An 83,516-nucleotide genomic window follows, 5' to 3' on the forward strand; every position below is an offset into this window, starting at 1 on the left:
CGATACGCCGGCGCTGGCCGGTGAGAGCTATGCGCTGGTGTCCCAGCTGCCCGCCGATGATCCTGCCGGCGAGCAGGTCTGGCGGCTCGGCTACAGCGGGCGCGCCGCGTATGACGATCGCACCACCGCCACCCGTGCCTGCGCTGGCGGTGGCACCTTGTCCACCGGCATCGGCGGCGGACTCGCCTGCCGCAGCACCGGCGAGGTCAAGGTCAAGGAGTCGCTGTTCTCGCTGGACGGCGGCGCACAGGTACAACTGGTGGCGCAGGCCAAGGGGACCGATGCCACGTCGATCAATGGCCGCCCGGCCGCGGTTGATCCCTATGCCCTGCTGCCGCAGATCTATACCTCGGTCACCGGGTTGTCGGTGCTGGACGGCGCCACGATGTGGGCCGGCCGGCGCGAGAGCTCATCGTTCCTGATGTCGTCGGGGCTGCTGCCGCCTACGTCGCCGGCGATGCGTTTCGGCGTGGATAACGCCCGCTTTGGCGATATCGCGCTCAACTACCAGTACACCGCGCGCAATGACCTGAATGGCGCCAACCTGCCGAGTTATCACTCGCTGCGCACCGCGCCCATCGCCACCAATGAGAAAGGCTCGGTGCAACTGGGCTATACGCGGGTGGAAGCGCAGCCGTTGATCCAGCAGACCGGAAGTGCGTGGTGGGTGTCAGCCATGCACGAGCAGCAAGGCGTGCTCGCCGGCACCAACCGCTTCGGCATGCAGTTTGGTGAGGGCAGCCGTAACGCGTTGACCGGCTACACCGGCATGGGGCCCGCCTTGTCGCGGGTACGCGTGGCTGAATCGATGGAGTGGAAGCAGCGCTCGGGGCTGGGCCTGGCGGGCTCGGTCGAGTCCAGCATGCAGTTCGACCGCTCGCCGGTGGGCACGCTGCAGTGGATGGCCACGCGCGTGCGCCCCGCCTATATCGCGAGCGACCAGTTCAAGCTGACCTTCGAGGTGGCGCACGATCAGATCTCTTCGGGCTTTGGCGCCAGCGGACAGCGCACGGCGGTGACCGTGGCGCCTACCTTCACGCTTGGCAAGGCAGCCGGCAATGCCAACCTGCGCGCCTTCTACACCTACAGCAAGGCCAGCGACGTGGACGGCATCGCCTTTGCCTCACCCGCCGATACCTGGGCTTCGCAGACCTCGGGCTCCATCTTCGGCGTACAGCTCAATCGCCGCTGGTAGGCGTGATAGCGGCTGCAGCCGCTGCTCGCCACGGCGTCTTGCGCGTGAGCGGCGCGCGGCCCGGCAGCACCGCGGGTGCTCGCAGCAGCCAGTGGAAGACCAGCGTGGCGCTCAGCCCGCCCGCCAGCTGCGCCAGCACGAAGCCCGGCACATCGATGGCGCGAATGCCGGTGAAGGTTGCCGTCAGCGCGCACGCAAGGGTCAGCGCCGGGTTGGCGAATGACGTCGATGCCGTGAACCAGTACCCCGCAGTGATATAGCCCGCCACCGCGAACGGCACCAGCCCGGGCCGGCTGCGCCCGGTGCCAATCGCTATGCCGATGAGGCCAAAGGTGGCAACAAACTCGCTCCACCACATCGATGGCCCGGTGCGGCTTTGCGCCGACCAGGCCAGCATCGGCTCGCCAAACATCGCATGCGCGCAGGCGACTCCCGCGATGGCGCCGCCCATCTGCACCAGTCCGTAGCGCCAGGCATCGCGCGCCGGCAGCGCGCCACGCACCATCGCCGAGAGGGTGACGACCGGGTTGAAGTGCCCACCCGAGATCGGTCCCAGCGCCAGCAACAATGCAACCAGCCCGCCGCCCGTGGCCAGCGAGTTCGCCAGCAAGGCCAGCGCGACATTGCCGCCGGCCAGTTGCTGCGCGCGAATGCCCGAGCCCACCACCACCGCTACCAGCAGCGCCGTGCCGAGTCCTTCCGCGACCAGGCGCTGGCAGAGCGTGCTCGCAGCCGCAGGTACGCTTGCGCTGTGCGGTTCGGCAGCGTGGGCCGGGTCGGCCATGGCATCGGGGGAAGGCGCGTGCATCGGGTTTGCAGTGATGGGCGGGAGCGCGCAGTGTTTCGTCTTTCGCCTTGCAGCGTCAATGCATGCTTGGGTTGTTTTGAATGAACCGGTGGTATCGAATGCTTGGCGTGCCTGGCTGATTCGCTATCGGGATGGCATGGATGGTGACATGACATCGCGAAAATCGGCGGTCAGGATCCAATGCGAAAAGCGGATTTTTGGGGTAATTAGCGCAATGCCGATAATCGCGGACGCGACGGCACTGGACGGACGAATTCGTGCCTAAACATTAGGCGGTGGCATGCGGTATTGCAAGGGTTTGCGCGCCTGGGGCGAGGCCGCCGCAATGGAGGTGATAGACGCGTCCAGGCCGCGTTCTAAGCGGCGATATGCGTGTGGATGGCGCAAGACTGGTGCGCCAGGCTTGCGCCTCTCAGGCGCGCCGGAAGAAGGTCCGGCAAGGCAGTGATGAAACGATGGCCACAATGGGATTGGGCCAAAATGGAAAAAGCCCAAGACCTTTTCAGATCTTGGGCTTTTTCGTAATGCTGGTGGCCTGGGACGGAATCGAACCGCCGACACAAGGATTTTCAATCCTCTGCTCTACCGACTGAGCTACCGGGCCAAAGAAGCGAAACTATAGCAGCGCTTTTCGACCCGGTCAAGCGCTGCGTGCATCACCGCATCATTGTTCCGCAGGTTCCGGCTTGTTGCGGCCGAGTTCCACGCCAAGCTGCTTGAGCTTGCGGTACAAGTGGGTGCGTTCGAGGCCGGTTTTCTCGGCGACGCGGGTCATGCTGCCGTGCTCGCGCAGCAAGTGGTATTCGAAGTAAGCGCGCTCGAACAGGTCGCGTGCTTCGCGCAGCGGCATGTCGAATGAGAAATGCATCTCGGCTTCGGGCAAGCGTTGCGGGCTGCCATTGGCGGTCTCGGCGGCGCTTTCCGCGGCAATCGCCGCCGTGCCTTCGCTAGTGCCGTTCGCGGGCAGCGCCGCGCCTGCGGCCACGCCCGAGCGCGGACGCTCGATGCCACGCGCCAGGCCCTGCTCGACTGCCGAAAGCAGCTTTTGCAAGGCAATTGGCTTCTCGAGGAAATTGAGCGCGCCAATCTTGGTTGCCTCCACCGCGGTATCGATGGTTGCGTGACCCGACATCATGATGACGGGCATGGAGAGCAAGCCTTGGGCCGACCACTCCTTGAGCAGCGTGACGCCGTCGGTATCGGGCATCCAGATGTCAAGCAGCACCAGGTCAGGCGTATTGCCGGCACGGTACTCGCGCGCTTTCTGCGCGTTTTCTGCCACTTCGACCACATGGCCTTCGTCGCTGAGGATTTCCGAGAGCAACTCCCGGATACCCATTTCGTCGTCGACTACGAGGATGGTTGCCATACTTCCCCTCTTGACCCCACCGCGGCTTGCCGGGTTCGGGGCCGCACATTGACTATGCCAGTTTAACGAACAGGATGGAGATCTGCGCCCCGATGATGTCGGAACCCTCCATGCGATTGCGCAACTCGATGCGTGCGCCGTGTTCGTCAATGATCTTCTTCACCATCGCAAGACCCAGGCCTGTTCCTTTGGCCTTGGTGGTCACATACGGCTCGAACGCGCGACTAAGGATACGCGGAGCGAAACCGGGACCGTTATCCGCAATGGTGAGCTTGACGGCCTGCCGGTCTTCGCCGGCAGAATCTTTGTATTCTACAGTCTCGGTGTGCAGAGCGATATGGGGCGCCGCCCTAGCCGCGCCGAGGTTGTCCGCCACCGCATCCTGCGCGTTTTGCAGCAGGTTGTGAATCACCTGGCGCAGCTGGGTCGGATCGCCCTTGATTTCGGGCAGGCAGGCGGCCAGCGACGGATGGATCACGGCGTGCTCGTACGTGGCGGTGTCGTCGATGCCGTAGAGATGCAGCACTTCGGCGACCAGGCCGTTGAGCTGCAGTGACTGCAACAGCGCTGGTGGCGTGCGGGCGTAATCGCGGAAGTCGTCGACCATGCGCTTCATGGCCTGCACCTGGTTGACGATGGTGGTGGCGCCTCGCTTGAGCACGTCGACGTCGGTGCCCTCCAGTTTGGGCGAGAGCTTCATCTGCAGGCGCTCGGCCGAGAGCTGGATCGGGGTCAACGGGTTCTTGATCTCATGCGCGAGGCGTCGTGCCACTTCGCCCCACGCCACCGAGCGTTGAGCGGAAATCACATCGGAAATGTCGTCGAATACCACCACGTAGCCAGGTTCGTCGCGCTCATCGCCGCGCCCGCCCGGCAGGCGCGCGCCGCGCACCAGCAGCGTGAGTGCCTGTTCCTCGTCGCTCTGCGGCAGCTCGATCTGCTTTTGCCAGTGCTGCGCGCCGCCCAGCATTTCACTGGTGCTCTGCTCGGAGAAGGCCTGCCGCACGATGTCGCCGAAATCGCCGAGGGCCGGGATGCTGTCGATGGGCTGGCCCAGTGCGCCGGCGAACGGCTGGCGGAAGATGCGCTCGGCCCCGGGGTTGGCGGTGATCAGCACGAAGCTGCGATCGAACACGAATACGCCGGCGGTGAGATTCTGCAGCACGCTCTCGAGATACGCCGTCGATTTCTCGAGCGCGCTGCGGTTCTGCTCCACCGCGATGCGCGCTTCCGACAGCTGGCGCGTCATCATGTTGAACTGCTGGGTCAGCATGCCGAGCTCGTCGCGGCTCTTGAGCTCGCGCTTGGGCGAGAGGTCGCCCTCGGCCACTTCCTTGGTCCCTTGCAGCAACATCAGCAGCGGCCGCGCCAGCTGTCCGCCGAGCAGCAGCGCCAGCATCACGGCAATGAACACCGCGAGGAACAGCGTGAGCGTCAGCGTGCCGATATACATCTTGCGCAGGCCGGTGCGGCCGAGCGCCTTTTCCTGGTACTCCTGGTAGGCACGCTGGACTTCGTCGGCATTGCGCGCCAACGCTGCCGGCACCGGATGCACGACCTGCAGGTAGCGCTCCTCGCGCACCGTGTCGCCCACCAGCCCGAACCCGGACGATGCGGCGTCCTCGGGGCGGCGCTCGACAGACAGCCCCGACCCGGCCCAGCGGCTGGGAGCATTGAGGGCCGGCTTGCCCGCGGGCCGGCTGGCGCTATCCGCGGCTGGGGGTGCGTCGGTTTGCGCGGCGGGCGCCGGGCCCAGCGGCACGATGACGCGCAGCCGGTACAGGTGGGCGCCATCGGTACGCTCGGGCTGGTGATGGCTATCGACGGATGGATCTGTGCCTCCTTCCACCGCGGCATAGCCGCCGGCCAGCCGGGCCTGCTCGGCCAGCACGCCAGAGGGCAGGTCCGGCACCAGCGACGCATAGTTGCTCGACGCCGTGGCGATCACGCGGCCGCTGCCGGTGAAGATGGCGGCTTCCTGCACGCCGTATTGCTCGCGCAGCCGGTTGAGCTGCAGAGAGGTAGCGACGTTGGGCGAGCTGGTGAGCTGGTCGGCCATCAGCCGCGCCTTGCCTTGCAGGTCCGACAACGAGCTGTCGATGGTGGAGCGGCCAAGGTTGAGGCCGGCCTCGAGCGCGGTCTCGACGCGAACGTCGAACCAGGACTCGATGCTGCGCGAGACGAACTGCAGCGACACCAGGTAGATCAGGACGCCGGGCAGCACGCCCACCACGCCGAAGAACACGGCGAGCTTGGTCATCAGCCGCGTGCCGAACTTGCCGCGGCGGTAGCGCAGCCACAGGGTCAGCGCCAGCGCGCCGATGATCAGCACCAGCAGGATGCCGATCACCAGGTTGATCTTGAACAGCAGCGTGAAGTACCGATCGAAGAATTCGGTATTGGCCGAGGCGCCGGCGAGCAGTGCCACCAGCACCAGCGCCAGGAACACGATGATGCCCGCCACGACGCGGTAAAGCACGCGCCGGAACCGGCTGTCCCACAGGCTGGGTGGGGCGCTCATGGCTGGCCCGCGGCCGGCTGCACCAGGGTGGTGGGAGAGAGCACGGTCGATACGGTCTGCGCGAACGGCACCGCACGCGTTTCGCCTGCCACCGCGGCGGACGCGGCAGACGCCGGCGCCGGTGGGGGCACGGGCACCAGTTGTGGCGGCGGTGTGGGCGCGGGCGGCGGCGGGAATTCGCTCGGCACGGTGAAGCTGAAGCGCCGCCATTCCGATGCCAGGTTCCACTCGCGGGTGTTGACGGCGTTGATCTGGAACGGCTTGGGCAGTTGCGTCAGGTCCAGGCGCATGCGCGCTTCGGCCTGGTAGGTCTCGCCCTGCTTGACCATGCTGCGCTCGAACACGCGCCAGCCACGCACGCGCTGGATGAACTGCAGCGCGCTCTTCAGGCGCATGAACGGCAATTGCAGGCCGCCGGTGGACACACGGTACTGGCGCGTGAGCGGATGGTAGGACAGCCGCACGCTGCGGCTGGCATTGACGGGTTTTTCATCGAACCAGTACCAGCGAGGGCGGGAGAGCTGGAAATCGACGACGAAATACAGCGAGATGCCTTTGTTGAGCGCGTCTTCAAGCGGCGGCGGCAGATCGAAATCGAAACTCGCGGCCAGATCGAAGCCGCCATCCTGGTACTCGATGCGGGCCTCGTTGACTTCAATGCCGTCGGCGCGCGCCGTGCCCGGCAGTGCGACCAGCGTCATCAGGATACCGAGCATGATCGTCGCCGCGAGCCACCACGACGCCAGCCGCGCGCGCGCGCTGCATATCGGGCCGACGCCGGCTACTGAACCAGCTGCACGAGCTGCAGCAAGGGACACGCACGCACTGTCGTCTGGGACGCGAAGGACGAACAAGCGAAGCGGGTTCGGCATTGGGATCGATTGGGATCGGTCAGGATCGTTTCTGGAAACGGGCGTAGAAGAAGCCATCGTGATCGGTGGGCAGGCCTTCCAGGCTGCCATTTCCGCCACCGGCCAACTGATCCTTGCTACCCGGAAGCATCTGGCCGGGCGCTTGCAATCGTATCGCATCTGGTAGCTGTGCACCAAACCAGCGCGCCTGCTCTTCGTTCTCCGTTGGGAAAATAGAACAGGTGACATAGACCAGGATGCCGCCCGGCTTGAGCAGGTTCCAGAGCTGCGACACGATGCGCCGCTGCTCGGTGACCAGCCGCGGGATATCCACCTCGCGGCGCAGCCAGCGGATGTCCGGGTGACGGCGCACGATGCCCGAGGCGGAGCACGGTACGTCGGCCAGGATGCGGTCGTACTGGCGGTTGTCCCACCAGTCCTGCGGGCGGCTTGCGTCGCCTACCACCACGGTGGCTTGCTGGCCCAGGCGTGCGAGGTTCTCGTCGATGCGGGTGGCGCGCTGCGCGTCGCTCTCCAGCGCGGTGACTTCCACGTTGGCGAGTTCAAGGATGTGGCCGGTCTTGCCACCGGGCGCGGCGCAGGCATCGAGCACGCGCTGGCCGTCGGCCAGGTCCAGCAGCGGAGCTGCCAGTTGCGCGCCGGCGTCCTGCACCGAGACGTCGCCCTCGGCAAACCCGGGAATCTGCGACACGGGAAACGCACGCACCAGCCGCACGGCCTGCGGGCCGATGGCCACGCCCGCCATGCCGGCATTGAGCACACGCTTGAGGTAGTCGGGCACCGAGACCCGCGCCGTATTGACGCGCAGGGTCATGGGCGGGCGCACATTGGCGCTCTCGGCCAGCGCGGTCCACTGGTCCGGGTACGCCTTGCGCAGCGCATCCAGCCACCATGCGGGCAGGTTCCAGCGCGCTTCGTCGTCCTGGCGCACTTCGGCCAGCAGTGCCTTGCGTTCACGCAGGAAACGGCGCAGCACTGCGTTCACCAGCCCGCGTGCGTGCGCGGTCTTGGGCTCGGAGGCTGCTGCGCTGACGGCCTGGTCGACCACGGTGAACTCGGTATAACCCCCTTCCCCCTGCTCGTCCTCGACCAGCAACGCCAGGGCCACGGCCAGCAGTGAGTCCACCAGCGCGCCGGGTGGCCGGGTCACCAGCTTGGTGACCAGCGCGCGCGCCGTGCCGAACTGGCGCATGGTGCGATAGGCCAGGTCCTGCAGGGCGCCACGCGTGGCGGCGTCGCGCACGCGGTCCAGGCGGTACTGGGCGGCGGCATTCTCGATGGCCAGCGGCAGCGCGCTGCCTTCGTTGACGCCGCGTACGGCAGCCGCGGCGGCGAGCATCTGGAAGGCGAGGGATTCGTGTTGCAGGCGCATGACAGTGGGGCAGTGAGACGGTAAAACGGGGTGGCAGGGGGCAAGCCGCAAGCGGCGAGGACTGGCGGCAAGGCCGGGCGAGGCCAAAAGAACACTGCCCGCCGCTTCCGGGGAAGCACGGCGGGCAGTTTACCCTGTATGTGGCGGGGACCGGCGTTTTTGCGCCTGGCTGGCCGCGGCGAGGGGGTAGCGCGGCGGCTTGGACCGCGCTTGTGCCTCGACTGGGCCGCGCTTACACCGGATAGACGCCCGTCTGTGCCATCTGCATCAGCCGCGCCACCCGTTCCTCGGTCGCCGGGTGGGTCGAGAACAGGTTGGCGATGCCGCTGCCCGAAAGCGGGTTCATGATCATCATCTGCGCCGTGGCCGGGTGCTGCTCCGCGGTCTGGAACGGAATCCCCTGCGCATAGCGGTGGATCTTGTCGAGCGCCATCGCCAGTGCCTGCGGGTCGCCGCTGATGGTGGCGCCGCCGCGGTCCGCCTCGAACTCCCGGGCGCGGGAGATCGCCATCTGGATCAGCGAGGCCGCCAGCGGGGCAAGGATTGCCACCGCGATACTGGCAATGGGGTTGGAGCGGTTGCCGTTCTCGTCGCGCCCGCCAAAGAACATGGCGAAGTTGGCCAGCGCGGCGATGGCGCCGGCCATGGTGGCGGCGATGGTCGAGATCAGGATGTCGCGGTGCTGCACGTGAGCCAGCTCGTGCGCCATCACGCCGCGCAGCTCGCGCTCCGACAGCACCCGCAGGATGCCGGTGGTGGCCGCCACGGCGGCATGCTCCGGATCGCGGCCGGTGGCAAAGGCATTGGGCGCATCCTCGTTGATCAGGTACACGCGCGGCATCGGCAGCTGGGCGCGCTGCGCCAGCTCCTGCACCATGCCGTAGAACTGCGGTGCCGTGCTCGCGTCGACTTCCTGCGCGTTGTACATGCGCAGGACCATCTTGTCCGAGAACCAGTAAGAGAAGAAGTTCATGCCCAGCGCCATGATCAGCGCGAACATCATGCCGCTGCGGCCGCCGATCATGCCGCCGATGACGATGAACAGCGCCGTGATGGCGGCCATCAGCATGAAGGTCTTGACCCAGTTGAACATTGTCGTGATCTCCGAAAAAATCATCCTCGCGCGCGCGCCCGGTGGCCGGACTGGCCGTGCTACGGAAAGCGTGACGCGGTGCTGTTTAGATAGTACCCCGCCCCGGAAATTCAACCGTCACCTGCCTAAAAAAAGGGCAGCCGGTGCCGGCGGCCGTTCGTTGCGCCAGCAGGTTCGGCAACTGTTCCTAGCGTTGGGCGAAGGCCAGGCGCGCGCCCAGCCCGATGAACGCCATGCCCACAATGCGATCCAGCCAGCACTTGAGGCGCGGCACCTCGCTGGCGCGGCGGGTCAGGGTACCCGCCATCCATGCCACCAGGCTGTTCCAGAGCGTCGACATCGCCACCATGACGCCACCCAGGGCCAGGAATGCCAGGGCCTGATGCTCGGCGTTGCGATCCACGAACTGCGGGAAGAAGGAAATAAAGAACAGGATCACCTTTGGATTCAGCACATTGGTGAGGAAGCCCTGCATGAACAAAGCGCGCAGGCCGCGCTTGCCCGGCTGGGCAGCGGGGGCCGCGTCCGCGCCGGGGGACGCGGATCGCTGCCAGATCAGGCGCAGCCCAAGCCACACCAGATAGGCTGCGCCGGCAAACTTGATCAGGGTAAAGGCGGTGGCCGATGCCGCCAGCAACGCCGTCAGGCCGAAGGCGATGGCCAGCGAGTGCACGCAGCAGCCAGCACTGACCCCGAGCGCCGAGACCACGCCCGCCGCCCTGCCCTGTGCCACGCTGCGCCCGACGATATAGGCGGTATCCGGGCCAGGCGTCACATTGAGCAGGAACACCGCACCGACGAACAAGGGAAGGTCAGTAATGCCGAGCATGGTTGGCTGCCGGTGGATAAGCGACAGAAATGGGGCGCGCAGCGCGCCGCGGCAAGTCAGCCACCGTGGCTTTGCCGCAAGCGCAGGGCGATTATGCCGTGCCGCCAGCCACGGCGCAGCGGGTACCCGGCGGCAGCGGCATGCTTTGCAGGAACTGCTGGGCCGGCACGCGGCGCCCGCCCGGCTTCTGCAACTCGGTCACGCGCAGCGCGCCCTCGCCGCAGGCGATCACCACGCCATCGGCATCCGCCGCGAGCACGGTGCCCGGCGCCTGCGGGTGGCTGGCCGTGGACGCCAGGGGCTGGGCCTGCCAGCACTTGATGACGGTCTCGCCGACCTGCACGGTGGCGCCGGGAAACGGATTGAAGGCGCGCACCTGGGCGGCCAGCGCTGCAGCCGGGCGGCGCAGGTCCAGCGGGGCTTCTTCCTTGGCGATCTTCTCGGCATAGGTCACGCCCTCGGCCGGCTGCGGCGTGCCGGTGAGCGGCTGGCCCGCGGCGAGGCGGCGCAGCGCTTCCACCACCATGCGCCCGCCCAGCGCGGCCAGCGCATCGTGCAGGGTGCCGGTGGTGTCGCCGGGGCCGATCGGCACGGTTTCGCCCTGGATCATCGCGCCCGTATCCAGCCCTTCGTCCATCTGCATCAGCGTGATGCCGGTCTGCGCATCGCCAGCCTCGATGGCGCGGTGGATGGGCGCGGCGCCCCGCCAGCGCGGCAGCAGCGAGGCATGGATGTTCAGGCAGCCGTAGCGCGGCAACGCCAGCACCTCGGCCGGCAGGATCAGGCCGTAGGCGGCCACCACCATGACATCCGGGGCGATCTGCGCCAGCGTGTCCACGGCGGCGCCGGCCTCTTCGGGATACTTGCCGTTGCGGCGCAGCGAGCGTGGCTGCAGCACCGGGCCCAGGCTGCGCTCCAGCGCGTACTGCTTGACCGGGCTGGCCTGCAGCTGCAGGCCGCGGCCGGCTGGCCGGTCGGGCTGGCTGAGCACCGCCACCACCGGGAAACCGGCGGTGTGGATGGCTTCGAGCGCCACGCGGGCGAATTCAGGCGTGCCGGCAAAGGCAACGCGCAGCGCTTGGGATGGGCTTGCGGCTTGGGACATGGCACGCTCCGGCATAAAGCGGCACCGGCCGCATCAGCGGCCGGTAACTTGATTCATCGGGAAGGCAATACGATAGCAGACCGCTAGCCGGCCAGTGCCGGCGCGCGGCCGGCCGCGGCTGCCTTACATGCGGGTGCGTTCGCGCTTGTGCAGCTTGACCAGCTTGGACTTGATGCGCTGAAGCTTCAGCGGCGACAGGTACTCGACGAAGACCTTGCCCTTGAGGTGGTCCATCTCGTGCTGGATGCACACGGCCAGCAGGTCGTCGGCTTCGATCTCGAAGGGCTCGCCCTTCTCGTTCAGGGCACGCACGCGCACATGGTCCGGGCGCTCGACCCGGTCGTAGACCTCGGGCACCGACAGGCAACCCTCTTCCGCCACCTTGCGGGAGTCGCTGGACCACACGATCTCCGGGTTGATGAAGACCTGCAGCTCGTCACGGGTCTCGGAGATATCGATCACCACCACCTGTTCGTGCACGTCCACCTGGGTCGCGGCCAGGCCGATGCCGGGGGCTTCGTACATGGTCTCGGCCATGTCCTCTACCAGCTTGCGAATGCGGTCGTCCACCACGGCAACCGGTTTTGCCACGGTATGCAGGCGGGGATCGGGGTAGGTCAGGATATCGAGTTTAGCCATGATGCTGGGGCGCAACGCCTGCCGCTCACACATGTGACCCGCGCGTTGCGGCTACGGGTGTTTACATGCAGAATCGGGGCGCAAGTACAAAAATTCAAGGCGCGCCGCAACAGGCACGCTCTCCAGGGTCAATCCGGCTGTTCTGCCAGCCGGTTCGAGAAAATGCGCGATCTTACCAAAGAACACCAGGCGGCGCCGGGCCGCAGGCCGTACGCGTTTGCCCGTTGGATGTTGTGTGCGGCCGGAATCACTGCCGTCACAGGGGCGCCAGTACATGCCGCCGATCTTACCGTCACCCCGGCCCAGCGGGCCCAGGCCACCGTTACCGCGCAGCAAGGCATTGCCGCCGCCGACCTGGCACCTGACGCGCCCCAGCAGTATGTCGTGCGAGGGGGGGACACGCTTTGGGGGATCTCCGGGCGCTTCCTGCGCCAGCCCTGGCGCTGGCCCGAGCTGTGGGGGATGAACCAGCAGCAGATCCGCAATCCACACCTGATATATCCCGGCCAGGTCCTGTACCTGATTCAGCGCGACGGCCGCGCCTGGCTTTCCACCAGCCCCGATGCCGGCGGCACGGTGCGGCTCACGCCAAGCGTGCGCAGCGAAGGTGGGCCCGATGGCGCCATCGCCAGCATTCCCGCCAAGGACATCGAGCCGTTCCTGATCCGCCCGCTGGTGGTGGACCAGGGCACGCTGGAGACCTCGGCGCGCATCATTGCCCTGCCCGAGTCGCGCGTCTACCTGGGCATGGGCGACACCGCCTATGCGCGCGGCATTTCCCCGCCCGAGGCGGTGGTCGGCAGCGACTGGCAGGCCTTCAAGCCGGTCAAGCCGGTCAAGGACCCGGTTACCGGCCGCGTGCTGGGCTATGAAGCCGAGTACCAGGGCAATGTTCGCGTGTCGCGGCCGCCGGAAGGCTTCGACGCGGTAACCTCCGTCAAGGTCACGGCGGCCCAGCAGGAAATGGGCGCTGGCACCTTGCTGATGCCCCAGCCGGCGCGCGAGCCGGTGCGCTATGTGCCCCGCGCGCCGGATGTCATGCTTGATGGCCGCATCGCGGCCGTCTACGGCGGCGTGCAGTTCGGTGGCGCCAAACAGGTGGTCGTGCTCAATATCGGCGCCGCCGCGGGCCTTGAGCCCGGCCACGTGCTTGCGCTGTCGCGCGCCGGCCAGGTGGTGCGCGATCGCACGGATGGCAACCGCGCCATCCAGTTGCCCGACGAGCGCTATGGCCTGGCCTTCGTGTTCCGCGTGTTTCCCGGCGTGGCCTACGCCCTGGTCACCGACGCCTCGAACGCGATCGAGGTGGGCGACCGCGTGACTTCGCCGCGTTGACCGCGCTGGCAGCAACCGGCACCAACCCGGCGCTGGTGCACACCACCACCCGCAGCGCTGCCGACATCGAGGCATGGCTGCGGCTGACCGGTGCCCGTGGCCTGGGCACAGGAGCCTTGCGCCGGTTGCTGGCCACGTTCGGGCTGCCGCACCAGTTGCTGGCGCAGACTGTCAGCGCACTGGCGGCGGTCATCCCCGAGAAGCACGCCCGGGCGCTGCTGGCACCGCCCGATGCTGTCACCAGGGCACTGGTCGAGCGCACCGTGGCCTGGGCCGCCGAGCCCGGCAACCATGTGGTGACGCTGGCCGATGCCGCCTATCCCCGTGCCTTGCTGGATCTGTCCGACCCGCCGCTGGTGCTGTACGTCAAAGGCCAGCTGGGCGCGCTTGGCGGCCCGGCCATTGCCATGGTCGGCGCGCGCAGCGCCACCGTGCAGGGCACGGAGGATGCGCGACGCTTTGCCCGCGTGTTGTCCGGCGCCGGGCTGGCGGTGGTGTCGGGGCTTGCGCTGGGCATCGATGGCGCAGCGCACGAGGGGGCTCTGGAAGGCGCTCTGGAAGGTGCTGGCGGTACCGTGGCGGTGATCGGCACCGGCGCCGACCTGGTCTACCCCGCCCGGCATCGCGACCTGGCCCACCGCATCGCGGCCCATGGCGCCATCGTCAGCGAGTTCGCGCTCGGCATGCCCGGGCGCAGCCACCACTTTCCCCAGCGCAACCGCATCATCGCGGCGCTCGCGCGCGGCGTACTGGTGGTAGAGGCGGCCGCCCGCTCCGGGTCGCTCATTACCGCGCGGCTTGCAGCCGAGATGGGACGCGAGGTCTATGCCATTCCCGGCTCGATCCATGCGCCGCTGTCCAAGGGTTGCCACCTGCTGATCCGCCAGGGCGCCAAGCTGGTGGAAACCGCGCAGGATGTGCTCGAGGAACTCGGCATGGCCGGGGATGCCGCCCGGCCGGTGGCGCCTGCGCCCATGCCGGCGCTGGACGATGTCCTCGGCCTGACGCTCACCCACGACCCCGTTACGCTGGATGCGCTGTGCGCACGCACCGCCCTGCCGCCCGAGCAAGTGGTGGCCAGCCTGCTGACACTGGAACTGGCGGGCGCGGTAGAGCGGCTGCCGGGCAATGTCTATCGCCGGGTAAGCTAGTGAGCGACCCCGGTATCGCCGGCCGAAATACGGATTTCCTGGCGACCGCTACAATCAAACGATTTCCCGTGCCTGAAAAGGCTCATGTTTCCCCCATCATGACCGTTTACTTTCCGGAGCAGGACCAGGGCGCAATCGCCCAGGTGTTGGCAGCGCGTCCGCAAGGCCGCCTGGTAGCTTGCCTGTGTGCAGCCTGGTGCGGCACCTGCGGGACCTACCAGGAGGCGTTTGCGGCGCTTGCTGCACGGTTTCCTGGCGATTGCTTCGTCTGGATCGATATCGAAACCCATGCCGACCAGTTGGGCGACCTCGATATCGATAATTTTCCGACGCTGCTGGTGCAGCCAGCGGCGGGTGGCGCGGCGCAGTTCTATGGCACGCTGCTGCCGCATATTGAAGTGCTCGAACGCATGCTGGCGCGCGGCGCGGCGATGGCGCCAACGGCCGGCGCAGCAGTGCCGAACGTGCTGGAGTGGCTGGCGCCGCGCGCTAACGACGACTAACCCCGGTCATCTGCGCCCGGGGCAAGCCAGGAGCACGAGCGCCGGATTGCAGTCAAAAAACGAAGTGGGCGGCGGCTGTTCAGGGCCGGCCCGCATGCCAGCAGCGCCCGTTTGACGGCGACCGCGACGGCAGCTTGCTTGCACCGCCGTCGGAACCGCGCTTATTATTGGCGCCTCAAAGCCGCAAGCTCGCTGTTTACATATAGTGCAGAGCCCTTAGTGGCAATAATTCGCAGGCCGCCAGAGTGCGGCCAGCAAGGACCCGATCCATGTCAAAAGCCCTCATCATCGCGGAAAAGCCATCGGTTGCTGCCGATATAGCCCGTGCCCTCGGGGGCTTTACCAAGCATGACGAATACTTCGAAAGTGACGATTACGTTCTTTCGTCGGCCGTCGGCCACCTGGTTGAAATCGCCGCCCCGGACGAATACGAAGTCAAGCGAGGCAAGTGGAGCTTCGCCAACCTGCCGGTGATTCCCCCCCACTTCGACCTGCGCCCGATCGCCAAGACCGAGTCGCGTCTGAAGGTGCTCAACCGCCTGATCAAGCGCAAGGACGTTACCGGCCTGGTGAACGCCTGCGACGCGGGGCGCGAAGGGGAATTGATCTTCCGCCTGATCCAGCAGCACGCCAAGGCCAAGCAGCCAGTGCAGCGCCTGTGGCTGCAGTCGATGACGCCGCAGGCGATCCGCGACGGCTTCGCCCGCCTGCGCGACGATGCCGACATGCTGCCGCTGGCGGACGCCGCGCGCTGCCGCTCGGAAGCCGACTGGCTGGTGGGCATCAACGGCACGCGCGCCATGACCGCGTTCAACAGCAAGGGCGGCGGCTTCTTCCTGACCACGGTTGGCCGGGTGCAGACCCCCACGCTGTCGATCGTCGTAGAGCGCGAAGAGAAGATCAAGAAGTTCGTCCCGCGCGACTACTGGGAAGTGCGCGCCGAGTTCATCGCCGCCGCCGGCCTTTACGAAGGCCGCTGGTTCGACCCCAAGTTCAAGAAGAGCGAGTTCGATCCCGAGGCGCGCGAGTCGCGCCTGTGGAGCGAGGCCGAAGCCAAGAGCATCGTGGCGGCCTGCCGTGACAAGACCGGCACCGTCACCGAAGAGTCCAAGCCGTCCACGCAGCAGTCGCCGGCGCTGTTCGACCTGACCACGCTGCAGCGCGAGGCCAACTCGCGCTTCGGCTTCTCGGCCAAGAACACCCTCGGCCTGGCCCAGGCGCTGTACGAAAAGCACAAGGTGCTGACTTACCCGCGTACCGACGCGCGCGCGCTGCCCGAGGACTACATGGACACGGTCAAGCAGACCATGGACATGCTGGCCGAGAGCTCGCCCAACTACCTGCCGCATGCCAAGAAGGTGCTGGCCAGCGGGTGGATCAAGCCCAACAAGAAGATCTTCGACAACAGCAAGATCAGCGATCACTTCGCAATCATCCCGACGCTGCAAGCCCCGAAGAACCTCTCGGAGCCGGAGCAGAAGCTGTATGACCTGGTGGTGCGCCGCTTCCTCGCGGTGTTCTTCCCGGCGGCCGAGTTCCAGGTCACCACCCGCGTCACCGAGGTGGCGGGCCATCATTTCAAGACCGAAGGCAAGGTCCTGGTCAATCCCGGCTGGCTGGTGGTCTACGGGCGTGAAGCCCAGGGCGACGATGCCAACCTGGTGGCGGTGGCCAAGGACGAGCGCGTCAAGGTCGACAAGGTCGACGGCGTGATGCTGACCACCAAGCCGCCCGCACGCTACAACGAAGCCACATTGCTGTCCGCCATGGAAGGCGCCGGCAAGCTGGTGGACGACGACGCGCTGCGCGAGGCCATGGCCGGCAAGGGCCTGGGCACGCCAGCCACGCGCGCGGCCATCATCGAAGGCCTGCTCGCCGAGAAATACCTGGTGCGCGAAGGCCGTGAGCTGATTCCCACCGCCAAGGCCTTCCAACTGATGACGCTGCTGCGCGGCCTGGGCGTGCAGGAATTGACCCAGGCCGAGCTGACCGGCGAATGGGAGCACAAGCTGTCGCAGATCGAGCGCGGCGGCCTGAAGCGCGACGAGTTCATGCGCGAGATCGCGCAGATGACGCAGCAGATCGTCAAGCGCGCCAAGGAATACGACAGCGACACCATCCCGGGTGACTATGCCACGCTGGCCACGCCATGCCCGCAGTGCGGCAGCCAGGTCAAGGAGAACTACCGCCGCTTTGCCTGCACCGCGTGCGAGTTCTCGATCAGCAAGATCCCGGGTGGGCGCCAGTTCGAGATCGACGAAGTCGAAGAACTGCTGCTGAAGAAGGAAATCGGTCCGCTGCAGGGTTTCCGCAGCAAGATGGGCCGGCCGTTTGCCGCCATCCTGAAGCTGGGCAAGGACGACGAAGGCCATTACAAGATGGAATTCGACTTCGGCCAGAATGACGACGACAACGACGGCGAGCCGGTCGATTTCACCGGCCAGGAAGCGGTTGGCGCTTGTCCTAAGTGCGGTGGCTCGGTGTACGAGCACGGCATGAAGTACGTGTGCGAGAACAGCGTGGCCGTGCCCAAGAGCTGCGACTTCACCACGGGCAAGATCATCCTGCAGCAGGAGATCTCGCGCGAGCAGATCGGCAAGCTGCTGGGCGCGGGCCGCACGGATCTGCTGACCGGCTTCAAGTCATCGCGCACCGGGCGCAACTTCAAGGCCTTCCTGGCCAAGCAGCCGGACGGCAAGATCGGCTTCGAGTTCGAGGCACGCGAGCCCAAGGCGGGCGCCAAGACGGCGGCCAAGGGCGCTGCGGCCAAGACCGCGTCCGCCAAGGCTGGCGACGAGGATCAGGCCGCGGAAACGGTGAGCAAGGCCAAGGCGCCGGCCAAGAAGGTGGCGGCCAAGAAGGCTCCCGCTGCCAAGAAGGCCCCCGCGGCGAAGAAAGCCGCGGCCAAGACGCCAGCAGCCAAGCGCGCTACCGGCAAGTCGCGCGCCGACGACGAAGCCACGGCCGACGCCGAGCAAGAGTGAGTCGCTCGCGGAGCCGGCATCCTGCCGGCTCCGCGCTTCCCTTCCCCCTTTATTAGCCCTCGATCAGTCGCCCTCGATTCCGCGTTCCGCTTATTGGTTGTCGTTGCGGATCTTGCCCTCTTCGAGCAGGAAATCGATAAAGGCGCGGACCTTGGTCGGCAGGAACTTGCGGCTGGGATAGACCACGCTGACATCGCGCTTCGGCAGTCGGTATTGCTGGAGGATGTGCGTCAACCGCCCCGCTTCGATATTCGGCCGCGCCAGATAGGCGGACAGCATCGCCACACCCATGTCGGCCAGCGCCGCCTGGTGCGCCAACTCGGCATTGCTGCACAGCAGGCCCGGGCGGATCGGCACCGTCACCTCGCCCTCCGGGCCCGACAGCGTCCATTCATGCTCAGCGGTGGGGATGCGCATCGCGATGCAGCGGTGGCTGCTAAGTTCGTGCGCTTGGCGCAGCGGCGGGTGCTGGCGCAGGTAGCCTGGCGAGGCGCACAGGATGATCTCTGCCGAGATAAGCGGGCGCGCCACCAGGTGCGAGCCCAGCCCCAGGTCGGACAACACCACGCCTACGTCGCGCCCCTCTTCGACGATATCGACGATACGGTCCGATAACAGCACGTCGAACACCACCTCGGGATACAGGGCCTGGAAACGTGCCAGCGTGGCGGGCAGCAGGTGCAGGCCGAACATCACCGGCGCCACCAGCCGCAGTGTGCCCGAGAGCGACTGGCTGCGCGCCGTCACTACCGATTCGGCCTCCTCCACATCTTCCAGGATCTGCTGGCAACGCTGCAGGTAGGTCTCCCCGGCGTCGGTCAGCGAAAGGCTGCGGGTGGTGCGGTTCAGCAACCGCGTGCCAAGGTGGCTCTCCAGGTCGGCTACGTAGCGCGTGACTACCGCATTGGACATTTCCAATTGTTGCGCTGCACGAGCAAAGCTGCCGAGTTCGACCACTTTGGAAAAGACGCGCATCGATTGCAGCCGGTCCATGACATAGTCTCCAGTCCTGCCCGCGAACTTTTACGGAAAGTGGGCTATTTATTGTCAAAACTACAACTAATCATTGTCGGGGGCGATATTTATTCATATCAGGGAAATGCCTAATATGAAGCCATCGGATGCCGCATTGCAGCGAAGGCTGCTGAGAAGACTAGGTGTCCTGCCTGTGGAAAGGATTCAATCATGAAAAGCCAACGTTTCGCCCTGATCGCCGCTGCCACCACGCTCGCAGCCGCCCTGACCGCCGCCCCCGCATTTGCCAAGGCCGGCAAGTTCGACCCGTACACCGATGGCGCCCGTGCCACCCAGACCTCGGTCTACAGCAACGGCGGCAAGGCCGGCAAGTTCGACAGCTTCACCGACGGCGCCCGTGCCGGCAAGTTCGACCCGTTCACGGACGGTGCCCGCGTTGGCAAGTTCGACCCGTACACCGACGGCGCCAAGGCCGGCAAGTTCGACGTATTTACCGACGGCGCCGCTGCCCTGTAATTCAGGCGGCCTGTCGGCGGGAACCGCATCTTATGGCGGTTCTGCCCCTTTCGGCTGATCTCCACAGGCCGACGGGGAGGGTGCGAAAGCGCCTTCTCCGTACTAACTGGAGGACACGCCCGTACCACGCCGGTACGGGCGTGTTTGCTTTCAGGGCGCCGCTTTTGCTGTGCAAGCTTACGGGTGTCGGGTGATGCATGATACCCCCGGCGAGGCTTTCGGGCCGCAGCGGCATCAGTCACGACAAAAAAAACGGGCCAGTCATGGCCCGTTCTTGTTGCCGGCATCGCAGGCCGACTGTCGGCGGGCGGGGGATGATCCCCGCCTGCGCCTGGCAGATCAGTCGTCGTGATGGTTGTGGCCACGGCCGTGCTTGCGCTTGTAGCCGCTGCGGTAGTAGCGGTCGTCGCGATAGCCACGGCCGCGTTCGTCAGCGTAGGAGTTGCTGCGCGAGACGTTGCCGCCCAGCGCCGCGCCTGCACCGCCGCCAACCGCCGCACCCAGCAGGCCGCCGGTGCGCCCGCCCATGGCGTTGCCCGCTGCCGTGCCTGCGCCACCGCCCAGCGCGCCGCCAATGATGGCGCCAGTGCGCTCGCGGCGGTTGGACGTGACCGCGCCGCCTGCGCCGCCGCCAACCGCGCCGCCGATCACCGCACCGGTCGAGCCGCCGAGCGCGCCGCCAACCGCCGCGCCGGCGACACCGCCGAGTGCGCCGCCGAGGGCATTATTCATATCGCCCGCAAACACCGGCAGCGCGGATGCCGCCAGGGCGATGGCCAGGGTGAAACTGCGAACGGGATGCCGAGACATGTTCTTCTTCCTTGGATTGAGCAACTGTGGCGCAAGTGTAGAGATGTAGCCGCGAGCTTGCTGTAACCACGTGTAAGGCCCTGTAACCGCTGCAGAAACGTAAAACGGGCCGCCAGAATTAGCGGCCCGTTCTTTAACGGCGTGAAGCGCGGAGTTGCTACGGGGTTAGGATCGATGTGCTGCTACGCACACTCACATTCCCCCTGAGCGAACCCCGCGTGCCACGTGCAGATCAGCAACATTTTCCCTGCCCCCCGCCGTAGCGGGCCTCCTGCCGTTCGCGAAAGAACGCCTCGTAGGTCATGGGCTCGCGGTCGGGGTGGGTGGCCTCCATGTGTGCCACATAGGTCTGGTAATCCGGCAAACCCACCATCAGGCGCAGGGACTGGCCCAGGTAGCGTCCCATGGTTCCAAGTTGCTCAAGCATGATGGATCTCCTGTTTCCAAATCCAATTCCAAATCCGATCCCGATATCGGGTCAGCGCTGGCCGGTGGCCAGCGCACGCACTCAATGCTGCGCCGAAGCCGAAGCCGGCATCGGTTCGAACGGCGTTTCGCGGTCGGTCGGCCGGTTTTCCGCGCGGGCTTTCATCGCGGTCTTGAAACCGTAGAACACGATCGACAGCACCACGAACATGAACAGCGCGCATAACCCGGCATCCAGGTAGTCGTTGAAGACGATGCGGTGCATCTGCTCCATCGACTTGGCCGGGGCCAGCACCTTGCCCTGGGCGATGGCGTCGCTGAACTTGGCCGCATGGGTCAGGAAGCTGACCTTGGGATCGGCGTCGAACAGCTTTTGCCAGCCGGCGGTCAGCGTGCAGATCAGCAGCCAGATGGTGGGCACCAGGGTGACCCAGGCGTACTGCCCGCGCTTCATCTTGACCAGCACGCAGGTACCGAGCACCAGCGCCACCGCGGCCAGCATCTGGTTGGAGATGCCAAACAACGGCCACAGCGTGTTGATGCCGCCAAGCGGGTCAACCACGCCCTGGTACAGGAAGTAGCCCCAGAACGACACGGTCAGCGCGGTGGCGATCAGGTTGGCCGGCAGCGAGTCGGTGCGGCGGAACGAGGGCACGAAGCTGCCCAGCAGGTCCTGCAGCATGAAGCGCCCGGCGCGGGTGCCCGCGTCCACCGCGGTCAGGATGAACAGCGCCTCGAACAGGATGGCAAAGTGGTACCAGAAGGCCATCATGGCTTGGCCGCCCACCACCTGGTGCAGGATGTGGGCAATCCCCACCGCCAGCGTCGGTGCGCCACCGGCGCGCGAGATGATGGAGTTCTCGCCAACGTCCTTGGCGGTCTGGATCAGCACATCCGGCGTGATCACGAAGCCCCAGCCCGACACTACCTGGGCCACCGATTCCGGCGAGGTGCCGATCACGGCTGCCGGGCTGTTCATGGCGAAGTACACGCCCGGCTCGATCACCGAGGCCGCGACCAGCGCCATGATGGCCACGAACGATTCGGCCAGCATCGCGCCGTAACCGATAAAGCGCATATGCGCCTCGCTCTCAAGCAGCTTGGGCGTGGTGCCCGAGGAGATCAGCGCGTGGAAGCCCGACACCGCGCCGCAGGCGATGGTGATGAAGAGGAACGGGAACAGGTTGCCCGACCACACCGGGCCGCCGCCCTTGGCGAACTGGGTGAACGCCGGCATCTTCAACTCCGGCGCCACGATCAGGATGCCGATGGCCAGCGCGATGATGGTGCCGATCTTCAGGAAAGTGGAGAGATAGTCTCGAGGAGCCAGCAGCAGCCACACCGGCAGCACGGCGGCGATAAAGCCGTAGATGATCAGCATCCACGTCAGCGCCTTGCCGTCGTAGGTAAACAGCGGCGCGAGCACGGCGCTCTCATGCACGTACTGGCCACCGATGATGGCCAGCATCAGCAGCACGAAGCCGATCACCGACACCTCGCCGATGCGGCCCGGGCGGATGTAGCGCGTGTAGATGCCCATGAAGAGGGCGATAGGAATCGTCACCCCCACCGTGAACGTGCCCCAGGGCGAGTCCGCCAGCGCCTTCACCACGATCAGCGCCAGCACCGCCAGGATGATGATCATGATCATGAAGCAGCCGAACAACGCGATCATGCCCGGCACCGTGCCCATCTCGGACTTGATCAGGTCGCCCAGCGAGCGGCCGTCGCGGCGCGTGGAGATGAAGAGCACCATGAAGTCTTGCACCGCCCCGGCAAACACCACGCCCGCCAGGATCCACAGCATGCCGGGCATATAGCCCATCTGCGCGGCCAGCACGGGACCCACCAGCGGGCCGGCGCCGGCAATCGCGGCGAAGTGGTGGCCGAACAGCACGGCCTTGTTGGTCGGCACGTAGTCCAGCCCGTCGTTATGGCGCCAGGCCGGCGTCATGCGCTTGGGGTCGAGCTGCATCACCTTCTCGGCGATGAACTTGCTGTAGTAGCGGTAGGCGATCAGATAGATACAGATCGCGGCGACCACGATCCACAAGGCACTGACAGCTTCGCCGCGAGACAGTGCAACGGTGGCAAAGGCGAAGGCGCCAAGGATGGCGACGGCCAGCCACACCAGGTGTTGCCCGATGCGATTCATGATGAGGGTCTCCTCAGTCCATATTTAAGAATGCCGGCGGCGGCAGGTGCCGGAAGCAAGGGGGGCGCGCGGGCGGCGTCCCCTGGTGGCGGCGGGCGGAGGGCTGGGTGGCGGGATGGTCCCTGCCATGTCTCCGTCGACGCCCGGTATGTCTCGCAAGATCCGGATCTGGTCGTCGCAGGCGGGCGATGCAAACAGCATAGACGCTAGCCGCACCCACTGCGCAGGACGCGGGCACAACGCCGCTTGGGCGGCGCGCGCGCGTCCGGCGTGTAGTATTGACAGCCGTCCCTGGCGGCACAAGCGCGGAACTACGCAGCGATGCTGCGTGTTACTACGTAGATCGACGCTCGCATGCGGCTTGCGCGTCATCCGTGTTTACCCCGGTCCCGATGAAACTCCGTCAGAAAATCCTGTTATTGGCCGTCGCGCCGCTCGCCGTGGCCATGTTCGGCATCGCGCTGGCCGTGCGCTACCAAGCCACCCAGCTGGCAAGCCACGAGCGCGCCCTGGTCGAGGCGGCCTACCTGCAGAGCAAGGAAACCGAGCTGCGTCACTACGTAGAACTGGCGCAAAGCGCGATCGCGCCGATGGTGCGCTCGGGCCACAACGATGCGGCCACCCGGGACGCCGCCATGCAGGCCCTGGCGCGCCTGGACTACGGCCCCGACGGTTATTTCTTCCTCTACGACCTGCAAGGCCGCAATCTGATGCACCCGCGCCAGCCCGAGCTGGTCGGACAGGATTTGTGGAGCCTGCGGGACCCGCAGGGCGCGCTCACCATCCAGAAGCTGATCGCCGCGGCCCGCTCCGGCGGTGGATCGGTGCGCTATATGTGGAGAAAGCCCTCCTCGCAGCAACTGGCCCCCAAGCTGGGTTACGTGGTCGCCGTGCCGGAGTGGAACTGGATGCTGGGCACCGGCATCTATCTCGACGACGTGGAGCGCACCCTGCGCCAGCTCGATGCGCGGGCGGAGACCGATATCCGCGAGACCATGGCGTGGATCGGCGTGATTGCCGCGATCAGCATCCTGCTGGTGGCTGCCAGCGGCCTGGCGCTCAATGTGAGCGAGCACCGCGAGGCCGACGCCAAACTGCGGCAGCTGGCGCAGCGCGTGGTGCAGTCGCAGGAAGAGGAACGCGCGCGGCTGTCGCGCGAGCTGCACGATGGCATCAGCCAGTTGCTGGTGTCGGTCAAGCTGCTGCTGGAGACGGCCGCCAACCGCCTGCGCATGGCCCCGGAACAAGGCCAGTCGGTGGCGCCCGTGCTCGGCACGGCGCTGGTCCGCCTGGATACGGTCTTCAATGAGGTGCGCCGGGTGGCGCGCAACCTGCGGCCTGCCCTGCTTGATGACCTTGGCCTGTTCGCCGCGCTGGAGCACCTGGCACGCGAGATGCAAGAAGGCAGCGGGCTGCAGATTTCCGTGTCGCACACGGGCAAGCCGCGCGAACTCGCTGACGAGCAGGCCACAGCCCTCTATCGCATCGCCCAGGAAGCGCTGACCAATGTGGAGCGGCATGCGCATGCGCGCCACGTCACGCTGGTGCTGGCGTTCGATGCCAACGCTACCCGGCTGACCGTGCAGGATGACGGCGCCGGCTTCGACGTGGCGCGCATGCAGCTCGATCCGAAGCGCGGCATCGGCCTGCGCAACCTGCGCGAGCGCATCGCCGCGCTGGGCGGCGAGTTCGATATCGTCTCCGGGCCGGGCTCGACCCGGCTGAGCGCGGCGGTGCCGGTGGTGCCGCAGCAGCCGGCCACACGCCACAACCCGGATTCGCCGGATTGGCCGGATTCGCCAGATTTACAAGGAAACCCCCACTCATGACCCCAGCCCCCGCCCGCGTCCTGTTGATCGACGACCATGCGCTGGTGCGCGACGGCATGCGCATGCGCCTTAGCCTGCAGCCCGAGCTTGCGGTGGTGGGCGAAGCCGACGACGGCGAGGCCGCGCTGGCCTGGCTGGCGCGGGCCAGCGCCGAGCACATGCCTGAACTGGTCATCACCGACATCGGCATGCGAGGCATGGGCGGCATCGCCCTGGCCGCCGCGCTGCATGAGGACTATCCGGAGCTGGCCGTGCTGATCGTGTCGATGCACGACAACCTCGAATATGTGCGCCAGGCGATCCGCGCCGGCGCGCGCGGCTATGTGCTCAAGGATGCGCCCGCCGACGAGCTGATGGCCGCGATTGCCGCGGTGCTGGCCGGCCGCGTCTTCTACAGCGCCCGCATTGCCCGCAGCATGGCCGAGCAAACCCCGGCCGCCGGGCCGCTCGATGCGCTCACCCCGCGCGAGCGCGATATCTTCAACTGTATCGGCCGCGGCCAGGCCAACAAGGACATTGCCGCCGCGCTGGGGGTGTCGGTGCGCACCATCGAGACCCACCGGCTCAACCTGCGGCGCAAGCTGGGCATCGAAGGCCGCGCGGAGCTGGTGAAGTTCGCCGTGGAGCAAGGGAGCACGGAGGGCGGCCCTGCCGGGTCCCAATGAAAAAAGCCCACTCCCGGTGACGGAGTGGGCTTTGGAGATGCTTGGCTTCGCTTCAAGTGGCTCCTAGCTAAGCCACCCCTCACCCCGGCCCTCTCCCCCTGAGGGGAGAGGGAGAGACAGCCGTCGTCGTGGCGCCTGGCTTTGGCCTGTTCGACGGCTTCGGCTGATGCACCACGTTTGTCTGCGAGACCGGGGCCGCCTGTTATTTAGGCAGCCAGGCGCTTGGCCAGCGCGGCCTTGGCATCCACCAGGGCTTGCGGCAGGTTGTGCTTGAGTTGCGTGAACAGCTCCTCATGCAGCGCCAGTTCCTTCTGCCAGGCGGCGTGGTCGATCGAGGTGACCTGCTCGAATTGCTGCTTGGTGAAATCCAGGCCTTCCCAGTTCAGGTCCTCGAAGCTGGGCGAGGTGCCGAACACGTGGTCGGCGCCCTTGCCACGGCCTTCGACGCGGTCGATCATCCACGACAGCACGCGCATGTTCTCGCCAAAGCCCGGCCACACGAAGTTCCCGGCCTCATCCTTGCGGAACCAGTTGACGCAGTAGATGCCCGGCAGCTTGGCGCCGGAAGCTTCCAGCTTCTTGCCCAGCGCCAGCCAGTGGCCAAAGTAGTCGCTCATGTTGTAGCCGCAGAACGGCAGCATGGCGAACGGGTCGCGGCGCACCACGCCTTGCTGGCCAGCGGCGGCGGCGGTGGTTTCCGAGCCCATGGTGGCGGCCATGTAGACGCCTTCGGTCCAGTTGCGCGCCTCGGTCACCAGCGGCACGGTGGTGGAGCGGCGGCCGCCGAAGATGAACGCATCGATGGCGACGCCGGCCGGGTTGTCCCAGTTGTCGTCGATCGACGGGCACTGCACGGCCGGGGCGGTGAAGCGGGCGTTCGGGTGAGCAGCCTTGGCGCCGGTTTCCTTGGCGATGGCCGGGGTCCAGTCCTTGCCCTGCCAGTCGATCAGGTGCGCCGGGGCTTCCTTGCTCATGCCTTCCCACCACACGTCGCCGTCATCGGTCAGCGCCACGTTGGTGAAGATGACGTTTTCCTTCAGGGTAGCCATCGCGTTGAAGTTGGTCTTCTCGCTGGTGCCCGGGGCCACGCCGAAGTAGCCGGCTTCCGGGTTGATGGCGTACAGGCGGCCGTCCTGGCCCGGCTTGATCCAGGCGATGTCGTCGCCGATGGTGGTGACCTTCCAGCCTTCGAAGCCCTTGGGCGGGATCAGCATGGCGAAGTTGGTCTTGCCGCAGGCCGACGGGAACGCGGCGGCCACGTGGTACTTCTTGCCTTCCGGCGAGGTCACGCCCAGGATCAGCATGTGCTCGGCCAGCCAGCCCTCATCGCGGCCCATGGTGGAAGCAATGCGCAGCGCGAAGCACTTCTTGCCAAGCAGGGCATTGCCGCCGTAGCCCGAGCCGTACGACCAGATTTCGCGCGTTTCCGGGAAATGGACGATGTACTTGGTCGGGTTGCACGGCCAGGCCACGTCTTTCTCGCCGGCAGCCAGCGGCTTACCCACGGTGTGCACGCACGGCACGAACTCGCCATCGGTGCCCAGCACGTCGAACACGGCGCGGCCCATGCGGGTCATGATGCGCATATTGACGGCAACGTACGGCGAATCCGACAGTTCCACGCCGATGTGGGCGATCGGCGAGCCCAGCGGGCCCATGGAGAACGGCACCACGTACAGCGTGCGGCCGCGCATGCAGCCATCGAACAGGCCGGACAGCGTCTGGCGCATTTCAGCCGGGGCGGTCCAGTTGTTGGTGGCGCCGGCGTCTTCCTTCTTCTGCGAGCAGATGAAGGTGCGGTCTTCCACACGCGCCACGTCGGACGGATCGGACAGCGCCAGGAACGAGTTCTTGCGCTTGGCCGGGTTCAGGCGCTTCATGGTGCCGGCGGCGACCATCTGCTCGCACAGGCGGTCGTACTCTTCCTGCGAGCCGTCGCACCAGTAGATATTGTCGGGTTTGGCGAGGGCCGCGAACTCGGCCACCCAGGCGACCAGCTTCTGGTGCTTGACCCAGGCCGGTACGTTGAGTGCGGGCGTGCCCTGCATGGTGGGGTGGTTCATACTGCTACTCCAAAGCGTAAAGGAAATCTTGCAAAGCCAGGCCCGTTGCCGCGGTCGGGAGACGGCTGGCAGCGCCCCACGACCTGGGCAGACCGCGGCCATTCGCCGCGGGTTCCGCACCGGGCCGCGTAGGGCGGCTCTGACCAGGATCGTCACATCCCGTTACAACTGCGCAGCGACCGGAACTGCGCAAAAGGTCGCGACAGGCCCCGCGGCTGCGCTACAGTGGCGCTTCGCCTGTGGCGGGGCCGCGCAGGCTTTGTCCGGCACGGCCCGGGTGTCGGGAGCAAGGCTCGACCGACAATCTGGGGCGGCACCGGAACCGGCAAGGATACCACCGCCGCGCGCCGCTGTTTTTTGCTCCGCAGCAATGTTTGTGCGCGATTCCGGGCCATGCCGTATTGTCTCGTTTGCCTGTGCGTCGGCTCACTTTCGCGTCGCGCGGGATTGTTCCCGCCGCGTGCCGCACTCGGTGCGGTGTCGGGCGGCAGATGCTAAAACTATAACGTTGATGGGTGCGCCGCAATGTGGGTGTGCGCACCTTGCGATAGCCAAAATAGAGTTTCCGATGAAGATTGCCGTACTCGACGATTATCAGGATGCCGTTCGCAAGCTGTCGTGCTTCAGCCTGCTCGATGGCCACGACGTCAAGGTGTTCAACAACACTGTCAAGGGCGTTGGCCAGCTGGCGGCACGCCTGTCCGACGTGGAAGCCGTGGTGCTTATCCGCGAACGGTCGCGCATCACCCGGCAACTGCTGGAAAAACTCCCCAAACTCAAGATCATCAGCCAGACCGGGCGCGTTGGCGGCCATGTGGACGTCGAGGCTTGTACGGAGCGCGGCGTGGCGGTGCTGGAAGGCGCGGGCTCGCCCGTGGCCCCGGCGGAGCTCACCTGGGCCCTGATCATGGCGGCCCAGCGTCGCATTCCCCAGTACGTGGCCAGCCTCAAGCATGGCGCGTGGCAGCAGTCCGGGCTCAAGTCCACCACCATGCCGCCCAACTTCGGCCTGGGCCAGGTGCTGCGCGGGCAGACGCTCGGGATCTGGGGCTACGGCAAGATCGGCAAGCTGCTGGCGGGCTACGGCCGCGCCTTCGGCATGCATGTGCTGGTATGGGGACGCGAGAACTCGCAGAAAGCCGCGCGCGAGGACGGCCTGGCCGTGGCCGAGTCGCAGGAGCAATTGTTTACCGACAGCGATGTGCTGTCGCTGCACCTGCGCCTGAATGACGAGACCCGCGGGCTGGTCAAGCTGGCCGACTTCTCCCGCATGAAGCCCACCGCGCTGTTCGTCAACACCAGCCGCGCCGAGCTGGTCGAGGAAAACGCCCTGCTGGCCGCGCTCAACCGCGGCCGCCCCGGCATGGCGGCGGTCGATGTGTTCGAGTCCGAACCCATCCTGCAGGGCCACGCCCTGCTGCGCATGGAAAACTGCATCTGCACGCCGCACCTGGGCTATGTTGAACGCGAAAGCTATGAACTGTACTTCCGCATCGCCTTCCAGAACATCCTCGATGTGCTGAGCGGCAAGCATGACAGCATCGCCAATCCCAAGGCGCTGACCCCAGCGCTGTCACGCTAGGTGCCAGATGCGGGTGAACAACTCGCCGGGCCTTGCCCGGGTTAGTGGCTGGCGGATGGCTCAAGCTCCACCGGGCACAACTGGTAAGGCCGTGCGTCCGCGCCGACGAAGGCATCATAGGTGCGGCAGCCTTCGGCCTGGAGCACCAGACCATAGCGCAGCAGCCCGGGGATCTGGAGCTCCACTTCCGCCCGATTCTCGGCGGCAAGGTCGCTCAGGTCTTGCGGCAGGGGTGCCAGAGTGCAGTTGGCGCCGCTTGTTCCCGGCCGAGGTGCGGCCAGTTGCGCATGGATGCGTAGCCGGCCAAGTACCGAGCCCAGCATCTTGCAGATGCCGCCATTGGCCGACACCCCGACTCCCGCCAGCGAATCATTCATCCGCACCACACTCTGTGCACGCCAGTTCACATTAGCGGGCAACAATGCGTAGGCCTGGCCCGGCCGTTGTGCCAGCATAGCTTGCACGCGCCCGACATAGGCCGGGCCTTCCGGAAAGTTGGAGTTGAGCGCCGCAAAAGTCACTGCGGCCGGAAATTGCGTTGCCAGCCATCCTTGGGCTACGGCCCCGCCAGTTAGGAAGACGGTGGTATTGGTGTCTAGCGGCACGTCCGGGAGCGTGATTCTGAATGCCTGTCGTGCCCAGGATTCGTGGCCCCAGGTTTTCATGCCAGTCAGTGCAGCAAGCGCCACTACAGCGAGCGCGATGGCACCCGTGCGCCCGGCTGCACGCGCTGGCAGCAGCCGTCGTACCACCAGCCAGACGGCGAGGGGTGCAAGCAACTCCATGGCGACGCAATAGCGGTAGATGCTGAACAACATCAGCCAGGTCAGGAATGCCACCGCCACGAACACCAGCACCAGGCGCGCTTGCGGCGCGAGCGGTGGCCGGTCAGCGCTGGCCGCGCCTGACGGCTTGCCGCGCCATGCCCGCCAGCCTGCGCGCACAGCCCAGCAGCAGACCAGCGCATACAACAGCGGCCACACGAACGGCCGCGTCGGCACCTCGCCCACCCGCTTGGCATCGGCGACGATGACGAAGGGAAACGTCACGGCTTCCATCAGGCTGCGCGGCAGCCACCGCGTGTCCGCCACCGAGATCGGCGCCGCCAGCGCGTTGTGGAAGAACGCATTGAACTGCGGAAAGAGCGGATTGGCGAAGGTCGACCACATCAGGGCGAACCAGTATCCCGAGGTCAGGGCGATTCCCGCCAGTACACCCAGCCCGAACATCCAGGCCAGCCCGAGCCTGCGCTGCCAGCGCAGTGGCAGGCTCAGCATGGCGGTGCAAAGCGCCACCGCGTAGATGGCATTGGTCAGCTTCAACCCCGTGGCCGCGCCCACCAGCACGCCGGCTGCCGCGGCCAGCGCCCAGGCGGCATGGCCACGTCCCAGCCTCTCCCAACCGTGTAGCAGCACGGACAGGCCCGCCAATACGAGCAGTGCCGTGGCATTGTCGCCCATGGTGTTGCCCAGTTCCGACAGATAGCCTGGTCCCAGGCAGCCCACCAGCGCAAGCAACAAGGCCACTGCGCTGCCGTGCAGCGCTTGTTCCGCGTCTGCCCTGGCCGGCACCAGTATCCGCCGGGCAATGCCAAACACCAGCGCGAAGGCCAGCCCGTGCAGCACACCCATCGCAAACCCCGCTAAGGGCGCTGGCCAGTACCGCGTCATCAGCCAGTACGGGATATCCAGCAGGGGGTTGAAGTAGCTCTGCATTTGCGCTGGCGCCAGGTCGGTGCCGATGCGGCCTTCCAGCAATGCGTACGGGTTGTACAGATGATAGTTGAGCAAGTCCCAGTTGCGATCCTGGCCCAGAGCAAGAGAGAACAGGCCGAAGGCGAGCGGTACCAGGATGCACGCCAGCAACGGGGCGCGCGGCTGCTGCAGCTGCACGAAGGTCCGGGACACGAGCGCAGCTAGGCGGGGGAAGACGGGCATGGTTGAAAGGGTGGGCCGCTGCGCCAAGGGCAGCAGGGATTCAGGACTTCTTGCGGAATACCCAGTACTTTGCGGACAAGAAGTTGAAAACCAGGCCGCAACCTGTGCCGAAGACAACCGCCAGCAACGGCGCCCAGGTGGTGGCGGGCAGGCGCGGGATCGCGACGCTGTAGGCAGCCAGGTTGATGGCGCCGCCAGCCGACATTGCCACCAGATAGCGCCACCACTCGTGCCAAGCCGATTCTCCTGGCCGCGTTGGGAACGTAAGGCGGCGATTGATGCGCCAGGTGACGAAGACCGCAACCAGGAAGGAGAGCAGGCGCCCCAGATAGTGGCCGGCGCCCAGCGCCAACGCGCCGTAAAGCACGACGCTGTCGACGACGAACCCGGTTGCCCCCGCCAGGGCGAACGTGAGCAGTTGCTTGCGGATCACGGTGCGGCAACGGGCTCGTTGGATGGCATGGCTGGTGCCTGCGTGGCGGTGGCCGGGGGCGCAAGCGGTGCGGGCAGGCTCAGGTAGGCGAGCCGTTTCATCTCCAGACGGCCATGCGTGACCGTGTCGAGCACGATGCCGCAAGTGAGCAGGATGATACCCAGCAGGACCAGAGCCACGCATACCAGCGCGGTTGGCAGGCGCGGCACCAGGCCAGTGCTCAGGTAGGTTTCAAAGAGCGGCACCGCCAGGATCACCGACAGCAGTGAGCAACCCATGAAGCCGGCGGAGAAGAATGCCAGCGGCTTCTCCGACTTGAACAGGCGCAGGATGGTCATCAGGATGCGCCAGCCATCCCGATAGGTATTGAGTTTGCTCTCCGAGCCGGTCGGGCGCGAATAGTAGATGGTGTCCTGTTCGGCCACGGGCATGCGCTGTTCCAGCGCATGCACGGCCAGTTCCGTCTCGATCTCGAAGCCCGACGAGTGCGCCGGGAACGACTTCGCATAGCGGCGCGAGAATATGCGGTAGCCCGACAGCATGTCCGTGAAGGTGCGGCCAAACAGGGCAGCGGCAAAGCTGGTCAACAGCACATTGCCAAAGCGGTGGCCGAAGCGATAGGCCGCCTGCTCTTCGCTGACGCGCGCGCCCACCACCATGTCCAGGCCCTCGGCGCACAGCCGACGGACCAGTTCCGGGGCGACGCTGGCGTCGTAGGTGCCATCGCCGTCCACCATGACATAGACGTCGGCATCGACATCGGCAAACATCCGCCGTACGACGTTGCCCTTGCCCTGCAGGGGTACAGAGCGCACAACCGCGCCAGCGGCACGTGCCTGGGCGATCGTCTCGTCGCTGGAGTTGTTGTCAAAGACGTACAACACGGCATCCGGCAGGTGTTTGCGGAAGGATTGCACAACGCCGGCAATGGTCGCTGCTTCGTTGTAGCAGGGGATGATGACCGCCACGCGGGACGGATTGAGTTTGGGCATACAGGGTGGGGAATTGCAGCGGAAAGCGCCGGAGCGGCCGACGTGCCGGGCGCTCGGGAAAGCCGATACGCTACCGACTGGCGCGGGATTAATCAAGTCGGATACCCGGCCCCCGGTCGGTCCGCCTTGTCTCGCCTGAGTGCGCTACGCTCAACGCGAACCGGGCAAAACCGCTACACTCGGACTTCCCGCGCGGCCTCTGGCCGCGTTTTTCGTCCTCCGCACTTCCTTCCCCGCCCCGTCGCCATGGATCCCAGGCTCCTGATGCTGTGCCTTGGCAATTTTGTCATCGGCACCGGCGCGATGATCGTCACCGGCATGCTCAATGACATTGCCGGCGATTTCCAGCTTGGAGCCGGCACCGCGGGCCAGTTGATCTCCGTGTTTGCGCTGGCGACCTGCGTCGGCGCGCCCCTGTTCGCCACGCTCGGCTCGCGCATCGACCGCCGGCTGCTGCTGGCGGGCTCATTGCTGGTCTATGCCGCGATGCACCTGGCCGCGGCCTTTGCGCCGAGCTTTGCCAGCCTGATGGCGATCCGTTTCCTGAGCGCCATCGGCGCGGCTATCTTCACCCCGCAGGCTGCCGCCACCCTGCCGTTGCTGGTCAACGCGCAGACGCGCGGGCGCGCCATCAGCTTTGTCTTCCTGGGCTGGAGCGTGGCCAGCGTGGTGGGCGTGCCGATGGGGACGTGGATCGCCAGCACGCTGGGCTGGCGCTTCAGCATGGGGCTGGTGGGTTTGCTGGCGCTGGGCGCGTCGGTGGGGGTGTGGCGGGCCTTGCCGCCGCGCCTGTATGTGGAACCGGTGGGCCGGGCGGCCTGGGGCGCGGTGCTGCGGCACACGCCGATGGTGCTGGTGGTGGCCACCACCATGATCCAGTCGGCCGGGATGTTCACGCTGTTTACTTACATTGCCCCGCTGCTGCGCGACGTGCATGGCATCAGCGGCGGCACGCTCAGCCTGATGTTCCTGGCTTACGGCGCCTGCGGCGTCAGCGGCAATGTGCTGGCGGCGTCGCGCATGGACCGGGCCACGCCCGCGCGCATCGTTCAGGCCTCCATGCTGACCTCGCTGGCGGCCATGCTGCTGTGGCCGCTGGCGACACTGGGGCCGGTGGCGCTGGTGCTGATCTTCATGCTGTGGGGTGTCGGCGGCTTTGCCACCAACAGCGCGCAGCAGGCGCGGCTGGTCGCGCTGGCGCCGGAGCGCGCGGCGGTATCGATCTCGCTCAACTCGTCTTCCATCTACCTCGGCCAGGCCCTGGGCGCGATGGGCGGTGCGGCGATCTACGCGACCGCCGGCGCCGACTCCCTGCACTGGGGGGCGGCAGCGCTGATGCTGCTGGCGCTGGTGGTGTCGCAGCGGGCGCGGGTGCTGGGGCAGCGCTGGTGCCTGCGCGAGACGGCACGGCAGCAGGCCTGAGCCAACCGACTCACCCCACCGGGCAGAGCAGACAAAGCAGACAAAGCCGCCAGCCGTGCGGCGCCGCACACGCGGCAGCCGCTTGATACCGCTGTTTGGAAAATCCCGGCGCTAAGATAAGGGACACAGGATCAAGGAGACGGCATGAGCACATCCAACGGCATGCGCCTCATCGCCATCAGCGTTGGCAAGGCGGTCCCGCTCTTCGTGGCGGCGGTGGGCACCGAGGCGGTGGTGATGTCCGGCATCCGCAAGCATCCGCTCAGCACCTTGCTGCACCCGCTGTCGGTGGCGGTGCGCCCGCTGGGGCTGGCAGGCGACGAACAGGCTGACCTGAGCGTGCACGGTGGCCTGGACAAGGCGGTCTACGCCTACCCGGCCGAACACTACGACTGGTGGAACGCGCGCCGCCGGGAAGCACGGCTGCCCGAGGCCGAGAAGCCGCTCGTGCCGGGTGCCATGGGCGAAAACCTGACCCTGGAAGGCGTGCTCGAGACCGATCTGTGGGTGGGGGATCTGCTGCGCATTGGCAACGTCGTGCTCCGGGTCGAGTCGCCGCGCCAGCCCTGCTACAAGTTCAACGCCGTGATGGGCTACCGCCATGCGATCAAGCATATGGTGCAAAGCGGGTATTCCGGCATTTACCTGAGCGTGGCCACCCCCGGCGATCTCCAGGCCGGCGCCGCGGTGGTCATCGAGCCGGGACCGCGCGACGTGTCGATAGAAAGCATCAACACGCGGCAACGCAATGGCCGCCAGGCCCCGCTTTTCTGATAATGTTTGGCTCGCGATACAAGCAGGCATCCTTCCGCGCTGTAATAGTTTGTAATGGCGTGGATTGCGCGGGCACTGGCCTTCAACGCCCCTGATCCTGTACTACTAGCGGTTTTCCGCAGCGCGGCACCGGTTTCCCAGAAGGCCGGGCCACCGGGGAGCGGGCGCATTTTGCGCGCACTGTCAGAGAGTCCTCACATGAAAACGAACGGGATCGACCAGGCCAAGGGCTTCGTCGACGCTAAGTGGAGTTCTTCCACGGGTACCGGCAAGGGCGTATCGCCCTGGTTGCTCGGCGCGGTCTTGATCGCGCTGGCTGCTGGCGGATGGTTCGGCTGGCGTGCCTGGACGGCGCCCAAGCCGGCGGCCAAGGCGCCGCCCGTGGTGGTGGTGGCCACCGCCGTGGTGCAGCAGGGCGACGTGCCGCTGCGGGTGACGGCCAACGGCACGGTGAGCGCGCTCGCCACGGTGGAGATCCGCCCGCAAGTGTCCAGCACCGTGCGCACCGTGCATATCAAGGAAGGCCAGACCGTCAAGCCGGGCGACCTGCTCTTCACGCTCGACACCCGCATGGACGAGGCCAACCTCGCCAAGGCCCAGGCCCAGCTGATGCGTGACCAGGCCGATCTCTCCGATGCCCGCCGCACGCTGGTGCGCAGCAATGAATTGCTGCAGCGCAACTTCATCTCCAAGAGCGCGGTGGATACGGCCCAGGCCAAGGTCGACGGCTTCGAGGCCACCCTGCGCGCCGACCAGGCCGCCATCGAGGCCAGCCGCGTGGCGGTCAGCTATGGCGCCATCCGCGCCACCATCGGCGGGCGCACCGGCGTGATCAACATGTTCCCCGGCTCGCTGGTGACGCCCAACAGCGCCCTGCCGATGGTCACCATCGCCCAGGTGCAGCCGATTGCCGTCACCTTCACCTTGCCCGAGCGCCAGCTTGCCGCGCTGCGCGAGGCCCTGCACGCCGGCCCTGTTGCCGTGACCGCGCTGCCCAACGACGGCAGCAAGACCCCCGTGACCGGCAAGATCAGCTTCGTGGATAACACGGTGGACCCGCAGTACGGCAGCATCCGCGTCAAGGCGCAGTTCGACAACGACGAGCAGCGCCTGTGGCCGGGGACGTATGCCAACGTGGACGCCGTGGTGCAGACCTTGAAGAACGCGCTGTCGGTGCCGCCGCAGGCGGTGGTGACGGGGCCGGAAGGCCGCTTTGTCTACGCTGTGCAGGCGGACAACCGCGTCAAGCCGATGCCGGTGAAGGTGCAGGTCTCCACCGCCAGCGCCGCCGTGATCGAGGGCGTACCGCCCGGCACGCGCGTGGTGGTGGAAGGCGCGCAGAACCTGCGCGCCGGCAGCATGGTGCGGGAAGCGACGCCCGCGGCCAAGGCCGGCGCGGCAAGCGCTGCCGCCGCCGATGCGAACGCCAATGCCAAGCACTGAGCTCAGGGCACTGACACCATGACCCTGTCCGAGCTTTGTATCCGCCGCCCGGTGATGACGATCCTGCTATGCCTGGCAGTGATCGTCACCGGCATTGCGCTCTACCCCACCATTCCGATCGCGGCGTTGCCGTCGTTCAACTCGCCGGTGATCCAGGTCACGGCCACCTTGCCCGGGGCCAGCCCCGAGACCATGGCGGCCTCGGTGGCGACCCAGCTGGAAAAGCAGTTCGCCACCATTCCCGGCGTGTCGGTGATCAGCTCGTCGAACACGCTCGGCAACTCCAGCATCACCATCGAGTTCAACAACGACCGCGACATCGACGCCGCGGCCGTGGACGTGCAGGCGGCGCTGTTCCGCGCGCAGCGCGCGCTGCCGATCGAAATGACGGTGCCGCCTTCGTACCGCAAGGTCAACCCGGCCGATGCGCCGGTGCTGCTGCTGGCGATCAACTCGCCGGCCATGAGCCTGGCCGAGCTCAACGCCTTCGGCGACAACCTGATCTCGCCCAGCCTGGCCACCTTGCCAGGCGTGGCGCAGGTGCAGGTGTTCGGGCAAAAGCGTTTCGCCGTGCGCGTGCGCGCCCACCCGGACGCGCTTGCCGCGCGCGGCCTCACGCTGGATGAGCTGGCCACGGCGCTGAACCGCGCCAACGCCAATACGCCGGTCGGCACGCTGGACGGCGCGCGCCAGACGCTCACCATCCAGGCCAACCGCCAGCTTGCCAGCGCCGACGCGTTCCGCAACATCATCGTGGCCAGCCAGCCCAGCGGCGCGCTGGTGCGGCTGTCGGACGTGGCCGATGTGGAAGACAGCGTCGAGACCATCAAGACCGGCAGCTGGCTCAACAACGAGCGCTCGATCGTGCTGGCCGTGCTGCGCCAGCCGGATGCCAATACGGTGGCGGTGGTGGACGCCATCAAGAACGCGCTGCCGCGCCTGATCCAGCAGATGCCGGATTCGGTCAACGTGGCGGTGGTCAACGACCGCTCGCAGTCGATCCGCGAATCCATCCACGACGTGCAGTTCACGCTGGCCCTGACCGTCGGGCTGGTGGTGATGGTGATTTTCCTGTTCCTGCGCCGCGCCGCCGCCACGCTGATTCCCACCGTGTCGCTGCCGATCTCGCTGATCGGCACGGTGGCGCTGATGAAGGCCTTCGGCTACAGCCTGGACAATGTGTCGCTGCTGGCCATCACGCTCGCCGTGGGTTTGGTGGTGGACGACGCCATCGTCATGCTGGAAAACATCGTGCGCCATATCGAGGAGGGCGTGCCGCCGCTCAAGGCCGCGCTGGTCGGCTCGCGCGAGATGGGGTTCACCATCCTCTCGATCTCGATCTCGCTGGTGGCGGTGTTCATCCCCATCTTCTTCATGCCGGGCGTGATCGGCTTGCTGTTCCACGAGTTCGCGGCGGTGGTGTCGCTGGCCATCCTGGTATCGGCGCTGGTGTCGCTCACGCTGATCCCGATGCTGTGCGCGCGCTTCCTGTCGGCCGAGAACGTGCCGATCGACGAGTCGCAACATGCCTATGGCGACCACGCGGATGCCAGCCACGCGCCGGCCATCGTGCAGAAGCAGACCATCGGCCTGCGCTCCACCCAGTGGTTCGAGAACCTGTTCGAATTCACGCTCCACCGCTATGCGCGCGGGCTTGACTGGTGCCTGGCGCACCGCAAGTCGGTGCTGGCCGTGGCCGGCCTGACCTTCGTGCTGACCGCGGTGCTGTTCGTGATGATCCCCAAGGGCTTCTTCCCGGAAGAAGACATCGGGCAGATCCAGGTCAATGCCGAAGGCCCGCAGGATATTTCCTTCGACGCCATGGCCGAGCGCCTGCGCGATGCGGCCGAGCGCATGCGCAAGAACCCGGCGGTGCGCAGCATCGTGATCTCGATCGGTGGCGGGCCCTCCCCCGCCATCAACACGGGCCGCATGTTCATCGAGCTCAAGCCGCTGGGCGAGCGCCCCAAGATGGCCAAGGTGGTGGAGTCCCTGCGCAAGGACGTGTCGGGCATCGCTGGCCTGGCGGTCTACTTCTCGCCGGTGCAGAACCTGCGCCTGGGCGGGCGCCAGAGCAAGAGCCGCTACCAGTACACGCTGCAAAGCGTGAAGGCCGGCCAGCTGCAGGAGTACTCCGACAAGCTGATGGGCAAGATGCGCGCCGATCCGCTGTTCCGCGATGTCACCAGCGATTCTCAGCAATCGGGCCTGGAAGCGCAGCTGTCGATTGACCGCGACAAGGCCAACGCGCTGGGCGTGCAGATCCAGGACGTGCGCCAGGCGCTGTACTCCGCCTTTGGCGAGCGCCAGGTGTCGACCATCTATACCCCGATCGACAACTACTACGTGATCCTGCAGGCGGCCGATATCGACCGTGCCGACGAGACCGCGTTCTCCAAGCTCTACGTGCGCAGCAAGACCGGGCAGATGGTGCCGATCTCCGCCTTCGCTACTACCGAGCGCCGGGTCGGGCCGATTGCCGTGAACCACCAGGGCCAGCTGCCCTCGGTGACGGTGTCGTTCAACCTCGCGCCGGGCGCGGCGCTTGGTGCGGCCTCCGCCAAGATCGATGCCTACAAGCAAGAGATCGCCATGCCTGGCTCGATCTTCACAAGCTGGGGCGGCGACGCGGCGGTGTTCCAGTCGTCCCAGGCTACGCAGGTGCTGCTGCTGGTGGCGGCGCTCGCGGTGATCTACACGCTGCTGGGCGTGCTGTACGAGAGCTACATCCATCCGCTGACCATCCTGGCCGGCCTGCCGTCGGCAGCCGTTGGCGCGCTGCTGACGCTCTTCCTCTTCGATGTGGAGCTGTCGCTCATCGCCACCATCGGCGTGCTGATGCTGATCGGGATCGTCAAGAAAAACGCCATCATGATGATCGACTTCGCGCTGGCGGCGCAGCGCGAGCAGGGCATGGCCCCGGCGCGTGCGATCCGGCAGGCCTGCCTGCTGCGCTTCCGCCCGATCATGATGACGACCTTCGCCGCCGTGATGGGCGCGCTGCCGCTGGCGCTCGGCCTGGGCGCGGGCGCCGAGTTGCGCCAGCCGCTGGGCCTGGCGGTGGTGGGCGGCCTGCTGTTCTCGCAGGTGATCACGCTGTTCATCACGCCGGTGATCTATCTGGCGCTTGATCGGTTCTCGGGCACCGGCCCGCTGCAGATCGACGAACAAGGCAATCGCCTGCCGGCCCTGGTGGGTGGGGAGGCTGCGCACTGAGCGTGCTGCCGTTGCAAATCGCGACGCCTCGGGGGCGGTGCCGGATCGGTCGGCACCGCCCTTTTTGTTTCGGCAGCGTTGCGGCTTCGTTGCTGCATTGCCACCAATCGCGGCGCTCCATACGCGGGGGCAGGGATTGTGGTGATCCATGCTTTACAAGTAGTTACTTATTGATAATAATTCGCATTCGCAATAATGCGTGACCGGGTTCGCCGAGCCACGCCTGACCACGCGAGCCAGCCACAGTCTTCGCACTAGCCAGCCAGCGTTTCGCTTTCTTTGGGGAAATTCCATGAAACGCCGCTGTCTGGCGCGCTTGCGCGCCTCTGCCTCTATCCGAGTCACCCGAGTCACCCGAGTCACGCCCATCGCCGCCGTCTGCGCTGCTCTTGGCGGTCCCGTCCTGGCCGCCGAGCCGGCCGCCGATCCGGCCCGCCACCTAAGCGAGGTGGTGGTCACCGCCACTCGCACCGAGGAGCGCGCCGATGCCGTTGCCTCCACCATCACCGCCATCGACGCCAGCCGGATCGAACGCGCCCAGCCCGTTGACGAGGCCGCCCTGTTCGCCGATGAGCCCGATATCGATGTGCCCCGCGACCGCCGCCGCTTTGGCGCCGGCAGCATCAATATCCGCGGCATCGAAGACAACCGCGTGCTGTTGATGGTCGACGGCGTGCGCCTGCCCGACTACTACAATGGCGGCGGCCCCTCCAACCTGTCCAGCGCCACGCGCGACGCGCCCGAGTTCTCTTTCCTCAAGCGGGTCGAGGTGCTGCGCGGGCCGGCTTCCAGCCTGTACGGCTCGGACGCCATCGGCGGCGTGGTGTCGTACGTCACCAAGGATCCCGAAGACATCATGCGCGGGCGCGCGCTGGGTGGCGAAGCCGGCCTGTCGTGGAACGGCATCGACCGCAGCTTCGGCCAGACCGCGGGCGTGGCCGGCGGCAACGAGACCATCAAGGGCTTGTTCATGTACGCGCACCGCAAGGGGCACGAAGTGCAGAGCATGGGTGGCAACGACACCACGTCGACCGGCCGCACCAAGGCCAATCCGCAGAACAGCGAGACCAACGCGTGGCTCGGCAAGATCGTGCTCGACCCGGCCGCGGGCCATCGCTTCAAGCTGACTTACGAGCATCGCGACAACGATACCTTCACCGATATCCGCCGGCTGTCCACCGCGCTGCCGCGCGTGACCTCCGCCAACGGCACCGAGGACCTGTCGCGCAACCGCGTCAGCCTGGACTACGAATGGAAGCCGGCCAGCCGCATCATCGATCGCCTGAGCGCGGCGGTGTTCTACCAGGAGAGCGAGTCCAACACCGTGACGAACCAGGTACGCAGCCGCACCAGCGCCGGCTGCTCGGGCTCCACCGCGGGCACCAGCCTATGTGACGTCAACCTGCTGTTCGGCTTTCGCCAGCAGCAGACCGGCTTCAACGTGCAGGCCGACAAGTCGTTCAACACCGGCGTTGTTGGCCACCGCTTGATCACCGGCGTGGACTTCTTGCGTACCCAGACCAGCGAGATGCGCGACGGCACCACCTACAACCGCACCACCGGCGTGGTGTCCAAATCGCTGGCCGGCGACAACTTCCCGATCCACGATTTCCCCAAGGGGGAAACGCGCCAGACCGGCATCTTCGTGCAGGATGAACTGCAGTTCGCCGGCGGCCGCTTCACGCTCACGCCGGGCCTGCGCTTTGACCACTACTCGCTCGGCCCGGATGACGACAAGCTCTACAACAGCGTGGCCTCCAAGCCCGCCATCAGCAAGAGCGATTCGGCACTGTCGCCCAAGCTCTCCGCGCTGTGGCAAGCCACCGACCGCATCAACCTGTGGACCCAGTACGTGTTCGGATACCGCGCGCCCAACTACCAGGAGATCAACGGCAGCTTTCGCAACACCATCCAGGGCTACGGCGCCGCGCCCAATGGCGAGTTGAACCCGGAGAAGAGCCGCTCGTTCGAAATCGGCGCGCGCTATACGGATGAACGCGTGCAGACCAGCGTCGCGGTGTTCGACAACCGTTACAAGGACTTCATCGAGCAAGTCGCGCTGAACTGCCCGTCGGACCCCGCTTGTCTTGCCGGCCTGCGCGCGACATACCAGTACCGCAACCAGAGCAGCGTGCGCATCTACGGCGCCGAGTGGCGCGGCAGCTACCGCTTCCTGCCGCAATGGCGCGTGGACAGCGCCGTGGCCTACGCGCACGGCAACAACGAGCAGACCGGCCAGCCCCTCAACAGCGTCTCGCCGCTGCGCGCCAGCGCCGCGCTGACGTGGGAGCGTGGCAGCAGCAGCCAGGGCCAGGGCGCAAGCCTGCGCTGGCGCGGCGCGCGCGCCGTGACGCGCACCGACGACACTTCCTTCACCTACTTCAAGCCGGGCGGCTATGGCGTGGCCGATATCCAGGGCTGGTGGCGCTTTAACCGCTACGCCAGCCTGGTGCTGTCGGTGAATAACGTGTTCGACAAAAAGTACTGGCTGTGGGGCGATGTGCGCCAAGGCAGCGTGGCCGCCAGCGAGCCGGGCCTGGACTTCTATACGCAGCCAGGACGTACCTTTGCCGCCAGCGTGAAGCTGTCGTTCTGAGCGGAGGCGAATCGACCGACATGTCCCCACAAGATAAAACCAGGATGCGGCTTGTCCGCGCGTTGTGCCTGCTGTGGATAACCTGGCTGGTGCTCGGCATGCAGCCAGCGTCGGCAGCGCCGCGCATCGCGGTGCTGACCACCTCGCCGGTACCCGCCGGCAAGTTCGAGCCGCTGCAGGCCATGGCGCGCGCGCACGGCATGACGCTGGATGCGCGCTACCTGGAGCGCATGAACGCGCAGGATATCGCGCCGTTTATCGACGGCGCCGGCCTGCTGATCCTGGACGCGCCACGCGACCATATCGTCACCGAGATGCTGGCCAAGCTCGGGCCGCTGTGGACCAATGCGCGCGTGCCGCGCCTGCTGATTGCCACTGACCGCTTCGACGCACACGGCGTGGATAACGCGCTGGGGGCGAAGCTGCAGGCGTACTACGTCAACGGCGGCCGTGCCAACTTCGACGCGATGATGCGCACGCTGGCCGCGCAGCAATTCAAGCTGCACGTGGACAACGCTATTCCCGCGCCAGTCGTATTCCCCAAGGCCGCTTACTACCATCCGCGCCTTGCCAGCGTGGTGACGGCCTCGCCGGAAGACGCACTCAAGGTGTCCGGCCACGCCGGTGAACCGGTGATCGGCGTCGCCATCCACCAGGCCTACGTGTCGGGGCTGGACAGCGCCTTCATCGACGACCTGATTGCGCGCGTCGAAGCGCGCGGCGCGCGCGCGCTGGTGTTCTACAGCGGCGTCATGGATGCGGGCGGCGTGCTGCACATGGCTGCGCCCGGCGGCAAGCGCATCGTCGACGTGCTCATCAACGGCCAGATCATGCTCAACGCGGCTGGCCGCAAGGCGGAGTTCGAAACGCTCGGCATCCCGGTGCTGCAGGTCATGCCTTATCGCAAGGGCGACGCGCAGGACTGGGAGCGCGACCCGCACGGCATCAGCCTCACCGACACGCCCTTCTACCTCGTGCAACCCGAGCTGGCCGGCGTGAGCGATCCCATGCTGGCCGCCGCCACCTCGCACAAGGACGGCAGTATCGTCAGCCTGCCGGCGCAGCTCGATGCCGTGGCGGACAAGGCGCTGGCGCTCACGCGCCTGCAGCGCACGCCGAACGCCGACAAGCGCGTGGCGATCCTGTTCTACAACTATCCGGCGGGCGAGAAGAATCTGTCGGCATCGTTCCTCAACCTGCCACGCAGCCTGTCGTCCACGCTGGCCGCATTGCATGCGGCCGGCTACCGCACCGACGCCGCGGATGCGCTCGCGCTGCAGCGTGATCTGGGCGCATTGCTCGCACCCTTCTATCGCGATGGACAACTTGCCGCGCTGCTCGACCCGGATCGCGCGGTGTGGATGCCGATGACGCAATACCGCCGCTGGTACGACGCGCAACCCGCTGCGTTTCGCGCCGAGGTCAGCGCGCGCTGGGGCGAACCCGAAGCCTCGTCGATGGCGATCAGGCGCAACGGCGTGGCCGGCTTCGCCATCCCGCGCCTGCAGCTCGGCAACGTGGCGCTGATGCCGGTACCGCCACGCGGCGAGCGCGACGAAGCCGCCGAGAAAGCGCTCTATCACTCCACCAAGACGCCGCTTAGCCACTTCTACATGGCGGCCTACCTGTGGGCGCGCGAAGGGCGCGAGGCGCTGGTGCACTACGGCACCCACGGCACGCAGGAATGGACGCCGGGCAAGGAGCGCGGCCTGTCCGTGACCGACCAGCCCTACCTGGTGCTCGGCAGCGTACCGGTGATCTATCCCTACATCGTCGATGACGTGGGCGAGGCACTGCAGGCCAAGCGCCGTGGCCGCGCCACCATCGTCAGCCACCAGACGCCGCCGTTCAAGCCGGCGGGCCTGCACACGGATCTGTCGGCGCTGCACGACCAGTTGCACAACTACCTGCAGCAGGACGACGGCGCAGTGAAGGACACGCTGCGCGAGGACATCCTCAAGCGCAGCGCGCGCATGCACCTGCTCGACGACATGGGCTGGCCGCAAGCCCGCGCGAGCGCGCAGTTTGCCGAATACCTCGATGCGCTGCACACGCATCTGCACGAGCTCGCCGGTGCATTGCAGCCCTACGGCCTGCATACGTTCGGCCAGTCGCAGGATCCCGAGCTGCGGTTGTACACGGTGATGGCCATGCTCGGGCAACCGTGGCTCAAGCGCGTGTTTCCCGACGAGCCGGAAGAGCTGTTCGCGCTCGACTACAAGCAGCTCGCGCAATCGGCGCCGTACGCCATGCTGCGCAAGTACGTGATCGACGACGCTGCGCTGACCAACCTTGCCGACGCCAGGCAGCGCGAAGACATGGAGCGTGCCCGCACGCTGTACGCCAGCCTGGACGCCGCGCCGGAGAGCGCATCCATCCTCACCGCGCTGGCTGGGGGCTACGTGCTGGCCGGCACGGGCGGCGACCCGGTGCGCAATCCCGACGCACTGCCGACCGGGCGCAACCTGTATGGGTTCGATCCCTCGAAGGTACCTAGCCGCGAAGCGTGGCAGGCCGGCCAGGCCGCGGCCCAGAGCATGATTGCGGACTGGCGCAAGCGCCACGGCAAATGGCCCACCAAGCTGGCCTTCTCGCTGTGGAGCGTGGAGACCATGCGCCATCAGGGCATGCTGGAGGCGCAGGCGATGGCCGCCATGGGCATTCGCCCGAAGTGGGACGGCGGCGGCCGCGTGGTTGGCGTGGAAGCGATTCCCGCCACCGAGCTCAAGCGGCCGCGCGTGGACGTGGTGCTGTCCGCTACCGGCCTCTATCGCGATCACTTTCCCAACCTGATCAAGTGGCTGGCCGAGGCGGTCAAGCTCGCCGCCGCACAGCCCGAGCCCGACAACGCCGTTGCCGCCAGCACGCGCGCGGTCAGCGCGCGGCTGGCGCAGCTCAAGGCCGCGGACATGACCCCGGAGCGTATCGAGTCGCTGGCGCTCACGCGCATCTTCGCCAGCGAGACCGGCAACTATGGCACGGGACTGAACGACGCTACGCTGGCCAGCGACAGCTTCGGCAGCGGCAAGGAAGCGGACGCCAAGCTGGCCAAGCTCTATCTCGCGCGCATGCAATACGGCTATGGGCCCGACGAGAAGACGTGGGGCGAGAAACTGCCACAACTGAATCTCTACGCGGAGAACCTCAAGGGCGTGGAGGGCGCGCTGCTGGCGCGCAGCTCCAACCTGTACGGCATGCTGACCACCGACGATCCCTTCCAGTATCTCGGTGGCATCGGCCTGGCCGTGCGCCACCTGACGGGCAAGGCGCCGGAGCTGCTGATCTCCAACCTGCGCGATGCCAACAGCGCGCGCACGCAGACGGCGGCATCGTTCCTCGCCACCGAGCTGCGCACGCGCTACTTCCATCCCGGCTGGATCGAAGGCATGAAGGCCGAGGGCTATAGCGGCGCGCTCAACGTGCTCGATACCGTGAACAATTTCTGGGGCTGGACCGCGGTCGCGCCGGAGATTGTGCGCGACGACCAGTGGACCGAGTTCGCCGAGGTCTACGTCAAGGACAAGCACAAGCTCGGCCTGGACGCATGGTTCGAGAAAAACGCGCCACAGGCCCAGGCACAGGTGATCGAGCGCATGCTGGAAGCCGCGCGCAAGGGTTACTGGCGGGCCGATCCCGAGATGCTCAAGACGCTGGCCGACAGATGGCAGGCGCTGTCGCAGCGCAACGATATCCGCAGCGACAACCGCAGCTTCAATCGCTACGTGCAGCAGCAGGCCATGGCGCCCGGCGCCGCGGGCTATGGCACGCAGGCTCCCGCGGCACCGCCCGCCGCCGCGCCGAAGGCAGCAGCCCCGCAGGCGGCGCCGCGTCCTGCCCGGCAGCAAGCACAAGCGCAGGCGCGGCCCGAGCCGCAACCCGAGCCCAAGGCACAGCCGCAAACAGTGCCGGTGCAAGGCATGCAACTGGTCGAGAAAAGCCCTCCCGCGGCAGCTCTCGTGCCCGTGCTGTCGTGGCTTGCCGGCGGCATCGCACTGGCCGGCGCCATGCTGGGCGGCGCCCTCAGCGCGCGCCGCCGCGCTGGCGCTGCGCCCTTCTTCCAAAAACAATCCGAAACCCACTGACGCATCATGACTCCTACCCTGCTTGAAACCCTGATGTACGACGTCGGCCAGTTGTTCCTGTTTCCGACGCTGGCCCTGATCGGGCTGCTGTTCCTGTACGCCTTTTGGGCGCTCGGCGAGTTCATCACGCAAGGCTGGCAACGCCGCCGTCACGCCATCGAGACGGGGCGCGGCTATGTGCTGGTGGCGTACGCCCTGCGCCACCGCATCAAGGACCCGGACACGCTTGACGTGACCGCGCACCGCCTGCTGGAGTGGCCGCGCATTGCCACGCGCGTTGCGCCGATGCTAGGACTGGTGGCCACCATGATCCCGATGGGGCCCGCGCTCAAGGGCCTGTCCGGCGGCAACCTCGCCAACGTGGGCGAGAACCTCACCATCGCGTTTTCCGCGGTGATTCTCGCGCTGATCGCTGCCAGCATCACCTTCTGGGTGGTCAACGTGCGCCGCCGCTGGCTCGCCGAGGAGCTGGTGTGGCTGGGCAAGCATCAACCGCAGTGGGAGGTGGACGCATGAAGTTCCTGGAGGAGAGCGAGGCCGACGATCCCATCCTGTCGGTGGTCAACCTGATCGACGTGTTCCTGGTGGTGATCGCCGCATTGCTGGTGGCCATCGCGCAGAACCCGATGAACCCGTTCACACACGCGGACGTCACCATCATCACCAATCCCGGCAAGCCCAACATGGAAATCGTCTCCAAGCAGGGCGAGAAGGTCGTGCGCTACCAGGCCAGCGGCCAGGTCGGCAGCGGTGACGGCACCAAGGCCGGCGTGGCGTACCGGTTGCAGGACGGCTCGATGGTGTATGTGCCGGAAGCCGCGGCCGCGCGGTAAAACTGCGCAATAATGAGCACGAGCGAGCCATCGCAACCAGGATTACTTAGCCATGCAGATTCGTCACAGCGTTGCCAGCCTAGCCAGCTATGTCCCTACCCGCGCCGCCGCACTGGCGAGCGCGGCCGCCATGTTCGCCGCGCTCGCCGGTTGCGCGGGCACGCCGCCCGCCGCCGTGGCTGGCGATGTCGCGCATCAGTTCACCGGCAAGACCTACGTGCTGCTGGGCGAGGTCCACGACAACGCCGATGGGCAAAAGCGGCGCCTGCTAGCGTTGTCGGACGCCCTGGCAGCCGGTTGGCGCCCGGCCATCGCGATGGAACAGTTCGACCGCGAGCGCCAGGCCGATATCGATCGCGCCCGCCGAGAGCGGCCCGGCGACGCGGCGTATGTCGTGGCGCAGGCAGGTGGCAAGAGCTGGCAGTGGGAGCTTTACACGCCGGTAGTGGCGCTGGCTTTGCGCTACGACCTGCCGCTGGTGGCGGCCAATCTGTCGCGCGCGGATGCAAGCAAGATCGTGCGCGGCGGGCTGGATGGCGTGTTCGATGCGACGCAGCGCAAGCGCCTCGGCCTCGCCGCGCCGCTGCCCGCGGACGTGGTGACCGAGCAGACCGCGGTGCTCGACCGTGGCCACTGCGGCAATTTCCCCAAGGCCATGCTGCCCGGCATGCTGGACGCGCAGGCCGCGCGCGATGCGGTAATGGCGGCCTCCATGCGCGAATACGCCGACCGCGGCGCCGTGCTGATCGCCGGCAACGGCCACGTGCGGCGCGACGTGGGCGCGCCGCGCTGGCTCGCCGCCGAGCCGGGCGCGATCTACAGCGTGGGTTACCTGGAGCAGGCCAGCGGCCACGAGATCGGTGCCTATGATCGCGTGGTGCTGGTGCCGGTGCACAAGCGGCCCGATCCGTGCGAGGGCGCCAAGCCGGCGGCGATGGCCGATCCGGCATGAATCCGGCGGCGGCGCCTAGCCGAACAGCTCCTCGGCCACGGTGGGATGCAGCTGCACCGTGGTCTGCAGGTGCGACAGCTTCACCCCGAGCCGCACCGCTACGGCAAACGCCTGCATGATCTCGGGCGCGGCGTTGTCCATCATATGCGCGCCCAGCACGCGCCCGCTGCGCGCATTCACCACCAGCTTGACCATCGACGCCTGCTCGCTGCCGGCAAAGCGATTCTCCAGCGAGACGAAGCGGCGCACCACGGTGTGGATGCGCTCCGGCTTGCCAGCCGCCTCGATGGCCGCATGCTCCGTCAGTCCCACGCTGCCGATCGCCGGCTCGCAGAAAACCGCCGTTGGCACCAGGTCGAAATCCGCGCGGTCGCCGCGGCGGCCGAACAGGCGGTCGGCCAGCCAGCGGCCCTGAGCGCCAGCCACCGGCGTGAGGTGCAGGCCGTCGATGACGTCGCCAATGGCATGGATCGAGCGCACCTTGGTGCGCAACGAGCGGTCCACCTGGATGCCGCCCTTCTGCGTTTTCGCGATGCCCAGCGCCTCCAGGCCGAGCCCATCCCAATGCGGGTCGCGGCCGATCGCCGCCAGCGCCGCCTGCGCGCGCACGGTCTGGACGCGGTCGTTGCCATGCTGCCGGTAGCACACGTCGATGGCCCCGTTGGCCTGGTTCAGCAGCGTCACCTCGGCATTGAAATGCAGGCGCACGCCCTTGGCGGTGAGCGCCTCGGCCAGCGCCTCGGCCACTTCGTGGTCAAAGCGCGTCAGCAGGCGCGCCTCGCGCACCAGCATCTCCACCTTGACGCCATAGCGCGACAGGATCGAGGCTTGCTCCACCGCCACGTAGCCGCTGCCGATCACCACCAGCGAGGCCGGCAGGCTTTGCCAGGTGAAGATGTCGTCGGAGGTGCAGGCCAGCTCGCCACCCGGCACCGGCAACGCACGCGGCCGTGCGCCGGTGGCAATCAGGATGCGTTTGGCGCGGATGGTCTCGGCGCCCACCTGTACCTGGTCGGCGGCGCTTACCGTGGCGTCGCCGCGCAGCAGCTCCACGCCGGCTTGCTGCAGCCGGTGCGTGTAGGCCACGTGCAGCCGCGCCATTTCGGCGTTGACACGCACAATGGCATCGCTCCAGTCTTCCTTGCCGCCGGTGTGCGAAAGGCAGCCTGACAGTACGGCCGCGAGGCTGGCGCCATACGAGAGCATTTTCTTGGGCACGCAGCCGCGGTTGATGCAGGTGCCGCCGATCGCGTCGCGCTCCACCAGCACCACGCGCGCGCCCAGCGTGGCCGCGCGCCGCGCAGCCGCCACGCCGCCCGAGCCGGCACCGATCACCACGAAATCCGCTTCGCGCTGCGTGCCGGGCTTGCGCTTGCCACGACGGGGGACTCGCTCGACAGCCTGCTCGGTGCTGGCCCTGCGGGCGCTCTGACGCTCGGTCGTGGATCTTGCCTGGCGTTTCGTCATCAATGCCTCCTGTGGCGGCGCGAAGGCCGCATTGCACATCGTGATGACGGAGCCGCGAGCACGGCCGGCGCGCTGGAGCGCTACCCGGCGGTGCCGAGCTCCGTCTTCATGACAGACGGCCAGTCACGCAAAAAGGTTTCCCCGTCGCGCTGGCCGAGTTCGTAGGCACCGATCATCGCGCCGGGCTGGGTGTAGTCCCAGCTCGAGATCGGAACCCGTTGCGAAGGTTGCAGGTAGAGCCGGCGCTGCGCGCCGTGTTGCAGGACAAAGCGGCGCGGGCGCGGATAGAGCCGCGTCACCAGCACCAGGACGTTGCCGGGCGTTGCGTCGAGCGCGTCGACCGGCACATTGTCGACCATGCCGCCATCCAGCACGGGCCGGCCGTCGCGCCGCAGCACCGGCGTGAAGGGCGGGGTCGAGGACGATTGCAGCAGCAGGTCCGCCAGCTGCTCGGGCGAGCCGCAGTCCTGCGCGCGCACGAACTCGGGATGAAACCCCAGCTTGCGGCCCAGGCGCGGGTGCAAGGTCTTGAGCCAGTGTTTCTCGATGTTGTAGGCGACCAGCCCGGCCATCACCGCTAGCCGCGGGCCGCTCCAGCGCGGGATGTGGGCCACGCCGATGCGGATCTCCGGCGCCGTCTGCAGGTTTGCCAGGCGGCCCTCGCCGAAGATGTTCAGCAATGCCGTGCGGTAGATGCCGTAATGCGGAAACACGCGCTGCTTGCTCAGCAGGTTGCCCCAGTACGCATTGCGCCGGTTGCCGGCGAGCACCTCGCCGTAGTAGGCCATCACCTGGCGGGAGTCGTGCGTATAGATCATGCACGCCGTGGCGGCCCCGGCCGAGATCCCCGTGATCACGCGCGGGCGCAGCCCCAGCTCGGGCGCCACCGTATCCCACCAGCCTGCCTGCCACCAGCAGCGGTTGCCGCCGCCGGCAAACACCACCTGGTCGAACGGCGAGGCGGTGGCGGGCTGGATTGGGGCAGGCGTCAGGCTGCGGGGCTCATGCATGGAGATAGCTTGGGAGATTGCGTGCAATTTGGCGTGCAATGGGGTGATGCGCCGCTCACAGCAGCGCGTAAGTGGTGGTGGCCTGCACGGCCAGCTTGCCATCGGTGCCGGTCAGCTCGATCTCGCCGAACACCACGGTCCTGCCCAGGCGCAGCACATTGGCGCGCACCAGCACGTCGCCCTCGATCACCGGGCGCATGAAGTTGGTGGTGAGCGTGACGGTGGTCATCGGCCTGAAGGCGCCAAGTGCATTGGCGACGGCCACGATCATGGCGGTATCGGCGGCGGACATCAGCACCTGGCCGCACACCACGCCACCCGCATGGCGAAATGATTCGTCAAAAGGCAGGCGCAGCGTTACGCCCTGCGCATCAACGTGTTCGGCACGCAGCCCGAGCTGGCGCACCCATGGCGCCAGTACCCGCTGCAGGGTGTGGTCGATATCGGCAAGCGTGAAGCCGGATTCCGGCGTTGGTTCTAGCGTTGGCTCTGGCATGGCACGCCCGTTTGTCTGGGATGGGGCCGGGCCAGGTTGCTATTCCGTCTCCTGCGGCGCGGCACGATGTTTGAGCCAATGATACAGGGGGCCGGTGCACAGCACCACGAAGGCCATCCGGATCACGTGGAAGGCGGTGACCAGCGGCACGCCAAGCTCCAGCACCTTGGCCGTGATGCACATCTCGGCAATGCCGCCGGGCGTGGTGCCGAGGATGGCGGTGGCGGGATGCACGCCGGACAGTGCGGACAGGCCCCAGCCGAACAGCGCGGAGAGCACCAGTGCCGCCAGCGTGTACACCGCCACGCCGCCGAGAAAGCGCGGCGCGGTATGGAGGAAGTCGCGCGAGAAACGCGCGCCCAGCGACACGCCGATCATCAACTGGCCGGCGCGGCTCATCCACGTGGGGATGGCGGACAACTCGATGCCCGAGGCGGTCAGCACGGCGGCCGCCAGCAGCGTGCCGATCACGAAGGGATTGGGCAGGTTGAAGTGCTTGAGCACCATCGCCACGCTGACCGTGATCGCGATCAGCACGGGCAGCCACAGGTAGTCCACCGTGCGTGGCCCGGGCACGTATGGGTCAAGCCCGTGGATGCCGCCGTACTGGAACAGCGCGGGCACGGCGACCACCACCATCAGCACGCGCAGCGAATGCGCGGCCGCCACCTGGTCGATGCGCGCGCCGTTGCGCTCGGCCAGGTTGGCCATCTCCGACGCGCCACCGATGGCGGTGGAGAAGTACGCTGTCTTGAACGCCACGCCGGTGGTCTTGCGCAGCAGCCAGGCGCCGCCGCAGCCGAGCAGCAGCGCAAACAGCGAGCCCGCGACGATATACGGCAGGAACTCGATCAGCCGCGCCACCACGTCAGACGTGAAGTAAAGCCCAAGCGAGGTGCCAATGGCCCACTGCCCGGCATTGCGCGCCTGCGTGGGCGCGCGCAGGTCGGCGCCGCGCATGCGCGCGATGGCGACCGCCAGCAGCGGGCCGATCATCCATGGCAGCGGCGTGTGCAGCAGCGTGCAAACGAGCGCAGCGGCCAGGCCGAGCAGCAGCGTCAAGAGGACCGGACGCCAGCGGTGAAGAAGAGAGGGCATGTTGCAGCGGCCTGGCTATTGCGCCAAAGCCATCTGAGATGACGACGGTGTTTACACCCTCTCCCCTCAGGGGGAGAGGGTTGGGGAGAGGGGTGGCTTAGCTAGGAGCCACGAGAAACGAAGCCCATGGCTTTTTCCGGCATGGCGGCGTAGGCAGCGCCCGCCCTCTCCCCCGGCCCCTCTCCCACAAGTGGGAGAGGGGAGACCACATGCGCAGTGTCAGCCGGGTCAACAGTCAACAGTCAACAAGCAAAAGGCAAAAGGCAAAAAGCCCGGCACCCTGGAGTGCCGGGCCTTGCCCGCATTTTGCGCTAATCAACCGGTGGCGTCAGCCACTTTGCCGCGCGCCGAGCGCCGGGCCAGCCAGCCCAGGATGCGCGGGATCAGCACCACCGCCACCGTCATGGCCAGGATGGTGGCCGAGATCGGCTGGGTCACGAAGATCGACCAGTCGCCCTGGCTGATCGACAGCGCATTGCGCAGCTGCTTCTCGGCGATGGGCCCGAGGATCATGCCCACGATCACCGGTGCGGTGGGGAAGTCGAAGCGGCGCATGGCCATGCCCAGCACGCCGATGATGAACAGCAACAGCAGGTCGAACCACGACTGGCGGATGCCGTAGGCGCCCAGGCCCGCGAAGATCAGGATGCCGCCGTACAGCAGCGGCGTGGGGATGCGCAGCATGCGCACCCACAGGCCGATCGCCGGCAGGTTCAGCACCAGCAGCATCACGTTGCCGATGTACAGCGATGCCAGCAGGCCCCACACCAGGTCGCCCGAGGTCTGGAACAGCATCGGGCCCGGCTGCAGGTTGTAGTTCTGGAACGCCGCCAGCAGGATCGCGGTGGTGTTCGAGGTGGGGATGCCCAGCGTCAGCAGCGGAGCCAGCGTGGCCGTCACGGCGGCGTTGTTGGCGGCCTCGGGGCCAGCCACGCCTTCGATCGCGCCCACCGTGCCGAACTCATCCTTGTGCTTGGACAGCTTCTTCTCGGTGGCGTAAGACAGGAAGGTCGGGATCTCCGCGCCGCCGGCCGGGATCAGGCCGAAGGGAAAGCCGATGATGGTGCCGCGGATCCAGGCCGGCACCGAGCGCTTCCAGTCCGACTTGGTCATCATGACCGAGCTGAGCTTGTTGAAGCCGCCCGCGGGCTGCGGGAAGAAGGCGTTGAACAGCGCCTCGCCCACCGCGAACAGGCCGACCGCGACCACCACGATGTCGATGCCGTCGTACAGCTCCTGCACATTCATCGAGTAACGCGTCTGGCCCGACAGCGAGTCCATGCCGATCAGGCCGATGCCCAGGCCCAGGAACAAGCTGGTCATGCCGCGCAGCAGGGACGAGCCCAGCACCGCCGACACCGTGGTGAAGGCCAGCAGCATGATCATGAAGTACTCGCCGGGCCCGAACTGCAGCGCCACGTCGGCCGCGACCGGCGCGAACATCGACAGCAGCACGGTGGCGATGGTGCCGGCGGCGAACGAGCCGATGGCCGCGGTGGCCAGCGCCGGGCCGGCGCGGCCGCTCTTGGCCATCAGGTTGCCTTCCATCGCCGTGACCATGGTCGACGACTCGCCCGGCGTGTTCATCAGGATGGAGGTGGTGGAGCCGCCGTACATGGCGCCGTAGTAGATGCCGGCGAACATGATCAGCGCGGCGGTAGGTTCCACCTTGGCGGTCAGAGGCAGCAGCATCGCTACCGTGAGCGCGGGGCCGATGCCCGGCAGCACGCCGATGGCGGTGCCCAGGAAGCAGCCCACCAGGGCCCACATCAGGTTGATTGGCGTGATGGCGATGGCAAAGCCATGCATCAGCAGGTTAAGCGTATCCATGGATCATCAGCTCCGTTCAGAACCCGGCGACGGGCAGCAACGGCAAATTGATGCCGAGCAAGAATTCAAACAGTGCCCACATCGGCAACGTAATGCACAGGCCAATCAGGGCGTCGCGCACAAAGCGCTTGCTACCGTAGCCACGTGCCACGCAGACCATCAGCAGGGTTGACGCCAACACAAAGCCCAGCGTGCCGATCAGCGCCATGTTGGCCACCAGGCCGGCGGCCACCCACAGGAAGCCGCGGAAATTATGCGGGGCCTCCGGCAGTTCGGCGTCTTCTTCCGGCATATTGCGAAAGCCGCCGCGAATGCCTTGCCAGGTCAGCGCCGCGCCGCACGCGGCCAGGCCGATGGCGACCAGCGTGGGCATGAAGCGCGGCGACAGGCCAGCATAGCCCTCGTCGCCGGAGATGCCCGACAGGCCCAAGAAGTAAAAGGCGGAGAGCAGCAATACGGCAATGCCGATCGCCAGGTGTGAGGGTTTCATGATTGGAAGTGGCTCCTTCAAGCGGTGCCTGCGGCCGTGTTGTCCGGCCCTTGGCGTCCCGCGGTTTGTCGTCCCCGCTTAAGGCGGGGGCCCGGCGATGTGTAGTTTGGTTTTTGGGTATCGCAGGTGGACACCGGACCCCCGCCTGCCGCATGCGCACCGAGCGTTACGGTGCGCCGCAGGCGGGGCCGACAGGTAAAACGCTGAAACGATAAAGCAGTGAAACGGTCAGGCGGGGCCGCTTACTTCGCTACGCCCAGCTCGCGCAGCGAACCGCCCAGGCGGGCCGACTCGCTATCCACGAACTTGCCGAACTCGTCGCCGGTCAGCAGGAACGGAGTCCAGTCATTCTTGGCCAGCGTTTCCTTCCACAGGGGGGTCTCGGTCGCCTTGACCACCGCATCCACCAGCGCCTTGCGTTGCTCGGCGGTGATGCCCGGCGCGCCGTACACGCCGCGCCAGTTGTAGATCTCCACGTTGATGCCCTGCTCCTTGAGCGTCGGGATATCGGCGGTGCGGTCCTTGGAGGTGACGGCCAGCGCGCGCATCTTGCCGCTCTTGATGAAGGGCAGGAACTCGGACACGCCGGCCAGGCCGACGGTCACGTGGCCGCCCAGGATCGAGGCCGAGGCTTCACCACCGCCCTGGAAGGGCACGTAGTTGATCTTCTTCGGGTCCACGCCGCTTTCCTTGGCCACCAGGCCCGCCAGGATGTGGTCGATCGAACCCTTGGAGCCACCGCCCCAGCTCACGCTGCCCGGGTTGGCCTTGAGCTGCGCGGTCAGGTCCTTCATGGACTTCAGCGGCGAGTTCGCCGGCACGGTGATCACCATGGTGTCGGCGAACAGGCGAGCGATCGGGGTGGCGTTCTTCAGCGTGACCGGGGGATGGTTGGTCTCGATGGCGCCAACCATCACCGCGCCGGTGACGATCATCGCGTTGGGGTTGCCCTTGTCGGTATTGACGAACTGCGTCAGGCCGATGGTGCCGCCCGCGCCGCCCTTGTTGTCGTAAGAGGCCGTCTTGGCCACGCCGGCGGAAACCAGCGCCGCGCCCAGCGAGCGGCCGGTCTGGTCGAAACCGCCGCCCGGGTTGGCGCCGATCATGAACTTCACGCTGTCGAGCGCGAACGCGGGCGCGGCGGCCACGGTGGCGGTGATCGCGGCCGAAGCCATGACGACGTGGGCAAAGCGATGAATCGAACGACGCATTACTGTCTCCTGTTCTTTTTCAGAGGATTGCCGGTGAACGGTTGCCGGCGTTGCTGGCGAGGACCGACCCCGGGGGTGTCCGGCTGGCGGTGAAGCGGGCTGTCGGGGGCGGGAGAGTCGTGCGGTGCGCCGGCGCTGCGTGCGTTGACCGGGTGGCTCGGCGTCGTCTCCTGTCCCTGGCAGCGCTTGCATGCCGGACTTGTTCTTTGGCTTTCTGACTTGGTCTGGCCGGTACGGCGGCCATGGCGCGATTCTAGGGGGTAGAAACTGTCAAAAGGCTGTCAATTTGTCAGGCAATGGGGTGGGGTTTACGTGGGGTCGGATGTATGGACATTTGTTTTTTTTAGATTTTTTGGTCTTTTTAGCGCCCTCACATGTCCTCACATGTCCTCTCAGTCCCCGATCGGCAGCGACAGGACCGCCCGAACCCCTTTGCCCTGCAGCGCGATTCCCAGCGCGACCGTTCCCCCGAAGCGCGCCGCCATTTCGCGGGAAATCGCCAGTCCCAGGCCGGAGCCCGGTTCCACATTCCCAACCCGGCGGTAGAACCGTGCAAATACCTTCTCGCGTTCCTCGACAGGAATGCCCGGCCCGTCGTCCTCCACCACCAGGCAGGCGGCGTCCCCGATGCGCGCGGCGGAAAGCGTGATGCGGCTGCCGCGCGGCGAATACTGGATCGCGTTGTGGACAAGATTGGCAAAGGCTTCGCGCAACAGCGCGGCATCGGCCCGTACCGGCAGCGCCAGCCCCTGCGGCCGCTCCCAGCCAAAGTCCTGCTGCTTGCCGCGCGCCAGCGGCAAGTAGTCCAGCGCCACCTGCTCGGCCACGGCCACGGCGTCGATCAGCTCCAGCGGTTCGGCGTCGCCGGGCGCGTCGCTGCCCGGGTGCTGCCGTACCCGCGCCAGCGCCAGCAACTGGTTGGTCAGGCGTGCGGCCTGCTCCAGCTGCGTGACGATGCCGCCTACCGCCTCCCCGGCGGCATCCCGCGCGCGCGCCGGGTCGGCGCTGGCGCAAAGCTGGCGCTGGGCGAATTCGGCTTGCGTCTTGAGGATGGCCAGCGGCGTGCGCAGCTGGTGCGCGGCGTCGGCGATGAATTGCGCCTGCGCCTGCGTCATGGCGGCCGAGCGCGAGACGTGCAGGTTGACCGCGTCGACCAGCGGGCGGACTTCCATGGGCACATGGTCGAAGGCCAGCGGCGTGAGGTCGTCGGCGGAGCGCGCCTGCACGTCGTCGCGCACGCGCGCCAGCGGGCGCAGCACATAGGTGATGCCGGCCACCAGGATGCCCGCGCTGATCAGGATCAGCAGCACGTCGCGCGCCAGCGCGCCGCGCCACACGGTGGCGATCAGCGCAAAGCGCGGCTCGGCGGTTTCGGCCACCTGCACGATCACGCGCATGTGGGCGTTGGGGCGATACACCGGGTGCGCCAGCACGGCGATGCGCACCGGGTCGCCGCGATAGTCGGCGTCGTAGAAGCGCGGCTGGTTGCTGGCGATCTCTCCCTTGGGCAGCGGCAGGTCGTCGTAGCCGGTGACGGTTTCGATCTTGCCGTTGCGTTCCAGCGAGACCCGGTAGAAGACATGGGTCTGCGCCGCGGTTTCGAACATCTCCATGGCGGCATCCGGCAGCGCGATCTGCACGCTTTCGCCGGCCATGCCGATGGCGTTGTCGATGGCGCGCACCGAGCCGTACAGCGAACGGTCGTACGCCGCGTTGGCGGCATCGCGCAGCGTGCCGTAGGTCAGCCACGTGTCGAGCGCCATCATCGCCGCCAGCGCGGGCACGAGCAGCAGCAGCAACTGGCGGCGCAGGCTGCCTTGCAGCCAGCGCCGCAACCAGTGCCGTGGCAGGCGGCGCAGCATCAGGGCTGTCCTTCCGGTTCCAGCAGGTAGCCGAAGCCGCGCAGCGTGACGATGGTCACGCCGTGGCCCGAGAGCTTCTTGCGCAGCCGGTAGACCAGCACTTCGATGGCATCGGGGCTGACGTCGGCATCGAGCGAGAACACCTTGTCGAGCAGTTGTGCCTTGGTCAGCGGCTGGCCGCTCTTGGCCAGCAGCGCGCCCAGCAGGGTCGATTCACGCGGGGTCAGCGCGAGCGGCGCCCCTTCGAGCGTAAAGCTGCGCGTTTCGCCGTCGAACACCAGCGTGCCGCATTGCAGGCGTGGATGGGCGCGGCCGCGGCTACGCCGGATCAGCGCCAGGATGCGGGCTTCCAGCTCGGCAATGGCAAAGGGCTTGGGCAGGTAATCGTCGGCGCCGAGGTTGAGGCCGCGCACGCGTTCGTCGAGCGTGTCTTGCGCGGTCAGGATCAGCACCGGGGTGCGGTCGTCGCGCCCGCGCATGGATTTGAGCACGGCCAGCCCGTCCTTGCCGGGCAGGCGCAGGTCCAGCACCACCACGTCGTATTCCTCGGCCATCAGCCGCGCCTCGGCCTGCAGGCCGTCGGCCACATGCTCGATGACGAAGCCGCCCTGCTCCAGGGCACGCGCAACCCAGCGCGCCAGTTCAATCTCGTCTTCCACCAGCAATAAGCGCACGGCGGTCCTCCCCTGCCAGATAAGCGTCCGTTTGAAATCATGCGAAGGCTTTGCCGCCATGGCTGGCAAGGCCCCCGCCCCCGCGAGGACACGCCGCGGGCGCTTATAATACCTCCGCCCCGGGCTGCGCGCGGCGAGTGCGCCATGGCCCCTTTTGGCCACCGATGTCACCACCGATGGTTCCCGCCTTGCGCAAGCTGCCCCCCTCCCCATCCTCCTTGCTCTCCCCCCTCGTGTCTTCCTCCATGGTTGCCGGACTACCCGCAAGCTGGCACCGGCGGCGCGTCCTGACCGGCGCCGCCGCGGCCGCGGCCACGCTGGCGGGGCTGAGCCATCGGGTGCATGCCCAGGCCGTGCCGCCGGTGCCGGCGGGCTACCCGGCAAGCTACGCCGAGATCATCGCGCGGGGCGTGCAGGAAGGCTCGGTCAACGTGCATGCCTCCACCGATGTGGAGATCGCGCGGCCGCTGCTGGCCGCGTTCGAGGCACGCTACCCTGGCATCAAGGTGCGCTATCAGGACCTCAACACGCTGGAGCTGAACGGCCGTTTCCTGGCCGATAGCGCCGCGCTGGGCGCGGGCCAGGTGGGCGGCCCCGACTACGCCGACGTGCTGTGGAGCACGGCAATGGACCTGCAGATCAAGCTCGTCAACGATGGCCATGCCCTGCGCTACCCCTCGCCCGAGCGCGCCGGCCTGCCGGCGTGGGCTGCCTGGCGCGACGAAGCCTGGGGCACCACCTTCGAGCCCGCCGTGATCGTCTACAACCGCCGCCATTTTGCCGGCATGCGCACGCCGCGCAGCCGCACCGGGCTGGCGCGCCTGCTGCAGGAAAACACGCCGCGCTGGCGCCAGCGGGTGGTGACCTACGATGTCGAAAAGTCCGGGGTGGGCTACCTGCTGGCGCAGCAGGACGCGCGCATGGGTGATGAGTTCTGGTACCTGGCCCAGGCGCTGGGGCGCTGCGGCGTGCAGTTGTCTGCGTCCACCGCGAACATGATCGAGCGCATCGCCTCCGGCGAATTCGTGATGGGCTACAACCTGCTGGGTTCGTACGCGCTGTCGCTGATGGAGCGCGGAGCGCAGATCGATGTCATCGCGCCGCGCGACTACACGCTGGTGATGTCGCGCGTGGCCTTTATCGCGCGCCGCGCGCCGCATCCCAACGCGTCCCGGCTATGGCTGGATTTCCTGCTCTCGCGTGCGGGCCAGACGTTGCTGGGGCAGAGCGCCTCGCAGCTCTACACGATCCGCACCGACACCGAGAGCGAGCACACCGCCGCGGCGCTGTCGGAGCGGCTGGGCTACGCGCTCAAGCCGATCAGCGTCGGCCCCGGCCTGCTGGCGGCGCAGGACACCCTGCGCAAGCGCAATTTCCTGGCGCGCTGGCGCGAGGCCGTGCGCGGCTGAGTGGCTGAGTGGCTCGCGCGCCGCTGTGGCGATCAGCCGGGTAGCGCTTTGGTGGCGAGAGTCTGCGCAGCCCGCCTGGTCTCGGTCTCGGCCTCGGCTTTCTTCTTGGCTTCCTGGCACATCGAGGCGACTTCTTCCTCTAGCTTCGGCACGGGACGCGCCACATAGCCCTGGCGCAAGGCCGGCGAGAGCTTGAGGGTGTCGATGAAGGCATCGGCCACCCGCTCGGCATTGCTCTCGAGATCGAAATCCTCGGGGGCGAACAACCAGTGCGACAGCATTCCGCCAATCGAGGCGTGGAACACATTGACGGCCAGGTCCAGGTCGAGGTCGGCCGGCAACTGCCCGCGGTCGATAGCCATGCGCAGGTGCTCGCGCATCTTCACCGTGCCCTCCTGGTGCGACTGGCGCTGCCGCTCGAAGATGGCGCCGTTGTCCGCCACCATCTCGCACTTGTGGAAAACGATCTCGAACACGCGCCGCCACTGCGGGTTTTCCACGGTCTGGCGCATCACAAAGGCGCAGATGTCGCGAATGCTGGCAAGCGGGTCTTCCTGGCTGGCGATGCGTCCCGGCTCGCACAGTGCCTCGAGCGGCAGGTGGACGCGGTCGGACATTGCGGCGAAGACATCGCTTTTGTTCTTGAAATGCCAGTAGATGGCGCCGCGCGTCACGCCGGCCGCCTCCGCGATATCGGCTAGCGAAGGGCGGGCAACGCCGCGGGCGTGAAAGACCGCCTCGGCCGCGTCGAGAATGCGATGGCGTGTTTCAAGCGCCTCTTCCTTTGTGCGTCGGACCATGATGTTCTCTGGTGCCGGCCACGAGGGACCGGTCTGGTTCTGTCTCCCTGAGTGCTGGCGGTGAAGCCCGCCTTGCACTGTGCGCGCCGCGCTGGCGCGTTAGGACGTGGGTTATATAGAGCGGCTATCGCCGCGTTGCAACAAGTTCTTACATACATGCTTGAATGTATATATAATACGCGTTCGCCTGACTTTCGGCCAGCCCATCGGCGTGATGGCCTGGCAGACGGCGGCGCGCACCGCTCCACGGTTCACGCTGCCATGTCGGCATGTCGTTACTAATTTGCAACCTTTCGTCGCATGTGCCACGTCAGTGTTGCAAATTGTGGCTAGCATTACTCTTTTTGCCCGCCTCTGTGCCATCTGCCAGCGGTGGGCCGCGCCGTATCCGGAAGCGACACCGGGAGCGCATGCGGCCGATCTCAAATTGCCATCATGGGGTTATCGATGAGGAAGTCCCAACGTATTACTTGCGTTGCCGCTGCCGTGTTGTCGGCGCTTGCGCTGTCCGCCTGCGGCGAAAAGAAGCCACAGGGCGGCGCCATGCCGCCGCCGGAAGTGGGTGTCGTTACCGTCACGCCTACGACCGTTTCTGTTATCAACGAACTGCCGGGCCGCCTCGAAGGCGTGCGCACCGCCGAAGTGCGGGCGCGGGTTGCCGGCATCGTGTTGTCCCGCAACTACACGGAAGGCGGCGAGGTCAAGGCAGGCCAGTTGCTGTTCAAGATTGACCCCGCGCCCTACCAGGCACAGCTCGAGTCGGCCAAGGCCAGCCTTGCCCGCGCCGAAGCCAACGCCGTGGCAGCCCGCCAGAAGGCCGAGCGCTACAAGCCGCTGGTCGCCGTCAACGCGGTGAGCAAGCAGGAATATGACGAAGCCGTGGCGGCCGCGGGCCAGGCCACCGCCGACATCGCCTCGGCCAAGGCGGCCGTTTCCACCGCCCAGATCAACCTCGGCTACACCGCCGTCACCGCGCCCATCAGCGGCCGCGTGGGCCGCGCGCTGGTGACCGAAGGCGCGCTGGTCGGCAGCGGCGAAGCCACCAAGCTGGCCACGGTCGAGCAGGTCGACCCGATCTGGGTGACCTTCACCCAGCCCGCGAGCGAAGTGATGAAGCTGCGCCGTGCCATCGAGAGCGGCAAGGTCAAGGGCGTCGACGGTGGCGCCCGCGTCCACCTGTTCATCGAGGATGGCCGCGAGTACGAGCAAACCGGCAAGCTGCTGTTCTCGGACATGACGGTTGACCCGACCACCGGCGCCATCACGCTGCGCGCGCAGTTCCCCAACGCCAAGCGCGAGCTGCTGTCGGGCACCTTCGTGCGCGTCAAGATCGAGCAAGGCGTGGACGAAAACGCGCTGACCGTGCCGCAACGCGCGCTGATCCGCAATGCGCAAGGCGCATCGGTGATGGTGGTGGGCGGCGACGGCAACGTCGCGGCGGTGCCGGTCAAGGCGCCCCAGGCCATCGGCGAGAGCTGGATCGTCACCGAGGGCCTGAAGGGTGGCGAGAAGGTGATCGTCGAGGGCTTGCAGAAGGTCAAGGTCGGCGCGCCCGCCAAGGCCGTGCCGTTTGTCTCGAAGACCGCCGCCGCCTCGGCTCCCGCTGCGCAGCCGGCCGCCAGCGGAGCTTCGGCGCCTGCCGCGGTGACCGCTGACAAGACGGAAGCCAAGCAAGGCTAATCACAGCGCAATTCGAAGGGAGCCAGTGTTATGGCCAAGTTTTTTATTGACCGGCCGGTGTTCGCGTGGGTGCTTGCGCTGATCATCGTGCTGGGGGGCTTGCTGTCGGTGGTGCAACTGCCGATCGCCCAGTACCCCAACATCGCCCCGCCGACGATCTCGGTCACGGCGACCTATCCGGGCGCATCCGCCAAGACGCTTGAAGACTCGGTCACCACGGTGATCGAGCAAGAGCTCAACGGCATTCCCGGGCTGCTTTACTACAACTCCACCAGCGAAGCCACCGGCCTGTCGACGATCACGATCGCCTTCCAGCCGGGCTCCAATATCGACCTGAACTCGGTCGAGGTGCAGAACCGCCTCAAGCGCGTGGAAGCGCGCTTGCCGGCGGAAGTGCGCCAGCAGGGCGTGCGCGTGGACAAGGCCGGGAACAACTACATGATGTTCCTGACGGTCACGTCCAAGTCCGGGCAGGCCGACGCCATCCAGCTGGGCAACTACATCTCGTCCAGCGTGATCGATTCGATCCGCCGCGTGCCGGGCGTCGGCCAGGCCGACCTGTTCGGCACCGAGTACGCCATGCGCATCTGGGTGGACCCGGCCAAGCTGACCGGCTTCAACCTGACGCCGCAGGACGTCACCGCCGCCATCTCGGAGCAGAACGTCCAGGTCGCCGTGGGCGAGCTGGGCGGCACGCCGTCGCCCAAGGGCACGGAGCTCAACGCCACCGTCACCACCGAGAGCCGCCTCACCACGCCGGAGCAGTTCGCCAACATCCTGCTGCGCACGAACCCGGACGGCTCCTCGGTGCGCATCAAGGACATCGGCCGCGTCGAACTCGGCGGTGCCGACTACTCCACGCTGGCCCGTACCAACGGCAAGGCGTCGGCGGCCATCGCCATCAAGCTGGCCCCGAGCGGCAACGCCCTGGCCACCGCCACCGCGGTGCGCGCCAAGATGGAAGAGCTCTCCAAGTTCTTCCCGGCCGACTACCAGTACACCGTGCCTTACGACACCTCGGCCTTCGTCAAGATCTCGATCGAGGAAGTGATCAAGACCCTGGTCGAAGCCGTGGTGCTGGTGTTCCTGGTGATGTACCTGTTCCTGCAGAACATCCGCGCGACCATCATCCCGACGGTTGTGGTGCCGGTGGCCCTGCTGGGCACCACGGGCATGCTGCTGGCCTTCGGCTTCTCCATCAACGTGCTGACGATGTTCGGCATGGTGCTGGCGATCGGTATCCTGGTGGATGATGCGATCGTGGTGGTGGAAAACGTCGAGCGGATCATGAGCGAGGAAGGACTCTCGCCACGCGACGCCACGCGCAAGGCCATGGGCCAGATCACCGGCGCCATCGTCGGCATTACGCTGGTGCTGACCGCGGTGTTCATCCCGATGGCGTTCTTCTCGGGCTCGGTGGGTAACATCTACCGCCAGTTCTCGCTGTCGCTGATCGCATCGATCGCGTTCTCGGCGCTGCTGGCCCTGACGCTCACGCCGGCGCTGTGCGCCACGTTGCTCAAGCCGGTCGAGGCTGGCCACCATCACGAGAAGAAGGGTTTCTTCGGCTGGTTCAACCGCACCTTCGCACGCGCCGCCACCGGCTACCAGAGCGTGGTGGGCCGCATCCTGGCGCGCGCCGGGCGCTACCTGATCATCTACGCGCTCATCGTCGTCGGCATGGTGGTGCTGTTCAAGCGCCTGCCCTCCTCCTTCCTCCCCGAGGAAGACCAGGGCTACATGATCACGGTGGTGCAGTTGCCCAACGGCGCCACGCAGGAACGTACCATCGGCGTGCTCAAGCAGATCGAGGACTACTACCTGCAGAAGGAATCCAAGGTGGTGGACCAGATGATCACCGTGGCGGGCTTCTCCTTCTTCGGCCGCGGCCAGAACGGCGGTATCGCGTTCGTGCGCCTGAAGGACTGGAAGGACCGCACTGGCAAGGACGAGACCGCACAGGCACTGGTTGGCCGGGCGTTTGGTACGCTGTCCTTCATCAAGGACGCCATCATCTTCCCGCTTAACCCGCCGGCGATCTCCGAGCTGGGCAACTCCTCGGGCTTCGACTTCCGCCTGCAGGACCGCACCGGCCAGGGTCACGCCAAGCTGATGGAAGCGCGCAACATGATGCTCGGCATGGCCGCGAAGAATCCTGCGCTGGTGGGCGTCCGCCCCGAAGGCCAGGAAGACGCGCCGCAGCTGCAGATCGACATCGACCGCGAGAAGGCACGCGCGCTGGGTGTTTCGGTGGCCAATATCAACTCGACGCTGGCCATCGCGTTCGGCTCTTCCTACGTCAACGACTTCATCTACGAAGGCCGTGTGCGCAAGGTGATCGCCCAGGCGGAAGGCAACGACCGCAAGCTGCCCGACGACCTGACCAAGCTGCGCGTGAAGAACAGCAACGGCAACATGGTTGCGTTCGCTGCCTTTGCCACCTCCGAGTGGATCATGGGCTCGCCGCGCCTGGAGCGTTACAACGGCTTGCCGGCGGTGAAGATCGCTGGCCAGGCCGCTCCGGGACGCAGTACCGGCGAAGCCATGAAGATCATGGAAGACAACTTCGCCAAGTTGCCGCCGGGCTTCGGCTTCGAGTGGTCGGGCCAGTCTTATGAAGAGCGCCTGGCCGGTTCGCAAGAGCCGATGCTGTACACGCTGTCGCTGATCATCGTGTTCCTGTGCCTGGCCGCGCTCTATGAGAGCTGGTCGATCCCGGTCGCGGTGCTGCTGGTGGTGCCGCTCGGCGTGCTCGGCGCGCTGCTCGGCGTGACCCTGCGCGGCATGCCCAACGACGTGTACTTCAAGGTGGGCCTGATCGCGACGATTGGCTTGTCGGCGAAGAACGCCATCCTGATCGTGGAATTCGCCAAGGATCTGCAGGCCCAGGGCCGCAGCGTCATCGACGCTACGCTCGAAGCCGTGCACCTGCGGTTCCGCCCGATCCTGATGACCTCGATGGCCTTTATCCTGGGCGTGCTTCCGCTGGCGATCGCCAGCGGCGCGGGCTCGGGTGGCCAGCGCGCCATCGGTACCAGCGTGATCGGCGGCATGATCACCGCCACGGTGCTGGCGATTTTCCTGGTGCCGGTGTTCTTCGTGGTGATCCGTAGCCGCTTCAAGGGCAGCAAGCGCGAGCAGTTGCTGAACGAGCAAGGGCTCGAACCCAAGGAAGGAATCTGACATGACAAAGACACTGACCACGCTGTTGCTGGTGGCGGGCGTCCTCTCGGGTTGCACACTGGCACCCGTTTATGAACGCCCTGCCCCGCCGGTGGCCACCAGCTTCCCGGCCGCGCCGGAAGGCTACGCGGCCGCCGAAGTGAAGACCGGCGAAACCCGCCGGGCGAGCGAGATCGGCTGGCGCGAGTTCTTCCGCGACCCGCGCCTGCAAGTGCTCATCGCCACCTCGCTGGATAACAACCGCGACCTGCGCACCGCCGCGCTGCGCATCGAGGAGGCGCGCGCGCTGTACCAGGTGCAGCGCGCCGACCTGCTGCCCACGGTGAACGCCACCGGCGCTTTCAACCGTTCGCGTACCCCGGCCTTGCAGTCGGCCACCGGCAAGCCGTACGTCTCCGAGTACTTCCAGGCGGGCGTCGGCGTGACTTCGTTCGAGCTGGACTTCTTCGGCCGCGTGCGCAGCCTGTCCAACGCGGCGCTGTCGCAGTACTTCGCCACCGAGGAAGCACGCCGTTCCGCGCAGATCTCGCTGGTCTCCGAAGTCGCCCAGGCCTACCTGTCCGAGCGCTCCTTCGCCGAGCAGTACGAGCTCGCGCAGAACACGCTGAAGACGCGCGAGTACACGCTGAGCCTGGCCAAGCAACGCTTCGATGCGGGCGCCACGTCGGCGCTGGACCTGCGCGACAACGAGTCGCTGGTGGCGCAGGCCCGCGTTTCCGCCGCGCAGCTGGCACGCCAGCGCGCGCAGGCGCAGAACGCGCTTGAGGTGCTGGTGGGCAAGCCGCTTGGCTCCATCGAGAACCTGCCCGCACCGATGCGCCTGTCGGACGAGCGCATCATCAGCGACATCCCGGCAGGGCTGCCGTCGGACCTGCTCGAGCAGCGTCCCGACATCCGCCAGGCCGAGCAGTTGCTGCTCTCCGCCAACGCCAATATCGGCGCGGCGCGCGCGGCGTTCTTCCCGCGCATTACGCTTACCGCCAATGCTGGCGCGATCAGCCCGACCTTCTCGAGCCTGTTCGACTCCGGCACCGGCGCGTGGTCGTTCGCACCGCAACTGGTACTGCCGATCTTCGACTACGGCCGGAACCTGTCCAACCTGGACCTGACCAACGTGCGCAAGAACATCCAGATCGCCAACTACGAGAAGACCATCCAGACGGCCTTCGCGGAAGTGGCGGATGCACTGGTGGCGCGTGGCACGCTGGAAGAGCAGGTGACCAGCCAGGAGCAGGTGCGCAACGCCGAGGCAGCGCGCTACGAGTTGTCGACGGTGCGCTTCAGGAATGGCGTGGCCAGCCAGCTGGACCAGCTCGACTCGCAGCGTCAGTTGTTCGCTGCCGACCAGGCTCTGATCCAGGCGCGGCAACTGCGCCTGAACAACGCCATCGACCTGTACCGGTCGCTTGGCGGTGGCCTGAGCGAGACCGGTCCGGTAGCCTCGGCGGACGTCAAGCCGGCAGTGACCACGCAGTAAGGCAGAAGGGTTCGTCCTGCCATCCGGTGCGGCCTGCCCGGATTGCCTCGAAGCGAAGCGCCAACAGCGCTTCGCTTTTTTTATTGTGCGGCTTCGTGCCATGGCGTAGGCGGGAAGTTTTCCGAATCGCAACGCACTGCGTTAGGATGGCGGTGCGCGCCGCGCAGATCTCTCTCCCACCACCCACGCAAATCCCCAAGGTAGCCCGCCATGGAAGTCCGCCCACTTGGTGCCGATGATGTCGAACTGGTCTGCCGTCATCGCGAATCCATGTTCCGCGAGGCCGGGCGCAGCGAGGAGGTCCTGCAGGCCATGACGCAGCAGTTCCGGCCGTGGCTGGTGCCGCGCTTGCGCGATGGCAGCTACTTCGGCTTCGTGCTGGTGGACCAGGGCCAGCCGGTGGGCGGCATCGGCCTGATGGCGATCGACTGGCCGCCGCACCCGGCCCATCCCATGCAGGACAAGCGTGGCTACGTGCTGAACGTGTATGTGGAGGCAACGCATCGCAAAGAGGGGCTGGGGCGCCGCCTCATGCAGCTGGCGGAGGACGAATTCGCCAGGCGCGACCTCCAGTACGCGATCCTGCACGCTACCGAGATGGGGCGGTCGCTGTATGTCGCGCTGGGCTGGCATGCCACGAGCGAGATGGCGAAAGCCATGCGCGCGTAGCGCGACAGTGGATCAGGTCTGCGGCGTGTCCTTGAACACGGCAAGGCGTTCGGCGGCCGCGCCGAATGCCGCCAGCGCAGGATACGCTGACGCCTCGACGCATGCCGGCAGCATCAGCTGCGTAAAGCTCCATGCCACGGCGGCGGTCACGTCCGCCTGCGTGAGCAAGCGCTCCTCCGTGGGAAGCGCGGCCCCCGCCAGTTCTGTTTCCAGCGCCGCGCAGGCGGCATGCAACTGTCCCTGCACGCGGTCGATCCATGGCTCGTGCTGCTTTTCCGCCGGGCGCAGGTTGCGCTCATAGACGATCTGCACCGTCTTCTCGCACGCCGCCAGCGCCAGGCCGATCACGCGCAGGGCGTGCTGGCGCTGCTCGGGCTGCGCGGGCATCAGGCTGCGCGTGGCCAGCGTCTCGGCATAGTCCAGGATCAGGCCTGACTCCATGAGCACCACGCCGTTGTCGCAAACCAGGGTGGGCGCCTTCACCACGGGATTGATCGCGCGAAACTGTTCGAACGTGCTGAACACCGAGACTGCCCGATGCTCGAACGGCAGGTCCAGCAGCCGCAGCGAGATGGCCACGCGGCGCACATAGGGTGAGTCGAGCATGCCGACGAGTTGCATATTGCCTCCGGAAGGATATCGGGCTACGCATTGAGCCGCACTGAGTTCCAGCATAATCGCAGCACGCCATCGCCATGAATGGCAAGGTATCGGAAATCGGCACCGCGCACCGATGAATCATCGGCGGCGCGCAACAGGTGTCATGGGAGAACGGGATGGAGCTGGACAAGAAAGACCGACTGATCCTGGAGGCGCTGCAGGCCGATGCCCGGCAGAGCCTGGCAGCGCTGGGCAAGCGCATTGGCTTGTCGCAGCCGGCCATGAGCGAGCGCGTGCGCAAGCTGGAGGACGCGGGCGTGATCGAGGGCTACGGCGCGCGGGTGAACCTGCGCGCGCTGGGCGTCGGCCTGCAGGCGATCATCCATATCGAGACCACGCACGCCTATATCCAGAAGTATGTGAAGCTGTTCGAGAGCATGCCCGAAGTGCTGAGCGCCGATCGCGTGACCGGGGCGCATTGCTTTATCGTGCGTTGCGCCATCGCCGATCCGGCCGACCTGGAGCACGTGGTCGACACGCTCGCGGCCCACGGCTCGGTGACCACATCGCTGGTGCTCTCAAGCCCCGTGCGCAAGACCGTGACGATTCATGCGGCCAGGGCGTGAACGCGCTGTTCTTGGTCCCCTCTCCCACACTTGTGGGAGAGGGAGTGACAGCCCTCGTCATCGCAAACGGTCTTGGCCCCTTCAGAACTTATACGTCGCCGCCACAAACATGATCAGCGGGTTCGGGCTGATGGTGGCCTTGGAGGTGGACAACACCGTGCCGTCTGACGCCTTGATGATCATCGACGACGTCGTCTTGAGCGGAATGTAGGTGACCGATGCGGTCAGGCCCCACTGCTCCGTGATCGCAAAGGAGCCGCCGATGTTGAACACCGGCGCGAACGAGTTCGACGCCTTGGCCTCCACCGAAGTCGGCCCCGGCTTGCCGGCGCCGGCGGCCAGCGTGGCGCCCAGGTTGTTGTTGACCGAGGCGGCGAATGCCGGGTTGAGCTCGATGTTGGTGAAGAAGTTGTACGACACACCGATGCCCAGGAAAGGACGCACGCGCGCGGTAGGCTCGAAGAAGTGGTACTGCACCATCGTCGCCGGGCTCCACTGGCGCGCGCTGGTGATGATCGGGTTCAGGCTCGGGTCGCCCAGCGGCTGCTGCCCCAGCGCGCCCGCCGGGCCCGGCGGGATCAGGTTGCCGTGGCCGTAGAGCTTGAACTTGGGCGGAATGCCGCCCACGGCCGTGAGCGCGATGTGGTCCGTGAAGAAGTGGCTGAAGGTCAGCCCCAGCGTGTCCGCGTTGGAAGTGCTGATGCTGCTGCCCGGCGCCGTGAATGACGACGGCAAGCCTAGCGGGCCGTTGATGGGCGCATCGATCACGCTGGTGGTGAACGGGCTGCTGTTGCCGCTGGTGTTGATGTGGAACCAGCCGGCAGCGACGACGTTGTCACCGGCTTTCTGTGCATGGGCGCTGGGCATGCCGCCCAGCCAGGCGAGCGCGGCGATCAGCAATGGCGCTGCCAAACGAAAGGCATTCTTCGTCATCTTGTCTTCCTGGAATAAGTGGGATTGCATGGCCGTCATTGCACGAAGGCGCCGATGGTGAAGTACGGGCTGCCGCTGCGCGACTCGAGGAAACCGAACACGCCGCCGGTGAAGATGAACTTGCCGGTGGGGCTGCCCGCCGCGCCATCTTTGCGCGTGGTGGTGACCACGCCGGGCAGCTGCTGCGAGAAGTCCAGCTTGAGCGCCGTGGCGAGCGAGGCGTCCGACGGGTGGAACGGGTCGAGCATGGCCGCGTCCGCTGCCACCAGCGCGGTGGTGCGGTAGGCGAAGTTGCTGTCCACGCCGACGTACTCGCCGTTGACCGTGCCCTGCGTCACGGCGACGGCCGGCGCCATCATGCCGATGCCGATCTCGTCGTCGGCGCCCAGCGCCATGCCGTTGGTGAGCGAGCCGTTGGCGTAGCCCACGCGGATCATCACCGGGACCAGCTGGCCGCGCAGCTTGCCCACGATCAGGTAGGCGCGGCCCAGCGTGGCGCCGAGCGTGGGCGGATCGATCTCACCCTTGTAGTTGGCCGACATCAGGCTGCCGTTGGCTTGGGGCACGAAGTTCTTGCCCTTTTGCGAGCAGGTGCCGCCCGTCTTGTTGTCGCACACCTGGAACGAGCCATCTGCCGCCAGCGCCATGCGGTAGTCCTGCGCCACTGTCTGGAAGTTCTTCGACGGCACCTCGTGAAAGCCGTAGCCGTTGTACTGGCCCGCGATCTTGGTGAGGTCGGTTTCGGTCTGCGCGAAGCCGATGAACTGGAAATACGGGAAGGTGGTATCCGGCACCGCGCCCGCACCCAGGACACCATTGAACTGGATGCGCGCACCCGGAATGGTGCCGCCCGCCACGCCTTCGCCAACGAACAGCCGCGCGGGGCGATTCGGGTCCAGGCTCGCGCCGTTGAGCTGGAACGCGCACTGATTGAGCTTGTCGGTGGGCAGGCCTGTTTCCTGCGACAGCGTGCCCGTCATCACGTTCTGGCCGCCGGTGGTGTCACTGCGGGTCGGCAGGACCGTGCCCGTGGTGCGCGGCACGGAGGAGTCGAGGAAGGTCACTTGCCAGGTCTTCTTGCTGGTGTCGATCTGCACCTTGACCAGTTCCCCCGAGCCGGTGCCACCGGTGAAGGTGGTGGTGTAGTCCAGCGCCGCGGGACACAGCCGCACCGGTGTGGCCGGGGCGGAGCTGGTGGCGGTGGCGGTGCTGCCACCGCCACCGCCGCTGCCGCCATCGCCGCCGCCGCCGCCGCAGGCGGCCAGCATCGTGGCACCCAGCAGCGCCACGCCGTAGCGCTGGAGCCGCTGCCCATGATGATTCCTCCACGGCGTACGCTGCCGATCCTGTCCGTGCTGCAAAGGATGCTGATGCATGATGCTTGTCTCCTGAAGCGCTGTGTCGCGCGTGGTGCCGCTTTGTTTTGTCTTGCGTGCCGCCATGCGCGGCAACGCATCGTTCTTTTCCGTGCAGCGACTCTCGCTGCCGGGGCAAGCGAGCGTCAATAGAGTGCGCGTTCCAAACATGGCGCGCCGTGCCCTTGCCACCGCTGCGCAAGCGCTCGTGCGGTTTGTTCAAACCGCTGCGCGCGTGCCTGCACAAGCGGATTCAAACGCGCGCGGCGCTGCCTGGCGGGCACGGTATTGCCGCATCAGAACTTGTAGTCGCTGTTCTTCGCATCGAAGGCGCTCGCGTCGAAGGTCTTGCGCAGCGCCTTCTCGAAGACAATTTTCTCGACCATGTTGCCCTCGGCATCCCAGGCGGTTTCCACGCGTGGCCAGGGGTTCTTCAGGTCCAGCATCAGCTGCACCCGCTTGGCGTAATAGCGTGGCGCACCGGCCGGCAGGTCCCAAGTGAGCGCGACCATGCGCATGCCCTGCTCCTGCACGATGTCCGCGCGCGTGAACTTCTCCGTGAGCCCGGCCGCGCGCAGCGACCTGGCATCGCGCTCCAGCATCGACACCACGTACTGGAAGCCCAGGTCGCGCACCGTATGGTTGGACTGCGCGCGCGCGATGGTGCCGTCGAGCGCGATCCACATCGAGGTGAACCCCAGCATGCCGCCGAGGTGGCCGTACATCTCATCCTTGCGCTGCGTCTCGTCGTAGATGATTTCCTGGCCGGCCTGGCTGCCGCCCGGCAGCCACTTCGCATAGAGCTGGCGCGGCGCGTGGCGGTATCGGATCATCATGCGCGCGGGCTGCTCTTGCCACTGGCCGTTGAGGCGCTCCTGGCGCGTCATCCAGTACTCGTACTCGGGGTAGCGGTTCATCTCGGTCTTGGCCCACAGCAGCGCGGCCTCGGGCTGCAGCGCGTTGATGGCCGCAAGCAGTTGCTCGTCGGGCAGCTTCGCCAGTTCGCCGCTGGCGATCTGCTTGGACAGCAGCGCGGCCTGCTGCTGCGCCGTGAGCCCGTCGTAGGCGGTGCCGGAGCCGGTGCCAGAGCCGGCGGGGGCCTGCGGCTGCGTTTGTGCGAGTGCCGGCAACGCGAGCGCGAAGATGAAGGCGAAGACGGCTGCGAGGTGATGCAGCAAGGGCAATGGCTTTCTCGATGCGGATACGGATGCGCCGAGCGGGTGGGAATACAAGGCTTTCACGATGCGGATCTCCTGTTGTGGCGTCGGCCCGCGCGCAAAACGCGGGCGACAGCGGTCCATTGCGTGCGCGCGGCGCACGCGTGGTGTCGTTGAGAACGGAATGCCTGAGTGCGGATCGCTGCGGAAATGCCGGGCTAAGGACGGCCGGATGCCTGGCGCAAGCGGGGTTCTCGCAACTCGGGTTCCTGGAGGCGGCCAGGCTCGCGCCGGCTGTTGACCGGCGCCAGCGCGCCGCTAGGTTCTGGAGCGGGTACGCATCCAGTCGTCGAGCGGATTGCTCGGGAAGACGATGGGGTGCTCGCGCGCGCCGCGCACCGCCATGCTGGTGACGGCGGCGCGTGTCGCGCCCTCGTTGCGTGCCGCGCGGCGTGTCTTGCGCACGGCAGCGGAAAGGGTGTCGGCGTGTTGCGCCTGTTCTGCCACCAAGGCATCGAGCGCGGCTTGCTCGGCATGCTCCGCCGCATGCTGGGTCTCGCCGATCTGGAATACGTCCTGCAGCGCGCACAGTTGCTGGCTGGCGGGCACGGGTGCCTTGAGCGCAGCCACCACCATCGCGCTCAACTGCGCGAGCACGTGCGCGTCGCTCAGGTCCTTGCCTTGCGTGAAGGCCGGCAGCAGGTTGCCAAGCTCCTCGCCAGCCAGCACACCGGCCAGCGCCTTGAGCGCAAAGTTCAGGCGCCAGCCCAGTTCTTGCGGCGGGATCTCGGGCAGCGCGCGGGCGAAGGCATCGGAGAAGCGGCCGAACACCGGCGCGTAATGGCCGAGCAGATAAGACTGGATGAATGGCGAGGTATCGGAATACACGCGCCCGAGCAGCCGCAGGAACGACGGGCCGCCCACGTCGGGCTCGCGCGCCATTTGCAGCGCGGGCACGAAGAGCGCACCCATCACGTGTTCGCAGCGGATCTGCGGGCCCGGCCAGCGTGCCTCGCAGGCATCGAGCAGCGCCAGGCGGCGCGTGTTGAGCGGATCGAGCCGGCGGCCCAGGACCGCCTGCATCATGATGTCTTTACTGCGGAAGTGGTAGTTGACCGCGGCCAGATTGACGATCGCGCGCGATGTCACTTGCCGTAGCGAGGTGCCTTCGTAGCCAACCTCGATGAACAAGCGCTCGGTGGCGTCGAGAATGCGGGCCTTGGTGTCTCCTGCCGTGCCTTTTCCGGTCTTCATAGGGGGGCGTCTCTCTTATGGTCATGCCGTACAACCCCAGCAAAACTCCACACACTGCAGCAGCTCCCTGCTCTGACGGCAAACGGATGCTTGAAACAGTTGTACGGAGCCTAGCGAGCGCTGCGCGCGTTTCACAAGTGCAATTTTGGAGCGTTGCCTCTAACTGGATTTGATTGTGCCTGCATGCCACGCGCGCCATGCCGGATTTTGCTTCCCTGCCAAAGGGGGGGGGATTGCCTTGCGGGCCAAGGCCCGCCGCCGCGCGCGGCGGCGAGCTGCGCTCATCGGGCCAGCTGCCCTGCCAGCGCCTGGGCGTTCTGCGCGCTGAGGGCGAAAACAGACAGTTGCGGGTTCGCCCCTATGCTGGTCGGAAACACGGAGCCGTCCAGCACCGACAGGTTGGCCAGCTGGTGATGGCGGCCATGGCTGTCGACCACCCCGCCCTGCGGCTGGTCGCTCATGGCGCAGCCGCCCATCAGGTGGGCAGTAAACAGCGCGGCGCGGAACTTGGCCAGCGGCAGCGTGGCAATGCCCTGCCTGGCTTGCGCCCAGCTGTCGTAGTACGGCGCGTCCAGGTGGGCTGGGCGCACCCGCAGCGCGCCCGCGGCGAACTGCGCCTCGGCCATGCTCAGCCAGGCGCGCCGCATGCCGTCCCAGACATAGTCGCTGATGTCGTAGTCGAGCACCGGGCTGCCATCGTCGGCAATGCGCACGCGCCCGCCTTCGCTCTGCGCAACAAAGCCATCGCGCAGCAGCGCCAGCATGGCGTTGGTATGCGGCAGCGCGGCCATGTCGGTGCGCAGCGCCTCGCCCACCTGGTTGAATACGCCGGCGCTGATGCCGGGGAACAAGGGCGGCACTTCCAGCTTGTAGCCCATCGGGCCGGTGGCGCCATCCTTCCACTGGAAGTGATCGGAGGCGATCGATTGCGGCGCGCCGTAGTATGGGTCGACCTGTTCGGGCATCACCGCCACGCTCAGGTTGACCGGATGGATGAAGGTGCGCACGCCGAGCCGCTGATACGGGTCCGGCACGCGCGAGCGCAGCAACAGCGCCGGCGTGTTGATGGCGCCGCCGGCCGCCACGTAGTGCCGCGCGCGCACTGTCACGGCGATGCCCGAAGGCGTGCGGCCATCGGCACCCAGGGCTTCGCCAGCCAGCGTGGTGACTGTCTTGCCGTCATGCTCCAGCGCGCGCACCCGCACGCGGTGGACCAGCGTGGCGCCCTTGGCCAGCGCGGCGGGAATGGTCGATACCAGCATCGATTGCTTGGCGTTGACCGGGCAGCCAAGCCCGCAATAGCCGGAGTTCCAGCAGCCCTTCACATTGCGCGGGATCACGTGCGACTCCCAGCCCAGCTTGTCGCAGCCGCGCTTGAGCACATCGTTGTTGTTGTTCGGCGGCATGCCCCACGGCGCCACCGACAGCCGTGCCTCCATGCGCTCGAACCACGGTGCCATGTCCGCGGCGCCGTGGCCGCTCACCGCGTGGTGCGCGGCCCAGTGCGCCAGCGTTTCCTTTGGCGTGCGAAAGCTCGACGACCAGTTCACCGTCGTGCTGCCGCCCACCGAGCGTCCTTGCAGGATGGCGATGGCGCCATCGGAAGTGGCGCGCGCCGCGCCCTCCTGGTATAGCTCGCGATAGGCGCGGCCTTCGTCCATGTCCTTGAAGCTGTCGGAGGTGCGCAGCGCGCCCTCCTCCACCAGCACCACGCGCAGACCGGCTTCGCTGAGGATCTCGGCGGCCACGCCGCCGCCGGCGCCGCTGCCGACAATGACCACGTCGGCGTCGAGCGAAATCGGCGCGGTCAGCGCGGCGCCGTCCACCACGTTCCAGCCGGCGGCGATGCCGGCGCTATAGATATCGGGAATGGCCATGAGGGACTCGTGTATTGGATTTCAGGCGTGCAGCGCACGAAAGACCGCGGGATTGGGGCCGGGGTATCCGCTGCCCGCCCACGCCGCCGGCAGCAGGTAGTAGCCCACGCTGCTGAGCTTGACCAGCACCACGGCGCCGGCATTCAAGGTGGCGAAGCGGCTGGCGCGCCAACGCGCAAGAAATTGGCGTGCCTGCTGCGTGTCGGTCTGCTTCCAGTCCTGGCCCACACCGGCAAGTGCCCAGCGCAACGGCCCGATGGCGAGCAGGTCGAGCAGCTTGCGCAGTTCCGCGCGTGCGTTGGCATCCATGGCGGCGCATGTGGCGTCGACATTGCGCACGGCCTGGCCGAGCTGCAGTTCGCGCGCGCCGAGCTCGCGCTCGGCGAGCTCCGCCACCACGGCGGGCAGCAAGGCGGTGAACAACGCCACGTCGCCTTCGCGCAGGAACTGCATGCCGGCGGCGGGTTGCTTGTGCGCGGGCGAGCAGCCGGACAATGCCGGGACCAGGCCGGCGCACGCGAGTGCGGCGGACAAGCCAAAGCCAATCTTGAGAAAGCCGCGCCGCGACAGCGCGCGCGCGGGCGGCTCGGTGGCCGGGGTGTGCATGGAGTGTCTCCTTTTTTGCGCTGATCCGTCTGCTTGCGGGTGGCTTGCGGGTGCATGGTGCGGGCCTTGCGCGGGCCTCGCGATGGGCGTTGCCGATACCCCGCATTGACGCTCGCCGCAGTTTGGATAAAGATCAGGCCCCGGTCTTGATCCCGCATGACAGATGATTTGATGCCACGCGCCAACGCGGCGCTCCCCGCCGCCGCTATCACCGACACCGCCAGCGCGGCTTACGTTGCCCAGACGCCAGGCACCGTGTCGCTGCCCTACCTGCGCACCGTGCTCGACTATGGCGAGGCCGCCGGCATCGCGCCGGCCGACCAGCTCGTGCTGGCAGGGCTTGATCCCGCCCTGCTCGACAGCGCGGCCGGCCCCGCCACGCGCATCGGCGTTGCGCACTACCTGACGCTGCTCGATGCGCTGGAGCGCGCCGCCGGCGATCCGCTGGCGGGCCTGCACGCGGGCGCGGCGTTCCGGCCGCGCCACTATGCCGAGATGGGCTATGTGGTGCTGACCACGCCCACGGTGCGCGAGGCCATCCTGCAGGGCATCCGCTACGAGGTGCTGGCCAACGATATCGGCCGCACCCGCCTGCATGAAACGGCGCAGGGCGCGTGGATGACGTGGGAGGCGCAGCACGGCCCGCTGTCGCGCCACGCGCACGAGCTGCACATGGCCACGTGGATCTGCTTTTCCCGCTGGCTGCTGGGCGACGGCTTCTTTGCCGAGCGCATCGAGTTCCCCCACGCGCCGCCACCCGGTGGCCACGCCGACGATTACACCCGCGTATTCGGCTGCCCGGTGGTCTTCAACGCCGGGCGCCACGCCATGCACATCGATCCCGCGCTGCTGGCGCGCCCTTCGATGCAGGCCGATGCGCAAATGCAGGCACAGATGACGCGCATCGCCCAGGTCCAGCTGCGCGCGCTGGAGGCGGACGGCACCGGCGAGATCGCGCAGGCGCGTGCCTTTATCAGCGCCGCGCTGCATCGGGGCGAGGTGCCGATCGCGGTGGTGGCGGCGCACCTGCGCTTGCCGGTGCGCACGCTGCAGCGGCGGCTGCAGGCGCAGGGGCTGAGCTACTCCGCGCTGGTCGACGGGGTGCGCCGCGCGCAGGCCGAGCACTACCTCGCCGACCCTGCCATCAGCCTCGCCCAGCTGGCCATGCTGCTCGGCTTTTCGGAGCAAAGCGCGTTCAGCCATGCGTTCAAACGCTGGACACAAGAGACCCCGAACGCCTGGCGCAAGCGGTTGCTGGGCCGCGCGCCGGGATAGCCGCCGTCGCCTTTTAGCCATGTTCGGCAGATCGGTGCCGGTTTCAAACGCAGCGGTGGGTACGCCACGTAGTGCGGAAAAACGCGCTTTCTCCCCGTTTTATGCGCTCAAAAAGCCACTAAAATCCGCTAAAAATTAGAATGGCGATTCAAATCTCCGAGTTGACCCCGGGCGCTGGCGTGCCTACGATGACATTCATCAATGTCACAATCAATGATGTTGCGACGCAATACGGCATCCCGCCGTGCACGCCAGCGACACGAGAGACAGCTTATGAACGCGCCAGCAGACCTGCCCCCGGAGTTATCCACAGCCCAGCCGTCACCGCAGGGGCCCGGCCCTGCCGAGCACATCGATATCGCCATCATCGGCACCGGGTTCGCCGGGCTGGGCATGGCGATCCGTCTCAAGCAGGCAGGCCTGCATGACTTCGCGCTGTTCGAGAAGGCCGCCTCGGTGGGGGGCACGTGGCGCGACAACCACTATCCGGGCTGCGCCTGCGATGTGCAGTCGCATCTGTACTCGTTCTCTTTCGCGCCCAACCCCAACTGGTCGCGCATGTTTTCACCGCAGCCGGAGATCCGTGCTTACCTGGAGCGCTGCACCGACCAGTTCCGCCTGCGCCCCCACCTGCGCCTGAACCACGAACTGCGCCGCGCCGCGTGGGACGACGCCAGCGGCACGTGGCAGCTCGACATGGCCGATGGCAAGCGCGTGCGCGCTCGCGTGCTGGTGTCAGGCATGGGCGGCCTGAGCCGGCCGGCGTATCCCGATATCCCGGGCCTGGCGAGTTTTCGCGGCGAGGCGTTTCACTCGCAGCACTGGAACCATGACTACGCGCTGGCGGGCAAGCGCGTGGCGGTGATCGGCACTGGCGCCAGCGCCATCCAGTTTGTGCCGCAGATCGCTGCGCAAGTGGCGCACCTGGACCTGTTCCAGCGCACGCCGCCGTGGATCATGCCCAAGCCCGATCGCAAGGTGTCTGCGGCCGAGCGCTGGCTGTTCCGCCGCCTGCCGTTCACGCAAAAGCTCATGCGCACCGGCATCTACTGGGCGCTGGAGTCGCGCGTGCTCGGCTTTGTGGTCCATCCCAAGCTGATGACGGTGGTGGCGCGCATTGCGCGCCGCCATATCAAGCGGCAGATCGCCGATCCCGCGCTGCGTGCCACCGTCACGCCGGACTACACCATCGGCTGCAAGCGCGTGCTGATCTCCAACGACTACTACCCCGCGCTGGCGCGCGCCAATGTGGATGTGGTGACGCACGGCATCGACCACGTGGAGGAAGACGCGATCGTGATGCGCGACGGCACCCGCCGCAAGGCGGACTGCATCATCTTTGGCACCGGCTTTCACGCCACCGATCCGATTCCGCGCGGCGCCATCCTCGGCCAGCGCGGCGCCGACCTGCTCGACGCCTGGCGCGATGGCGCCGAGGCATACCTGGGCACCACCGTGGCCGGCTTCCCCAACCTGTTCCTGGTGGTGGGGCCGAACACCGGCCTGGGGCATAGCTCGATGGTGTTCATGATCGAGTCGCAGGTGAACTACATCCTCGGCGCGCTCAAGGCCATGGGCCAGCAGCGTGCGCAGGCCATCGACGTGCGCCCGAGCGCGCAGCGCGCCTACAACGCCGGGCTGCAGCGCAAGCTGGCGGGCGCGGTGTGGTCGGAGGGCGGCTGCGTGAGCTGGTACCTCGACCCCAAGACCGGCAAGAACACCACCTTGTGGCCCGGGTTCACCTGGCAGTTCCGCCGCGCCACCGCACGCTTTCGCATGGCCGATTACGAGATCCGTCCGCTGATGCACCACGCGCTCGCACCCAATGCAGCCAGCGTGGCCAGCGCAGCCAACCGGGCCATCGAGGCGTGAGCGCGTCGCGTGCCCGGCCACGAGCCAGACCAAAAGAACACCGAGGAGACACCGCATGAAGGATTTCAAGAACAAGGTGGCCGCCATTACCGGCGCAGGCTCCGGCATGGGCCGCTCGCTGGCGCTCGCGCTGGCGCGCGAAGGCTGCCAGCTGGCGCTGTCGGACCGCAATGAAAAAGGCCTCGCGCAGACGGTGGCCGAGGTCATGCGCGCGGCGCCAGGCCTGGTGTTCACGCAGCACTGCGTCGATGTATCGGACCGCGCCGCGATGTACGCCTGGGCCGAGCAGGCCGCGCGCACGCACGGGCGCATCAACCTGATTTTCAACAACGCCGGCGTGGCGCTGTCGAGCACCATCGAGGGCATGAGCTACGATGACCTCGAATGGATCATGGGCATCAACTTCTGGGGCGTGGTGCATGGCACCAAGGCGTTCCTGCCCTACCTGAAGGCCAGCGGCGAAGGCCACGTGATCAATACGTCCAGCATCTTCGGCATCTTCGCGCAGCCCGGCATGAGCGGCTACAACGCGAGCAAGTATGCGGTGCGCGGCTTCACGGAATCGCTGCGCCAGGAGCTCGACATGCAGGCCTGCGGCGTGTCCGCGACCTGCGTGCACCCGGGCGGCATCAAGACCAATATTGCGCAGGCCAGCCGCATCTCCGCGAACGTCACCGGCTTCCTGGTGCACGATGAGCAGCAGGGCCGCGATGAGTTCGAGAAGTATTTCATCACCACGGCGGACAAGGCCGCGCGCGTGATCCTCAACGGCGTGCGCCACAACCGCCGCCGCGTGCTGATCGGCCCGGATGCGGTTGCCGCCGACATGATGGCGCGGCTGCTGCCCGCGGCCTACCAGAAGCTGGTGGTGTTCGACGCGCGCCGCAAAGGCCCGCTCGGCAAGCCCGCCGCGGGCGTGCCCAACACGGTGCCGGCCAAGGCCGGCGGCAATGGCGGAGATGCGCAATGAACCGCGTCGCCATGCCGGCGGACAGCCGCCTCTCGCAGCCACCCGGCGCGCTCACGCGCTGGTTCGGCCAGGGCCGCGTCGGGCTGTTCAGCCTGTCGCGTGAAACGCTCGCCAGACGCTACGCACTGCCCGCCTCGCGCTGGGTGCAGGTCATGGGCACGCTCGTGCATTACACCGATGAAGGCGTGCCCGGCGGCGAGCCGCTGCTGCTGATCCATGGCTTCGGCGCTTCGCTGCACACCTGGCAGGGCGTGCTGCCGGCACTCGCGCAACGCTATCGCGTGCTGCGCGTGGACCTGCCGCCCTTTGGCCTGACCGGGCCGTTGCGCGATGCGCGCGGGCGCATTCTCACCATGGATGTGGACACGTACCGCCGCTTTATCGACGCCTTCTGCGACGCCATCCACCTGCAGCGCGCCAGCGTCATCGGCAACTCGCTGGGCGGCCTGATCGCATGGGACATGGCCGCGCGCCATCCCGGGCGCGTCGACAAAATGGTGCTGATCGATGCCGCCGGTTTCCCGATGAAGCTGCCGCTCTATATCGCGCTGTTCAACCACGCGCCGGTGCGCTGGTCGGCGCCGTGGCTGCTGCCTGAGTGCGTGATCCGCGCCGCCACGCGCGATGTCTACGGCGATGCTTCGCGGGTGGACGAAGGCACCTTCCGCCGCTATGTCGATTTCTTCTACGCCGAGGGCAGCCGCGAAGCGGTGGGCCGCATGGTGCCCAAGCTGGATTTCGACGCGCTCGACACGCAAGCGCTCAACACCATCCGCGCGCCCACGCTGGTGCTGTGGGGCGAGCGTGACCGCTGGATCCCGCCGGCGCATGCGCAAGCCTTTGCCGGGCGCATCCCGGGCGCGCGGCTGCAGCGCTACGCCGGGCTGGGCCATATCCCCATGGAAGAGGATCCGCAGCGCGTGGCGGCGGACCTGCTGCCTTTTCTCGACGGACGCTGAGGCCGCTGTTGCAACACCCGACGCACCCGACGCACCCGACGCATTCCACGAATCGACAGGAGTACTCATCATGATGCCAGTCCGACGCGATGTGCATCCCCACTTGCCCGCCAGCCGCATCGGCGACTGGCACGTGCGGGGCCGCCATGTCACCCACTTCGTCAACGCGCTCTCGATCTTCTTTCCGGCAGGCGAACGCTTCTTCATGGACAGCGTGCGCGCCTATCGCGACGATGTGACCGACCCCGAGCTCAAGCGGGCCATCGCGGGTTTTATCGGCCAGGAGGCCATGCACACGCGTGAGCACATTCTCTACAACCGGCTGATGACGGATGCGGGCCTGCCCGCCGAGCCGCTCGACCGGTTCGTTGGCAAATTGCTCAACGTGCTGCGCAAGATACTGCCCAAGTCATGGCAGCTTGCGCACACCATCGCGCTTGAGCACTACACCGCGATGCTTGCCGGCGGGCTGCTGGCGGACCCGGACCAGATGGGCGGCTCCGAGCCCGGCTACCACCAGGTGTGGATCTGGCACGCGCTGGAAGAGACCGAGCACAAGGCAGTGGCCTACGACGTGTGGAATGCCGTGATGAAGCCGGGGCTATATCGCTATCTGTTGCGCACCTTCACCATGCTCACCACCACGGTGACGTTCTGGGCGATGGTGTTCGTGTTCCACATCCGGCTGGTGATGGCGGATCGCGAGTGCCGCAACAAGCTCGGCGGCTTTGGCGGCGTGGTGCGTTTCCTGTGGGGCAAGCCCGGCGTGCTGCGCAAGATGATTCCGGAGTGGTTCGATTATTTCCGGCCGGGCTTCCACCCGTGGGATCACGACAACCGTGCGCAGCTGGCGCGCATCGAGCCGCTGATCGCGGAGATCGAGGCCAACTCCGCGCGGGCCGGCGTATCCAGCCGGGCGCCTTCGGTGAGGGCCGCGGCATGAAGGTCTGGCAGTGTGAAATCTGCGGGCTTGTCTATGACGAAGCCGCTGGCATGCCGGAGCATGGCATCGCGCCCGGCACGGCATGGAGTGCCGTGCCGGAAGACTGGTGCTGTCCCGACTGCGGCATGCGCAAGGGCGATTTCCAGATGGTGGCGCTTTAGGTAGCGGGCTAGAGCGGGCACGTACCTGTATCAGCGCCTGGCCTTGCGCTGCCCGGCCTTTGGCGCGTTGCCCGCGCCGCCATCTTCCGGCGCGTCGTGCAAGTGCTCGATGATGGCCGCCACGCGGTCGCCGAGGTATTTATTGGCTGACTGTTCCATGGCCCGCATCATCTCCGCTTCTACCGCCACCATGGCCAGCGGGCGGATGCGCCAGAGGATATCCACCAGCCGCGGCACGTCCTGCGGCGGTGGCAGCTTGCCTTCACCGAAGCGGTCCAGCTCGCGCACCACCATGGCCACGATCCGGTCCGATACGGCTTCGAAGTGCCCGCGTGCATGCTCGACGATGGACAGCACATCTTCCAGCGGAAATCCCGCGCGCGCGATCTCCGCGCCGGCAGCCAGCGTGCGCGGGCTGCGTGCGAGGTAGCCCATGCCGTCCGGCTCCAGCAGCCCGAGCGCGATGGCCTTGGCCAGCGCCGGGCGCGATATCGCGCGGCCGAACAGCTTGGCCAGCGCCAGGTAGGAATAGTGGCGCGGCGCTTCATCGGTCCACGGGCTGCTGATGGCGGATTCCAGCCCGAGGATGGAGCGCAGGTCGTGCCCTTCCACGATCGCCTTGAGCAGCTCCTGGATATTGTTCAGCGTGTAGCCGCGCGCCAGCAGGTGGTTGATCAGCCGTAGCCGGCCCAGGTGCGTCTGCGTGTAGATGCCCACCCGGCCGCGCCGCTCGGGCGGATCGATCAGGCCGCGGTCCTGGTAGGAGCGCACATTGCGCACCGTGGTGCCGGCCGCCCGCGCGAGTTCGTCGATGGTGTATTCCGGCGCCGTGCCATTGCCATTGCCATTGCCATGGCCGGAGCCGGCGGCATCGTGGGCGGCGGACGCGGATGACGGCGAGGAGGTGGGCGCAGTGCTGCGCTTGAAGAAGGCCATGGCAAAAATTCTACCCGAGTCGTGCGGCTGCCGTGTGTCGCATGCCGCGCGCTGCGCGCCGGGGCACGTACGGCTACAGCTACAATATTCGCAGCGCCGCTCTTCGCGACGGCGGCATTTGCCCGGATCGTCCCCATTCAACTTCTGCGCGCGCCCTGGCGCGAGTCCTTATGCATATCCGCTGGCTGGAGGATTTTGTGTGCCTGGCCCAGGCCGGCAGCCTTGCGCGTGCGGCGGAGCTGCGCAACGTCACGCCGCCGGCATTCGGGCGCCGCATGCAGGCGCTGGAAGTCTGGGCGGGTGCGCCGCTGATCGATCGCAGCGTGTTCCCGGTGCGCCTCACCGATGAGGGGCGGCAGTTCCTGGAGGCCGCGCAGAGCGCGCTGCGCACGCTGGACGATACGCGCATGTCGCTGCGCGCGGCGCATCGGGCCGATGCCAGCACCGTGGTGATCGTCACCGGCAAGACGCTGGCGCGCTCGATGGTGCCGGCGTGGCTGGCCGGCCTGCGCCATGCGCTGCGCAACGACAAGGCGGCTGCAGGCTTTCGCACGCGGCTTTCCACCTTTCCCACGCACGACGCGCTGGCGATCTTCACCGAAGGCGACGCGGATTTCCTGCTTTGCTACAACTCGCCGGAGCAGCCGGTGACGCTGGACAGCGCGCGCTACCAGTACCACTTCGTGGGCGAGGAGCGCCTCGTTTGCGTGAGCGCGGCGGCCGATGGCGGCGGGCCACAGTACAAGTTGCTCGCACGCGGCCAGCGCGCCCCGGTGCCGATGATCGCCTACGCGCCGACGCTGACCCTGGGCCGCATGGTCAACGGCGAGATCGCGCGGCGCGGGCTGGCCAGCCGGCTCGACGTGATCGCGGTCAGCGACTTCGCCGAATCCGTGCATGAAATGGTGCGCCAGCGCATGGGCCTGGCGTGGCTGCCCGCGCGGCTGATCGCCGATGACCTGCACGCCGGGCGCCTGGTGCGCGCCGGGCTGGAGGTCGGCGGCGACACGGACCTCGTGATGCAGATCCTGCTGTATCGCCCGCGCGCGCCCATGCGGGCGCTGGGCGAGGCCTTCTGGCATGCGGCGGTGGCCGGCTAGCTGTCCGGCGCCGCGCACCGGGCCCAGCGGCCCGATCCCCCCTCGCCCCACCCCCCCAC

General features: G+C 66.9%; 66 protein-coding genes and 1 tRNA gene. 31 read left to right on the forward strand and 36 right to left on the reverse strand.

From position 1 onward, the window contains the following. Nucleotides 1–1,195, forward strand: a 1,195-nt coding sequence (locus tag A9975_RS30300) for a carbohydrate porin (protein WP_183035986.1), incomplete at its 5' end; no start/stop codon positions are given. On the opposite strand, the gene A9975_RS30305 is transcribed toward A9975_RS30300, so the two are convergent. The 10 genes from A9975_RS30305 to def form a co-directional block, all read right to left on the reverse strand. Next, complete coding sequence (locus A9975_RS30305) at nucleotides 1,179–1,979, reverse strand: MIP/aquaporin family protein (RefSeq protein WP_183036031.1); 801 nt, start codon at nucleotides 1,977–1,979, stop codon at nucleotides 1,179–1,181. The two genes, A9975_RS30300 and A9975_RS30305, sit on opposite strands and share 17 nt — an antisense overlap. A 552-nt stretch (nucleotides 1,980–2,531) precedes the next feature. Next, a tRNA-Phe gene (locus A9975_RS30310) sits at nucleotides 2,532–2,607 on the reverse strand. A 60-nt stretch (nucleotides 2,608–2,667) separates the two neighbouring features. Then, nucleotides 2,668–3,372, reverse strand: a complete 705-nt coding sequence (locus tag A9975_RS30315) for a response regulator (RefSeq protein ID WP_183035987.1) — start codon at nucleotides 3,370–3,372, stop codon at nucleotides 2,668–2,670. Nucleotides 3,373–3,424: 52 nt separating this feature from the next. Next, a complete protein-coding gene (locus A9975_RS30320) occupies nucleotides 3,425–5,893 on the reverse strand; it encodes a PAS domain-containing sensor histidine kinase (RefSeq protein WP_183035988.1) in 2,469 nt (822 codons plus the stop codon). Then, nucleotides 5,890–6,609 carry a DUF4390 domain-containing protein gene (locus A9975_RS30325; RefSeq protein ID WP_183035989.1) on the reverse strand — a complete coding sequence of 240 codons (720 nt, stop codon included), beginning with the start codon at nucleotides 6,607–6,609 and terminating at the stop codon, nucleotides 5,890–5,892. Before A9975_RS30325 ends, A9975_RS30320 begins: the two co-directional genes overlap by 4 nt. Before the next feature lie 175 nt (nucleotides 6,610–6,784). Next, nucleotides 6,785–8,137, reverse strand: coding sequence for a 16S rRNA (cytosine(967)-C(5))-methyltransferase RsmB (gene rsmB / locus A9975_RS30330; RefSeq protein WP_183035990.1), 1,353 nt, complete (start codon nucleotides 8,135–8,137; stop codon nucleotides 6,785–6,787). A gap of 232 nt (nucleotides 8,138–8,369) precedes the next feature. After that, complete coding sequence (gene htpX / locus A9975_RS30335; RefSeq protein WP_043350911.1) at nucleotides 8,370–9,230, reverse strand: zinc metalloprotease HtpX; 861 nt, start codon at nucleotides 9,228–9,230, stop codon at nucleotides 8,370–8,372. A gap of 187 nt (nucleotides 9,231–9,417) precedes the next feature. Then, complete coding sequence (locus A9975_RS30340) at nucleotides 9,418–10,059, reverse strand: LysE family translocator (RefSeq protein WP_183035991.1); 642 nt, start codon at nucleotides 10,057–10,059, stop codon at nucleotides 9,418–9,420. A gap of 91 nt (nucleotides 10,060–10,150) precedes the next feature. After that, nucleotides 10,151–11,164, reverse strand: a complete 1,014-nt coding sequence (gene fmt / locus A9975_RS30345) for a methionyl-tRNA formyltransferase (RefSeq protein ID WP_183035992.1) — start codon at nucleotides 11,162–11,164, stop codon at nucleotides 10,151–10,153. Between the two features lie 123 nt (nucleotides 11,165–11,287). Next, nucleotides 11,288–11,803, reverse strand: coding sequence for a peptide deformylase (def, locus tag A9975_RS30350; protein WP_150987600.1), 516 nt, complete (start codon nucleotides 11,801–11,803; stop codon nucleotides 11,288–11,290). Between the two features lie 162 nt (nucleotides 11,804–11,965). Between def and A9975_RS30355 the strand changes: the two genes are divergently transcribed. From A9975_RS30355 to A9975_RS30370, 4 genes are all read left to right on the forward strand, one after another. Next, on the forward strand, nucleotides 11,966–13,138 hold the full coding sequence (locus tag A9975_RS30355; protein WP_183035993.1) for a LysM peptidoglycan-binding domain-containing protein: 1,173 nt from the start codon (nucleotides 11,966–11,968) through the stop codon (nucleotides 13,136–13,138). Next, the gene (gene dprA, locus A9975_RS30360; RefSeq protein WP_183035994.1) at nucleotides 13,135–14,289 is read left to right on the forward strand and encodes a DNA-processing protein DprA; all 1,155 of its coding nucleotides are present in this window, start codon (nucleotides 13,135–13,137) and stop codon (nucleotides 14,287–14,289) included. Before A9975_RS30355 ends, dprA begins: the two co-directional genes overlap by 4 nt. Before the next feature lie 98 nt (nucleotides 14,290–14,387). Further along, nucleotides 14,388–14,792 carry a thioredoxin family protein gene (locus A9975_RS30365; RefSeq protein ID WP_174424365.1) on the forward strand — a complete coding sequence of 135 codons (405 nt, stop codon included), beginning with the start codon at nucleotides 14,388–14,390 and terminating at the stop codon, nucleotides 14,790–14,792. 269 nt (nucleotides 14,793–15,061) lie between these two features. Then, nucleotides 15,062–17,776 (forward strand): DNA topoisomerase III, encoded by a 2,715-nt coding sequence (locus A9975_RS30370; protein WP_183035995.1) that lies wholly within the window; start codon nucleotides 15,062–15,064, stop codon nucleotides 17,774–17,776. 90 nt (nucleotides 17,777–17,866) lie between these two features. Here the strand turns inward: A9975_RS30370 and A9975_RS30375 are convergent, their stop codons facing one another. Continuing rightward, the gene (locus A9975_RS30375; RefSeq protein WP_183035996.1) at nucleotides 17,867–18,769 is read right to left on the reverse strand and encodes a LysR family transcriptional regulator; all 903 of its coding nucleotides are present in this window, start codon (nucleotides 18,767–18,769) and stop codon (nucleotides 17,867–17,869) included. Between the two features lie 192 nt (nucleotides 18,770–18,961). Here A9975_RS30375 and A9975_RS30380 point away from each other — a divergent pair, with 192 nt between their 5' ends. Next, nucleotides 18,962–19,267 (forward strand): hypothetical protein, encoded by a 306-nt coding sequence (locus A9975_RS30380; protein ID WP_150987611.1) that lies wholly within the window; start codon nucleotides 18,962–18,964, stop codon nucleotides 19,265–19,267. 339 nt (nucleotides 19,268–19,606) lie between these two features. Here the strand turns inward: A9975_RS30380 and A9975_RS30385 are convergent, their stop codons facing one another. From A9975_RS30385 to A9975_RS30395, 3 genes are all read right to left on the reverse strand, one after another. After that, complete coding sequence (locus tag A9975_RS30385) at nucleotides 19,607–20,077, reverse strand: hypothetical protein (protein WP_174424369.1); 471 nt, start codon at nucleotides 20,075–20,077, stop codon at nucleotides 19,607–19,609. Nucleotides 20,078–20,309: 232 nt separating this feature from the next. Beyond that, nucleotides 20,310–20,504, reverse strand: a complete 195-nt coding sequence (locus A9975_RS30390) for a YbdD/YjiX family protein (RefSeq protein WP_006162283.1) — start codon at nucleotides 20,502–20,504, stop codon at nucleotides 20,310–20,312. An 81-nt stretch (nucleotides 20,505–20,585) separates the two neighbouring features. Next, a complete protein-coding gene (locus A9975_RS30395) occupies nucleotides 20,586–22,658 on the reverse strand; it encodes a carbon starvation CstA family protein (RefSeq protein WP_183035997.1) in 2,073 nt (690 codons plus the stop codon). A gap of 392 nt (nucleotides 22,659–23,050) precedes the next feature. On the opposite strand from A9975_RS30395, the gene A9975_RS30400 reads away from it, so the two are divergent. After that, entirely contained in the window at nucleotides 23,051–24,487 is a 1,437-nt protein-coding gene (locus A9975_RS30400; protein WP_183035998.1) for a cache domain-containing protein, read from the forward strand. Continuing rightward, nucleotides 24,484–25,152 carry a response regulator transcription factor gene (locus A9975_RS30405; protein ID WP_174424372.1) on the forward strand — a complete coding sequence of 223 codons (669 nt, stop codon included), beginning with the start codon at nucleotides 24,484–24,486 and terminating at the stop codon, nucleotides 25,150–25,152. Before A9975_RS30400 ends, A9975_RS30405 begins: the two co-directional genes overlap by 4 nt. 206 nt (nucleotides 25,153–25,358) lie before the next feature. Here A9975_RS30405 and A9975_RS30410 read toward each other — a convergent pair whose 3' ends face one another. Continuing rightward, nucleotides 25,359–27,215 (reverse strand): phosphoenolpyruvate carboxykinase (GTP), encoded by a 1,857-nt coding sequence (locus A9975_RS30410; RefSeq protein WP_183035999.1) that lies wholly within the window; start codon nucleotides 27,213–27,215, stop codon nucleotides 25,359–25,361. A 568-nt stretch (nucleotides 27,216–27,783) separates the two neighbouring features. Between A9975_RS30410 and A9975_RS30415 the strand changes: the two genes are divergently transcribed. After that, nucleotides 27,784–28,797, forward strand: a complete 1,014-nt coding sequence (locus tag A9975_RS30415) for a D-2-hydroxyacid dehydrogenase family protein (RefSeq protein WP_183036000.1) — start codon at nucleotides 27,784–27,786, stop codon at nucleotides 28,795–28,797. A 41-nt stretch (nucleotides 28,798–28,838) separates the two neighbouring features. Here the strand turns inward: A9975_RS30415 and A9975_RS30420 are convergent, their stop codons facing one another. From A9975_RS30420 to A9975_RS30430, 3 genes are all read right to left on the reverse strand, one after another. After that, complete coding sequence (locus tag A9975_RS30420) at nucleotides 28,839–30,704, reverse strand: glycosyltransferase 87 family protein (RefSeq protein ID WP_183036001.1); 1,866 nt, start codon at nucleotides 30,702–30,704, stop codon at nucleotides 28,839–28,841. 70 nt (nucleotides 30,705–30,774) lie between these two features. After that, the gene (locus tag A9975_RS30425; RefSeq protein WP_253929371.1) at nucleotides 30,775–31,167 is read right to left on the reverse strand and encodes a GtrA family protein; all 393 of its coding nucleotides are present in this window, start codon (nucleotides 31,165–31,167) and stop codon (nucleotides 30,775–30,777) included. Next, nucleotides 31,164–32,159, reverse strand: a complete 996-nt coding sequence (locus A9975_RS30430) for a glycosyltransferase (protein WP_183036002.1) — start codon at nucleotides 32,157–32,159, stop codon at nucleotides 31,164–31,166. Before A9975_RS30430 ends, A9975_RS30425 begins: the two co-directional genes overlap by 4 nt. A 246-nt stretch (nucleotides 32,160–32,405) precedes the next feature. On the opposite strand from A9975_RS30430, the gene A9975_RS30435 reads away from it, so the two are divergent. The 9 genes from A9975_RS30435 to A9975_RS30475 all read left to right on the forward strand — a co-directional run bounded on the left by A9975_RS30435 (nucleotide 32,406) and on the right by A9975_RS30475 (nucleotide 47,477). Further along, nucleotides 32,406–33,581, forward strand: a complete 1,176-nt coding sequence (locus A9975_RS30435) for an MFS transporter (protein ID WP_183036003.1) — start codon at nucleotides 32,406–32,408, stop codon at nucleotides 33,579–33,581. Nucleotides 33,582–33,725: 144 nt separating this feature from the next. Then, nucleotides 33,726–34,355, forward strand: coding sequence for an MOSC domain-containing protein (locus A9975_RS30440; protein ID WP_183036004.1), 630 nt, complete (start codon nucleotides 33,726–33,728; stop codon nucleotides 34,353–34,355). A 198-nt stretch (nucleotides 34,356–34,553) separates the two neighbouring features. Then, the gene (locus A9975_RS30445; RefSeq protein ID WP_183036005.1) at nucleotides 34,554–35,798 is read left to right on the forward strand and encodes an efflux RND transporter periplasmic adaptor subunit; all 1,245 of its coding nucleotides are present in this window, start codon (nucleotides 34,554–34,556) and stop codon (nucleotides 35,796–35,798) included. 18 nt (nucleotides 35,799–35,816) lie between these two features. Beyond that, entirely contained in the window at nucleotides 35,817–39,014 is a 3,198-nt protein-coding gene (locus tag A9975_RS30450) for an efflux RND transporter permease subunit (protein WP_183036006.1), read from the forward strand. A 292-nt stretch (nucleotides 39,015–39,306) separates the two neighbouring features. Further along, entirely contained in the window at nucleotides 39,307–41,610 is a 2,304-nt protein-coding gene (locus A9975_RS30455) for a TonB-dependent hemoglobin/transferrin/lactoferrin family receptor (protein WP_183036007.1), read from the forward strand. A gap of 20 nt (nucleotides 41,611–41,630) precedes the next feature. Beyond that, nucleotides 41,631–45,692 (forward strand): cobaltochelatase subunit CobN, encoded by a 4,062-nt coding sequence (gene cobN / locus A9975_RS30460; protein ID WP_255504106.1) that lies wholly within the window; start codon nucleotides 41,631–41,633, stop codon nucleotides 45,690–45,692. 6 nt (nucleotides 45,693–45,698) lie between these two features. After that, nucleotides 45,699–46,208, forward strand: coding sequence for a MotA/TolQ/ExbB proton channel family protein (locus A9975_RS30465; protein WP_255504108.1), 510 nt, complete (start codon nucleotides 45,699–45,701; stop codon nucleotides 46,206–46,208). Next, nucleotides 46,205–46,525 carry a DUF2149 domain-containing protein gene (locus tag A9975_RS30470; protein WP_150986396.1) on the forward strand — a complete coding sequence of 107 codons (321 nt, stop codon included), beginning with the start codon at nucleotides 46,205–46,207 and terminating at the stop codon, nucleotides 46,523–46,525. Before A9975_RS30465 ends, A9975_RS30470 begins: the two co-directional genes overlap by 4 nt. 52 nt (nucleotides 46,526–46,577) lie before the next feature. Continuing rightward, nucleotides 46,578–47,477 carry a ChaN family lipoprotein gene (locus A9975_RS30475; protein ID WP_183036008.1) on the forward strand — a complete coding sequence of 300 codons (900 nt, stop codon included), beginning with the start codon at nucleotides 46,578–46,580 and terminating at the stop codon, nucleotides 47,475–47,477. Nucleotides 47,478–47,492: 15 nt separating this feature from the next. On the opposite strand, the gene A9975_RS30480 is transcribed toward A9975_RS30475, so the two are convergent. From A9975_RS30480 to A9975_RS30520, 9 genes are all read right to left on the reverse strand, one after another. Beyond that, a complete protein-coding gene (locus A9975_RS30480; protein WP_183036009.1) occupies nucleotides 47,493–48,944 on the reverse strand; it encodes an NAD(P)/FAD-dependent oxidoreductase in 1,452 nt (483 codons plus the stop codon). An 80-nt stretch (nucleotides 48,945–49,024) separates the two neighbouring features. After that, nucleotides 49,025–49,954, reverse strand: a complete 930-nt coding sequence (locus A9975_RS30485) for a patatin-like phospholipase family protein (protein WP_183036010.1) — start codon at nucleotides 49,952–49,954, stop codon at nucleotides 49,025–49,027. Between the two features lie 55 nt (nucleotides 49,955–50,009). After that, nucleotides 50,010–50,450 carry a PaaI family thioesterase gene (locus tag A9975_RS30490; protein ID WP_150986399.1) on the reverse strand — a complete coding sequence of 147 codons (441 nt, stop codon included), beginning with the start codon at nucleotides 50,448–50,450 and terminating at the stop codon, nucleotides 50,010–50,012. A gap of 39 nt (nucleotides 50,451–50,489) precedes the next feature. Then, nucleotides 50,490–51,548 carry an AbrB family transcriptional regulator gene (locus tag A9975_RS30495; RefSeq protein WP_183036011.1) on the reverse strand — a complete coding sequence of 353 codons (1,059 nt, stop codon included), beginning with the start codon at nucleotides 51,546–51,548 and terminating at the stop codon, nucleotides 50,490–50,492. Between the two features lie 315 nt (nucleotides 51,549–51,863). After that, the gene (locus tag A9975_RS30500) at nucleotides 51,864–53,378 is read right to left on the reverse strand and encodes a tripartite tricarboxylate transporter permease (protein WP_006162311.1); all 1,515 of its coding nucleotides are present in this window, start codon (nucleotides 53,376–53,378) and stop codon (nucleotides 51,864–51,866) included. Nucleotides 53,379–53,394: 16 nt separating this feature from the next. Further along, nucleotides 53,395–53,868, reverse strand: coding sequence for a tripartite tricarboxylate transporter TctB family protein (locus A9975_RS30505; RefSeq protein ID WP_183036012.1), 474 nt, complete (start codon nucleotides 53,866–53,868; stop codon nucleotides 53,395–53,397). Nucleotides 53,869–54,110: 242 nt separating this feature from the next. Next, complete coding sequence (locus A9975_RS30510; RefSeq protein WP_150986401.1) at nucleotides 54,111–55,079, reverse strand: tripartite tricarboxylate transporter substrate binding protein; 969 nt, start codon at nucleotides 55,077–55,079, stop codon at nucleotides 54,111–54,113. A gap of 392 nt (nucleotides 55,080–55,471) precedes the next feature. Next, entirely contained in the window at nucleotides 55,472–56,941 is a 1,470-nt protein-coding gene (locus A9975_RS30515; RefSeq protein ID WP_183036013.1) for a sensor histidine kinase, read from the reverse strand. Continuing rightward, nucleotides 56,941–57,615: a response regulator gene (locus A9975_RS30520; RefSeq protein ID WP_043352486.1), complete on the reverse strand. Its 675-nt coding sequence runs from the start codon at nucleotides 57,613–57,615 to the stop codon at nucleotides 56,941–56,943. Before A9975_RS30520 ends, A9975_RS30515 begins: the two co-directional genes overlap by 1 nt. A 245-nt stretch (nucleotides 57,616–57,860) precedes the next feature. Here A9975_RS30520 and A9975_RS30525 point away from each other — a divergent pair, with 245 nt between their 5' ends. Continuing rightward, the gene (locus A9975_RS30525) at nucleotides 57,861–59,024 is read left to right on the forward strand and encodes an ABC transporter substrate-binding protein (RefSeq protein ID WP_255504111.1); all 1,164 of its coding nucleotides are present in this window, start codon (nucleotides 57,861–57,863) and stop codon (nucleotides 59,022–59,024) included. Between the two features lie 32 nt (nucleotides 59,025–59,056). On the opposite strand, the gene A9975_RS30530 is transcribed toward A9975_RS30525, so the two are convergent. Beyond that, the gene (locus A9975_RS30530; protein WP_183036014.1) at nucleotides 59,057–59,824 is read right to left on the reverse strand and encodes a TetR family transcriptional regulator; all 768 of its coding nucleotides are present in this window, start codon (nucleotides 59,822–59,824) and stop codon (nucleotides 59,057–59,059) included. Between the two features lie 447 nt (nucleotides 59,825–60,271). Between A9975_RS30530 and A9975_RS30535 the strand changes: the two genes are divergently transcribed. The 4 genes from A9975_RS30535 to A9975_RS30550 all read left to right on the forward strand — a co-directional run bounded on the left by A9975_RS30535 (nucleotide 60,272) and on the right by A9975_RS30550 (nucleotide 66,833). Continuing rightward, nucleotides 60,272–61,504, forward strand: a complete 1,233-nt coding sequence (locus A9975_RS30535; protein ID WP_183036015.1) for an efflux RND transporter periplasmic adaptor subunit — start codon at nucleotides 60,272–60,274, stop codon at nucleotides 61,502–61,504. Nucleotides 61,505–61,534: 30 nt separating this feature from the next. Further along, nucleotides 61,535–64,687, forward strand: coding sequence for an efflux RND transporter permease subunit (locus A9975_RS30540; RefSeq protein ID WP_183036016.1), 3,153 nt, complete (start codon nucleotides 61,535–61,537; stop codon nucleotides 64,685–64,687). Nucleotide 64,688: 1 nt separating this feature from the next. Then, complete coding sequence (locus A9975_RS30545) at nucleotides 64,689–66,164, forward strand: efflux transporter outer membrane subunit (protein ID WP_183036017.1); 1,476 nt, start codon at nucleotides 64,689–64,691, stop codon at nucleotides 66,162–66,164. A gap of 210 nt (nucleotides 66,165–66,374) precedes the next feature. Next, on the forward strand, nucleotides 66,375–66,833 hold the full coding sequence (locus A9975_RS30550; protein WP_183036018.1) for a GNAT family N-acetyltransferase: 459 nt from the start codon (nucleotides 66,375–66,377) through the stop codon (nucleotides 66,831–66,833). Nucleotides 66,834–66,845: 12 nt separating this feature from the next. Here A9975_RS30550 and A9975_RS30555 read toward each other — a convergent pair whose 3' ends face one another. After that, a complete protein-coding gene (locus A9975_RS30555; protein ID WP_183036019.1) occupies nucleotides 66,846–67,454 on the reverse strand; it encodes a glutathione S-transferase family protein in 609 nt (202 codons plus the stop codon). Nucleotides 67,455–67,609: 155 nt separating this feature from the next. Between A9975_RS30555 and A9975_RS30560 the strand changes: the two genes are divergently transcribed. Further along, complete coding sequence (locus A9975_RS30560; RefSeq protein ID WP_183036020.1) at nucleotides 67,610–68,059, forward strand: Lrp/AsnC family transcriptional regulator; 450 nt, start codon at nucleotides 67,610–67,612, stop codon at nucleotides 68,057–68,059. Nucleotides 68,060–68,140: 81 nt separating this feature from the next. Here the strand turns inward: A9975_RS30560 and A9975_RS30565 are convergent, their stop codons facing one another. The 6 genes from A9975_RS30565 to A9975_RS30590 all read right to left on the reverse strand — a co-directional run bounded on the left by A9975_RS30565 (nucleotide 68,141) and on the right by A9975_RS30590 (nucleotide 75,241). Continuing rightward, the gene (locus tag A9975_RS30565; protein ID WP_183036021.1) at nucleotides 68,141–68,992 is read right to left on the reverse strand and encodes an OmpW family protein; all 852 of its coding nucleotides are present in this window, start codon (nucleotides 68,990–68,992) and stop codon (nucleotides 68,141–68,143) included. A gap of 35 nt (nucleotides 68,993–69,027) precedes the next feature. Further along, nucleotides 69,028–70,260, reverse strand: coding sequence for a DUF2957 domain-containing protein (locus A9975_RS30570; protein WP_183036036.1), 1,233 nt, complete (start codon nucleotides 70,258–70,260; stop codon nucleotides 69,028–69,030). 383 nt (nucleotides 70,261–70,643) lie between these two features. After that, the gene (locus tag A9975_RS30575; protein WP_370565837.1) at nucleotides 70,644–71,579 is read right to left on the reverse strand and encodes a DUF1571 domain-containing protein; all 936 of its coding nucleotides are present in this window, start codon (nucleotides 71,577–71,579) and stop codon (nucleotides 70,644–70,646) included. Between the two features lie 243 nt (nucleotides 71,580–71,822). Next, nucleotides 71,823–72,758: a TetR/AcrR family transcriptional regulator gene (locus tag A9975_RS30580; protein ID WP_183036022.1), complete on the reverse strand. Its 936-nt coding sequence runs from the start codon at nucleotides 72,756–72,758 to the stop codon at nucleotides 71,823–71,825. A gap of 281 nt (nucleotides 72,759–73,039) precedes the next feature. Continuing rightward, the gene (locus A9975_RS30585; protein ID WP_183036023.1) at nucleotides 73,040–74,635 is read right to left on the reverse strand and encodes a GMC family oxidoreductase; all 1,596 of its coding nucleotides are present in this window, start codon (nucleotides 74,633–74,635) and stop codon (nucleotides 73,040–73,042) included. 21 nt (nucleotides 74,636–74,656) lie between these two features. Then, a complete protein-coding gene (locus A9975_RS30590) occupies nucleotides 74,657–75,241 on the reverse strand; it encodes a hypothetical protein (protein ID WP_183036024.1) in 585 nt (194 codons plus the stop codon). A gap of 156 nt (nucleotides 75,242–75,397) precedes the next feature. Between A9975_RS30590 and A9975_RS30595 the strand changes: the two genes are divergently transcribed. The 6 genes from A9975_RS30595 (at nucleotide 75,398) to A9975_RS30620 (ending at nucleotide 81,421) form a co-directional block, all read left to right on the forward strand. Further along, entirely contained in the window at nucleotides 75,398–76,516 is a 1,119-nt protein-coding gene (locus tag A9975_RS30595) for an AraC family transcriptional regulator (protein WP_255504112.1), read from the forward strand. Between the two features lie 273 nt (nucleotides 76,517–76,789). Continuing rightward, nucleotides 76,790–78,388, forward strand: coding sequence for an NAD(P)/FAD-dependent oxidoreductase (locus A9975_RS30600; protein WP_183036025.1), 1,599 nt, complete (start codon nucleotides 76,790–76,792; stop codon nucleotides 78,386–78,388). A gap of 55 nt (nucleotides 78,389–78,443) precedes the next feature. Next, nucleotides 78,444–79,358, forward strand: coding sequence for an SDR family oxidoreductase (locus tag A9975_RS30605; RefSeq protein ID WP_183036026.1), 915 nt, complete (start codon nucleotides 78,444–78,446; stop codon nucleotides 79,356–79,358). Beyond that, nucleotides 79,355–80,317, forward strand: a complete 963-nt coding sequence (locus A9975_RS30610) for an alpha/beta fold hydrolase (RefSeq protein WP_183036027.1) — start codon at nucleotides 79,355–79,357, stop codon at nucleotides 80,315–80,317. Before A9975_RS30605 ends, A9975_RS30610 begins: the two co-directional genes overlap by 4 nt. 70 nt (nucleotides 80,318–80,387) lie before the next feature. Next, nucleotides 80,388–81,260: a metal-dependent hydrolase gene (locus A9975_RS30615; protein ID WP_183036028.1), complete on the forward strand. Its 873-nt coding sequence runs from the start codon at nucleotides 80,388–80,390 to the stop codon at nucleotides 81,258–81,260. Continuing rightward, nucleotides 81,257–81,421 (forward strand): rubredoxin, encoded by a 165-nt coding sequence (locus A9975_RS30620; RefSeq protein WP_183036029.1) that lies wholly within the window; start codon nucleotides 81,257–81,259, stop codon nucleotides 81,419–81,421. The genes A9975_RS30615 and A9975_RS30620 overlap by 4 nt, the downstream gene beginning before the upstream one ends. 30 nt (nucleotides 81,422–81,451) lie before the next feature. Here the strand turns inward: A9975_RS30620 and A9975_RS30625 are convergent, their stop codons facing one another. Next, nucleotides 81,452–82,357 (reverse strand): MerR family transcriptional regulator, encoded by a 906-nt coding sequence (locus A9975_RS30625; protein ID WP_183036030.1) that lies wholly within the window; start codon nucleotides 82,355–82,357, stop codon nucleotides 81,452–81,454. A gap of 170 nt (nucleotides 82,358–82,527) precedes the next feature. Here A9975_RS30625 and A9975_RS30630 point away from each other — a divergent pair, with 170 nt between their 5' ends. Next, nucleotides 82,528–83,457 carry a LysR family transcriptional regulator gene (locus A9975_RS30630; protein ID WP_150986422.1) on the forward strand — a complete coding sequence of 310 codons (930 nt, stop codon included), beginning with the start codon at nucleotides 82,528–82,530 and terminating at the stop codon, nucleotides 83,455–83,457. Nucleotides 83,458–83,516: the final 59 nt, after the last annotated feature.

Source organism: Cupriavidus sp. UME77 (assembly GCF_014170355.1).
GTDB lineage: Bacteria > Pseudomonadota > Gammaproteobacteria > Burkholderiales > Burkholderiaceae > Cupriavidus > Cupriavidus basilensis.

Coding starts and splice junctions, on each gene's coding strand:
- A9975_RS30305 (WP_183036031.1), bottom strand. CDS start 1,979: ATGGCCGACCCGGCCCACGCTGCCGAACCGCACAGCGCAAGCGTACCT.
- A9975_RS30315 (WP_183035987.1), bottom strand. CDS start 3,372: ATGGCAACCATCCTCGTAGTCGACGACGAAATGGGTATCCGGGAGTTG.
- A9975_RS30320 (WP_183035988.1), bottom strand. CDS start 5,893: ATGAGCGCCCCACCCAGCCTGTGGGACAGCCGGTTCCGGCGCGTGCTT.
- A9975_RS30325 (WP_183035989.1), bottom strand. CDS start 6,609: ATGCTCGGTATCCTGATGACGCTGGTCGCACTGCCGGGCACGGCGCGC.
- rsmB (WP_183035990.1), bottom strand. CDS start 8,137: ATGCGCCTGCAACACGAATCCCTCGCCTTCCAGATGCTCGCCGCCGCG.
- htpX (WP_043350911.1), bottom strand. CDS start 9,230: ATGTTCAACTGGGTCAAGACCTTCATGCTGATGGCCGCCATCACGGCG.
- A9975_RS30340 (WP_183035991.1), bottom strand. CDS start 10,059: ATGCTCGGCATTACTGACCTTCCCTTGTTCGTCGGTGCGGTGTTCCTG.
- fmt (WP_183035992.1), bottom strand. CDS start 11,164: ATGTCCCAAGCCGCAAGCCCATCCCAAGCGCTGCGCGTTGCCTTTGCC.
- def (WP_150987600.1), bottom strand. CDS start 11,803: ATGGCTAAACTCGATATCCTGACCTACCCCGATCCCCGCCTGCATACC.
- A9975_RS30355 (WP_183035993.1), top strand. CDS start 11,966: ATGCGCGATCTTACCAAAGAACACCAGGCGGCGCCGGGCCGCAGGCCG.
- A9975_RS30365 (WP_174424365.1), top strand. CDS start 14,388: ATGACCGTTTACTTTCCGGAGCAGGACCAGGGCGCAATCGCCCAGGTG.
- A9975_RS30370 (WP_183035995.1), top strand. CDS start 15,062: ATGTCAAAAGCCCTCATCATCGCGGAAAAGCCATCGGTTGCTGCCGAT.
- A9975_RS30375 (WP_183035996.1), bottom strand. CDS start 18,769: ATGGACCGGCTGCAATCGATGCGCGTCTTTTCCAAAGTGGTCGAACTC.
- A9975_RS30380 (WP_150987611.1), top strand. CDS start 18,962: ATGAAAAGCCAACGTTTCGCCCTGATCGCCGCTGCCACCACGCTCGCA.
- A9975_RS30385 (WP_174424369.1), bottom strand. CDS start 20,077: ATGTCTCGGCATCCCGTTCGCAGTTTCACCCTGGCCATCGCCCTGGCG.
- A9975_RS30390 (WP_006162283.1), bottom strand. CDS start 20,504: ATGCTTGAGCAACTTGGAACCATGGGACGCTACCTGGGCCAGTCCCTG.
- A9975_RS30395 (WP_183035997.1), bottom strand. CDS start 22,658: ATGAATCGCATCGGGCAACACCTGGTGTGGCTGGCCGTCGCCATCCTT.
- A9975_RS30400 (WP_183035998.1), top strand. CDS start 23,051: ATGAAACTCCGTCAGAAAATCCTGTTATTGGCCGTCGCGCCGCTCGCC.
- A9975_RS30405 (WP_174424372.1), top strand. CDS start 24,484: ATGACCCCAGCCCCCGCCCGCGTCCTGTTGATCGACGACCATGCGCTG.
- A9975_RS30410 (WP_183035999.1), bottom strand. CDS start 27,215: ATGAACCACCCCACCATGCAGGGCACGCCCGCACTCAACGTACCGGCC.
- A9975_RS30415 (WP_183036000.1), top strand. CDS start 27,784: ATGAAGATTGCCGTACTCGACGATTATCAGGATGCCGTTCGCAAGCTG.
- A9975_RS30430 (WP_183036002.1), bottom strand. CDS start 32,159: ATGCCCAAACTCAATCCGTCCCGCGTGGCGGTCATCATCCCCTGCTAC.
- A9975_RS30435 (WP_183036003.1), top strand. CDS start 32,406: ATGGATCCCAGGCTCCTGATGCTGTGCCTTGGCAATTTTGTCATCGGC.
- A9975_RS30440 (WP_183036004.1), top strand. CDS start 33,726: ATGAGCACATCCAACGGCATGCGCCTCATCGCCATCAGCGTTGGCAAG.
- A9975_RS30445 (WP_183036005.1), top strand. CDS start 34,554: ATGAAAACGAACGGGATCGACCAGGCCAAGGGCTTCGTCGACGCTAAG.
- A9975_RS30450 (WP_183036006.1), top strand. CDS start 35,817: ATGACCCTGTCCGAGCTTTGTATCCGCCGCCCGGTGATGACGATCCTG.
- A9975_RS30455 (WP_183036007.1), top strand. CDS start 39,307: ATGAAACGCCGCTGTCTGGCGCGCTTGCGCGCCTCTGCCTCTATCCGA.
- cobN (WP_255504106.1), top strand. CDS start 41,631: ATGTCCCCACAAGATAAAACCAGGATGCGGCTTGTCCGCGCGTTGTGC.
- A9975_RS30465 (WP_255504108.1), top strand. CDS start 45,699: ATGACTCCTACCCTGCTTGAAACCCTGATGTACGACGTCGGCCAGTTG.
- A9975_RS30470 (WP_150986396.1), top strand. CDS start 46,205: ATGAAGTTCCTGGAGGAGAGCGAGGCCGACGATCCCATCCTGTCGGTG.
- A9975_RS30475 (WP_183036008.1), top strand. CDS start 46,578: ATGCAGATTCGTCACAGCGTTGCCAGCCTAGCCAGCTATGTCCCTACC.
- A9975_RS30480 (WP_183036009.1), bottom strand. CDS start 48,944: ATGACGAAACGCCAGGCAAGATCCACGACCGAGCGTCAGAGCGCCCGC.
- A9975_RS30485 (WP_183036010.1), bottom strand. CDS start 49,954: ATGCATGAGCCCCGCAGCCTGACGCCTGCCCCAATCCAGCCCGCCACC.
- A9975_RS30490 (WP_150986399.1), bottom strand. CDS start 50,450: ATGCCAGAGCCAACGCTAGAACCAACGCCGGAATCCGGCTTCACGCTT.
- A9975_RS30495 (WP_183036011.1), bottom strand. CDS start 51,548: ATGCCCTCTCTTCTTCACCGCTGGCGTCCGGTCCTCTTGACGCTGCTG.
- A9975_RS30500 (WP_006162311.1), bottom strand. CDS start 53,378: ATGGATACGCTTAACCTGCTGATGCATGGCTTTGCCATCGCCATCACG.
- A9975_RS30505 (WP_183036012.1), bottom strand. CDS start 53,868: ATGAAACCCTCACACCTGGCGATCGGCATTGCCGTATTGCTGCTCTCC.
- A9975_RS30510 (WP_150986401.1), bottom strand. CDS start 55,079: ATGCGTCGTTCGATTCATCGCTTTGCCCACGTCGTCATGGCTTCGGCC.
- A9975_RS30515 (WP_183036013.1), bottom strand. CDS start 56,941: ATGCTGCGCCGCCTGCCACGGCACTGGTTGCGGCGCTGGCTGCAAGGC.
- A9975_RS30525 (WP_255504111.1), top strand. CDS start 57,861: ATGGTTGCCGGACTACCCGCAAGCTGGCACCGGCGGCGCGTCCTGACC.
- A9975_RS30530 (WP_183036014.1), bottom strand. CDS start 59,824: ATGGTCCGACGCACAAAGGAAGAGGCGCTTGAAACACGCCATCGCATT.
- A9975_RS30535 (WP_183036015.1), top strand. CDS start 60,272: ATGAGGAAGTCCCAACGTATTACTTGCGTTGCCGCTGCCGTGTTGTCG.
- A9975_RS30540 (WP_183036016.1), top strand. CDS start 61,535: ATGGCCAAGTTTTTTATTGACCGGCCGGTGTTCGCGTGGGTGCTTGCG.
- A9975_RS30545 (WP_183036017.1), top strand. CDS start 64,689: ATGACAAAGACACTGACCACGCTGTTGCTGGTGGCGGGCGTCCTCTCG.
- A9975_RS30550 (WP_183036018.1), top strand. CDS start 66,375: ATGGAAGTCCGCCCACTTGGTGCCGATGATGTCGAACTGGTCTGCCGT.
- A9975_RS30555 (WP_183036019.1), bottom strand. CDS start 67,454: ATGCAACTCGTCGGCATGCTCGACTCACCCTATGTGCGCCGCGTGGCC.
- A9975_RS30560 (WP_183036020.1), top strand. CDS start 67,610: ATGGAGCTGGACAAGAAAGACCGACTGATCCTGGAGGCGCTGCAGGCC.
- A9975_RS30565 (WP_183036021.1), bottom strand. CDS start 68,992: ATGACGAAGAATGCCTTTCGTTTGGCAGCGCCATTGCTGATCGCCGCG.
- A9975_RS30570 (WP_183036036.1), bottom strand. CDS start 70,260: ATGCTGGCCGCCTGCGGCGGCGGCGGCGGCGATGGCGGCAGCGGCGGT.
- A9975_RS30580 (WP_183036022.1), bottom strand. CDS start 72,758: ATGAAGACCGGAAAAGGCACGGCAGGAGACACCAAGGCCCGCATTCTC.
- A9975_RS30585 (WP_183036023.1), bottom strand. CDS start 74,635: ATGGCCATTCCCGATATCTATAGCGCCGGCATCGCCGCCGGCTGGAAC.
- A9975_RS30590 (WP_183036024.1), bottom strand. CDS start 75,241: ATGCACACCCCGGCCACCGAGCCGCCCGCGCGCGCGCTGTCGCGGCGC.
- A9975_RS30595 (WP_255504112.1), top strand. CDS start 75,398: ATGACAGATGATTTGATGCCACGCGCCAACGCGGCGCTCCCCGCCGCC.
- A9975_RS30600 (WP_183036025.1), top strand. CDS start 76,790: ATGAACGCGCCAGCAGACCTGCCCCCGGAGTTATCCACAGCCCAGCCG.
- A9975_RS30605 (WP_183036026.1), top strand. CDS start 78,444: ATGAAGGATTTCAAGAACAAGGTGGCCGCCATTACCGGCGCAGGCTCC.
- A9975_RS30610 (WP_183036027.1), top strand. CDS start 79,355: ATGAACCGCGTCGCCATGCCGGCGGACAGCCGCCTCTCGCAGCCACCC.
- A9975_RS30615 (WP_183036028.1), top strand. CDS start 80,388: ATGATGCCAGTCCGACGCGATGTGCATCCCCACTTGCCCGCCAGCCGC.
- A9975_RS30620 (WP_183036029.1), top strand. CDS start 81,257: ATGAAGGTCTGGCAGTGTGAAATCTGCGGGCTTGTCTATGACGAAGCC.
- A9975_RS30625 (WP_183036030.1), bottom strand. CDS start 82,357: ATGGCCTTCTTCAAGCGCAGCACTGCGCCCACCTCCTCGCCGTCATCC.
- A9975_RS30630 (WP_150986422.1), top strand. CDS start 82,528: ATGCATATCCGCTGGCTGGAGGATTTTGTGTGCCTGGCCCAGGCCGGC.